Genomic DNA, 115343 nt, shown 5'->3' with positions numbered 1-115343 from the left:
CGGTGTAGAGCCCGGAGGCGAAGCCCTGGACGCCCGGGTCGTCGTCGAAGGGGCTGCCGCCGCGCACCGCGTCACGGGCCCGGTCGGAGAAGGTCGCGATGCCCGTGCCGGCCATGTTCTTCTGCGTGGCCTGCACGAATCGGGCGTCGTCGGCGACCTCGCCGAAGTTCCAGCCCTCGCCGTACATGATGATCTTCTTGCCGTCGACGCCGTCCTTCGCGAGGGTCAGCGCGTCCAGCGCCTTGCGCACGGCGAGGATGTTGGCCTTCGGCTGGTGTCCCATGAGGTCGAAGCGGAAACCGTCGACCTTGTACTCCTTGGCCCAGGTGACCACGGAGTCGACGACCAGCTTGCCCATCATGGCGTTCTCGGTCGCCGTGTTGGCACAGCAGGTGGAGTTCGCGACGCTGCCGTCGGCCAGCAGCCGCTGGTAGTAGCCCGGCACGATCCTGTCGAGCACCGAGGTGTCCGCCTGACCCGCGGCCGCCGTGTGGTTGTAGACGACGTCCATGACGACCCGAAGACCGTCCTCGTTCAGCGACTTGACCATCCTGCGGAACTCGACGGTGCGCCCGGTGCCGTCCGGGTCGGTCGCGTACGACCCCTCCGGGACCGTGAAGTGATACGGGTCGTACCCCCAGTTGTAGGCGTCCTTGGCGGCGACGGCCGCCACGCACGCCTGCTGCTGCTCCGAGTCGGCGGCGTAGGAGGCGAGGTCGCAGTCGGTGGTGGACTGCTCGGACTTCTTCTCCGGGATGGTCGCGATGTCGAAGGCGGGCAGCAGATGCACGTACGACGTCCCGGACCGGGCCAGCTCCCGCAGATGCCTGGAGCCGTCGCTGTTCCTGTCCGTGAAGGCGAGGTAGGTCCCGCGGTCCTTGGCAGGGACCGTGGTGTCCGCGACGGAGAAGTCGCGGATGTGCAGCTCCTGGATCTCCGCGTCCTTGAGCGGCACCGCCTTCGGCTTCCTCAGGCCCGACCAGCCGCTCGGGGCGAGGGACTTGTCGGCGAGGTCGACGACGAGGCTGCGCTTCGAGTCGGTGGTGAGGGCGACCGAGTAGGGGTCGGTGACCTCGTTGGTGACGACCTTCCGGACGGTCGGCGCCCACACCTTCACGACGTACCGGTACGGCTTGTTCTTCCAGGAGGCCGGACCGGTGACGGACCAGACGCCGGTGGTGGCGTTCCGGCTCATCTTCTTCAGCGAGCCGTCGAGGTCGAGGGACACGCTCTGCGCGGTCGGCGCCCACACGGCCAGCGTGGGGCGGCCGTTGCGGAAGGTCGGCCCGAGGTCGGCCTTGGTCGCGGCCCCGTACACGTCGTCGAGCACTCCGGCGAGCTGTACGCCGGTGGCGGCCAACACGGCTCCGTTGACGGCCCGTTGGGAGGCGATGAGCTGCCCGTCCAGGGCCTCCTTCACCCGCCCCCGGTCACGCGGGTCGACGGACCAGGCCGCATAGTCCTTCAGATAGGGGAACGTGGACTTCTGGGCGTCGGTGAGCGTGGTCCTCGACAGTCGCAGCCAGCGCTCGTCGTCGCTCGTCAGCGTGCCGTCCTTCGCGGCGATCGACCCGTCGCGGGAGTACACGAGCTGGGTGGAGGCGGCGGCGTCGGAGCCGTTCCAGGCGACCGTGTTCCGGTCGATCCAGACCGCCTTGGAGGTGGTCAGGTCGAGGGCCGCCGCACTCCCGGCGGGCTGCGGCAGGAGGTACTTCTCCTGGCCGTTCAGCAGCCACACCTCGTTGCCGTCGGTCTTGAGGTCGAGCGACTGATCGGCGGAGAGGTCCTTCTCGTCGCCCTTGTGCAGAATGTAACTGAGGCTGGTGGCACCGGAGTTCAGCGGCACCTCGAAGACGGCGCCGTACGCGTCGGTCCGCACCGGCTCCAGCGGGCTCGACCAGTCCGTGGGGTGCGCGGCCCCCGTCCAGACGTGGAGACCCCAGCCGGAGTAGTCGCCGTCCGCGCGGTGGTAGTGGATGACGGCCTTGGTGGTGTCCTGCGCCGGATAGTCGGGCCGCTGGGTCTGTACGGCCTCCTTGCCCTGCTCGATCCACACCTCGCCGGTCCGCGTGACGTCGATCGAACGGTCGGCGGAGACGTCCTTGTCGCCGTCCCTGTCGATCACCAGGAAGCCGACGTTCGTCGCCCCGGGCTTCAACTTGACGTAGGCGAAGGCGCCGTAGGCGTCCCGGCCGACGAAGGGATGACTCGCGGGCCAGGTCGTCGCCTCGCCGTCGGCGAGGTCGCCCCACGCGTACAGGCCCCAGTCGGCGTAGTCGCCGTCCGTGCGCTTGTAGTGGACGATCGCGTAGTCGCGCGAGGAGGCGGTGGGGACCGCTTCGGCGGGCGGGGTGCCGGTGGTGGAGACGGCCGTCGCGCTCGCGGTGCGTCCGGTCGAGTCGACCACAACCGCCTTGTAGCGCAGGGCTGTTCCGGCCGGTACGTCCTTGCCGATCGTCTGCGTGACCTTGTACGGGGCGTGGTCGGCCGAACCCAGGGTCCGCCATGCGCCGTTGCCGGTCTGGGCGGCGAAGACGACCCGGTCGAGCTGACCGCCGGTGACGTCGGCGCTCAGCTCGACGGTGCCGGTGGCACCCGCGTCCGGGGCCCTGAGGGTGATCTCCGGCTTGGTGACGGGTTCGGCGAGGGCACCGGCCGCCTGGAGGACGATCGCGGCGCCGGCGGGGACGGCGACGGTCACCTTGTTGTCGGCGCCGCTCGTCGTGGTGGCCGAAGTGCCGTAGATCCCGCGGTACTTCATGTCCGGCGAACCGGTCGCGAAGGTCACCGTCCTCGCCGTGTCGGCGTTGTTGAGGGCGACGACGTACTCGTTCCTGTCCGATCCGGTGCCCGTCCGTGTGAAGGCGTAGACGCCGGCGCCGTCGGCCGCGTAGCGCTCGGTCTGGACGCCGTCGGTGAGGGCCGGGTTGGCCTTGCGGAGCTTCGAGAGAGCCGCGATCTGCCGGTACAGCGGGGCAGTCGGGTCGTACGCGTCACTCGCGGCCGTGCGGTCGGTGCCGATCTCGTCGTCGTCGAGATAGTCGGCGATCTTCGACCCGAACATCGGCTGGCGGGCGTCCTTGTCGCCGCCGGAGCCGGTGAAGCCCTGTTCGTCGCCGTAGTAGACGACGGGGTTGCCGCGGCTGAGGAACATCAGCTCGTTGGCGAGCCGGTCCTTGGCGAGGAGCTGGGCGTCGGTGGCCTTCGGGTTGTCCTGGCCGAGGAAGTAGCCGATGCGGCCCATGTCGTGGTTGCCGAGGAAGGTGACCTGCTCGTACGCGTTGGCCTTGTCGGTCGTGTACTTGTAGTCGTCGCCGAAGACGCTTCCGAGCTTCTGCGCGCTGCCGCCCTGGGAGGCGTAGACGCGGGCCGCGTCCTGGAAGGGGAAGTCGAGCGTGGCGTCCAGGCGGCCCTGGGTGACGTACGGCGAGGTGATGGACGTGTCGGCGGAGTAGACCTCGCCGAACATGAAGAAGTTCTTCCGGCCGTGCCGGGCCGCGTAGGTGTCGAGGGCGGTGGCCCACTGGGTCCAGAAGTCCATGTCGACGTGTTTCACGGTGTCGATGCGGAAGCCGTCGACGTCGAAGTCACGGACCCACTTCTCGTAGATCTTCTCCATGCCGCTGACGACCTCGGGGCGTTCGGTCCACAGGTCGTCCAGGCCGGAGAAGTCGCCGTAGGTGGCATTCTCGCCGACGTACGTCGAGTCGCCACGGTTGTGGTACATCGTCGGGTCGTTGAGCCAGGACGGGACCTTCACGTTCGCCTTGCCGGCGGGGACGGTCGGGGTCTTCGGGAAGGAGGACGTCGTGACCTCGGGGAACGTCTTCCCGCCGTCCGCGTAGTCGGCGTCGTCGAAGGGCCGCCCGTCCTTGGTGAGGTACGGGAAGGCGCCCTTGGAGAGGTAGTCGTAGGACTTGCCCTCGTAGTCGACGACGTCGGCGGTGTGGTTGGTGATGACGTCGAAGAAGACCTTCATGCCCTTGGCGTGGGCCTTGGCGATGAGGGTCGCCAGGTCCTTGTTGGTGCCGAAGTGCGGGTCGACCTGGGTGAAGTCCGTGATCCAGTAGCCGTGGTAGCCGGCGGAAGCTCCGGCGCCGGTCCCCTGCACGGGCTGGTTCCTGAAGATCGGGGCCATCCAGATGGCGGTGGTGCCGAGGCCCTTGATGTAGTCGAGCTTGTTCGTCAGGCCCTTGAGGTCGCCGCCCTGGTAGAAGCCCTTGTCGGTGGGGTCGTAGCCGGTGCTGAGGCGTGAACCGGTCAGCCCGCCTCGGTCGTTGGAGGTGTCGCCGTTCGCGAACCGGTCCGGCATCACGAAGTAGAACTGCTCGCGCGTGTCGTCGTGCCGGGCGGGCGTCGCGGCCAGCCTGGCGTCCGACGGGGGCGCGGGCGGGGCGGCCGCGTGGGCGGCGAGGGGCTGGAGGAACACCGCCGTGAGGACGGCCGCGGCGAGAACCGCGATCCATCCCGGGTACAGGGTGCGGCGTGCCGTGAGCGGGTCGGGCGAAGTCGGCTGCGGTTCGGCGACGCCCCGAAGGGGCGCGGGGAACTGCGCGACCAGCCACGACGGCGCCAAGGACGACGGACGACGTCTCCCTGCACTTCCCGCGGAGCGCCTAGGCGCCGGCCATCTCGGTATCACAGGCGTGAACTCCTTGCGATTACGGCTCAGTTCGGGTCCGACCCCGGCGAGACCGTATCGCCGACGCAAGGGTTGCAGCAAGAGTCATGAAAGGCATGGAAAGAACTTCCAGCAAACGGCGCCGGGAAAAGTCTTCCGCCTCTTCCGCGAACAAAACCGCCGTGGCACGCATCGAACCTTGTGTACGGCACAGAAGGACGGGTGCGGGCCGCAGACCACGGTCCGCGGAGCAGGAGTGGGGATCATGACCGTGAACGAAATCCGGAACACCACCGACCGGGCCGCCACCGCCGAGCACCGGCGGCGCGCCGGCCGCAGGATCGGGCGCGCGGTCGTCGGGCTGGGCGCCGCCGTCGGCCTCGGGCTCGTGGGCTGGGCGGGGACCGCGAACGCCGCGACCTCCGGCGCCACCGCGAAGGCGACGCCGACCTGCTCGGCCGCCGCGCTGAAGGCGACCTACGGTCAGCAGCTCGGCGGGGGGATGAACCACGAGGGTGTCGTCATACGGCTGCGCAACCTCAGCGGGAAGACCTGCGCGCTGCGCGGCTACCCGGGCCTGGGCCTGGAGAACTCCGCGCACAGGAAGCTGACGACGCACACCACGTGGGGCAACACCTGGTACGCGCACAACCCCGGCAAGAAGACCCTCATCCTCAAGGACGGCGAGAGCGCCGAGGCCGTCGTCGCCTGGACCCACGCCAACACCGGCACCTCGGGCGCGACGCACGCCGCGTTCCTGGAGATCACCCCGCCCGCCTCCACTCAGCACAAGACGCTGGCCTTCCCGCAGTGGGTCGACCACGGCGACCTCTCCGTGACGGCCCTGGCGAAGCACATCACCGTCACCCCCTGATCCCACGGGCCGGACGGCGGCGGTGCGTCCCCCCGCCCCGCCGCCGTCCAACGCGGCGATCAGCAGCTCGACTTGCCCGCGTAGATCGCCAGCGCCGTGTTGGAGCCCAGGGTCGCCGTGAACTGGCCGCCGGAGTTCACGGTCACCGAGGTGTTGTTCTGCACGTTGCAGTACGTGCCCGCGGCGAGCGACGTCTGGTAGGTCTGCGTCAGCGAGTACGTCTCGTGGTTGATGGCGACATAGCCCTTGCTGCCGCGGCCGAACGCGATCGCGTCGTTGCCGTCGTCCCACCAGTTGGTGAGGGACTGGCCGCTGGTCGCGTTGCGGAAGGCGACCATGGACTTGATCTCGGGCCAGGCGTGCTGGCACTTCCAGCCGTCCTGCCAACAGGCCGTCACCGCGCCGTTGTTGGGCGGTCCGGCGTCCGCGTCCGACCACTCGTAGCCGGAGTTGATGTCCGGGGCGCCATAGGGGTAGGCGAGCATGAAGACGTTGGCCAGCGTGTAGTTGGCGCCGTCCTTGTAGTTGAGGGTCGAGCCGTTGCGCTCGGTGTCGTGGTTGTCCACGAAGACCGCCGCGACCGAGCTGTTCATGTACCCCCAGCCCTCACCGTAGTTCTTCAGGTAGGCGAGGTTCTCGTTGTTGAAGACCCGCTTGAGGTCGTAGGCGTAGCGGAACTCCTGGACGTCGCCGTTGCCGGTGTACTCGGTGGGCTGGACCGCCTCGCCGGCGCCGTAGATGACCTCCTGCTTCCAGTACGCGGAGGGGTTCGTCAGGCGGGACTTGATGTTCGCGAGGTCGGTCGCCGGGATGTGCTTGGCCGCGTCGATGCGGAAGCCGTCGGCGCCGTAGCCGAGGAGGCTGTTCATGTAGCCGGCGATCGTGGCGCGGACGTACTCCTCGCCGGTGTCCAGGTCGGCCAGCCCGACCAGTTCGCAGTTCTGGACGTTGGCGCGGTTGGTGTAGTCGCTGACCGTCGCCGTGCAGTCGTCCATGTCGTACGAGGAGTACAGGCCGGGGTAGTTGTACTTCGTGTACGACGAGCCGCCGGTGCCGGTGCCGCTGCCCGCCGACATGTGGTTGATGACCGTGTCGACGACGACCTTCACGCCCGCCGCGTGACACGTGCTGATCATGTTCTTGAAGGCGGTCGCGTCGCCGAGCCGCCCGGCGATTTTGTAGCTCACCGGCTGGTACGACGTCCACCACTGCGAGCCCTGTATGTGCTCGGCGGGCGGGGAGACCTGGACGTAGCCGTAACCGGCCGGGCCGAGGGTGTTGGTGCACTCCTTGGCGACCGAGGCGAAGTTCCACTCGAAGAGGACGGCGGTGACGTCCTTGGAGCCGGGCGGGGAGGCGTGCGCGGTGCCGGGCACCAGGAGGGCCGTCGCGGCGGCGAGGGCGAAGGCGCCCGCAAGTGATCTGCTGTTGGCCATGTGGGGATTCCTTCTCCGTTGAAGGTCCTTGAAGATTCTTGCTGAAAGACAGTGGAAACCTTGCGGTCGCCCAGATGTTAAGGGCCCGCCGCCCAAAAGGGCAGCGGGCCGTGTGAAGTTGCTGCAAGAACTTCCCGTGGCGCAACGGCAGTTACGGGGTGGTGGTCCACCACACCGTCGTGTCGGCGGGCAGCTTCGCCTCGCCGTCCGTCTCGGTCACCTCACCGCTGGCGAGCAGGAGACGGCCGTACGCCGGGGTCGTCACCGACTCCCCGCTCGTGTTCGCGACACACACGAACTCCCCGCGCCGGAAGGCGAGTACGCCCTGCGGGGCCCGCAGCCACTCCACCGAGTCGCCCGCGCCGAGGTCCGGCTGGGTGCGGCGGGCGGCGAGCGCGGCCCGGTACAGCTCCAGCGTCGAACCGGCCGCCCCGGTCTGCGCCTCGATGCTCAGCTCGCCCCAGCCGTCCGGCTGCGGCAGCCAGCTCCCGCCGCTGCCGAAGCCGTACGACGATCCGTCACGCGTCCACGGGATCGGCACCCGGCACCCGTCCCGGAAGCCGTCCTGGCCGGCGCCCCTGAAGTAGGCGGGGTCCTGGCGGACTTCGTCCGGGAGGTCGACGACGTCGGGCAGGCCGAGCTCCTCGCCCTGGTAGATGTACGCCGAGCCGGGCAGCGCCAGCATCAGCAGGGTCGCGGCGCGGGCCCGGCGCAGGCCCAGCTCGCGGTCCCCCGCGGTGCGGATCTGGGTGCCGAGGCCGGGCGGGTTGGCGAACCGGGTGGCGTGCCGGGTGACGTCGTGGTTGGAGAGGACCCAGGTGGCGGGGGCGCCGACCGGGCGCATGGCCTCCAGGGTGCGGTCGACGACCGTACGCAGTTCCTCGGCGTCCCACTCGGTCGACAGGTACTGGAAGTTGAAGGCCTGGTGGAGTTCGTCCGGGCGGACGTAGTTGGCCGTCCGCTCCACCGTGGGCGTCCATGCCTCCGCCACGAAGATGCGCTCGCCCGCGTACTCGTCCAGGACGGTGCGCCACTGGCGGTAGACGTCGTGGACGCCGTCCTGGTCGAAGAACGGCATGACATCGTTGCCCAGCAGCTTGAGCTGATCGTGCGAGCCGAGGTCGGGCAGGCCCGCCGCCTTCACCAGGCCGTGGGCCACGTCGATGCGGAAGCCGTCGACGCCGATGTCCAGCCAGAAGCGGAGGATCGAGCGGAACTCGTCGCCCACCGCCGGGTGTTCCCAGTTGAAGTCGGGCTGCTCGGGGGCGAAGAGGTGCAGGTACCACTCCCCCGCCGAGCCATCCGGTTCGGTGACGCGGGTCCAGGCCGGGCCGCCGAAGATGGACTCCCAGTCGTTGGGCGGGAGTTCGCCGTGCTCGCCCTTGCCGGGGCGGAAGTGGTAGCGCTCCCGCAGCGGTGAGCCGGGGCCCTCCCTCAACGCCCGCTTGAACCAGTCGTGTTGGTCCGAGGAGTGGTTGGGGACGAGGTCGACGATGATACGCAGGCCGAGTCCGTGGGCGTCGCGGATCAGCGCGTCGGCGTCGAGCAGGTTGCCGAACATCGGGTCCACGGCGCGGTAGTCGGCGACGTCGTAGCCGGCGTCCGCCTGCGGGGAGGCGTAGAACGGGCTGAGCCAGACGGCGTCGATGCCGAGGTCGCGCAGGTACGGGAGCCGGGCGCGTACGCCTTCCAGGTCGCCCATGCCGTCGCCGTTGCTGTCGGCGAAGCTGCGGGGGTAGACCTGGTAGATCACGGCGTCTCTCCACCAGTCGCCGCGCTTGGCTTTGGCGGGGGACTGTGCCGGGGCGATGACGGAGTGCTGCTGGGTCATGGCGTCCTTGGTGCGTGACGGGGTTCTGGGCGGGGGTGGTTGGAGACGAGGCGGCCGTGGTGTCAGCGGGGTCGGATGGACACCACGGCCGCCTCGGGTATTGGGGGTTTGGGGGCTCCGCCCCCAAAGGGGCGCGGGGAACTGCGCGGCCAGCCACGACAGCGCGGCAGACAACGACGAACCCGGCAGTCAGCCCTTCGTGCCACCTGCCGTGAGCCCGGTGACGAGGTTCTTCTGTACGAGATAGAAGAACGCCGCGACCGGTATCGCGATCAGTACCGCGGTCGCGGCCATCAGGTTCCGCTGCGCGTCGTGCTCGCTGACGAAGGTCTGCAATCCGACCGCGAAGGTGTACTTCGTGTCGGACAGCATGAAGGTCGAGGCGAACGCGACCTCGCCGAAGGCCGTGAGGAAGCTGTAGAACGCGGCGACCGCGAGGCCCGGCTTGGCGAGCGGCAGGATCAGGCGCGCGAACGTGCCGAAGGGGTTGAGCCCGTCGACGCGTCCCGCCTCGTCGATCTCGAACGGGATCGTGTCGAAGTAGCCCTTGAGCAGCCAGGCGCAATACGGCACCGCCGTCGAGCAGTAGACGAGGATGAGACCAAGGTAGCTGTCGATGAGCTGGAGATCGGCCAGAATCTGGTACATCGGCACGATGAGTACCGCTATCGGGAACATCTGGGTAACCAGCAGCACCCACATGAACTTCCGGTACCCGGGGAACCGCATGCGCGAGACGGCGTATCCGGTGGTCGCGGCGATCGTGACGCCGATGACCGTGGTGCCCAGCGAGACGATCAGCGAACTCTTCAGCCAGTCGAAGAACTCGGTGTGCTGGAGCACGAACGAGTAGTTGCCGAACGTCATCTTCTTCCAGATGCCGGCCGGGTGGAGGTAGTCGTCCGAGTCCGGGCCGAGGGAGAGGAAGACCAGCCAGGCGATCGGGAAGAGCGCGATCAGGCTCGCGACGATCAGGACGCCGTGCGAGGCGAGGGTGCCGGAGCGGCTCAACTCGCCCCGTCGGCGGGTCCGTTGCGGTGGTGTCGTGGTGCTCATGGGGACTCCTGCCTCAGATCGCGAGCTGTTGGTCATTGCGGTTCAGCCAGCGGCGGTAGAAGGAGGTGAAGACGACCAGGATGGCCAGCAGCAGGATGCCGTAGGCGGCCGACTGGGCGAATTCGCGCGGCTGTTGGCCGAAGCCGAGGAAGTACGACCAGGTGACGAGGATCTGGGCGTCGGGTGCGGTGTTGCCGAACAGCAGGAAGATCACGGCGAATTGGTTGAAGGTCCAGATCACGCCGAGGAGGACGACGGTGGAGCTGACCGACCGCAGGCCCGGCAGGGTGACGTAGCGGAAGCGCTGCCAGGGGCTCGCGCCGTCCATCTCGGCGGCCTCGTAGAGCGAGGTGTCGATGGACTGGAGGCCGCCGAGCAGGGAGACCATCATGAACGGCACCCCGCACCAGGTGTTGACCATGATGGCGGCGAACCGCTGCCAGAACGTGCTCTCCAGCCAGTCGGGCTGGGGCAGATGCAGGCTGTGCAGCGCGGAGTTGATGATGCCGCCGTCGGCGAGCATGAAGCGCCAGCCGAAGACCGTCACGAAGGTGGGGACGGCCCAGGGCAGGATCAGGATCAGCCGGTAGAACGTGCGGGCGCGCAGCTTCTGGTTGAGCAGCAGGGCGAGCGCGAGGCCCACCGTGTAGTGGAGGGCCACGCAGAGCGCGGTCCAGACGATCGTCCAGATGAAGTGCGACCAGAAGCGGTCGTACGACGTCGGGCCGAACAGGATGTCCTTGTAGTTGTCGAGCCCGATGAACTTGTAGGTGGCGTCGATGTGGTTGACGCCGATCGTGCGCGCGGTGTTCAGGCTGTTGGCGTCGGTGAGCGTCAGGTAGAGGCCGTACACCAGGGGGTAGAGCACGAGGACGCCGAGCACGACGACCACGGGGATGATCATCGCGTACGCGTACCAGTGCTTCTGGTAGCCGTTCCTGAGGCGCCTGCCCGGTCCGGGACGGGGTGCGCGGTCACCGTGGCGCTTGCCGGTCGCGCGGTCGATGGCGACTGTCATGGTTCGTTCGACACCTTCTGGAAGTTCAAGCGGGCACGGCGGGTTCGAGGGCTGCGGCAACGCGGGCCGATGGCCGTCGGACCCGTCCCCCGGGCTGTCGCACGGGGGTTCCCCCGCTCGGGCGGAGCCCGGAGCGGGGGAGGAACCGACGGCCGTGCGGGGCTACTTGCTGAAGTCCGGGACCAGCTTGGCGATCGCCAGCTCGGCGTTGCTCAGACCCTTGTCGAGGGACTCCTTGCCACCGGCGACCTTGGGCAGTTCGGTGTCCAACGGGCCCCACAGGGAGCTGTATTCGGCGAGCGCCGGACGCGGCTGGGCGGCGCCGAGGACACTCTGGAAGCCGGCGATGCCCGGGTCGGACTTCACGGCGGCGGTGTAGGCGTCGTCGCGGGTCGGCAGCGTCGAGTTCTTCAGCGCGATCGTCGACTGGGAGGCCGCGGAGGTCATGAAGTTGACGAACTTCAGGGCCGCCTTCTGGTGCGCGGCGTCCGAGCCGGCGTACACCGAGAGGTTGTGACCGCCGGTCGGAGCACCGGACTTGCCGGTGGAGCCGGCCGGGATCGTGGCGATGCCGAGGTTCGACTTGTCCGTGAACGCCGAGCCCTTGTAGAAGTTCGTGATCTCCCACGGGCCCTGGATGATCGCGGCGACCTTGCCGTTGACGAACGCGTCCTGGATGTGGGCGTAGGCGTCCGCGGTGGTGTCGGCCTTGTGCAGGCCGGTGCCGGAGAAGAGGCTCAGCCAGGTGCCGTAGGCCTTCTTCGCGGCGGCGGAGTTCACGGTGATCTTCTTCGCGGAGGCGTCGACGGTGTCGGTGCCCTCGCCGTAGAGGAAGGTCTGCGCGTAGTAGGCCTGGGTGGAGCCCCAGTAGCCGTCGACCTTCGCCTTGGCCTTGACCTTCGCGGCGTCGGCCTTCAGCTCGTCCCAGGTGGCGGGCGGCTGGGTGATGCCGGCCTGCTTGAAGAGGGCCTTGTTGTAGACGAGCGCGAGGGTGTCGGTGACCAGCGGCACGCCGTAGGTCTTGCCCTCGTACTGGGCCTGCGTGACCAGGTTCGACTTGAACTTCGCCTGGTCCGCGAGGGCTTCGGTGCCGTCGAGCGGCAGGAAGTAGCCCTTCTTCGCGAAGGCGGGGGTCCAGCCGACCTCCGAACGCAGCACGTCCGGGGCGCCCTTGGAGCCGGCGGCGGTGTCGAACTTGTTCTGCGCCTGGTCGAAGGGCACGTTGACGTACTTGACCTTGATGTTCTTGTTGGCCGCCTGGAACTTGGCGACCAGGGCCTTGTACGTGGGTGCCTCATTGGTGGCGTTGGAGGTGTCCCACCAGGTGATGGTGACCGGCCCGTCCGACTTGCCGCTGTCACTGTCACTGCCGCCGCAGGCCGTCGCCGCGAGGGCGAGGGACGCCACCAGCGCGGTGGCCGCTATGCCACGCCGCATGAGTTCTCCTTGAGGGTGAAAGCCCGTGTGATGCAGGGGGCGGGCCCGTCCGCCGCCCCTGCGACTCACCGGCTGCGCCTTCGCGGCCGCCGGGCGTCGCCGAACGTAACAGCGATGTAAGCGTTGCGAAAGTCCTTGCTGCAAAAAACTGCAAGAAGGACCGAGAGTTACCCGTCCGTGACCTCTCCTCGATCCCGTCGAAACCCATGGCTGGTGCGGCTGAGCGGGCAAGGGGACACTTGTGCAAGACTCTGCAAGCTCTTGCCGCATGCCGTACGCCGTACGCCGACCAGAACACGAGGGATCGCGATGACGCAGCAACCCGCAGCGCGCCGACGGCCGGTACAGTCCACTCCCGTGACCACACGGCTTGCCGACATCGCCGCCCAGGCGGGGGTGAGCGAAGCGACCGTCAGCCGCGTCCTCAACGGCAAGCCGGGCGTCGCCGCCACCACCCGTCAGTCCGTCCTCGCCGCCCTCGACGTGCTCGGCTACGAACGTCCGGTACGGCTGCGACAGCGCAGCGAGGGCCTGGTGGGCCTGATAACACCGGAGTTGGAGAACCCGATATTCCCCGCCCTGGCGCAGGTCATCGGGCAGGCGCTGACCCGGCAGGGCTACACCCCGGTGCTCGCCACACAGACCCCGGGCGGCTCCACGGAGGACGAGTTGACCGAGATGCTCGTCGACCGCGGGGTCGCCGGCATCATCTTCGTCTCCGGCCTGCACGCGGACACCTCGGCGGACATGCAGCGCTACGAGCAACTCCGGGCGCAGGGCGTGCCGTTCGTCCTCGTGGACGGCTTCTCGCCGAAGGTGCAGGCGCCGTTCATCTCCCCCGACGACCGCGCCGCGATGACCCTCGCGGTCACCCACCTCGTCTCGCTCGGCCACACGCACATCGGACTGGCGCTGGGGCCGAAGCGGTTCGTCCCCGTACAACGCAAGATCGAGGGCTTCGTCCGCGCGATGCAGGACCAACTGGCCCTGACCGCCGAGGACGTGGAGACCCGGCTCGTGCAGCACTCGCTGTACACGCTGGAGGGCGGCCAGGCCGCGGCGGCGGCGCTGATGGACCGCGACTGCACGGCCGTGGTGTGCGCGAGCGACATGATGGCGCTCGGTGCGATACGGGCGGCCCGGCAGCGGGGGCTCGACGTACCCAAGGACGTCTCGGTGGTCGGCTTCGACGACTCGCCGCTGATCGCGTTCACCGACCCACCGCTGACGACGATCCGCAAGCCGGTCCCCGCGATGGGACAGGCCGCGGTGCGCACGTTGCTGGAGGAGATCGGCGGGACGCCTGCCCCGCACAGCGAATTCGTGTTCATGCCGGAGCTGGTGGTGCGCGGGTCCACGGCGTCGGCCCCTGGGGACCGGAATCGTCTCTGAGGGGGAGAAATCGTGGCGGTGTCCAGTGCGCTGGTAGGAGTCCGGGGACTCTTCCCGTCGTAGAACATGCGAGTCGGACCCGACCAAGGGATGATCGGTCGCGGAAGCCTTTTCTGGCAGACTTCATGTCTATGGGTGAGACCACCGTGACGACATTGGAAGGCCGTGAAGAAGCCGTTCCGAGCCCCGTCGCGGACGCCGCGGGGCAGAGTTTCCTGCGCCGGTTGCGGACTCCGCGCCGGCCCCGGCTGTGGTTCGAGATCCTGCTGATCGCGGTGAGTTACTTGACGTACTCACGGATCCGCAACGCGGTGCCGGAGCAGCGCTCCGAGGCACTGCGGAACGCCGACTGGATCTGGCGCGTCGAGAACGATCTCGGCATCGCCGTCGAGCAGTCGGTCAACCACGCCGTGAACTCGGTGACTTGGCTGATCGTCGGCATGAACTACTACTACGCCACGCTGCACTTCGTGGTGACGCTCGGTGTCCTGGTGTGGCTGTACCGCAGCCATCCGGGCCGGTACGCGGCGACCCGCCTCGTCCTCTTCGCGACGACGGCCGTGGCCCTGGTCGGCTACTACTTCTTCCCGCTGGCACCGCCCCGGCTCATGAACGGCGGCCACTTCGTCGACACCGTCATGGTCCACCAGACCTGGGGTTCGATGGCGTCCGGCGACCTGAAACACATGTCGAACCAGTACGCCGCGATGCCGTCCATGCACATCGGCTGGTCCCTGTGGTGCGGCCTGACGATCTTCGCCCTGGCGAAACTCCCATGGGTCCGCGTCCTCGGCCTGCTCTACCCTGCCGTGACCCTGATGGTGATCGTCTCCACGGCCAACCACTTCTGGCTCGACGCGGTGGGCGGCATGCTCTGCCTGACCTTCGGCTTCCTGGTCTCCCGGCTCTGGTACGGCGCGTTTCCGTATGCCCTGCCGCGGCTGGCTCCGCCTAGGCGCCGGGAGGGGCAGTCGTCCGGGTGCGACACCGTCGTGGCTGGTCGCGCAGTTCCCCGCGCCCCTTTGGGTCGCCAGGGCGCGCCCTTTTCAGGGGCGCGGGGAACTGCGCGACCGGCCCCCACCGACCGGCACCCGAAAACGCACCCCTCGAAGCCCCCGCGGAGCGATCACGCCCCGTAGAACAACACGTCCACCACACCACGGGCCCGGCGCGTGATCCGCCGATAGTCGTCCAGCATGTCCCCCACATGCCCCGGCCCATACCCCAAGTACCTTCCCACCGCGGCGAGTTCACGCGGATCGGACGGAAACGTATCGCCCGCCCGCCCCCGCACGAGCATCACCGCATTACGAACCCGCGTGGCCAACACCCACGCCTCGTCCAACGTCTCCGCGTCCTCACCGGAGATGAGCTCGGCCGCACAGGCCGCCGCGAGCGCCGCCCGCGTGCGCGTGGTGCGCAACCCCGGCTCGGCCCACCCGTGCTGCAACTGCATCAACTGCACGGTCCACTCGACGTCGGAGAGCCCCCCACGCCCCAGCTTGGTGTGCAGAGTCGGGTCGGCCCCGCGGGGCAGCCGCTCGGACTCCATACGAGCCTTGAGCCGCCGGATCTCCCGCACGGCGTCGTCGCCGAGCCCCTCCACCGGATACCGCAGAGGATCGATCAGCTCGATGAACCGCTCGCCCAACTCCCCGTCCCCGGCGACAGGTTCGGCCCGCAGCAGCGCCTGCGACTCCCACACCAGCGACCACCGGCGGTAGTACGCCTCGTAGGACTTCAACGACCGTACGAGCGGCCCCGACTTGCCCTCCGGCCGGAGATCCGCGTCGATCAGCAGCGGCGGATCGGAACTGGCGACCTGGAGCCGCCGCCGCATCTCGGAGACGACCTTGTTGGCGGCCTCGGATGCCTCCCGCTCGGCGACACCCTCACGGGGTTCGTGCACGAACAGGACGTCCGCGTCGGAGCCGTAGCCCAGTTCGTGGCCGCCGAAGCGGCCCATGCCGATGACGGCGAAGCGGGTGGGAAGGGTGTCGCCCCAGCCCTCGCGGACGACGGCGCGCAGTGTGCCGGCGAGGGTCGCCGCGGTGAGGTCGGAGATGGCTCCGCCGACCCGGTCGACGAGGGCGCCCTGGTCCGCCTCGACGGGCTGGGTCTCGGTGCCGTAGGAGCCGACGATGTCGAAGGCGGCCGTACGGAAGAGTTCGCGGCGGCGGACGCCGCGGGCGAAGGTGACCGCCTGACCGGCGCCGTCGGCGCGGCCGACCGCGGCGAGTATCTCCTGTTCCAGGTGGGGGCGGTCACGGGGTTCGAGGCCGCTGCCGCCGTCGGTGTCGCCGAGCAGGGCGACCGCTTCGGGGGCGCGCATGAGGAGGTCGGGGGCGAGCCGGCCGGCGGACAGGACGCGGGCGAGGTTCTCGGCGGCGGCGCCCTCGTCCCTCAACAGCCGCAGGTACCACGGGGTCTTGCCGAGCGCGTCGGACACCTTGCGGAAGTTGAGGAGGCCCGCGTCCGGGTCGGCGGAGTCCGCGAACCAGCCCAACAGGACGGGCAGCAGGGTGCGTTGGATGGCGGCCTTGCGGGAGACGCCGGAGGCGAGGGCCTCCAGGTGGCGCAGGGCGGCGGCCGGGTCGACGTAACCGAGGGCGACCAGCCGTTCGCGTGCCGCCTCGGGGCTCAACCTGGTCTCGCCCGGGGCGAGCTGGGCGACCGCGTCGAGCAGCGGGCGGTAGAAGAGCTTCTCGTGCAGCCGTCGTACGACACTCGCGTGCCGCTTCCACTCGCGGTTCAGCTCGGTCACCGGGTCGGTGCGCAGGCCCATCGAGCGGCCCAGGCGGCGCTGGTCGGCCTCCTCGACGGGGACGAGGTGGGTGCGGCGCAGGCGGTAGAGCTGGATGCGGTGTTCCATCGTGCGCAGGAAGCGGTAGGCGTCGTCGAGGCGGCAGGCGTCCTCGCGGCCGACGTAGCCGCCGGCGGCGAGTGCCTCCAGGGCGACGAGGGTGGTGCCGCTGCGCAGCGAGGTGTCGGCGCGGCCGTGCACCAACTGAAGCAGCTGGACGGCGAATTCGACGTCCCGCAGGCCGCCGGGGGCGAGCTTGAGTTCGCGGTCGATCTCGGCGGCGGGGATGTTCTCGACGACGCGGCGGCGCATCTTCTGCACGTCGGCGACGAAGTTCTCGCGCTCGGCGGCCTTCCACACGAGGGGTTCGAGCGCGTCGACGTACTCGCGGCCGAGCGCCAGGTCGCCGGCCACCGGGCGGGCCTTCAGCAGCGCCTGGAACTCCCAGGTCTTCGCCCAGCGTTGGTAGTACGCCAGGTGGCTGGCGAGGGTGCGGACCAGCGGGCCGTTGCGGCCCTCGGGGCGCAGGTTGGCGTCGACGGGCCAGATCGAGCCCTCGACGGTGGTCTCGGAGCAGATCCGCATCATGTGCGCGGCGAGCTTGGTGGCGGCGCGGAGCGCCTTGCCCTCGTCGGCGTCGTCGACGGCCTCGCCGACGAAGATGACGTCGACGTCGGAGATGTAGTTCAGCTCATGGCCACCGCACTTGCCCATCGCGATCACCGCGAGCCGGCACAGCGCGGCGTCGTCGGGTTCGGCGGCGCTCGCGATGGCGAGGGCGGAGCGCAGGGTGGCGGTGGCGAGGTCGGCGAGTTCGGCGGCGGTCTGCGCGAGGTCGGTGGTGCCGCACACGTCACGGGCGGCGATGGAGAGCAGGCAGCGGCGGTAGGCGACGCGGAGGGCGACCGGGTCGGTGGCCTCGGCGAGCCCGCGCTCGAACTCCTCCACCCCGGGATGGAGGTCACGCGGCTCGTACATCACGAGGGCGTGCCAGTCGAGCGGGTGCCGGGCGAGGTGGTCGCCCAGGGCGGCGGAGGCGCCGAGCACCCCGAGCAGCCGGTCGCGCAGCGGCTTCGCCGCGATCAGGGTGTCCAGCAGCTCGCCGCTGGGGGTGTCCTCGGGCTGCGCCTCCAGCAGCCGTACCAGACCCTGAAGGGCCAGGTCGGGGTCGGCGGTGGCGCCCAGGGCCTCCAGCAGGACCGGGTCGTTCCTTATCGGCGCCAGCTCCGCGCTCTCCAGAAGCCGCTCGGCCGCCGAGGGATCGGTGAAGCCGTGCCGCAGCAGTCGCGTGAAGGTACTGCTTCTGCGCCCCGGCGCCGTCATCCTCGGCCTCCTCGGATCTGGGTCGTGTGGATCAGGGTCGTACGGATCTGGCTGCTGCGGAGGTCGTAGGGGATCGCGGAGGTCGTAGGGGATCTAGGTCGTCACGTCCCGAGCCTAACCGCAGGTGCGGGCGGTGGCGCCGGGGTGTGCGGCGATGAGTTCCCGAGGAGTACGGGGTCTACCCAGGGAGAGCACCCGGGATTCAAGGAGCAGACGATGACCGACAGGGAACCCCGCACCCGTCTCGACCCCCGCTACAGCGACCCGACGGCCACCGCGACCGACTGGGCCACGGCAAAGGCGCGGCTCGCGGCGGCCGAACAGTTCTGGATCTCGACGGTACGGCCGGACGGGCGGCCGCATGTGACGCCGCTGCCCGCGGTGTGGTCGGCCGGGGCGCTGCACTTCTGCACCGGTCCCGAGGAGCGCAAGGCCCGCAACCTCGACGGCAACCCGCACGTCGTGCTGACGACCGGCACGAGCACCTGGGACCAGGGGTACGACCTGGTCGTCGAGGGTGCGGCGGCGCGGGTCACGGACGAGGAGCGGCTGCGGGAGCTGGCCGCCGCGTGGGAGGCGAAGTACGGCAGTTTCTGGCGTTTCGACGTGCGGGACGAGGCCTTTCATCATGGTTCCGGGTACGCGTACGTCTTCGCCGTGGCGCCCCGCACGGTGTTCGGTTTCGGCAAGGGGGAGCCGTTCAGCCAGACGCGGTGGCGATTCGGGTGACGCGCCTGACGGCTGTGCGGGCGGGATGCCGGGGCGGCCTGCGCGGGAGTGGTTCGCGACCCGCGGGGGCGGCTCGGGGCGAGCGGGATGAGTTCACCACTTCTTCATCCGCCGGGTTGGGAGCGGTGGGTCGCGGGCATTTTGGCGTGTGCATGCTCTGTTCGCACCGCCACCCACGTCATCCCCTCACCCGGAGGTAGAAGTGTCCGGCAGTGAAGAAGTGTCCGGCGGCTCCGGCCGTTCCGCGTACCGCCGCAGCCGCGCCGTCGTGGCGTCCGCGCTCGCCTTCTCGGCCGCCGCCGTCGGTGTCTGGACCGGCTTCGGCAACGCCTCGACCGCGCACGCCGCGACCGGGGTGCCGACCCCGGACCACGTGGTCGTGGTGGTGATGGAGAACCACGCCTACAGCCAGGTCATCGGCTCCTCCAGTGCCCCCTACATCAACTCGCTGGCCACCGGGGGCGCCGCCCTCACCCAGTCGTACGGGATCACCCACCCGAGCCAGCCGAACTACTTCGCGCTGTTCTCCGGCTCCACCCAGGGCATCACCAGCGACAGTTGCTACACGGCCGGCTTCTCCTCGGCCGCGAACCTCGCCTCCGAGGTGACGGCGGCCGGCGGCACCTGGGCGAGCTACAACGAGACGCTGCCGAGCCAGGGTTCGACGACGTGCAGCAGTGGCAACTACGCGCGCAAGCACAACCCGTGGTTCGGCTTCTCCAACGTCGCGACCTCGACCGCGAAGACATTCGCGCAGTTCCCGACGGACTACACGACGCTCCCCGACATCTCCTTCGTCACCCCCAACCTGTGCAGCGACATGCACGACTGCTCGGTGGCGACGGGTGACACCTGGCTGAAGAACAACATCGGCGCGTACGCGACCTGGGCCAAGACCCACAACAGCCTGCTCGTCGTCACCTTCGACGAGGACAACCTGCTCAGCGGCAACCGCATCCCGACGGTCCTCTACGGCCAGCCGGTGAAGGCGGGTTCGACGTCGTCGACCACGTACAACCACTACAACCTGCTGCGGACCCTGGAGGACTCCCAGGGCCTGTCCGCCCACGCGGGCAACGCGGCCTCGGCCGCCGACATCACCGGCGTCTGGGCGTCCTGAGATGTACGTGGCGGACAGCCGCGCCAACGCCGATCCGAGTGCCGCGGGCACGCGGGGCAGTACGGGTGTCACGGATGCCGCGGACGCCCCAAGTGCCGCGGCTGATACGGGTATTGCGGGCACCCGGGATGCTCCGGGTACCACGGCCCGGGTGTCCGCCGCGATCGCCCCCACGGTCTTCGCCCTCGGCGCGGTCAGCCTGATCACCGACGTGTCGTCCGAGATGGTGACCGCGGTCCTCCCGCTGTACCTGGTGACGGGCCTCGGCCTGTCACCGCTCGGCTTCGGTCTCCTGGACGGCATCTACAACGGCTTCTCGGCGCTCGTCCGGCTGGCCGGCGGCCACCTCGCCGACCGGGGCGGCGGCCGGCACAAGTGGATCGCGGGCCTCGGCTACGGCGTCTCGGCCCTGTGCAAACCCCTCCTCCTGCTCGCCCACACCCTCACCCCCATCGGCCTGATCCTCGCCGCCGACCGCACGGGCAAGGGCCTGCGCACGGCCCCGCGCGACGCGCTGATCTCCCTGTCCTCCACCCCGGAGAACCGGGGCCGTGCCTTCGGCGTGCACCGCGCGATGGACACGGCGGGCGCGCTGCTCGGCCCGCTGGTCGCGTTCCTGATCCTCCGGGCGACGGTGGACGGGTACGACGCGGTGTTCACGGTGAGCTTCTGCGTGGCGGTGATCGGGGTCCTGGTGCTGGTGCTGTTCGTGCCGGGATCGTCGTCGACTACCGCGCCCCGCACAGAGAAAGCCGTACGGGAGAGGGCCGTGGAGGACGAGAGGGGCGGGGACGAGAGGGGCGTAGGCGCGAGGACCGTAGGCGGGAAGGCCGTAGACGAGAAGACCGCAGACGGGAAGGCCGTACGCCCGACCCTCCGCGCCGCCTTCGCCCTCCTCGCCCGGCGCGACCTGCGCCGTGTCACCGTCTGCGCGCTTCTCCTCGGCCTGGCGACGGTCAGCGACTCCTTCGTCTACCTGCTGCTGCAACGGCGGCTCGGTGTCCCCGACCGCTGGTTCGCGCTGCTGCCGCTGGGCACGGCGGCGGCGTTCCTGCTGCTGGCCGTGCCGCTGGGCCGGTTCGCGGACCGGGTCGGCCGCTGGCGCGTGTTCCTCGGCGGCCACGGCGCACTGCTCACGGCGTACGCCTTGCTGCTGACGTCCTGGCACGGCACGGCCCTCCCCTACGCCGTCCTCCTCCTGCACGGCGCCTTCTACGCGGCGACCGACGGCGTGCTGATGGCGGTGGCCTCGGAGAGCGTGCCGGAGCGACTGCGGTCGTCGGGGCTCGCGTTGGTGCAGACGGGGCAGGCGGCGGCGCGGTTCGTGTGCTCGCTGGGGTTCGGCGCGGCGTGGACGCTGTGGGGCGACCGTACGGCGCTGACGGCGTCGGCGGTGGCGCTCGCGGTCTGCGCGGTGTTCGCGTTCACACTCCGTCCGGGCCGACCAGTTCTGGAGCCTGCCTCATGACCCTGCGCAACCGCCTCCTGGTCCTCCTCGCCGCCGTGGCCGCACTCGCCGCAGTGGCCACGGCGTCGGTCCTGCACGCGTCGGCCCGTGCCGAGCGCAGGAACGAGACCCAGCCCGGCGGCCCGCGCATCACCGCGGGCCGGGTCAGCCTGACGGCACCCGGCACGATGGTGTTCCGCAACATGGCCTGGGGCCCGCACCGCGACGAGCTCACCACCGTCCCGGCCGCGACCCCGGCCGGCCCCCGCACCGCCTCGGGCCTCAAGTGCCTCCGCTTCTACGCCGCTTCGGGCACCGGCGTCTGCCTCCAGGCGGTCCACGGCACGGTCACGGACACGTACCGCGCGCTGATCCTGGACGCCCGTCTCAAGGAGACGGCCCGCTACGACGTCCCCGGCATCCCCTCCCGTGCCCGGGTATCCCCTACGGGTCACTTCGCCGCGTGGACGGCGTTCGTGGGCGGCGACTCGTACGCCGGGACGAACTTCTCGACGCGGGCGGCGATCGTGGACACGCGGACGGGGAAGCTGATCCCGACGCTGGAGTCGTTCCGGATCGTCAAGGACGGCCACGTCTACCACGGCGCCGACGTCAACTTCTGGGGCGTGACCTTCTCGGCGGACGACCGCACGTTCTACGCGACGCTGGCGACGAAGGGCAGCACCTACCTGGTGCGCGGCGACCTGCGCAGCCGTACGGTCACCACGCTCCACACCAACGTCGAGTGCCCGTCCCTCTCCCCCGACGGCACCCGCATCGCGTTCAAGAAGCGCGTCAAGGGCCTCCCGAAGGACGCGCCCTGGCACCTCTACGTCCTCGACCTCCGCACGATGCGCGAGACACCGCTGGCGGAGTCCAGAAGCGTGGACGACCAGGCCGTATGGCGCGACGACCGGACGATCGTCTACGCCCTGCCCGGGGACTACGGCGCGGACCTCTACAGCGTCCCGGCGAACGGCACGGGCAGGGCCCGGCTGCTCAGCGGCGCGGCGGTCTCCCCGGCGTACGTGCGGTAGCGGAACCGCCGCCGCGTACAGGGGCCGGCGTCCCCGCCATCGAGCCGACGGCCCCGGCCGGGAAGCCGGTCACCGATCGGATCGCCGTCCGGGCCACGCCGGGCGAGGAGCTGACCGGTGCCCGCCCCGCGCGACCGTCACCGCCACACCGACGGCCCCCGGCCACCGCACCGGACACCGGCACGGTGGTCCGGGCAGCCCGCTCCAGCGCCGCGAGCTGCCCAGGGGCCGGTGATCCGCGCGGCCCGGCTACAGCACCGGCAGGTTCTTCCGCAGCTCGAAGGCCGTGACCTCGCTGCGGTACTCCTCCCACTCGCTCTTCTTGTTGCGCAGGAAGAAGTCGAAGACGTGCTCGCCCAGGGTCTCGGCGACGAGGTCGCTGCGCTCCATGAGGGTGAGGGCCTCGCCCAGGTTCTGGGGCAGGGGCTCGATGCCCATCGCGCGGCGCTCGGCGTCGGAGAGGGCCCAGACGTCGTCCTCGGCGCCCGGGGGGAGTTCGTAGCCTTCCTCGATGCCCTTCAGGCCGGCGGCGAGGAGGAGGGCGTAGGCCAGGTACGGGTTCGCGCCCGAGTCCAGGGAGCGGACCTCGACGCGCGCGGAGCCGGTCTTGCCGGGCTTGTACATCGGGACGCGGACCAGGGCGCTGCGGTTGTTGTGGCCCCAGCAGATGTACGAGGGGGCCTCGCCGCCGGCGCCGGCGGTGCGCTCGGAGCCGCCCCAGATGCGCTTGTAGGAGTTGACCCACTGGTTGGTGACCGCGGAGATCTCCGCCGCGTGCTTGAGCAGGCCCGCGATGAAGGAGCGGCCGACCTTGGAGAGCTGGTACTCGGAGCCGGACTCGTAGAACGCGTTCCGGTCGCCCTCGAAGAGGGAGAGGTGGGTGTGCATGCCCGAGCCGGGGTGCTCCGAGAACGGCTTCGGCATGAACGTCGCCTGGACGCCCTGCTCCAGCGCCACCTGCTTCATGACCAGGCGGAACGTCATGATGTTGTCCGCCGTCGAGAGTGCGTCGGCGTACCGGAGGTCGATCTCCTGCTGGCCGGGGGCGCCCTCGTGGTGGGAGAACTCGACCGAGATGCCCATCGACTCCAGCATGGTGATCGCCTGGCGGCGGAAGTCCATGCCCACGTTCTGCGGGGTGTGGTCGAAGTAGCCGGAGTTGTCGGCGGGCGTCGGGCGCGAGCCGTCCAGGGGGCGGTCCTTCAGGAGGAAGAACTCGATCTCCGGGTGGGTGTAGAAGGTGAAGCCCAGGTCGGAGGTCTTGGCGAGGGCGCGCTTGAGGACGTAGCGCGGGTCCGCGAAGGACGGGGAGCCGTCCGGCATGAGGATGTCGCAGAACATGCGGGCCGTGCCGGGGGCCTCCGCGCGCCACGGCAGGACCTGGAAGGTCGAGGGGTCCGGCTTGGCGATCATGTCGGACTCGTAGACCCGGGCGAAGCCCTCGATCGCGGAGCCGTCGAAGCCGATGCCCTCGTCGAAGGCCTGTTCCAGCTCGGCGGGGGCCACGGCGACGGACTTGAGGAAGCCCAGCACGTCCGTGAACCACAGCCGTACGAACCGGATGTCGCGCTCCTCCAACGTCCGGAGCACGAACTCCTGCTGCTTGTCCATCTTCCGCTTCCCCATCCTTGCTGGTCAGGCCGCCTGTCCTCGTACCGCAGGAGGCGGTCGGGCACCTGAGCATCCCACCACAACACCATTTCGTGCGCGTTGCCGACCATGATCGACCGGCTGTCCTCGGGCTGAACGGCTCGCGTACGGCAGGTGTCCCGCGCTGTTGCCCGTCTTCTGACCATCTTGCCTGCTCGGACTGACATTCGTAATGCCTGGTCCGGGGGTGACCCGGGTCTTCCCCGGACTTTGCTGTGGGTCCCCTACGGGAACCTCTTCCTCACCACTACGATCAGCAGGGCCCGACCTCCCTGTCCCTTCCCCCAAAAGGACACATACCTCATGGGTTCCGCCAAGAACACCGGCACCGCGGCACGCAAGGCCCGCATCGAGGAGATGCGGCGTGCCGAGCAGGCCCGCGAGCGGCGCGGCCGGATCGTGAAGATCGCGGCGAGCACGGTGGTCGCCGCCGGTCTCGTCGTCGGCGGTGTCGCCGTCGTGCACGCGCAGTCCGGCAAGGACAAGGGCAGCTCAGCGAGCGACTCCAAGAGCGGCGGTTCGGGCCACTTCGTCGTCGGCGCGGACGGCGTGAGCACGTGGAAGGGGACGCTGGGCCGCACCCACGTCTCCGGCACGGTGAACTACCCGATGCACCCTCCGGTGGGCGGCAACCACAACCCGGTCTGGCTGAACTGCAACGGGAACGTCTACACGAAGGCCGTCAAGGACGAGAACGCGGTGCACGCGCTGGAGCACGGCGCGGTCTGGGTGACGTACACCTCGAAGGCCCCGGCGGCCGACGTGAAGGCGCTGGCGGCGAAGGTGAAGCAGACGCCGTACTCGCTGATGAGTCCGTACGAGAACCAGAAGGCGCCGATCATGCTGTCGGCGTGGGGGCACCAGCGGACGGTGAAGAGCGCGAGCGACCCGGACGTGAACACGTTCTTCTCGAAGTTCGTGCAGGGCAGCCAGACGCCCGAGCCGGGTGCCTCGTGCACCGGCGGGACGATGTGACGTGAGGGCGTACATCGGGTGGGTCGCGGGTGCCGCGGCCGCCGTGCTGGTCGCGGCCGGCGCGATCACGTACGCCGTCGCCGAGGACGGCAGCGGCGGCGGGTCGGGCAACTCCGCCGTCCCGGCGGCGAATTCGGCGGACGCCGGGTTCGCGCGGGACATGGCGGTCCACCACCAGCAGGCCGTCGAGATGTCGTACATCGTGCGGGACCGTACGAAGAACGTGGAGGTGCGGCGGCTCGCGTACGACATCGCGCAGACGCAGGCCAACCAACGGGGCATGCTGCTGGGCTGGTTGGACCTGTGGGGGCTGCCGAAGGTGTCGGCGGATCCGCCGATGACCTGGATGGGCATGGGGGACATGGCGTCCGGGAAGGACGGCGCGCTGATGCCGGGGATGGCGACCAACTCCGAGCTGACGAAGCTGGGTTCGCTGAGCGGCAGGCCCGCCGAGGTGTTCTTCCTTCAGCTGATGACGGACCATCACAAGGGTGGCATCCACATGGCGCAGGGTTGTGTGGACAAGTGCCGCGTGGGCGTGGAGAAGCGGCTCGCGCAGGGGATGGTCGACGCGCAGCAGTCGGAGATCCAGTTGATGGCCGACATGCTCAAGGAGCGTGGCGCAAAAGCACGTCCGTAAAGCATCCCCGGATGTTCGTTACCTGCCCGTAAGGAAAAAAGCCCCCAATTCGCCCTGGATGAAGGTTCCTTGGGCTTCTCTTGACTTTTGCGTTCCCCTGGCATGAACGGTTCATCGAAAGAGTGGCCCCCATCGCGTGATCCCTTCACGGAACCTCCCCGCCGCAGGTTGCGTACGGATCGCCGACGACCGACCACTCCATGCGTCGAACCGCATAGCAGGGGGTTTTATGAGATCCAATCGCGCCACCATGCGCGCCGGCGTGAGCATGGCAGCGACACTGCCCATGATCGCCGGTGCCCTGGCGCTCGGCATACCCGCGGCGCACGCCGTGGGCACCCCGGGCCGGGACACACTCGTGGGCACCAAGCCCGCGTGGGCCACGGCCAAGGCGGACAAGGGAGCGACCTCCGACAGCTCCCAGGTCTCCGCGCGGGTCTATCTCGCCGGCCGCAACGCATCCGGCCTCGCGGCGTACGCCAAGTCCGTCTCGGACCCGAGCTCGGCCCTGTACGGCAAGTACCTGAGCGCCGCTCAGGTACAGCAGCGCTTCGGCGCCACGACGGCCCAGGTGACCGCCGTCAAGTCCTGGCTGAAGTCCGCCGGGCTGAAGGTCACCGGCACCACCCAGCACTACGTCACGGTCTCCGGTGACGTGGCCGCGGTCGAGAAGGCGTTCAGCACCTCGCTGCACAACTACTCGAAGGGCTCGAAGACCTACCGCGCCCCGTCGAAGACGGCCTCCGCGCCGAACAGCCTCAACGGTGCCGTCCTGACCGTCACCGGTCTCGACAACGCGCCGCACACGGCGAAGCACGACGACACGCTGCCGCCGCCGGACTCCGTGTTCAGGAACTCGGGCCCGTTCTCGTCGTTCTTCGGCTCGAACACGGCGACCACCCTGCCGTCCGCCTACGGCAAGAAGATCCCGTACGCGATCCAGGGCTACACCGGCAAGCAGCTGCGTGCGGCCTACGGCGCGGGCAAGTACACGGGCAAGGGGGTGCGGGTCGCGATCACCGACGCGTACGCCTCCCCGACGATCGCCTACGACGGGGCCACGTACGCGAAGGCCCACGGCGACGCGAAGTACACCACCAGCACGCTCAGGCAGGTGCTGCCGTCGCAGTACACCAAGACCGAGGAATGCGGTGCGGCCGGCTGGTACGGCGAGGAGACCCTCGACGTCGAGGCCGTGCACGCGGTGGCGCCGGACGCGAACATCACGTACGTGGGTGCCGCGTCCTGCTACGACGACGATCTGCTCGACTCGCTCAGCAAGGTCGTCGACAACCACCTGGCCGACATCGTCTCCAACTCGTGGGGCGACATCGAGGCCAACCAGACCCCGGACCTCGCGGCCGCCTACGACCAGGTGTTCCAGCTGGGCGCGGTCGAGGGCATCGGCTTCTACTTCTCCTCCGGTGACAACGGCGACGAGGTCGCCAACACCGGTACGAAGCAGGTCGACACCCCGGCCAACTCGGCGTGGGTGACGGCGGTCGGCGGTACCTCGCTGGCGGTCGGCAAGGGCGACACGTACCTGTGGGAGACCGGCTGGGGCACCGAGAAGGCCTCGCTGTCGGCCGACGGCAAGAGCTGGACCAACTTCCCCGGCGCCTTCACCTCGGGCGCGGGCGGCGGCACCAGCAAGACGGTGGCCGAGCCCTTCTACCAGAAGGGTGTCGTCCCGAAGGCGCTCGCCACGGCCAACAGCGCCACCGGCAACCGCGTCGTCCCGGACATCTCGGCGATCGCCGACCCGAACACCGGATTCAAGGTCGGCCAGACGCAGACCTTCCCCGACGGGTCGCAGCAGTACAGCGAGTACCGGATCGGCGGCACCTCGCTCGCCTCCCCGGTGATCGCGGCGGTCCAGGCCCTGGCCCAGGAAGCCAACGGCGGCAAGGCGATCGGTTTCGCCAACCCGTCGATCTACGCCAAGTACGGCACGAAGGTCTACCACGACGTGACCGACAACCCGACGGGCTCCGGCCTGGCGGTGGCGCGCGTCGACTTCGCCAACAGCTTCGACGCCTCCGACGGCCTGCTGACCTCGGTCCGCAGCCTCGGCAAGGACAGCTCGCTGTCCGCGGTGAAGGGCTACGACGACGTCACCGGCGTGGGCACGCCCGCGAACGGCTACGTCCAGTCGTACAGCCGCCCGCAGGGTCACCACTGATCCGGCGGCGGTAGCGAGCAGTCACCTGTGATGGGGTGGCGTGGGGTCCTCGACACCCCGCGCCACCCCATCGTGTCGCTCTGACGATTACACTGGCCGAGTGCCTCCACTGAACTTCTGGTCGATCTATCAGCACGGCTTCGCCCGCGTCGCCGCCTGCACGGGCCACACCGTGATCGCGGACCCGCACGCCAACGCCGAGGCCGTCCTGCGCCACGCCCGCCGCTGCGACGAGGAGGGCGTGGCCGTCGCCGTCTTCGCGGAGATGGGCCTGTGCGGCTACTCCATCGAGGACCTGCTCCTCCAGGACGTCCTCCTGGACCAGGTCGAGGAGGCGCTCCAGGACGTGGTCACCGGCTCGGCCGACCTCCTCCCGGTCCTGGTCGTCGGCGCCCCGCTGCGCCACCGCAACCGGGTCTACAACTGCGCGGTCCTCGTCCACCGGGGCCGCGTCCTGGGCGTCGTACCGAAGTCGTACCCCCCGAACTACCGCGAGTTCTACGAGCGCCGCCAGATCGCCGACGGCGCGGACGAGCGCGGCGGCTCGATCCGGATCGGCGGGGAGACGGTCCCCTTCGGCGTGGACCTGCTGTTCGCGGCGCGGGACGTCCCGTCGCTCGTCCTGCACGCGGAGATCTGCGAGGACATGTGGGTGCCGGTGCCGCCCAGCGCGGAGGCGGCCCTCGCGGGCGCGACGGCCCTCGTCAACCTCTCCGGCAGCCCGATCACCGTCGGCCGCGCCGAGGACCGCAAGCTCCTGTGCCGCTCGGCGTCCGCGCGCTGCCTCGCCGCGTACGTCTACGCGGCGGCCGGCCTCGGCGAGTCGACCACGGACCTGTCCTGGGACGGCCAGGCGATGATCTACGAGAACGGCGCACTGCTGGCCGAGACGGAACGCTTCCCGCTGGGCGACGAGTACGCGGTCGCCGACATCGACCTCGACCTGCTGCGGCAGGAACGGCAGCGGATGGGCACGTTCGACGACAACCGCCGTACGCACCGGGCGCGGACGGCCGACTTCCGCACGGTGTCCTTCGAACTCGCCCCGCCGCTCACCGACTTGGGCCTGCGCCGCCGCCTGGAGCGCTTCCCGTTCGTGCCGGCCGACGCGGAGCGCCTCGCGCAGGACTGCTACGAGGCGTACAACATCCAGGTCGAGGGCCTCCAGCAGCGGCTCGCCGCGATCGGCGGCCCGAAGGTGGTCATCGGGGTCTCCGGCGGCCTCGACTCCACGCACGCGCTGATCGTCGCGGCCCGCGCGATGGACCGCGCGGGACGGCCGCGCAGCGACATCCTCGCGTGGACGCTGCCGGGCTTCGCGACAAGCGACCACACCAAGGACAACGCCCACGCGCTGATGCGGGCGATCGGCGTGACGGCGGCGGAGCTGGACATCACGCCGACGGCCCGCCTGATGCTGAAGGAGATGGGCCACCCCTTCGCCTCCGGCGAGCCGGTCTACGACGTCACCTTCGAGAACGTCCAGGCAGGCCTGCGCACGGACTACTTGTTCCGCCTCGCCAACCAGCACAACGGCATCGTGCTCGGCACCGGCGACCTCTCCGAGCTGGCGCTCGGCTGGTCCACGTACGGCGTCGGCGACCAGATGAGCCACTACAACGTCAACTCCGGCGTCCCCAAGACCCTCATCCAGCACCTCATCCGCTGGGTCGTCAGCAGCGAGCAGTTCGACGAGGAGACCGGCAAGATCCTCACCGCGATCCTCGACACGGAGATCAGCCCCGAGCTGGTACCGGGCGAGGAGATGCAGTCCACGGAGTCGAAGATCGGCCCGTACGCACTGCACGACTTCACCCTCTTCCACGTCCTCCGCTACGGCTTCCGCCCGTCGAAGATCGCCTTCCTCGCCTGGCACGCGTGGCACGAGGTGGCGGCGGGCGCATGGCCCCCGGGATTCCCCGAGGCGAAGCGCGTCGCCTACGACCTCCCCGAGATCCGGCGCTGGCTGGAGGTCTTCTGCCGCCGCTTCTTCGGCTTCGCCCAGTTCAAGCGGTCCGCGATGCCCAACGGGCCGAAGGTCTCGGCGGGGGGTTCGTTGTCGCCTCGCGGGGATTGGCGAGCACCGTCCGACGGGTCGGCCACGGCTTGGCTGGCTGAACTGGCGCGGTTCGACTAGGAGTCGGCCGTCCAGCGGGACGAGATCGGTCCACCGGCCACGCACCACGCGCGGCGCTTCCGCGCGGCGAGGTGTTTCCTGTGGCCTGTGGGCCGATGGGCCCGTGGGTGAGCGGGTCAGTGCCGCAAGGCCTCCGCCTCGTGCGGTACGTGAGTCGCCACGACGCGTTCGCGGCCCGGTACCGACCTGCGCCGGTCCACTGTCGCCGCCGTGGCCGCGACGCCGAGACCCAGGACGGCCAGCACCGCACCCGCCAAGGCGGGCGACGTGGCGCCGAAGCCCGCCGCCAGGGCGAGGCCGCCGATCCAAGCACCGCCCGCGTTGGCCAGGTTGAAGGCTGCCTGGTTGGCCGAGGAGGCCAACGACGGGCCTGCCGACGCCTTTTCCATCACCATCAGCTGGAGCGGGGAGCCCGTCACGAACGCCGCCACGCCCAGGAGGACCACCGCGAGGGCCGCCGTCCACTGCGTCGACATCAGGAGCGGGAACAGGGCCAGGACCACCGCCAGGGACGTCAGGCCGCCGAACAGGGTGCCTCGGAGGGAGTGGTCCGCGAGGCGCCCGCCGACCAGGTTGCCCACCGTCGCGCCCACGCCGAACAGCGCCAGCAGCAGGGTCACGCTGCCGTCCGCGAAGTCCGCCGCGTCCGTCAGCATCGGGGTGATGTAGCTGTAGGCGGAGAAGAGCGCGCCGAAGCCCGCCACCGTCGTGCCCAGGGCCAGCCATACCGGGAGGGACTTCAGCGCCGCCAGTTCGCGGCGCAGGCCCACCACCGGCGCGTGCGCGTGGTCGTGCGGGATCAGCAGGACCAGTGACGCTATCGCCACCAGGCCGATCGCGCTCACGCCGAGGAACGTGGCCCGCCAGCCCAGGTGCTGGCCCATCAGCGTGGCCGCCGGTACGCCCACGACGTTGGCGACCGTAAGGCCCAGGAACATCAGGGAGACAGAGCGTGCCTTGCGTTCCGGCGCCACCATGGTCGTGGCGACGACCGCCCCCATGCCGAAGAAGGCGCCGTGCGGCAGGCCGCTCAGGAAGCGCGCTGCCATCAGCGAGTCGTAGCCGGGCGCGAACGCCGACAGCGCGTTGCCCGCCACGAACAGGGCCATCAGGCCGATCAGGACCGTGCGGCGCGACATGCGGGAGGTCAGCGCCGCGAGCAGCGGGGCGCCGATGACCACGCCCAGCGCGTACGCCGAGACCAGGTGTCCCGCCGTGGGGATCGAGACGTGCAGGTCGTCCGCGACCTCGGGCAGAAGGCCCATGATCACGAACTCGGTGGTGCCGATACCGAAAGCGCCGACGGCCAGGGCGAGCAGGGCCAGGGGCATGGAAGTGCCTGTGCCTTTCAAGGGAGAGCGGAGGTCCGAACCGAGTTTAAGTTCAGTTACGGAACAAAGTCTCCCAGGCCCTCTATTCCACGAGGTTAAGAGCTCGTGTCGAGGTTCACACGGGCGGCGATCGGGAGGTGGTCGCTGCTGGTCCTGGGGAGCGTCCACGAGGTGACCGGTTCGACGCCCTGGACCATGATCTGGTCGATCCGCGCCATCGGGAAGGACGCCGGCCAGCTGAACCCGAAGCCGCTGCCCGCCGCGCCCTGTGTGGAGCGCATCTGGGAGGTGACGGCCTTCAGGGAGCGGTCGTTCATCGTGCCGTTCAGGTCGCCGAGGAGGATCTTCCGCTGGAGCGGCTCGGCGGCGATGGCCTCACCCAGCGCGTCGGCGCTCGTGTCCCGCTGCCGGGCCGTGAAGCCCGCCTTGATCTTCACCCGCACCGACGGGAGGTGGGCGACGTAGACCGCGATCCTGCCCTCGGGGGTCGCGACGGTGGCGCGCATCGCGCGCGTCCAGCCCAGCTTTATGTCGACGGCCTTGATCCCGCTCATCGGGTACTTGCTCCACAGCCCGACCGTGCCCTCGACCGAGTGGTACTTGTACGTCGGCGCGAGTGCCTTCGCGTACGTCGGGACCGCCGAGGCCGTCAGCTCCTCCAGGGCGACGATGTCCGCGCCGGACGCGGCCACGTCACGGGCCGTGCCGGCCGGGTCGGGGTTCTCCGCGTTGACGTTGTGCGTGGCCACCGTGAAGTCGCCGCCGGGGCCGGTCTTGTCGCTGAGCAGCAGGCCGCCGAAGAGGTTCAGCCAGACGGCCGTCGGAAGGACGATCGCGATCAGCGCGGTCGCCGACCTGCGGACCAGGGCGAGAACCAGCAGGACCGGGATCAGCAGCCCGAACCAGGGCAGGAACGTCTCTGTGAGGCTGCCGAGGTTGCCGATCCGGTTCGGGATGCGGGAGTGCAGGAACAGGACGAGGGCGAGGACGATCGCCAGTGCCGCGAGGATCAGGCCCCGGCGCCAGATCCTCGGGTCGCCGCGCCAGCCGCCGGTCAGTCTGTTCCACAGGCGCCGAAGCCGGGATCCGCGCGGCTCGTCCCCCGAGCCGCCGTCGTCCGTCTCCGTCACATACGCCTGCTGTGCCATACCGTCGCCTCACTACCTGCCGTGCACACCATCGTCCCCGCGCCTACGACCCTAGGGGATGATCGGTTCCGATCCGCCGTCCCATGACGGCCGTACGGGCACGAGGACGAACAAGTCGGCGTGCGAAGTTCCGAACACACGCGCCTCCAGCGGCTTCTGTGACGGAACGCGCACATTCGCGCGGGCCGAGGACCGGCTAGGAATCGACGGGCCGCAGGGCCACCAGCACGGTGTCCACGAGGAGTTCGGACAGTCCCTCGGGGAGATCCGCGTCGAAACGCATCACGGTCCGCAGCAGCATCGGGCCGACGATCATGTCGTTCATGAGTTCGGCGTCGATGTCGGTACGGAGTTCGCCGGTCTCCTGGCCCCGGCGCAGGAGTTCCACCTGCCGGCGGCGGCGCGGCTCGACGACGGTCGCGTGGTAGGCGTTCCACACCTTCGGCGTGCTCTTCATCTGCGCGTACACGTTGTGCAGCAGCGCCGAGGACCGGGTCATCAGGCCGCGCTGGCGCAGCTGTTCGGTCATGGCCACGAGGTCGTCGCGCAGGGAGACGCCGGGCAGTTCGGGGTCCTGCGGCTCGGCCTGGCGGACGACGTCGACGAAGAGTTCCTCCTTGCCCGGCCAGCGGCGGTAGATGGTGGCCTTGCCGACCCCGGCGGTACGGGCGATGCGCTCGATGGAGAGTTCGGCCAGCGGCACGCCCTCCTCCAGGAGCTTCATCACGCCCTCCGTGATGGCGCGTTCGACGGCCTCGCTGCGCGGGCGCCCCCTGCCCGGGGCGCCCGCCCGAGTCCGGCTCCCGGCGCCGGTGTCGGTGCCGTCATCGGCAAGGCTCACGTCACTCCGTCCCTTCGGTGTACCCCCGTTCGCGTCTTCGGTGAGTGTCGTCCTACTCCCCTACGACCACCAACTCCTGCTCCTCCTTGCCCTCCTGAGGGACCGGAGGCTTCCCGGGCAGGAACACGAACGCCACCACGGCGCCGATGACCGCGACGCCCGCGCCGCACAGGGCGGTGACGTGCATGGCGTGCAGGAAGGCGTCGTTGGCCGGGGTGACCAGGGCCCTGCCCTGCGGGCCGAGCTTCGCGGCGACCCCGAGGGTGGCCTCGATGGACTCACCGGCGGTGTCCCGCAGCGCGGCCGGGACCGAGCCGAGCTTGCCCTCGATGCCGTTGCGGTACGCCGTGGACAGCACCGAGCCGAGGACGGCGATGCCGAGGGCGCCGCCGACCTGACGGAAGGTGTTGCTGAGCGCGGACGCGGAGCCGGCCTTCTCGCGCGGCAGGGCCTGCATGATGACGACGCTGGTCGGGGTCATGACGTGGGCCATGCCCGCGCCCATCAGGAAGAAGATGACCTCCAGGATCCAGATCGGCGTGTCCGCCTTCAGGGTCGCGAAGGCGGCCAGCATCCCGGCGAGCAGCACCAGGCCGACGCCGGTCGTGATCTTGTTGCCGAACCGGTTGACGACCAGCCGGGCGCGCGGCGCGAAGATCATCTGTGCGGCGGCCAGCGGCAGCATCAACAGGCCGGTCTGGAGCGGTGAGTAGCCGCGCACGCTCTGGGTGTAGAAGACCGAGAAGAAGGTCACGCCCATCAGCGCGAAGAAGACCAGGGCGATGGCGGCGATCGCGGCCGAGAACACCTTGTTCTTGAAGTACGTGACGTCGATCGACGGGTGGTCGCTGCGCTTCTCGAACCACACGAACCCGGCGAGCACGACGACACCGGCGATGATCGTCGAGAGCACCTTGGGCGCCGTGAAGTCGGCCAGCTCGCCGCCCTCGATGATGCCGTAGACCAGCAGGACGAGGCCGACGACGGACAGGATGACGCCGACCGGGTCGAGGCGGCCGGGCTTGGGGTCGCGGGAGTCGGGGACCAGCCAGATCATCAGGGCCAGGGCGACCAGCACGATGGGCACGTTGATCAGGAAGACCGAGCCCCACCAGAAGTGGTCGAGGAGCACGCCACCGGTGATCGGGCCGATCGCGATGGCAAGGCCGACGCCGCCGGCCCAGATGCCGATGGCCTTGGGCTGCTCGTCGCGCTCGAAGACATTCATCAGGACGGCGAGGGTGGCGGGCATCACGAAGGCGGCGCCGAGCGCCATCAGGGCGCGGTAGCCGATGAGCTGGCCGGGCGAGCCGGACTCGGCGGCGAGCGCGGAGCCGATGCCGAACACGAGGAGACCGCCGAGCAGGACCTTCTTGCGGCCGATCCGGTCGCCGAGGAGGCCCGCGGTGAACAGCAGGCCCGCGAAGACGAGGGTGTAGGCGTTGATCGCCCACTCCAGCTCGCTCTGTGTCGCGCCCAGGCCGGTCGGGGCCGGGGTGGAGATGGTCTTGATGGCGACGTTGAGGATCGAGTTGTCGAGCACCACGATGAGCAGGCTCAGCATCAGCACGCCGAGGATCGCCCAGCGGCGGCGGTGCACCGCTTCGGGTATCCGGGTGCCAGGGACGGGTGGAGTGGTCATGCGGTCCAGACTAGGGAGCGGCAGGGGATTTACGATACGGGACGGTGCCGTATCGTAAATATTTTACTCAGGCCTTACGTACCGGCCGGGACGTGACGGGGGCTACGGGGGTCCCTCTGGCCCTCCGTGGCACGAGGTGCCACCATGGAGGAGATCCGGGGACGCCGTGAGGGCGCCTCGAGATGACTGAAGGAGCCGTTGCAATGACGCAGCTTTCAGCTGCCCAGGCTGGCAGGAACAGCTCCTCCGACGGCAGCAAGACGCTGTACGGAGGCAAGGGCACACGCCGCATCACCGTCCGCGACATCGGTCTCGCCAAGGAGCGCGGCGAGAAGTGGCCCATGCTCACCGCCTACGACGCGATGACCGCGTCCGTCTTCGACGAGGCCGGTATCCCGGTCATGCTCGTCGGGGACTCGGCGGGCAACTGCCACCTCGGATACGAGTCGACCGTGCCCGTCACCCTCGACGAGATGGCCATGCTGTCCGCCGCCGTCGTACGGGGCACGAGCCGCGCCCTGATCGTCGCCGACCTGCCGTTCGGCTCCTACCAGGAGGGCCCGGTGCAGGCGCTGCGCTCGGCGACCCGGCTGGTGAAGGAGGCGGGCGTGGGCGCCGTGAAGCTGGAGGGCGGTGAGCGGTCGCACGAACAGATCCGGCTGCTCGTCGAGTCCGGGATTCCGGTGATGGCGCACATCGGGCTCACCCCGCAGTCCGTGAACGCGATGGGGTACCGGGTGCAGGGGCGGGGCGAGGAGGCGGCCCAGCAGCTGCTGCGGGACGCGAAGTCCGTGCAGGACGCGGGAGCGTTCGCGGTCGTACTGGAGCTGGTTCCGGCCGAGTTGGCGGCCGAGGTGACCCGGGTGCTGCACATTCCCACCGTCGGGATCGGGGCCGGGGTCGAGACGGACGCGCAGGTGTTGGTGTGGACCGACATGCTGGGGCTGACCGGCGGGAAGATGCCGAAGTTCGTGAAGCAGTACGCCGATCTGCGCGCGGTCATGGGCAACGCGGCGAAGGCGTTCGCGGAGGATGTCGTGGGCGGGACGTTCCCCGCCGAGGAGCACTCGGTGCACTGACCGGTCTGCCCCATGTGAGCCATTGCGGCACCATGCAGCCCCGCCGATCTTCCCCCGTCGGCGGGGCTGCCCATGTGCCGTCGGTCGCGCACCCCTGGGGCTCCGCCCCCAGACCCCCGTCGGCCCTGAAGGGGCCTCGTCCTCAAACGCCGGACGGGCTGGGTGTCGGCGCACCGCCTGGCCAACCGAGACGGGTGGTAGGTGGGCACAGGCCGGGGGTCCGGGGGCGGCGCCCCCAGGGACCTCGGGGGCAGCGTCGGTCATGTGTAGGGGGCTGTCGGTGGGATGTCGGTGGTTTGTCGGCGGGCCCTGGCACTGTCATCCCCATGACGCGAATCGACAAGAAATCCGGCGGCACGGCGGTGTCCGTGCGGGGGCTGGTCAAGCACTACGGCGAGACCAAGGCGCTGGACGGCGTCGACCTGGACGTCCGGGAGGGCACCGTGATGGGTGTGCTCGGGCCGAACGGTGCCGGCAAGACCACCCTCGTACGCATCCTGTCCACGCTGCTCGCCCCGACCTCCGGCGAGGCAACCGTCGCCGGCTACGACGTCCTGCGCCAGCCCCGCCAGCTGCGCCGGGTGATAGGCCTCACCGGCCAGTACGCCTCCGTCGACGAGAAGCTCCCGGGCTGGGAGAACCTGTACATGATCGGGCGGCTGCTCGACCTGTCCCGCAAGGATTCCCGGGCCCGCGCCGACGAACTGCTGGAGCGGTTCTCGCTGACGGACGCGGCCAGGCGGCCGGCGAGCACCTACTCCGGCGGTATGCGGCGGCGGCTCGACCTGGCCGCCTCGATGATCGGGCACCCGCAGGTGCTGTTCCTCGACGAGCCGACCACCGGTCTCGACCCCCGCACCCGCAACGAGGTGTGGACCGAGGTGAAGTCCATGGTCGGCGGCGGCGTGACCGTGCTGCTCACCACCCAGTACATGGAGGAAGCCGAGGCACTCGCCTCCGAGTTGACCGTCGTCGATCACGGCAAGGTCGTGGCGCAGGGCGCCATTGACGATCTGAAGGCCAGGGTCGGGGGGCGCGCGCTGCGTATCCGGCCCACCGATCCGCTGCAACTGCGGCCGCTCGCGCGGGCGTTGGACGAGCTGGGGATCACCGGCCTGGCCACCGTCACCGTCGACGTGGAGAGCGGGACCGTGCTGGTGCCGATCCTCAGTGACGAGCAACTGACCGCCGTGGTGGGCGCGGTGAGCGCCCGTGGCATCACCATCGCCTCCATCACCACCGAACTGCCCAGCCTGGACGAGGTGTTCCTCTCCCTCACCGGCCACCGCGCCAGTGCCCCGCAGGACACCGTGCCCACCCGAGACCGCGAGGAGGTCGCCGTATGAGCGCCGTCGCCGTGAATTCCGCCGGTGCCGCGGCGGATCCCCGTATCCCGCTGCGCAACCATCTGCGCCACACCGGCGCGCTGATCCGCCGCAACCTGCTGTGGATCCGGCAGGACCCGGAGTCGATGTTCGACGCCATCCTGTTCCCGGTCATCTTCACCCTGCTGTTCGTGTACGTCTTCGGCGGCTCGATCGGGCAGTCGCTGGGCGGCGGCCAGGAGGCGTACGTGCAGTACGTCGTGCCCGGACTGCTCGCCATGATGGGCATGAACATGGCCCAGGGGGTGGGCACCGGCTTCAACACCGACTTCCACACCGGGGTCATGGACCGGTTCCGGTCGCTGCCCATCGGGCGTGCCTCCGTGCTGATCGCGAAGATCGTGGTCGAGATGATGCGCATGCTCGTCGCGTCCGCGGTGCTGATGGTCGTCGGTGTCCTCGTCGGCTTCCACATCCACCACTGGCTCGGCATGTTCGCCGCGATCGGGCTGTCCGCGGTGTTCGGCTCGGCCCTGATGTGGGTGTTCCTCACCCTCGGCGTGACCATGAAGAGCGCGCAGTCCGTGCAGGCCATGGGCTTCCTGGTGCTGATGCCGTTGCAGTTCGGCTCGTCGATCTTCGCGCCGACGCAGTCGATGCCGGGCTGGCTCCAGAACTTCACCGAGTACAACCCGCTCTCCGCCCTGGCGGACGCGGCCCGCGGGCTGATGGTGGGCGGCCCGGTCGCCCACGGCGCACTGCTGACCCTCGCCTGGTCGGTGGGGCTCACCGCGGTGATGGCACCGATCTCGATCCACAAGTTCCGCACCAAGACCTGACCGGGCCGGACCGGCACGTTCACCAGTGGCGTCCCGCCGGTACGCGTCAGCGTCGCACCAGAGCGGTGGCCTCCCGCACGGAGAGGCCGCCGCTCTCGGCGTGTTCGGCCGCGTACCGGTCGTAGGTCTCGTCGCCGAGCGCGGCGCGCAGGTGCCGCTCGGCCGCGCAGTAGACCTCGCGTTCCACGGCCGTCCGGTGGTGCCCGGGCGGCAGCAGTGCGCGTGCCGTGACGAGGCAGCGGACGCCGTCGCCGGCCAGGGCGCCGCCGTCGACCTCGGCGAGGGCCAGCGCGGCGACCCCCAGGTACAGCGGGGTCATATGCGGGGCGATGGCCTCGGACAGCGGGTCCCCCGCGTGGCGCAGCGCCTGCTGGATCCTGTCCAGGGCGAGGTCGTAGTCGCCCTGGACCGTCGCGAGCCAGGCTTCCAGGCCGAGGATGTACGCGTCGAAGACGACGAAGTGCGAGATGGAGAACTGCTCGCGCAGCAGGCGCAGTTGCTCACGCGCCTCGGCGGGCCGGCCGGTCAGGCCGAAGTGGCCCGCGAGGAACATCCGGGCGGCGGGCATCGCCTCGTTGCCCGTCCGGTACGCCTGCTGCCCGATCACGTCGAGCAGGATGCGCTCGCCCCGCTCCACCTCGCCGCCCTCGATGAGCGCGCTGCCGAGCCGGGCGCCTAGGACGGCGGTCTGACCATGCGCGCCGAGCCGTTCGGCGTGCTCGATCGCGGCCTCGTAGTCGGCGGCGGCGAACTGGAACTCGCCGACGCGCTCGCGGGCCTCGGCGCGGGCGGAGAGCGCCTCGGCGGTGCCCCAGGCGTCGCCGAGGCGGCGGAAGATCTCCAGCGACTCGTCCGCGTCACGGGCCGCGTCCCCCGCCCAGTCGCTGCGGTTGGCGAGCATGTTGGCGCGCATCTGGAGGGTGGTGGCCAGCTCCCACTCCATGCCCGGGGTGGCACGGCAGGTGCGGACTCCGGCCTCGAGGATGCCGGGCAGCCGCTCGACACTGCCGGACATCAGCACGGCGTAGAACCAGAGCATGCCGGGGGTACGGCAGGTCTGCGGGAAGCCGGGTTCGTAGACCTCGGTGATCAGGCGCAGTTTCTCCTTGGCCTCCGGGGCCTCCCATGCCTCCAACTCCGTGTCCATCCAGCCGAGATGGGCGAGGTGGACACCCCGGCGGGCCTCGTCGAGGAGTTCGCCGGTGAGCGGCGGCGGGACGTCGGTGCAGCGCTGCCAGACGGGGGCGGCGCGGCGCACGGGGGCGGCGAAGGGGTCGGGGCCGAGCGCCATCACCTCGACGCACCAGTTGCGGGCCTCGATGCGGACGTCGCGCATCTGCCAGTACCAGACCAGCGAGAGGACGAGGCAGATCGCCTCCTGCTCGTCGCGTTCGGCGACGGCGTGCCGCAGGGCGGTGCGAAGGTTCTCGTACTCGCGCTCCAGCCGTTCCACGGCGGCGAGTTGGCCGGGGCCGCGCAGCAACGGGTCGGTGGTGCGGGCGAGTTCGCGGTAGTACGTCAGGTGGGCGCGCTCGGCGCGGGGGCGCAGCCCGGCTTCGTCGAGGCGTTCGGCCGCGTACTCGGCGACGGTCTCCAGGAGCCGGTAGCGCATCTCGCCGTCGCCCGAAGGGGCCGCCACCACAAGGGACTTGTCGACGAGGGAGCCGAGCGTCTCGAACGCGACGGGGCCGCAGACAGCCTCGGCGGCGGCGAGTTCGCAGCCGCCGGCGAAGACGGACAGGGTGCTCAGGACGTCCCGTTCGTCCGCGTCGAGCAGGTCCCAGGACCAGTCGACGACGGCGCGCAGGGTCTGCTGGCGGGGCAGGAGGGTGCGGCTGCCGGAGGTGAGGAGGCGGAAGCGGTCGTCGAGGCGGTTGGCTATCTGACGTGGCGTCAGCATCCTGAGCCGGGCCGCCGCGAGCTCGATGGCGAGGGGCAGTCCGTCGAGCCGGCGGCAGATCTCCGCGCAGGCCTCGGGGTCGTCCTCGACCCTGAACCCCGGCCGGGCGGCGGCACCCCGGTCGGCGAGCAGCCGGAGCGCGACGGGGTCCGGCAGCGGCTCCACCGGGCGCAGCAACTCGCCCGGGACGCCCAGGGGTTCGCGGCTGGTGGCGAGGACGGTGAGGCCGGGGCAGTGCTCCAGCAGGGTTTCCACGAGGCGGGCGGCGGCGTCCACGACGTGTTCGCAGTTGTCGAGGATCAGCAGCATCCTGCGTCGGCCGCAGTGCTCGGCGAGCCGCTCGACGGGGTCGTCGTGCCGCTCGCCCCCGGCGGCCCTGATCGCCTCGGCACCGGCGCCGTACATCACGGTCTCGCGCGCGCCGACGGCGGTGAGCACGGCTTCCGGTACGGCCTCGGGGTCGTCCACGGGGGCGAGTTCGGCCAGCCACACCCCGTCCCGCGCGGCGTCCCGCATGCCCTCGGCGGCCTCCTGCGACAGCCGCGTCTTTCCGGCGCCCCCGGGTCCGAGCAGGGTCACCAGGCGGGCGGCGGCGAGGTCGTTCCGGATGACACCGATGTCGGCTTCGCGGCCGACGAAGGAGGTCAGGCGGGCGCGGAGGTTGCCGGGGAGGGGGGTGGCAGGGGTGCGGTCGACGGGGGTTGGGCCGTCGGGTCCGCGGTCGTCGAGGCCGGTGGTGGGCTCGGGGTCCTCCGGGTTGAGCAACTCCCCGTGCAGCGCCCGCAGTTCAGGGCCCGGGTCGGAGCCCAGGCGGTCGGCGAGCAGCCGGCGTACGTCCTCGTAGGCGGCCAGGGCCTGCGCCGTGCGGCCCGTCGCGCGGAGGGCTCGCAGGCGCAGCGCCTGGAGGGGTTCGTCGAGCGGGTGGGTGTCGCAGAGGGCGGTCAGTTCGGGCAGGGCGGTGTCCGCCTCGCCGAGGGCCAGCGCGGCGGCGAGGCGGGCGCGGCGGGCGTCCAGGTGGCGGGCCTCCCGGCGGGCCGCCTCCGCGGTGCGGTCGGGGAGGTCGGCCAGGGCCGGGCCGTGCCACAGGGCCAGCGCGTCGTCCAGGACCTCGGCCGCCTTCGCGGGGTTGCCGTCGGCCAGCGCCCGCAGCCCCTCTCCCGTCAGCCGCTCGAAACGGTGCAGGTCGATGTCGTCGGGGGCGGCGGCGAGCCGGTATCCGCTCTCCACCGAGGTGATCGCGTCGGCGCCGAGCGTCCGGCGCAGCCTGCCCACCAGCGCCTGGAGCGCGCCGGTCGCGTCGGCGGGCGGGTCGCCGGCCCACACCTCGTCCACCAGCAGGCTCGCGGGTACGGCCTTGCCGGGCCGCAGGGCGAGCACGGTGAGCAGGGCACGCAACCGCGCGCCGCCGACCGGGACGGCCGAACCGTCGGGGCGGAGTGCCTGGGTGGTGCCGAGGATGCGATAGCGCACGGGGTCCATTGTCTCTGCTGGCGACGGAGGCGGTCACGGGGTTGGGTCGGCACGGCGCGGGCTGTGTCCGAAGGCGGCGGAGGCGGTCACCGGGACGGGACGGCGGCGGGCACGGCGGAACTGCCTGCCGACGCCGGAAGCGGCCCCGGGCTCGGGGTGGGACCCGGAGGGGTGTCAGGCGCGGGGTCGGAGTCGGGGTCGGCAGGGGGCCGGTCGGGGTCGAAGTCGGAGTCAGCAGGGGGCCAGTCGGGGTCGGGGTCGGGACCGGCATAGGGCCGGGCGGGGTCGGGGTCGGGACCGGCATAGGGCCGGGCGAGGTCGAAGTCGGAGTCGGCACAGGGCCGGGCGAGGTCGAAGTCGGAGTCGGCACAGGGCCGGGCGAGGTCGAAGTCGGAGTCGGCACAGGGCCGGGCGAGGTCGAAGTCGAGGTAGGGGTCGGGGTCGGCATAGGGCCGGGCGCCGTTGGGTCCCCGCTGTCCGGCGGAGTCGTGGAAGGCATGCCGGGTTCCCATGGGTCCACCTTCTCCGGAACCGACTGCCGCTCGCGAGACGTTTTCCCCCTGGGCCCGGTACCGTCGGGCTTCGCGTCCACCGACCCAGCAGGGAGCCCACCCACCCATGACCGCCACCACCACCCGCCCCAGCGACCGGCGGATCAGTCCCGTCTTCGTCGGGATCCTGGCCGTCACGGCGGTGACCGGCTGGGCCACCTGGACCGGGTTCGCCGAGCATCCGGGCGTCGCCGTGTTCCTGTTCGTGACGGCGGCCTGGATCGTCTCCCTGTGCCTGCACGAGTACGCGCACGCCCGCACCGCCCTGCACAGCGGTGACATCTCGGTCGGCGAGAAGGGCTACCTCACCCTCAACCCGCTGAAGTACACGCACGCGCTGCTCAGCATCGTGCTCCCGGTGATCTTCGTCATCATGGGCGGCATCGGCCTCCCCGGCGGCGCGGTGTTCATCGAGCGGGGCCGTATCCGGGGCCGGTGGAAGCACAGCCTGATCTCGGCGGCCGGCCCGCTGACGAACGTGCTGTTCGCGGCCGTCTGCACCGCACCGTTCTGGCTGCACTCGCTGGACGGGGTGCCGCGGGACTTCCGGTTCGCGCTGGCGTTCCTCGCACTGCTCCAGGTCACCGCCGCGCTGCTGAACTTCCTGCCGGTGCCGGGCCTCGACGGCTACGGCGTGATCGAGCCCTGGCTGTCGTACAACATCAAGCGGCAGGTGGAGCCGTTCGCGCCGTTCGGCCTGCTGTTCGTGTTCGCGCTGCTGTGGGTGCCGTCGGTCAACACGTACTTCTTCGACGTGATCGACGCGATCCTGCGCGGCCTCGGCATCAGCGACTTCGAGACCTACTGCGGTCAGAACCTGTACCGCTTCTGGCAGGGCAGCAACGAGTTCTGCTCGATCAGCCGGTGACGGACCTGCCGCGCTTCAGGTAGTACCAGCACATGTTGGACGAGAGGCCCGCGAGCAGGACCCACACGATCCCGATCCAGCTGCCCTCCACGAAGGACACGACCGCCGCCGCCACGGCGAGCAGACAGACGACGAGGGCGTAGACGGCGAGGCGGGGCATGGGATCGGCTCCTGTCAGAACAAAGGGGACACTGCTGGTCGGTCGCCACCAGTGTCCCCCACCTCTCAGATGTCCGTGACGCGCAGTCCCGCGTGGGCCTTGTAGCGGCGGTTGACGGAGATCAGGTTCGCGACCAGGGACTCCACCTGGTGGGCGTTGCGCAGCCGTCCGGCGAAGACACCGCGCATGCCGGGGATACGGCCGGCCAGCGCCTGCACGATCTCGACGTCCGCGCGCTCCTCGCCCAGCACCATCACGTCCGTGTCGATCTCGGCGATCCCGGTGTCCATGAGCAGCACCGCCGACAGGTGGTGGAAGGCGGCGGCGACCCGCGAGTCGGGCAGCAGGGCGGCGGCCTGCTCGGCGGCGCTGCCCTCCTCCGGCTTCAGCGCGTACGCGCCCTTCTTGTCGAAGCCGAGCGGGTTGACGCAGTCGACGACGAGCTTGCTGGCCAGTTCCTCGCGCAGCGACTCCAGAGTCTTGCCGTGGCCTTCCCAGGGCACCGCGACGATCACGACGTCGCTGCGGCGCGCGGTCTCGGCGTTGTCGGCGCCCTCGACCCCGTGGCCGAGCTCCTCGGCGGCGGCCTGCGCGCGGTCGGCGGCGCGGGAACCGATGATCACCTTCTGGCCGGCCTTGGCGAGCCGGTAGGCGAGGCCCTTGCCCTGCGGCCCGGTCCCGCCGAGCACGCCGACGACCAGTCCGGAGACGTCGGGGAGGTCCCACGGGTCCTTGGCGGGGGCCTTCGCGGGAGCGGTCCCGGAGGGCGTCGCGGGGGTCTGTGCAGCACTGTCGGTAGAGGTCATGGGCCGACTTTACGTCCGCCCCGGCACCCGCACCGGCTCAGGTGAGGTCGGTCACGGGCACCCGCCGAAAGGTGATCGTCTCGTACGGTCCGAAGTCGCCGGTCTCGTAGAGGAGTCCGACCGTGTCGTCGTCGATCCGGACGAGGTCGGAATAGGCGGCGGGCAGTCCGTCGACGGTGTGTACGGGGCGCCAGGTGGTGCCGGCGTCCGTGGAGGCGCGCAGGGTCATCAGGGCGCGGGCGGCCGGGTCACCGGGGCCGGAGTACAACAGCACGTCGGGGTCGCGGAGTTGGAGGACGCTGGCCTCGCAGACGGGGGCGGTGAGGCCGGCCTGCGGGCGGAAGGGCTTGACCAGGGTGGTGCCGCCGTCGGCCGAGTACGCGTCGGCGCGGTGGCCGGGGGCGGTCGCGTCGTTGCGGGTGTTGAAGTAGACGCGCCCGTCCGGGAGTTCGGCGGCGGTGGTCTCGTTGCAGTTGACGTAGCCGTCCGGGTTCTCGTCGACGTAGCCGATCGACCAGGTCTCGCCCCGGTCGTCGCTGAGCAGGCAGTGGCCGCTGTTGTACTTCGGCTCGTTCCCCACGTCCGTCCCGGTCGGCGGGGTCGTGTGGTTGGCGGCGACGACCACCCGGCCGGTGCTCAGCTGGATCGCGTGTCCCGGCGTGGTGGCGTACCAGCGCCACTCGGGCTTCTTCACCTGGTCGGTGATCTCCTTCGAGCTCGACCAGGTGACACCGTCGTCGTCGCTGTGGCGCACCCAGATCCGGCGTCCGTCGGCCGGTTTCACCTGGCCGCGCAGGATGGCGTCCTCGGTGGAGGTCGCGGTCGCGCGGACGTAGACGAGGAGGATGCGGCCGGTGTCCAGGACGACGGGGGCGGGGTTGCCCGCGAGGTGGACGCCGTTGGTGGCGGCGGCGGTGAGCGGTCCCCAGGTACGGCCGCCGTCCGTGGAGCGCCGCAGGACGATCTCGATGTGGCCGTGGTCGCTCGCGGAGTCGACCCGGCCCTCGCAGAACGCGAGGAGGGTGCCGGCGGCGGTCACCACGACCGCCGGGATGCGGTAGCTGGCGTGACCTCCCTGGCCCGCGACGAAGGGGACGGATACTTCTGTCATGGGTTGACTCCTTGTGTGACTGTTGGCTCCTTGTGTGGCCTATGAGCCCGCACCTTCCCCAAGTTGGGCGAATTCGTGGTGAACTCCACGTCACGAACGGCCGGTTGGGGCAGGATGCGCGGACATGGATGCCGTACGGGTAGCGCTGTTGCGTGAAGTGCTCGCCGGGACCGAGTGGTTGGGGGCCACGCGGCGGTTCGCGGGGCTGTTGCGCGGGTCGGTGGTGTCGCACGGGGGCGGGCTGCTGCTGGTGGGGACGCCCGGCTACGAGCCGTGGCATCTCGCGGCGCACCTCGTGGACGAGGCCGCGTGGTCGGGTACGCCCGAGCTGGCACCGACTCTCGTACGGCATGACGCGCGTCCTTCCGACCCGGCGCACCTGGCCGTCGGGCTCGGCCGGATCGAGGCGGCCAGGCGTGGTGAGACGCTGCTGGTGGTGTCACCGGAGGGGCCGGGCGACCCGCTCCTGGAACGGGTCCACGACGCCCGCCTGGCCGGGGCGACCGTCCTCTCCCTCGGCTCCGGGAACCGCGAACTCGCCTCCCTGGCCCACGAGTCGCTCCCCGTACCCCCGGGCACGGACCTGGACCTGGACACCGTGCAGCACCTGGTGAGCGCGGCGGCCGGGGAGAACGTGCTGCCGGTGACACGGGGGCGCCGCCGGTTCCGCGACCGGCTGTCCCGCCTGACGGACCACTTGACGGCACCGCCGCCCGCGCCCTGGTGAGCGGCGGCCTTCCCATCGGCCCCACCCGTCCCGGGCCGTGGCGAGGTGGACGGAAAAGCGGTTGCCACACCCCCGCCGCCACGTGATCGTGGCCCGTTGTGACCGCCGACTCCCCCACCCCCGCGTCCCCACCGCCGACCCGTCTCCGCGCCCTCCTCCCCGACCTCTCCCCCTGGCACGCCTCCGCCGACTTCCGCAGGCTCTGGCTCGCCGGGTTGATCTCCACCTTCGGGAGTTTCCTGACGTTCGTCGCGGTGCCGGTGCAGATCAAGGAACTCACGGGCTCCGCGGCGGCGGTGGGCGCGGTCGGGGCCGTGGAGCTCGTGCCGCTCATCGTGTTCGGGCTCTACGGCGGGGCGCTCGCCGACGCGTGGGACAAGCGGAAGCTGATCGTGTGGACCGAGGTGGGGCTCGGGGTGCTGTGCGGGGCGCTGTTGTTCAACTCGCTGTTGCCGCGGCCCGCCGTGTGGCCGCTCTACGTGATCGCCGCCCTGACCTCCGTCCTCGGCGCGATCCAGCGGCCCGCGCTGGACTCGCTGTGGCCGCGGATCGTGGCGCACGAGCACATGACGGCCGCCTCCGCGCTCAACTCGCTGCGCTGGACGGTCGGCGGGGTCACGGGACCGGCGGTGGCGGGGGTGGTCGTGGCGTACGCGGGGCTGCCGTACGCGTTCGCGGCGGACACGGTGACGTACGCGATCTCCGTGGCCCTGATCGTCCGTATCGCCGCGTCCCCCGGCGCGCACGAGGCGCGGAAGCCGTCGCTCCGGTCGATCGCCGAGGGCGCCCGGTACGCGTGGAGCCGCAAGGAACTCCTCGGGACGTACGCGATCGACCTCGCGGCGATGTTCTTCGCGATGCCGCTCGCGGTGCTGCCGTTCCTCGCGGACGATCTGCACGCGCCCTGGGCGCTGGGGCTGATGTACTCGACGGTCCCGGCCGGTGCGCTGGTGGTGAGCCTGACCAGCGGCTGGACCTCGCGGATTCACCGGCACGGGCGGATGGTGGTGCTGGCGGCGGCGCTGTGGGGCGGGGCGATCGCCTGCGCGGGCGCGGTCGGCAATGTGTGGCTGGTGCTGCTGTTCCTCACCGTCGCGGGCGGCTGCGACATGGTCAGCGGGATCTTCCGCGGGGTGATGTGGAACCAGACGATCCCGGACGATCTGCGCGGCCGGCTCGCCGGGATCGAGCTGCTGTCCTACTCGGTGGGCCCGCAGTTGGGCCAGGTCAGATCCGGTGGCATGGCCGCCCTGTCCGGGGTGCGGACCTCGGTGTGGGCGGGCGGCCTGATGTGCGTGGGCGCGGTGGGCCTGCTGGCCGCGGGCCTCCCGAAGCTGATGTCGTACGACGCGCGCACGGACGAACACGCGCTACGACTGAAGGCGCGGCGGACGGCGAGAACGGAGCCGAATCCCGCGCCTCCCACAGCCCCGGCCGACGCCGGTCACAGCAGTGCCTGATCGAACGACACCGGCCAGGCTCAACCCCCAAGGGGCGCGGGGAACTGCGCGACCAGCCCCCACCCACCCGCACTCCGCACGCGACAGGACCACCCACCCGCGACACCGGCCCCGGCGCGAGCCACCGGTCAGTCGTCGTCCGTGCCCTTGGTCGCGTCATGCCACTTGGGGTCGTTCTCCCACTCCAGGTTGCGCTCGCGGGCCGTCTCCATCGCGTGTTCGGCCTCGGCGCGGGTGGCGTACGGCCCGAACCGGTCCTTGGCGGGGCAGTCCGGCCCCTCCTCGACCTTCTTGTGTTCGAGGCAGTAGTACCACTCGCCGGGCTTCCCGGCCGTGCGCTTCTTGAACAGGGCCATCAAGGGCTCCTTTCCCTACGGCCATGTTCCCCCATGTCCGCTGGTTAGACTCGCTGGCATGTCTGGCCAGTCGCTGCTCGTACCAGGGGAACTCTCCCCCACCCGTCCCGTGCCCGGAAACATCCGTCGCCCCGAGTACGTCGGCAAGCCCGCGCCGACCCCGTACACCGGGCCGGAGGTGCAGACCCCCGAGACGATCGAGGCGATGCGCGTCGCCGGGCGGATCGCCGCGCGGGCGATGGCGGAGGCCGCGAAGATCATCTCGCCGGGTGTGACCACGGACGAGATCGACAAGGTCGCGCACGAGTACATGTGCGACCACGGCGCCTACCCCTCCACCCTCGGCTACCGCGGCTTCCCCAAGTCCCTGTGCACCTCGCTCAACGAGGTGATCTGCCACGGCATCCCGGACTCCACGGTGCTGCGCGACGGCGACATCATCAACCTCGACGTGACGGCGTACATCGGCGGCGTGCACGGCGACAACAACGCGACCTACCTGGTCGGTGACGTCGACGAGGAGTCCCGGCTGCTGGTCGAGCGCACCCGCGAGTCCCTGGACCGGGCGATCAAAGCGGTCAAGCCGGGCCGGCAGATCAACATCATCGGCCGGGTCATCGAGTCGTACGCCAAGCGCTTCGGCTACGGCGTGGTCCGGGACTTCACCGGCCACGGCATCAACTCGTCGTTCCACTCCGGCCTGATCGTCCCGCACTACGACAGCCCGCACGCGACGACGGTCATCCAGCCCGGCATGACGTTCACGATCGAGCCGATGCTGACGCTGGGGACGTACGAGTACGACATGTGGGACGACGGGTGGACGGTCGTCACGAAGGACCGGAAGCGGACGGCCCAGTTCGAGCACACGCTGGTGGTGACGGAGACGGGGGCGGAGGTCCTCACCCTGCCGTAGCACCGCCCCCGGGACCCGTTCTCGGCCGACTCCGCCGAGGACGGGTCTCTTCTTGTACGCTTTTACCGACAGGGTGTCGGCAACCTGTTGACTTAGGTAAGGCTTACCTAAGAGGATAGGGCTCATGGACTCCTTCTCGACAGTCATCCGCACCGCGTCCCACGAACAGCACATGGAGGCCGAGACCTCCACCTTCATGAGCGATCTGCTCGGCGGGCGGCTGGGCGTGGACGCGTACGCCCGGTACACCGAGCAACTGTGGTTCGTCTACGAGGCGTTGGAGGCCGGAGCCGGGCGGCTGGCGGCGGATCCGGTGGCCGGGGCGTTCATACGGCCCGAGTTGTTCCGGCTGCCCGCGCTGGAGCGGGACCTCGCGCATCTGCGGGGTGCGGACTGGCGGTCCGGGCTGACCGCGCTGCCTGCGACCCGGGCCTACGCGCAGCGGGTGCGGGAGTGCGCCGAGGAGTGGCCCGCCGGGTACATCGCCCACCACTACACCCGTTACCTCGGGGATCTCTCCGGCGGGCAGATCATCCGGGACAAGGCGGAGCGGACCTGGGGGTTCTCCCGTAAGGGGGACGGGGTGCGGTTCTACGTGTTCGAGGGGATCGGGAACCCGGCGGCGTTCAAGCGGGGGTATCGGGAGCTGCTGGACGGGGTGCGGGTCGACGACCTGGAGAAGCAGCGGGTCGTGGCCGAGTGCAAGCGGGCGTTCGCGTTGAACACCGGGGTCTTCCGTGCCCTGGGCGAGGAGTTCCCGCTCTCCGCGTGACCGCCCGCCCACCGGTGCCGAAGGGGTCAGCGTTCCAGGAACACCCGGCCGCCGACCTCCACCCAGCCCCCGGGCTGCGGCGCCGTGAGGAGTTGGGACCCGGCCCCCTGCGTGATGTTGAGAGCCCTGCCCAACCGGTCAGTCAGCAGCAGTGCCGCCGCGCCCGTCGCCTCGTCCTCGTGGATGCCGTCGTCCCGGCCGGGGAAGGCACGGGCACGGACACGGCCCGCCGCCTCGTCCTCCCAGGCCCAGGCGTAGATCCACTCGCCGGGCGGGGGCACGGGGAGGGCGTCGACCTCGCGGGCGGTGGCGTACTGGCGGAGGGTGCGGGGCGGGGCCCACTCCGGGAGGGCCTCGATCCAGCTGAACTCACCGTCGAGGCGGGCGCCCACAATGCCCGCGGGGGTGACCAGTTCGGGTACGTCCAGGAGCCAGGCCGTGCCCACGCAGGGGTGGCCGGCGAAGGGCAGGCGGGTGGTCGGCGTGTAGATGTCGATGACTCCGCGCTCGGGGTCGTCGACGAACACGGTCTCGCTGAAGCCGAGTTTCCCGGCGAACACCTGCCGCTCGTCCGGGTCCGGCAGGACGGAACCCTCGCGGACGACGCCGAGTTCGTTGCCGTATCCGCCGCTGGGTCCGCAGAAGACACGCAGTACGTCGTAGTCAGTCACGGGGGCATTCAAACACCGCACGGGCGGCGAGTTCATCCCCGTCCGGGGCTTCACCGGGGACGGGCCGAATGGCTGCGGCAGGGTGTGCGCCGGGGAGTGCGGGTCGCGCGTGGCCGGTCGCGCAGTTCCCCGCGCCCCTTTGACGCCGGGCCGGATTTCTCGGCCGGCCCGTGTCGTTGCTTGACCAACCCTTGACCTTTCCTTGGCATGCGTTTTTCGCCATCGAGATCAAGCCGTGTCTGTGATTTTTCTGTAGCCGGTGAATGCCGGACCGGACGGGTAGGACTGAGGTAAGCCTCAGGTAAGTTAGGGCAGCCTCACCACACCGACTCGCGGATCACCCGTCACACCCTCTCGCTTGGAGCCTGCATGCGTGCCGTCCGACTTCCCGTCGCCACCGCCGTAGCCGCCGCGGCCGCACTGACCGCCGTCACGGCGTGCACCGCGAAGAGCGACGCCAAGGACGGGGACGCGATCCAGGTGACCGCGGCCGACTCCAAGTGCACGACCTCCGCCACCTCGGTCCCGGCCGGACAGGTCACGCTGAAGATAGAGAACACCGGCTCCAAGGCCACCGAGGTCGAGATCCTCTTCCCGGACGACCGGATCGTCTCCGAGAAGGAGAACATCGGGCCCGGCACCAAGTACACGCTGACCGCCGAGGTGAAGGCGGGGTCGTACGAGATCGCCTGCCGCCCGGGCATGAAGGGGCACGGTGTGCGGCAGAAGCTCACCGTCACCGGTGGCTCGGCCACCAAGCGGGACCCGAAGCTGGACGCTGCCGTCGCCGCCTACCGCGAGTACGCGCAGGAGCAGGCCGACGCGACGATCCCGAAGGTGGAGACCTTCGCCGACGCCATCAAGGCCGGGAACCTCGAAGCCGCCAAGAAGGCCTACGCGCCCTCCCGTTACGGCTGGGAGGCCACCGAGCCGATCGCCGAGTCGTTCGGGGACATCGACCCCAAGACCGACACCCGCGTCAACGACCTGGAGAAGGGCCAGAAGTGGACCGGGTGGCACGCGCTGGAGAAGGCGCTGTGGGTCGACAAGAAGACCGGCGCCGAACAGAAGGCCCTCGCCGACCAGTTGGTCACCGACCTGAAGGACTGGCAGAAGCGCGTCGGCAAGGCCGAGATCACCCCGACCTCCATGGCCAACGGCGCGAAGGAACTCCTCGACGAGGTCGCCACCGGCAAGGTCACCGGTGAGGAGGACCGCTACTCGCACACCGACCTGAGCGACTTCAAGGGCAACGTCGAGGGCGCGCAGAAGGCGTACGAGCTGCTGAAGCCGGTCGCGCAGAAGAACGACGCCGCCCTGACCACCGAACTGGACAAGCAGTTCGGCGCGTTGAACACGCTGCTGGACAAGTACCGCTCGACCACGACCTCGGACGGCTTCGTGTCGTACGACAAGGTCACCAAGGACCAGCGCAAGGAGCTGTCGGACGCGGTCAACGCCCTCGCGGAGCCGCTGTCCAAGCTCGCCGCCGCTGTCGTGAAGTAGGCGTGGCCATGACCGAGACCCCGAAATCGGACTCCCCCTCCCGCCGTTCGCTCATCGGCTGGGGCGGTGCCGGGCTCGCGCTCGGTGCCGTCGCGGCCGGTGGCGCGGTGGCGATGACCCGTACCGGTGACGACGTCGATCCGGCCGGTGCCGACACCGGTGCCGCGGTCGCCTTCCACGGCGCCCACCAGGCCGGCATCGCCACGCCCGTGCAGGACCGGCTGCACTTCGCCGCGTTCGACGTGAAGACCGACGACCGCGCCGAGTTCGTACAGATGCTGAAGGACTGGACGGCCGCCGCCCGCCGGATGACCGGTGGGCACGCGGTCGGGGACGGGGCCTACGGCGGGCTCGCCGAGGCACCGCCGGACGACACCGGTGAGGCGCTGGGGCTGAAGCCCTCGCGGCTGACCCTCACCATCGGCTTCGGGCCGTCGTTCTTCGACCACTTCGGGCTGAGCGGCAGCCGTCCTGACGCCCTCGTCGACCTGCCGCAGTTCCCCGGCGACAACTTCGACAAGTCCCGTACGGGCGGCGACCTTTGCGTCCAGGCCTGCGCCGACGATCCGCAGGTCGCCGTGCACGCGATCCGCAACCTGGCCCGCATCGGCTTCGGCAAGGTCGCCATCCGCTGGTCCCAACTCGGCTTCGGAAAGACGTCGTCGACGACCCCGGGGGCTCAGACCCCGCGCAATCTCATGGGATTCAAGGACGGCACCCGCAACATCGCGGGGACCGAGACGGACCGGCTGAAGAAATTCGTGTGGGTCGGCGACGCCGACGGCGGTGCCGACTCGGCCTGGATGAGCGGGGGTTCGTATCTCGTCGCCCGGCGCATCCGGATGAACATCGAGACCTGGGACCGGACCTCGCTCCAGGAGCAGGAGGACGTCTTCGGGCGGGACAAGGGCGAGGGCGCGCCGGTCGGCAAGGCGAAGGAGCACGACCCGCCGTTCCTGAAGGCGATGAAGCCCGACGCGCACGTCCGGCTCGCGCACCCCGACTCCAACAGCGGGATCACGATCCTGCGCCGGGGCTACTCCTTCACCGACGGCACCGACGGCCTCGGCCGTCTCGACGCGGGCCTGTTCTTCCTGGCCTACCAGCGCGACGTACGCAAGGGATTCATCCCGTTGCAGCGGAAGCTGTCGGCGTCCGACGCGCTCAACGAGTACATCCAGCACGTGGGTTCGGCGGTCTTCGCCGTCCCGCCGGGCGTCCGTGACCAGGACGACTGGTGGGGCAGCACGCTGTTCTCCAAGGAGGCGTAGCCCGTGTTCTCGAACTATCTGATCGGTCTGCGCGAGGGGCTGGAAGCCAGTCTCGTCGTCTGCATCCTGATCGCCTACCTCGTCAAGACGGACCGGCGCGACGCGCTGAAGCCGATCTGGACCGGCATCGTCGTCGCCGTCCTCATCGCGATGGGCTTCGGCTGCGCGCTCGAGTTCGGCTCCCAGGAGATGACGTTCGAGGCACAGGAGGCGCTCGGCGGTTCGCTGTCGATCCTCGCGGTCGGGCTGGTGACGTGGATGGTGTTCTGGATGCGGCGCACCGCCCGGCATCTGAAGACCGAACTGCACGGCAGGCTGGACGCGGCCCTCGCGATGGGCACGGGCGCGCTGGTCGCCACCGCGTTCCTCGCCGTGGGCCGCGAGGGCCTGGAGACCGCCCTGTTCGTGTGGGCGTCGGTGCACGCGGCGAGCGACGGCACCCCGCGTCCGCTGGTCGGCGTAGGACTGGGTCTGGCCACGGCGGTGTTCCTCGGCTGGCTGTTCTACCGGGGCGCGCTGAAGATCAACCTCGCGAAGTTCTTCACCTGGACCGGGGCGATGCTGGTCGTCGTGGCGGCGGGCGTACTGGCCTACGGCTTCCACGACTTGCAGGAGGCCGACTGGCTGCCGGGGCTGACGAAGCTGGCGTTCGACATCAGTGACACGATCCCGCCGGACAGCTGGTACGGCACCCTCCTCAAGGGCGTCTTCAACTTCCAGCCGGACCCGACCGTCCTTCAGATCACGGTGTGGCTGCTGTACCTGGTCCCCACGCTCACCCTGTTCTTCGTCCCGGTAGGGTTCGCCTCCGGGAAGGGGAAGGTGAAGACACCTGATGAGCAGGGATCGCGGCCCTCTAAGGCTCCGCAGGCTTGACCGGCGCGTACTGATAGCGGCCTCGGTGACCGCTTTGTCGCTGACGGCGAGCGGTTGTGTGGTGGTGCACGGCGAGCGCGAGGTGCTCCCCGCGACCACCCGCGCCGAGGCCGCCACGGCGCTCCGGCAGTTCACGACCGCGTACAACGCGGCGGACAAGGCGTACGACAGCTCCCTGGACGCCGCCCATGTCACCGGTGCGCTCGGTGACATCGACGCGGCGCGGCTGAAGGCGGGGCACGCCAACTCGCCGTCCGGGAACGCGAGTCACACGCCGCTGGAGCTGACGGACGCGAAGTTCACCATCCCGAAGAAGGCCGGCTGGCCGCGCTGGTTCGTGGCCGACACCGCGGCCAACAAGGGAGGCAGCGCCCGCTGGCTGCTGGTCTTCACCCGCAATGACCTGGGCGAGCCGTGGCAGGTGGCGTATCTGACGCTGCTCGCACCCACCGCCGTACCGAAGTTCAGGACCGACAAGGACGGCTGGGCCGAGGCCGTGCCGGCGAACTCGGCGGAACTGGCCGTCGCGCCGGGCGAGTTGAGCGAGCGCTACGCGACGTATCTGAAGAGCGGCGGGTCGGAGTTCGCGGACGGCGCGCACACCAGCGGGTGGCGGGCGGACCGGGAGAAGGCCACCAAGCCGGGGCTCGCCGTCCAGTTCCTCGACCAGCCGCTGACGAGCGGCGACTACGCGCCGCTGGCGCTGCGCACGGCGGACGGCGGGGCGCTGGTGTTCTTCACCACGCGGTACTACCAGAAGGAGACCGCGGCGGCGGGCACCTCGGTGCCGGCCCAGAACAAGGACGTCCAGGCGCTGACGACGGGTGAGGTGCAGCAGACCCTCACCCTTCAACTCATCTCCAACGAGGTCGCGTTGGACCCGAAGCGGGGTGGGAAGGTGTCGGTGCTCGGGCGGATCGAGGGCCTGACCTCGGCGCAGGGCGGCTGACCTCAGGAGGTCAACGGCCCAGCGGCCAGGCCGAGTTCGCGTGGTCCGGCTCGGCGCCCGCGTGCCGGGCGCAGGCGTCCGTGAGGGTTTCGAGGAGGGTCAGCGGGTCCGGCAGGGGGTGCTCGGGGCCGCGTACCCAGTGCACGGACTGGTTCTCACCGGGGAGTTGGGCCGGGGGGACCAGGACGTAGGAGCCGCGGCAGTGCCAGCGCAGGCCGGGGTGTTCGTCCATCGTCTCGGGGTGGCAGTCCAGTTCGCACGGCCACCACTCGTCCTCGTCCTCGGGGGTGCCGCGGGTGAGGGTGAAGAAGAGCAGCCGTCCGTCGTCGCTCGCGGCGACCGGGCCGACCTCGACACCGGCGGCCAGCAGCCGCTCCAGTGCCTCGTGTCCGGCCTCCAGAGGGACGTCCAGGACGTCGTTGACCATGCCGGTCGCGGTGATGAAGTTGGCCTGCGGCTGGTGGCGGGCCCAGCGCTCGATCTGGGCGCGGTCGGTTGTGGACTGCGTCTGCCAGGCGAACGACACGGGGTGCCGGGCCGGTGTGGGGCAGCCCACACGGTCGCACGAACATCGGTAGCCCGGGGCCGGGTGCGCGGCGGGCGCCAGCGGCAGCCCCGCCTCGGCGGCGGCCAGCAGCAGCGCCTCGCGCCCGCTGCCGTCGGGGGCCTCCTGCGGGCGGCGTCCGCGCAGCCACGAGGAGAGTTTGCCCTGCCGACCGGTCCGGCCACCGAACGTCGCACTCATCTATCTCCTCGCCCTGCTGTTGTCGCCGTGCTGTTCTTGCCCTGCCGTGGTGCGGAGCCCTGCCGTTGTGCGGAGAACTTCCCCTATGGTCCCACCATCCTGCGCCCCGAGAGGCGGGACCCCGCATCCGGGGTGGGTGGGACGAGCCACACCGGGACCTGGAGGTCTGCGAGGGCGAGGTCTACGACGGTGAGCCGTACGGCGGCCAGGGGGCGCCCCAGTCCGTGTCGCGGGCCGCCTTGTACAGGTCGCCGTGGCGTTTGGTGACCGTCGTGCGGCGCAGCTGTTCGTCGGTCTCGCAGAGGTCGAGGAGGACCTGGCCCTTGCGGATCTGGGGGCGGCGTACGACGCGGGCGGGGGCGGGTTCCACCGGGAAGCGGGCGGCGGCGACGTAGCTGAACTTCTCGTCCTCGTACGGCAGGGAGCCCCCCTTGACCTGGCGGTGCAGGGAGGACCGGCTGACCCGTGCCGAGAAGTGGCACCAGTCCTCGCCGGGGGTGATCGGGCAGGCGGCGCTGTGGGGGCAGGGGGCGGCGACGCGGAAACCGGCGGCGACGAGTCTGTCCCGGGCCTCGATCACGCGGGCGTAACCGGCGGGGGTGCCGGCCTCCACGATCACGACGGCCTGGGCCGCGGAGGCGGCTTTGTCCACGAGGGCGGCTCTGTCGGGGGCGGTGAGTTCGTTGAGGACGTAGGAGACGGTGACGAGGTCGGTGGGGGTGAGGGTGAGCGCGGGGCCGATCCGTTCGCGTCGCCAACTGGCCTTGCGCAGGCTCGGGTTGGCGGCGGCGATCTCCTTGCCAAGGGCGAGGGCGGGTTCGGCCCAGTCGAGGACCGTCACCGGGCGCTCGCCGGCCCAGGTCGCGGCGACGGCCCAGGTCGCGGAACCGGTCCCGCCGCCGACGTCCACGTGGCCCTCCGGGGTCCACCCGGGTACGGCGTCCGCGAACGCGTCCAGCGCGGACCGTACGGCTTCGAAGGTCGCCGGCATCCGATACGCCGCGTAGGCCGCGACATCCGCACGGTCCCGCAGGATCGGGGCGTCGGTGGGAGTAGCCCCCCGGTAATTGGCGATCAGCCGCTCCACGGCACCGGAAGCCTGCCGGGGCGGGAGCCCGTCGAGGAGGCGGGCCAGAGCGGTACGCAGGGTTTCGGCGGGAGCCACGGGGTCGTTCACCCGCCGATTCTAAGGGCCCCGGGGTCCCCACCCAGGCCCTGGGGGCTCCGCCCCCAGCCCCCCGGGCCCTATGCCCACCCACCGCCCGTGCGGGGCAACGGAAGAGGTCAGCGCACAAACCCCGGCCGCCCGTGCGGGGCACGGAAGCGCTCGGCTCACAGACCCCGGCCCGCCCGCGCCCCAGCAAGCCAAACCACCCGCCGGACCCCGCCCGTGCGGGGCACGGAAACGCTCAGCCACAAACTCCGGCCCGCCCGCGCGGGGGACGGAAACGCTCAGCCCACAAACCCCGGCCCGCCCGCGCCCCAGCAAGCCAAACCACCCCCCAGACCCCGCCCGCGCGGAGCAACGGAAACGCCCGGCCCACAAACCCCGGCCCGCCCGCGCCCCAGCAAGCCAAACCACCCCCACACCCCACCCACACAGGTCAACGGACCCCCGACCTCAAAACCCCCGCACCGCCCGAGCCACCCGCGTCCCCGCCGCCGCCCGTGGCCCGCTGTCCGGCGGGCGTCTCCGTGGGTGCACCGTGTTCGCCAGCAGCACCAGGAACGTGTCCGTGGACGGATCGAGCACCACCGAAGTTCCTGTGAAGCCGGTGTGCCCCACCGCCCCCCGTCCTGCCAACTCCCCCATGAACCACGGCTGATCGACCCCGAAGCCAAGGCCCGGCGGGGTCAGCAGCAGCTCCACGTAGTCGGAGCCCAGGATGCGGGCGGGGCCGTAGGAACCGCCCGCCAGCAATGTGCGGCAGAAGATCGCCAGGTCCCGGGCCGTCGAGAAGAGGCCCGCGTGACCGGCCACCCCGCCGAGCGCCCAGGCGTTCTCGTCGTGGACGACCCCCCGGAGCATGCCGCGGTCGGCCTTGGCCCAGGGGCGGCGTTCGTCCTCCGTGGCCGCCGCGCCGGGGCTGGGGCCGAAGTCCGTCGACGTCATCCCCAGCGGGCGGGTGATGCCGTCGTGGATGAGGACGTCGAGCGTGCGGCCGGTGATGCGTTCCAGGACGAACTGGAGCAGGAGGAGGTTCAGGTCCGAGTAGACGTACTCGCCCTGGTCGCTCACCGGCTCCTCCGTTCGGAGCATCGACAGGCGTTCGGTGTCGTCGGCGCAGTCGTAGAGCGGGAGTTCGGGGCGCAGCCCCGAGGTGTGGGTGAGGAGCTGGCGGACGGTGATGCCGTGGCGGGCCGCCGCCCTGAAGTCGGGCAGGTACGCGCCCACCTTCGCGTCGATGCCCAGCGTGCCTCGCTCGATCTGCTGCATCGCCGCGACCGCCGTGAAGAGTTTCGTCACCGAGGCCAGGTCGAAGGGGGTGTCCACCCTCGTCGGGACGCGGGACGCCGGTGGCAGTTCGACGCCCCGGTCGGTCTCGGGGTCGTAGGCGGAATACCGCACGGCCCAGCCCGCGGCCTCCTCCACCGCGATCACCGGGCCGCGGCCGGCGACCACGACGGCGCCCGCCGCCCAGGGGCGGTCGCCGGTGGTGAGGTCGTGGACCTCCCGGACCAGGTGGCGGAGTTCCTCGGGGTCGAGGCCCGCCCGTTCCGGGGTGTCGTGGCGCAGTCTCGGGGCGCTCAGCTCCCCACTCCCTCCGCGGTCGTACGTGTGTTCCAGGGACGGCACATTCCCACGAAGCAGGCCACCGCCACCAGTCCGGCCACCAGTTGGACGACCGCCATGGGCACGGCGGTGTGCTCGCCCGCGATGCCGACCAGCGGCGACGCCACCGCGCCTATCAGGAAGGACGAGGTGCCGAGGAGGGCGGAGGCCGAGCCCGCCGAGTGGCGCGTGCGCATCAGGGCGAGGGTCTGGGCGTTGGGCATCGTCACGCCCATCGCGGACATCAGGACGAAGAGGGCCGTGGCCACGGGCACGAGACCCACCTCGCCCAACACTCCCGTCGCCATCAGCAGCAGCGCCGTCGAGGCCAGCACCACCACCGCGAGGCCCGCGCCCAGGACCTTGTCCATGGAGACCCGGCCCACCAGCAGCTTGCCGTTGATCTGGCCCACCGCGACCAGCCCGACCGAGTTGACGCCGAAGAGCAGGCTGAAGGTCTGCGGGGAGGCGCCGTAGATCTCCTGGATGACGAACGGGGACGCCGAGATGTACGCGAAGAGCGCGGCGAAGGCGAAGCCGCCGGTGAGCATGTAGCCGGTGAAGGGGAGGTCCGTGAGGAGGGCGCGCATGGAGCGCAGGGCCTCCGCCGTGCCGCCCGCGTGCCGGTCGGCGGGGGCGAGGGTCTCGGGGAGGCGGCGCCAGACCAGTGCGGTGAGCAGGATGCCCACGGCCGTGAGGACGACGAACACGCCCCGCCAGTCCGTGACGCGGAGGATCTGGCCGCCTACGAGCGGTGCGACGATCGGGGCCACCCCTGAGACCAGCATCAGGGTCGAGAAGAAGCGGGCCATCGCCACGCCGTCGTAGAGGTCGCGGACGACCGCCCTCGCGATCACTATTCCGGCCGCGCCCGCGAGGCCCTGCGCCAGCCTGAAGGCGATCAGGGACTCGACGTTCGGCGCGATCGCGCAGAGGGCCGTCGCCACGAGGTAGATCGCGAGGCCGGTCAGGAGCGGGCGCCTGCGGCCCCACTTGTCGCTCATCGGGCCGACCACGAGCTGGCCGAGGGCCATGCCCGCGAGGCAGGCGGTGAGCGTGAGCTGGACGGTCGCGGCGGGCGCGTGCAGGGAGCGGGTGACCTCCGGGAGCGAGGGGAGGTACATGTCCATCGCGAGCGGCGGGGTCGCGGTGAGGCCGCCGAGCACGAGCACGACGAGGAGTCCGGCGCGCCGGGTCGCCCCGGGCGACGGCGCTGCGGACGGTACGACGGACTGCGGCACGCTCGGTGCCTGCGCCCCCTGCTCGGACATGTGCCCCTCCCTCTCCGGGTGATCCGCCACCTATGCTCTCAGCTCGTACAGGGTGCCGAGGGTCTGGTGAGCGAGGGTGGGGCAGCGATGACGGAGCAGAAGGTGCGCTGGGGGGTCCTGGCGACCGGTGGGATCGCCGCCGCGTTCACGGCGGAGCTCGTCGATCTGCCGGACGCCGAGGTGGTCGCGGTGGCCTCGCGCGCGCAGGCCCCGGCGAAGGCCTTCGCCGAGCGCTTCGGGATCGAGCGGGCCTACGGCGACTGGGACGCGCTGGCGAACGACGCGGACATCGATGTCGTCTACGTCGCCACCCCGCACGCGGCCCACCGCAGGGCGGCCGGTCTCTGCCTGGAGGCGGGGCGCAACGTCCTCGTCGAGAAGGCCTTCACCCTGAACTCCCGCGAGGCCACCGAACTGGTCGCGCTGGCGGCCGACCGCGGCAGCTTCCTGATGGAGGCCATGTGGATGTACTGCCATCCGCTGGTACGGCGGCTCAAGGCCCTCGTCGACGACGGGGCCGTCGGTGAAGTCCGCACCGTCCAGGCCGACTTCGGGCTCGCGGGGCACCTCTTGCCGGAGGCGAGGAATGGGATGCTGCCGCCCTCGCACCGGCTGCGCGACCCGGCACAGGGCGGCGGCGCGCTCCTCGACCTCGGGGTGTACCCGGTGTCGTTCGCGCACCTGCTCCTCGGTGAGCCCGCCGACATCAAGGCGTCGGCCGTGCTCTCCCCCGAGGGCGCGGATCTCCAGACGGCGGCCCTGTTCTCCTGGGACAGCGGCGCGCTGGCCGCGCTGCACTGCTCGATCGTCGGCGGTACGGGGACCTCGGCGTCGGTGACCGGTTCGCTGGGCCGGATCGACATCCCGGACGGCTTCTTCCACCCGGACCGGTTCGTGCTGCACCGGGACGGGCGCGACCCCGAGGAGTTCGTCCTCGACCCGGCGGACGGGCCCCGGAACACGCTGCGGCACGAGGCGTCCGAGGTGATGCGGGCGGTGCGGGCCGGGGAGACCGAGTCGCCGTGGGTGCCGCTGGAGGGCACGCTCGCGGTGATGCGGACGCTGGACGCGGTGCGGGAGCGGATCGGGGTGCGGTATCCGCAGGAGGGGTGACTCGTAGGCTGCGGGCCATGAACGCACAGCACTCTTCGAAGATCGCCGTGGTGACCGGCGCCGGTTCCGGGATCGGCCGCTCGGTGGCCGTGGAACTCCTGCGCGCGGGCTGGTCGGTGGCGCTGGCCGGCCGCCGCACCGGGACCCTGGAGGAGACGGCCGCGCTGGTGCCCGGGGGCGCCTCCCTCGTCGTAAGGACGGATGTGGCGCGGCCGGAGGACGTGGACGCGTTGTTCGACGCGACGGTGGAGCGGTTCGGGCGGGTGGACCTGCTGTTCAACAACGCGGGGACGTTCGGGCCCGGCGGGGTGCCGGTGGAGGAGCTGCCGTACGACGCGTGGCGGCATGTGGTGGACACCAACCTCAACGGGGCGTTCCTGTGCGCGCAGGCGGCGTACCGGCGGATGAAGGAGCAGGTGCCGCAGGGCGGGCGGATCATCAACAACGGGTCGATTTCCGCCCATACGCCTCGTCCGCACTCCGTGGCCTACACCGCGACCAAGCACGCGTTGACCGGACTCACCAAGTCACTGTCCCTGGACGGGCGGCCGTACTCGATCGCGGTCGGGCAGATCGACATCGGGAACGCGGCGACCGACATGACGGCACGGATGGAGACCGGGGCGTTGCAGGCCAACGGGGTGGTGGCCCCGGAACCGGTGATGGATGTGGCCGATGTGGCGCGCACCGTGCGGCACATGGCGGAGCTGCCGCTGGAGGCGAACGTGCAGTTCGCGACGGTGCTGGCGACCGCGATGCCGTATGTCGGGCGCGGCTAGGGCAAGTTGCACAAACGGAATTTGACCGTCCGCACCATTGCGTCCGGTTGCTGACTTATGCTCAACTCTCTCCATCAAAGCTTCACACTTGGAGCACAGGGCTTCCGCACTGCGGGAACCCCGTGTTCCGCAAGCCAATCCGAGGGGGGAGAGGCGACAGTCGTTCCACAGCCCGGGTGGGGGTGGAGCCCGCGTGGGACCGCGGGTTACGCACCGGACCGTGGAGCGGCTGTCGCGTCACATCAACTCCCGTCGAGTTCCTGGGACTTGGCCGCCGCCACGGCCGCCCGCCGCCGGCGCAGCGCGAACGCGCCGCCCGCGAGCAGCGCGACCGCGCCCGCCGCGCCGCCCAGCATCGGCCAGGGCGAGGAACCGTCCGACGAGGAGGAGGCCGAGCTCCCGGAGGCTCCCGGCGCACCCTTGGCGCCCCCCGGCGTCGGGCTCGCGGTGGCCCCGCCCTCGCTCAGCGGATCGACCAGCATGCCCACGGCGCGGGCCGAACTCCCTTTGCCGAAGCCCCAGTCGAGCAGCGCGGCGGTCTCCTTGTAGACCTCGTTGCCGCCGTTCGCGGGGTGCATCACGGTGACCAGGAGGGTGCGGCCGCCGCGGGTGGCGGCGCCGGTGAAGGTGTTGCCCGCGTGGCTGGTGTAGCCGTTCTTCACGCCGATGATGCCCGGGTACGGGCGCAGGCCGTAGGCGCCGCTGAGCAGGCGGTCGGTGTTCTGGATCTGGAAGGTCTTCTTGCCGCCGGCCGGGAAGTTCGCGACCCGGGTCGAGCAGTAGGAGCTGAAGTCCTCGTCGTGCAGCCCGTGCCGGGCGAAGAGCGTGAGGTCGTACGCCGACGAGAGCTGCCCGGGGTGGTCGAAGCCGTCCGGGCTCACCACATGCGTGTCCAGGGCCTGCAAATCCTTCGCCTTGGCCTGCATCTCGGCGACGGTCGCGGCGATCCCGCCGTTCATGTGGGCCAGCACGTGCACGGCGTCGTTGCCGGAGCGCAGGAAGACGCCCTGCCACAACTGGTGGACGGTGTACAGGATTCCGGGCTTCACCCCGACGAGGCTGGAGCCGGAGGGGACGTCGGCGAGGTCGGCGTCGGTCACCCGGTAGGTGCGGGTGCGCTCGAACTTGCCCAGCACGGTCTCGGCGAACAGCATCTTCAGCGTGGACGCGGGCGCGAGCCGCTGATGCGCGCGGTACGAGGCGAGCACCTCGCCGGTCCTGTGGTCGGCGATCAGCCAGGAGCGGGCGGTGAGCTTCTTGGGCAGGGTCGAGGCATCGGCCGCCTGGATGCCGTCCCGGGCCAGGCGCTCACCGCCTATCGCGGACGCCGCCGACGCGGGGGCCGCCGTCGCCAGGGGAAGAGCGGCGGCGGTCAGGCCGAGAGCGGCACGCCGGGTGAGCCGAGAGGAATCGCGCATCCCGGGACCGTACAAAACAGGGGCGCGGCCGTACGCGGCGGGGTGGCCGCCCGGGCGTCGAAAGAGTGATCGACAGCCCATGTCAGCAGGCCATTGAACAGGGGTTTCCTGGCAGAAAGCCCTCGACAGCTTAGGAATGAGCTGTCTGACGCAATTCTGATGTCGGGCCCTTTTTTCTCAGGTCTGGCACATCCTTTACTCAGGTCGACTCAAAGGTTTCTCCATAGCTTGTGGCCGCGCCCACAGCGGGCGCCAAGAACCTTTGGGGAATGGGATGTTTGGCATCTATCTCAAGCGCGAGCTGGGCCGTCGCAAGAAGGCGGCCCTGGTCATCGCGATGGGTCTGGCGCTCGGTATCGCGCTGGTCATCACCGTCAACTCGGTGTCGGCCGGCATGAATCAGGCTCAGGACAAGGTCCTCAAGTCTCTTTACGGTCTCGGAACTGACATGACCGTGACCAAAGCACAGTCGGCGCCCAAGGCGGGCAGCTCGCAGGGTCCCAGCTTCAAGTTCGGCGCCACCTCCTCCAGCAGCAGTTCGCAGAGCTCGGACCGGGTGAATACGCAGGGTGGTCAGGCCCTCGCGTCCTCGCTGGTCACCAAGGTCGCCGGGCAGAAGGGCGTCTCCAGCGCGGTCGGCGCGCTCACGCTGAACGTCACCAAGGTCGACGGCTCCTTCACCCAGGGCAAGGCGAAGTCCTCGACCACCTCGGGTTCCTCCTCCGGTGCGCAGCAGGGCGGCCCCGGCGGCGGCACGGGCACCAGCGGCAGCGGTCAGCCCCAGGTCCAGGGCGGCGGCGCCAACTTCAACGTCAACTCGTACTCGGTGGCGGGCATCGACGTCACCAACCAGACGCTGGGCCCGCTCTCCACCTCGAAGATCACCACCGGCAGGACGTTCACGACCGCGCAGACGAACGCGAAGGTCGCCGTCGTCAGCAAGTCGTACGCCAAGTCGAAGAAGTACAAGGTCGGTTCGACCTTCTCGATCTCCGGCACCAAGTTCACCGTCATCGGCATCGCGACGCCGAACAGCAGCGAGTCCACGATCGACGTGTACCTGCCGCTGAAGCAGGCGCAGACGCTGGGCGACTCGAAGAACAAGGTCACCACGATCTACGTCAAGGCGACCGACTCCCAGCAGATCTCGGCCGTCAAGTCGACCATCCAGAAGAACATCTCGGGTACGACGGTCACCACCTCCGCCGACCTCGCGTCCACCGTGTCCGGCTCGCTGTCCACCGCCTCGAACCTGGCGACCAGCGTCGGCAAGTGGCTGTCGATCGCGGTGCTGATCGCCGCGTTCCTCGTCGCCGCGCTGCTCACCTCCTCAGCCGTGTCGCGCCGGGTGCGTGAGTTCGGCACGCTGAAGGCGCTCGGCTGGCCGAGCCGCAAGGTGACCCGCCAGGTCGTCGGCGAGTCCATGGTCAACGGTCTGATCGGCGGCGCGCTCGGTATCGCGCTGGGCCTCGTCGCGGCCTACACGGTGACCGCGATCAGCCCCAAGCTGACCGCGCAGCTCGGCTCCACCGGCGGCGGTGGCGGCATGGGCGGCGGCCCCGGCGGCGGCCAGGGCGGTCCCGGCGGGCAGGCCGCGTCCAACACCCTGGAGATCGCCCTGAACGCGCCGGTCTCGCTGACCACGATCGCCCTCGCGGTGGGCCTCGCCGTCACCGGCGGCCTGATCGCCGGCGCGATGGGCGGCTGGCGCGCCTCCCGGATGCGCCCCGCGGACGCCCTGCGCAGCGTCTCCTAGCCACCGACCCCCGATCCGGGGCGTCGCCTCCACTCCCCCCGAGAGGCGGCGCCCCGCCCCTCTTCTTCTTCACCGACGTATCCGACGGAGATCCCATGTACAAGCTCACCGGCGTCACCAAGCGCTACACGCGGGGCAAGGAGACGGTCGAGGCGCTGCGGGGCGTCGACCTCACCATCGAGGACGGCGACCAGCTCGTCATCCAGGGCCCGACCGGCGGCGGCAAGTCGACGCTGCTCCAGATGATCGGCGGCCTGGACCGGCCCTCCGAGGGCAGTGTCGAGCTGGACGGCGTGAACCTCGCCGCGATCAGCGAGGCCAAGCTGACCCGGCTGCGCGCCGAGAAGATCGGCATCATCTTCCAGTCCTTCAACCTCATCCCGACGCTCACCGCGCAGGAGAACGTCGAGACGGCCCTGGTCCCGCTCGGCGTCAAGCCCGCCGAGCGCCGCGAGCGGGCGGCCGAGGCGCTGACGTCGGTGGGCCTCGGCGACCGCCTCCGGCATGCCCCGTCCGAGCTCTCCGGCGGCCAGCAGCAGCGCGTCGCGATCGCCCGCGCACTGGTCAAGAAGCCGAAGGTGCTCCTCGCCGACGAGCCCACCGGCAACCTCGACGAGGGCACCCGTGACGACATCATGGGCCTGCTCGAAGGCCTCTGGCACGAGTACGGCCTGACGTTCGTCATGGTCACCCACGACTCGTCGATCGCCCGCCGCGCACCCCGCCTCGCGACCATCAAGGCCGGTCGGATCACGCTGACCGAGCAGGGCCGGGACGGTCGGTTCACCTCGCAGCAGCAGTACGCGCAGCAGGGCAACCAGGGTCACTGAGCCGGCCCCGCCCCAACCGGGCTCGCGCGCCCGCCTGTTGATCGCCGCAGGGGCCGTTCATTCACCGAGCACGTGGTCGACACCGGCCAACTGCCCAGGAGTGAGCGGCCCCTTCGCCATCGCCCGGTGCGCGGGCGGCAGGGTGCGTGCCGCGGATGCCAGGCCGGTCGGGCCTGTCCGGATTTCTACGGTGGTCAGGCCTGCCCGGTCTCGAAGCGGGCGATCCTGCCGTCGTCGCCGACCGTGAAGGTCCACCGGGTGCGCATCTCGCCCCACGCGTCGTTCGAGTAGCGGGCGACGAGGGCCCGGCCGCCGTTCGACTCGCGGTCGACCTCCATGTGGCCGTGCGAGGAGAAGATCTCCCGGTCGATCCACTCGGCGAGGTCACGGTCGGAGCCGTCGTCCGCCATCGTCGCGCCCGGCGCGAGCAACGCCAGGAAGGCGTCGCGGTCATGGGCGTTGACGGCGCCGACGAACGCCCGGACGGCCGGATCGCTGAGCTTGGCTGTCTGAATCGTCATGCCGGTCAGACTCACACCGTTCCCCATCCCCCGCCACCCGAACGGCCGCGCGAACCCGCCCGCCGCGCGCCCGGGGTGCGACGGTGGAGGGACCGTCCCCGTCGTCTGTCCAGGGAGTCACCGTGACCTGTTACGACCGAAGCGATCTGGGCCTGCTGCTGCTCCGGCTGGGTACCGGCGGCGTGCTGGCGGCGCACGGCGCGCAGAAGCTGTTCGGCTGGTTCGGCGGAGGCGGCATCGAGGGCACCGGCGCGGCCATGGAGGCGATGGGGTACGCCCCCGGCAAGCAGAGCGCCGTCATGGCGGGCCTCTCCGAGGCGGGCGGCGGCACGCTGCTCGCGCTGGGTCTCGCGACCCCGGCGGCGGGCGCGGCGGCGGCGGGCGCGATGGCGGGCGCCACCGCCGTGCACGCGCCCAACGGCTTCTTCGCGGCGGGCGGCGGCTACGAGTACGCGGTCTCCCTCGCCCTGACCGCGGCCGGCCTCGCGGTCACCGGACCCGGCCGTATCTCCCTGGACCACGCGCTCGGCCACGCGGTGAACCGGGGCTGGATGGTCCCGGCCGCGTTCGCGGTGACCGGCGCGGCGACGGCCGTGGTGATCGGCCTGCGGAACCGGCGGGTGCGGGAGGCCTCCGAGTCCGGGCAGGAGACCCTGTTCGACGAGTAGGGCGGAGGTGTCGGCGGGTGCTGGCAGGCTGGGCGCATGAGCGATCGGAACGACCGAGCCGCCGGCCTGTGGTCCGGCATCGACGACCTGTGGACCTGGCTGGACCGCAACGCCCCCCTCGGCGGCGAGGAGGGCATGCTCCTGCGCATGCTGAAACTGTCCGAGGAGGTCGGTGAGGTCGCCCAGGCGGTGATCGGTGTGACCGGCCAGAACCCGCGCAAGGGTGTCACCCACACCTGGGAGGACGTGCAGGGCGAGTTGTGCGACGTGGTGATCACCGCGCTGGTGGCGCTGCGCACGCTGACCCCCGACACACGGGAGGTCTTCACCCGTCACCTGGCCCGGGTCATGGAACGCTCCCTCGGCCCGTCCGCAGGTGTTCACCCCCACGACCTGCCCACACCCCGCGGAGTTGGTGAAGTCCGCTGAGCCTTCTCGTCGACACCGAGCCGACGAAGGGGTCCCCGTGCAGCAGGACTACGCAGTCTCCGACGGAGCGTTCTCCGAGGGAGCGCTTTCCAAGAGAGCGCCTTCCAAGGGAGTTTCCGCCGGCGGAGTTTTCTCCGGCGGGCGCAGGACGGTCGCCGTGGCGGGCACCTGCCTCGCCCTCGCCGCCCTGGGCCTGGGCAACGGCCGGGCGCACGCGGCGAGTTACGGCACACCGACCATCTCCCTCTCGGCGACCTACCTGTCCGGCGCGGTGGGCGCGACCGGTGACCCGACGGTCCAGGTGACGGTGGCTCAGAGCGGCGCGGACGTCAGCGCGTTGACGGTCGCGGCCAGCAAGAGCAGCAGGACGTCCGTGGCACCGACGAGCGCGGTGACCGTCGCCGGCACCGGTGCCACCCGCCAACTCGCCGTCACGGCAGCCGCGCAGGGCTACACCGACCTGACGGTGAAGGTCACCGGCCTCGGCGGCAAGACGGCCACGAAGACCCTGTACTACGCGGCCTCGGCGGCGGTCCAACTGCCCACCGACACCCGCTACTTCACCGGCTCCAGCGACGCCTCCGCCGCCGTCGACGTGGGCGGCGGCTATGCCGTCGTGGCGGATGACGAGTCCAACGTCCTGCGCCTGTACGACCGTTCGGCGTCCGGTGCCCCCGTGAAGACATGGGACTTCAGCGACGACATCGGCGTCTCCAAGGAGATCGACATCGAGGGCGCGGCCCGCGTCGGCGACACCATCTACTGGACCGGCTCGCTCGGCAACAACAAGGACGGCGAGTACAAGTCGGCCCGCAACACGGTCTTCACCACCAAGGTGACCGGCACGGGCACCAACACCTCCCTGTCCTACGGCAGTTCGTACGGCAAGCTGCGCGACAACCTGGTGGCGTGGGACAAGGCGAACGGCAACCGGTACGGCTTCGCGGCGGGCACCGCCGCCGGTCAGATCCCCAAGGAGATCAACGGGTTCAACGTGGAGGGGCTGGAGTTCGCGCCCGGCTCGACGACCACCGCGTACCTCGGATTCCGCGCGCCGCTCGCCCCGGCGGTGGCGGGCGGCAAGGCGCTGCTGGTGCCGGTCACCAACATCGACAAGGTGGTCGCGAACGGCACCGCCGCGACCTTCGGCACGCCGATCGAGCTGGACCTCGGCGGGCTCTCGGTGCGGGACATCCGCAAGAACGCGGCGAACCAGTACCTGATCGTCGCCGGTTCCTGGGCCGCCGACGACAACTCCGACCCGTACGCCCTCTACTCCTGGACCGGCAAGGCGGCCGACAAGCCGGTCAAGCTGCGGGACCTGCCGACCACGGACCCGGGCGCCTGGGAGGCCGTCGTCGACGTACCGGATCTGACGGCCTCGGGTGCCCGCGCCCAGCTGATCACCGACGACGGCGCGGCCGACCTGTACGGCGACGGCACCGAGGCGAAGGACCTCTCGCACCCCGAGTGGCAGAAGTCGCGCGCGACCTGGTTCACGGTCACCGGCTGACGGGCGGCGCGCGCCCCGCCGGGAGGCCGGGCGCGCGCCACCCTGGCACCCTGGTCCTCGACAACACCGTCGAGGACGAAAGCCGAGACATGACCACCGAGAAGCTGACCGTAGGCGTCCTGGGCACCGGCATCATGGGCGCCGCGATGGCCCGCAACCTCGCCCGCGCCGGGCACACCGTCCACGCCTGGAACCGCACCCGCGCCAAGGCCGAGCCCCTGACCGCCGACGGCGCGCACGTCACCGACACGATCGCGGACGCCGTACGCGACGCCAACGTCGTCCTCACGATGCTCTACGACGGCGACACCGTCCTCGACGTCATCCGCGAGGCCGCACCCGCCCTGCGCCCCGGTGCCGCGTGGGTCCAGTCGACGACGTCGAGCCTCGAATCGGTGGGCGAGCTGGCCGAGTTCGCGGCCCGCCACGACCTCGCCTTCTACGACGCCCCCGTTCTCGGCACCCGCCAGCCCGCCGAGGCCGGTCAGCTCACGGTCCTGGCGGCGGGCCCGGAGTCCGGCCGCAAGACGGTGACCCCGGTCTTCGACGCGGTCGGTGCCCGCACGATGTGGGTGGGCGAGGACGGTGCGGCGGCTACGGCGACCCGGCTGAAGCTGGTCGCCAACAGCTGGGTGCTGGCGGTGACGAACGCGGCGGGCGAGGCGCTGGCCCTGTCCAAGGGCCTGGACGTGGACCCGCAGAGCTTCCTCGACCTCATCGCGGGCGGCCCGCTCGACATGGGCTATCTGCACGCCAAGGCGGCCGCGATCCTCAACGACCAGCTGACACCGGCGAGTTTCGCGGTCACCACGGCGGAGAAGGACGCCCGGCTGATCGTGCAGGCGGGGGCGGCGAACGGCGTGCGGCTGGATGTCGCCGCCGCCGGGGCTGAGCGGTTCGCGCGGGCCGCCGCGCAGGGACACGGCGACGAGGACATGGCGGCGGCGTATTTCGCCAGCTTCGACTGAGCGTCACCGTTGCGTCACAGGTGGTGCACGGGCGGAACTCCTGGCACGGGCGGACCTGTCTCCCACCGCGAGCGCCGGGAAAGTCCGGCCCGTGCACAGCCAGTTCGGGGGGCGTCATGCAGAAGAGCAGCATCCGCAGGAGCGCGTTGACGGTGGCCGCGGTGTCGGTGGCGGCGATGGTGATGACGGGGTGTCAGCCGGGCGACACCCCGGCGGACGGGGGCGGCACGCCGTCGAGGACGCCGACCGCGACCGCCTCCCCCACTTCGTCCGCCTCCTCCCCCACCTCCCCCGTGTCGTCTGCCTCGTCCGGGTCGTCCGGGTCCACCGGCACGGCGGCGAAGGCCTGTACGCCGGGCGCCCTGAAGGCGAGCGCGTACCAGGCCGCCGACCGCCCGGCCGGCACCGGGACCGGGGCGGCGATCGTCCGGTTCACCAACACGGGCGGCACATCCTGTGTCCTCCAGGGGCATCCCACGGTCGCCGGCGCCGCGAACGGTTCCCCGGAACTCAACGTGCCGCTGACGGTCACCCCCGTCGGCCCCGCCTCCCCCGTGAAGCTCGCCCCCGGCGCTCAGGCCTGGCTGAAGCTGACCTTCGTGCAGGTGCAGGGCGAGGGCGACGGCTACTGCGAGTCCGGTTCGGCGCCCGTCCTCTACCCGACGATGGTGGTCGGCCTGCCGCACTCCGGCGCCCACCAAGTCGGCCTGGACGACGGACAGTTCGCGGAGTGCGACGGCACGCTGACCGCGACGGCCGTATCGGCGACGAAGCCCTCCTGACCGTACGACCGGACGGGCGGGCGCTCCCCCGACGCCCCCCGACGCCTCTCGGCGTCGCGGGGAGCGCCTCGGGCTCACGCCCGACCCGGCTCCTCCAGCAACCCCTCGCACTGCCCCCCGAGCCACGTCATCCCGTACGTCTCCGCCCCCCGGGACGCCTCCCGCAGCAGCCGTACCGCGTGCGGTTCGCCGCCCGGGCCGCCCAGGCGGCGCACCGCGCGGGCCTGGGCCAGGCGGAGGCGGGCCAGTTCGGGCTGGGAGGAGCGGGCCGGGACGGCGGCGCGGCGGAAGTGTTCGAGGGCGGTCTCCGGCTCGCCCGCGGCCAGGGCGAGGACGCCGCAGGCGCGGGCGGTCGGGCCGACGAGGACGGTGGGCCAGCCGCCCAGGGCGATCTGCTCGCCGTCGTGCGGCGCGAGGCGGGCCCGGAGCGTGGGCAGCACCGGCGCGAGTTCCGCCTCGAAGCCGCCCTCCAGGTCCAGCGCCGCGCAGACCTCCGCCAGCAGGACGAGCGCGGGGACGGCCCAGCCGGACGGCGGGAAGCGGTCGACGTCGGCGACGCAGCCGAGGAAGAGGTCCGCGCCCTCGGCGTACTGCCCGGTCTCGCACAGGGCGAGGGCCAGTCCGGCCCGCCAGACGGGGAAGTAGGCGTGCCGCTCGACGTCACCGGCCAGGTCGGAGGTGAACAGTTCGGCCAGCCGGCCCTGCTGTCTCAGCAGCCAGTAGGCCTGGCCGAGGCGGGTCTGGGTGAGGTTGTCCGCGGGGACGGCGTAGTCGGCGCGGAGGAGTTCGATGAACTTCAGCGACTCCACGAAGATCCACTCGGCGGCGGCGTCGAACCGGCCGTGCCAGAGGTCGAGGAGGGCGTCGAGGGTGTGCCGCTGCCAGCGGGCGAGGGCGCTGTGGGTGTCGGCGGCGTGCTTGCGGTACTGGTTCGCGGTGGCGAGGGCGCTGAAGATCCTGCCGTTGCGCAGCTGGTCGATGGCGACCGCCATCAGGGCCTCGCCGCGGAAGTACGGGGAGTCCTGCCGGGCCGCGGCCTCGCGCAGCCGCTCGGAGAGCGTCAACGACTCGGGGGCCGGCATGAAGTCGTAGCGCGCCCACCGGCATTCGGTGAGGACCTCGCAGCGGACCTCGTCGTCGCCCTCGTCGGGTAATCGGCGCAGGGTCTCCTCGGCGAGCCGCGCGCCCTCGGCGGGGCCCGCGAGTCCCGCCGCGGTGTCCTGGCTGACCGCCAGCGCCATCTTCTTCGCCAGATGCGCTTCGAGCCGCAGTCGCAGCCCCGCCGCCTCCGCGCTGCCGTCGCCGTCCAGTGCGGCCAGGCAGCCCCGGAGCGACTGGAGCAGCTCGCGGTCGACCTGGCCGGGGTCCGACCAGCGGCGCGCCATCCTGATCACGGCCTCGGCCTGTGCCCGCGGATCGCCCTCGGCACCGCGATAGGCGGCCGTGTAGTGCCGTTCGGCCTCGCGCATCTCGCCCGCGGCATGGCTGAGGTCACCGCGCCGCAGCAGCCGCCGGAACTCGGCGTGGTCGTGCCGCCCGTCCTTCTTCTCCGGCGACCCGACCGCCCCGGCCGCCCGCTCCCCCGCCCCGCCCCGGACCGCCTTGGGTACGGCGTCGGTGCCGGGCAGCGGTGCCAGGCCGACCAGGGCGCCCTTGGCGTCCAGCACCTCGTCGCAGAGCTGGGCCAGTTCCAGGGACGCCCTGCGGCGCCCGTTCTCCACGCGGCTCAGGAAGCTGCGGCTGCAATAGACCTTGCCGGCCAGCTCACTCAGCGACATGCCGGCCGCGATACGGCGCCGCCGTAACTCGGCGCCGAACCCGTCGTGCTCGATGACCATCCCCCCAACGACGCACCGCCCGAACGGTGTTGCCAGATACCCGTTGGCAACACCGGACCCCTCCGGACCGGCCCGCCGACCGGGGAAGCTGTCTGTGCCGGAGCCTACGGGCACGGGGGCGCGTCCCATGGGGGAACGGGCGCACTGATCATGCCTTCGGACGAACCCGAGGCGCGTGCTGCGGTCGATATGCCGGGGGCATTCGACCGCAGCACATCCGGCCCTCGCCTCACCCGGGCCGCGCCAACGATGAGCCGCATGACGACAGGGGATGGGGGGTCCACGGTCCGGGGCGCGCGGGGGGCGCTCCGGGCCCCGGATCATCCGGGGCCGGAGGCATCGGATCGTCAGCCCTGGCTGCAGTAGTCCACCCAGCGGTGCGAGGAGATGTTGTTGTTGACGCTCTTGCCGAACTGGTCCAGGCCCGCGCCGTAGGTGAAGCGGTAGTTGCCGGTCGTGGTGTCCCACCAGCGGTCGCCCTGGCTGATGCAGGCGTGCGCGCCGCCGGCGCTGGGGGCGGTGTACAGGTCGACGGCGTCGAGGCCGCCCGCGTAGCCGTTGTTCCAGATGTCGGAGGTCAGGTTGCGGCAGCTGCCCCAGTTGTCGGAGTTGCCGGACCACTTGCACTCGCGGCCGCCGCCGTAGGGCTGGGTGTAGACGTGGAGGTAGCCGTCGCCGGAGAGTTGCGCGCTCGCGGTCTTCTGGGTGCCCGCGTCCAGCGCGCTGGCGCTGGAGACCGGGGAGAAGAGCGCGGCGACGGCGGCGGCCGAGGCCGCGACGGTGAGAAGACGCTTGACGGACATGGTTTCCCTCGTTTTCGTTGTGATGGGTCGATACGCCCACGTGGGGTGTGCGTCCACGGTGGGGTTGTGCTCCCACGGCTCTACGGCCGTGGTGGTCTGTGTGGCCGGCGGGAGGCGGGCCGCGCTCAGCCGCCGTGCGCGACGATCGCGCGGGCACGGGGCAGCGCCTCTCGCTTGAGGCGCGCGAGATCGGCCGTCTCCCGGGGGTGGCTCCGCTGGAGCCGGTCCCGGTACTCGGAGTCCAGGGACTTCGCCACGGACGACAGGCCGCTGGAGACGGCGCAGGCCGCCTCGGCCGAGGCCAGCCGCACCTCCTTGGCGTGCGGCCACGGAGTCTCCGGCTGGGTCGCCGCGGCACGGGCCCGGGCGGGGTCCGCGTAGGTGTACGTCCGCTCGCGCATGCAGCGTGCCCACACCGTGACGGCCGCCTTGTAGCGCTTGTCGGCCGTCACGAGGCCGATGCGCATGCCGGCCAGGCTGTCGGTGACCCGGGTGGCCCGGAACCACGCCTGGAGGTCGCCGTACAGCTGCCGTTGGGCGGTGGCCTGGCAGCCCTGGTCGCTGTGGGAGACCTGTATGCCGTTCGGGAGCCGGGCCGAAAGCCCTTGTGGCCGTGCCCCGTTGAGGTCGCTGACCAGGACGGCTCTGTCTTTGGCCGGCGCGGAGTGGAAGTACCGCTGATTGGGGTCCTTCTGGACCTCGGCCGCCCGCTGCCGCCGCAGATCGGTGCCGTAGCCGTGGGCTCCGGCCCATGCCGGGTCGTCCACGACGTAGGGGAACCGGATCGAGACGTCGTCGGGGCTGGGCGGCTCGACCCAGTACTTGTGTCCCTCCTTCTCCATGCACGTCTTGACGAGGAGCTGCTCCGCGAGCCGCAGCGTCTCCGCCGTGCTGCCCGCGGCCCGGGGCGTGCTGCTCGCGGACGCCCCGGGGGCGGTCGTGGTGCCCGCGCATCCGGTGGCCGTCGTCGCCAGCAGGCCGGCGGTCAGCAGGGCCAAGGTCCAGCGGTGCATGGGGCGGCTCCCGGGGCTCTGATCGAACGGACGTGGTGCTTTCGAGCCGTTGACGCCCCGCGGGGCCCTTCCGTATGCCCCCGGGATCACCGGGTTTTTTCTTTCTCCGACGCTCATACGACGGCGGTCCGCGAACCGTCTTCCCTGCACGCGACGGGTCTCGCCGACCGTCGAGAACCGGCCAACCGGCGTGAGGAGGGAGAAGCGCCGCCGCCTTGAGCGGCGACGGACGCGACAGACCTCGCCTGCCCTGACATCGCAGGTGAGGGACACCGGTCCGCCGAATCGATCGAATCCGGTCACGGCGGTCCGGCCCTTGCTGTGCCCCGGCTATGTCGCGGGCATCTTCGCCGCTATCTTTGCCGTGCTCCATCGGGCGGATGGTGCGGCGATCGGGGAACGATGTTCGAAGTGCGGCTGCTCGGTCCGGTGGAGGTGTGGGCCGACGACCGGCGGGCCCCGCTCGGCGGTGTCAGACCCCTGGCGGTCCTGGCGGCACTGGTCGTCCACCTCGGTGAGGTGCTCTCCACCGATCAGCTCGTGGACTGCGTCTGGGACCAGCGGGCACCGGCCACCGCAGGCGCCCTGGTGGCCACCCACGTCTCCGCCGTACGCCGCGCACTGGCACAGGTCACGCAGGACGCCGTGGTCAGGACACGACCGCCGGGCTACGTCGCCGACCTCGACCCGTCCCAGATCGACGCCCGCCGCTTCGAGGACCTGCTCGCCTCGGGCCGGGCCTCCGCCACCGCGGGCCACCGCGAGGAGGCCGCCGACCTGCTGGGCGAGGCGCTGGCGCTGTGGCGCGGCCAGGACGCGCTGGAGGGACTGGGCCAGTCGTTCGCCCGGATCGAGGCGGCCCGGCTGGGCGAACTGCGGATCGTCGCGCAGGAGGAGACCTTCGGGCTGCACCTCGATCTGGGCCGCGCGGACCGGACCATCGCCCCGCTGCTCGCGCACGTCGCCGCCCACCCCCTGCGGGAACGGCCGCGCGGCCAGCTGATGACCGCGCTGGTCCGCACCGGCCGCGTCTCCGACGCCCTGCGCATCTACCGGGAGGGCCGCGCGATCCTGCGCGAGGAGCTGGGCATCGATCCCGGCCCGGAGCTTCAGGCACTGCACCAGGCCGTCCTGACCAACGACGCACAGGTGGCGGGCACCCCACGCCCATCCGACACCCCACACCCGCCCGGCACCGCCCGCCCGCACAGCACCGGTCGGGAACCCGTGCCGCCCCCGAGGCCGCCGGACGGCAGCCGCCCCACGCCGACCCCCACTCCCACCCCCGCGCCGTCCCATCTCCCGCCGGACATCTCCGACTTCGTGGGCCGCACCGAGCAGATCGCCTGGGCCACCGCGCTGGTGGGCGGGGTCGACGAGGCGGGCCGTACCGCTCCGCCGATCGGGGTGATCTCCGGCCGGTCGGGCACGGGCAAGACCGCGCTCGCCGTGCACGTCGGCCACCGGGTGTCCGAACTCTTCCCGGACGGCCGCCTGTTCGTGGACCTGCGGGCCGCCGACACCGCGCCGCTACAGCCCGCCGACGCCCTCGCCCGGCTGCTGCGCGCCATGGGCGCCGACCCCGAGACCCTGCCGACCTCGGTCGAGGAGCTGACAGGGCTGTACCGCACCCACATCGGACACCGGCGCGTCCTGCTGATCCTGGACAACGCGGGGGGCGAGGCGCACGTACGGCCGCTGCTGCCGCCCGGCCCCGGCTGCGCCGTCCTCGTCACCAGCCGGCGCCGACTGGTGGCGCTGGAGGGCTCCGCCCACCTGGACCTGACCGTACCCGGCCAGGTGGAGGCGCTCGAACTGCTGCGCCGCGTCGCCGGAGAAGGCCGCACGAGCGCCGAGCCGGAGCAGGCCGCGGAGATCGTCTCGCTGTGCGGACGGCTGCCGCTGGCCGTGCGCATCGCGGGCGCCCGGCTGGCGGCCCGCCCGCACTGGGCGCCCGGTCGGCTCGCCGACCGGCTGCGCGACGAACGCCGCCGGCTGAGCGAACTGCGCGCCGGGGACCTGGAGTTGCGCTCCAGCCTGGAGCTCGGCTACGCCGACCTGGACCCGCCCGAGCGCCGGGCGCTGCGCCGGCTGGCCCTGCTCGACCTGCCGGACTTCGCGGCCTGGATCGCCGCCCCGCTGCTGGACATCGGCACGGAGGAGGCCGAGGAGGCGGTGGAGCGGCTGGTGGACTGCCACTTCATCGATGTGATCGGCGTGGACGAGACGGGACGCAGCCGGTACCGCATCCATGACCTGGCCCGCGAACACGCCCGCGAGCGCTGTCTGTCCGAGGAGAGCCCGGAGGAGCGTACGGCGGCGGTGCTGCGGCTGGTGGCGTCCTGGCTGGGTCTCGCCGAGAAGGCGGCCGCCCTCGGCCCGGGCGGAGCGGCCCGGCGCTTTCCCGAACCGGCCGCCGTACGGCCCCTCGACGCGGAGACCGAGGAGGAGCTGCTGGAGCGGCCCACGTCCTGGTTCGCCGCCGAACAGGCCTGTCTCCTGGCGGCGGTCGAGTACTGCGCCGACCACGGCATGATCCGTGCCGCCCGCGATCTGGCCGGGGCGCTGATCGCCAGTCCGGCCGCGCTGTACAACCAGTTCGACGCCTGGTCCCGCTCGCATGCCGCCGCCATGGCCGCCGTCCACCGCGGCGGGGACGACGAGGGAGAGGCGTGGCTGCTCGCGGGGCTCGGCCAACTGCGCTACGAACAGGACGAGTTCGAGGACTCGTACAGCTACTTCGGCAAGGCCCTGCGGCTGTTCGAGGCGCGCGGTGACGTGCCCGAGGGCGTGGCGCTCGCCCTCGCCGGGATGGGGACGGTCCGCCGTGAACAGGCCGGGTACGCCGAGGCGTTGGAGCTGCTGGACGCGGCGCTGAAGCGATACGGGGAGTCCGCCGGGCGGGGCGCCCGGGCCCGGGTGCTGTACGGCATCGGTTACGTGCACCGGGAACAGGGGCGCGGCGCGGCGGCCCGGGAGGCTCTCACGCGGGCGCTGGAGCTGTACCGCGCGGAGGGCGACCGGCACGGCGAGGCGCTGACCCTGCGGTCGCTGGCCCTGTGCGACCGGGCCGAGGGCGCGCTCGCGGACGCCGAGCGGCTGCTGCACGAGGCACTGCGGATCTTCTCGGCCCTGCGGGACACCTTCGGGGTGATGTACACCGAACAGTCCCTGGCCAAGACGGAGTTGAGGCTCGGCCGGCTCGACGAGGCGCGGGCGCGGCTCGGCCGGTGCCTGACCGTGGCCCGCGAGCGCCAGGACCGCTTCGGCGAGGCGCTCGTCCTGCGCACGCTCGGCGAATGGCATCTCGCCGCCGGCGATCCGGACGGCGCGCGGGAGCCGCTGGAGCGCTCCCTGTCGACATGGGAGACCCTGCGGCTGCCTCTGTGGCGGGCCCGTACGCTCCGGGACCTGGCCGACGTACGGGAGGCACACGGCGACGCGTCGGCCGCGCGGGCGGCCAGGGCCGAAGCACTCGGCGTCTTCCGGGAGTTGGGCTGCCGCGAGGCACAGGAGCAGGCTGCGGACGCCGGGTAGTCCCTACGTCGATACAGCGTCGATGCAGCCGTCCGCGCGTCTACAGAAGCCCTGGTGAGCCGCCTACAGGCAACTTGCAGAGCAGTTGCAGCGGGGTCCGCGAAGCTGATGCACGTGACAGAGATCATCACGCTCTCGGACGCCCGGGTCGCCGCGGTGGCGGAGGACGACTGCGGCGAACCGCTGGTCGACCTGCGCGGCACGGACGACCTGCGGATCGACCACCGGCAGGCCGACGACGACGGCCACTACGCCCACCTCAGGGCCGGTGCGCTACGACGGCTGGTCCGGGCCCAGCGGCTGCTGCCGGCCGGAATCCGGTTCCTGGTGGTGGAGGGGTACCGACCGCCCGAACTCCAGCGCCGGTACTTCGAGCAGTACGCGCGGACCATGCGCCTGGCCCACCCGGACGCCTCGCCGGAGCGGATTCGCGAACTGGCGAGCGCGTACATCTCCCCGCCGGAGGTCGCACCGCACGTCAGCGGCGGCGCCGTCGACCTGACGCTGTGCGACCGGGACGGCCGGGAACTGCCGCTGGGCACGGAGGTCAACGCGACCCCCGAGGAGAGCGACGGCGCCTGCCGCACCCAGGCGCCCGGCATCAGCGCCGAGGCACGCGCCAACCGGGCCCGCATGAGCTGGGCCCTCGACGCGACCGGCTTCGTCAACTACCCGACCGAATGGTGGCACTGGTCGTACGGCGACCGGTACTGGGCGCTGCTGCGCCGGGCACCGGCCGCCCGCTACGGCCCCGCCGCCCCACCCCGGCCGACGGCCTGACCAGCCGTCGCCCGGAACGAGCAACGACCGGAACGCGCAACGACCGCACCGCAAGGCCGAGTTCATGACCAAGGTTCACGACCGAGGTTCACAACCGAGGTTCACAACCGAGGTTCACAACCGAGGTTCATGACCAAGGTTCACGACCGAGGGGGAAACAGCATGGAGACCAGAACCTGCGCCGTCCCGCCACCGCAGCGCGAGGACGGCGACTGGATGACCCCGAAGGACTTCGACGCGTCCTTCGCCGCCGACATGCCACGCCTGCGCCGCCGGCTGCTGGCCCTGACCGGCAACCCGCACGACGCCGACGACCTGCTCCAGGAGACCTACCTACGGCTCTCCCGGCGCGCCCGCGCCCAGAACCTGACGCGACAGCAGCACCCGTACGCCTACACCTGCACCGTCGCCCTGAACCTGCTGCGCGACGCGTGGCAGCACCCCTCCCGGCGTGAGCAGTGCACCGACCGGCTGCCCGAATCCGGCTGGGACGGCGGGCTGGCCTCCTACGAGGCGTCCCAGACCACGCTGGCCCTGCTGGGCGTGCTCTCCGAGAAGGAGGCCGCGGCGGTGATCCTCGTGGACCTGGAGGGCCTCAGCCACGACACCGCGGGCGAACGCCTCGGCGCCCACCGCGGCACGGTCCAGCGCAACCGGATGCGCGGCCTGGCCAAGATGCGCGACGCGCTCGGCCGCTAGCCCGTACCGCACGGCCACCAGCCCGTGCCGCTCCCCCACGGGGGTGGGGAGCGGCACGCATGTCCTCACCGGCGACCGTCCCCGGCCCGCCCGGCGACGCCCCCAGCCATCCATACGAGTATGCGAAGGAAGACTTCCTTGAACACCAGCAGCACGCGCCGCCGGACCAGCGGCGCGCTCCTGGGGGCCTCGGTCCTCGCCCTGTCCGCGTTCGTCTCCGCCCCGGCCCACGCCGCCGCTCAGGACGCCACCTGCGGTGTCCTGGCGCCGGGCGCCTCGGCCGTCGCGCAGGCCGCGGTGAACGCCGCCTGTTCGCAGATCGGCGTCTGGTACAGCTGGGGCGGCGGCCACGCGGCCACCCCGGGCGCCAGCTACGGCTACTACGACGGCTCGGACCCCGACAGCCTCCACGACAACGAGCGCAAGGGCTTCGACTGCTCCGGCCTGACCCGCTACGCCTACTACCAGGCCACCGGCAGGGACCTGCTCAACGGCACGGCGGACGACCAGTTCCACAGCTCGCAGGCCTCGGCCCGCTTCTCCGCTTCGCAGGGCAGCGCTCCGCTGCTGCCGGGCGACCTGATGTTCTGGGGCAGCGGGCACATCCACCACGTCGCCATGTACCTGGGCAACGGGCAGATGGTCGAGGCGTACGAGTCGGGCACCCACATCCGGGTCGCCCCCGTCCGCACCGGCGGCGACTACGCGGGCGCCATCCGGGTCAACGGCTCGGGCACGCCGACTCCCCCGCCCGCGAACGGCGGTTCGGTCTTCGAGACCTGGGGCACGGGGGTGCGCACCCGCTCCACGCCGAGCGTGCGCGGTGCCGTGGTGGACACCTTCGCCGGTCCGACCCAGGTGTCCGTCCAGTGCCAGGAGCACGCCGAGACCGTCACCGCCGAGGGCTACACCAACGACATCTGGTCCAAGCTGGCCGACGGTTCCTGGATGACCAACATCTACATCAAGGGCCCGGCCTCGCTGCCCGGCATCCCGGACTGCGGCGGCAGCAGCACCCCGCCGCCCTCGGGAGGCAGCAAGCCCTTCCAGACCTGGGGCACCGGCGTCCGCACGCACAGCCAGCCGAACGTCAACGCCGGCGTGGTCGACTACTTCGCCCAGCCCACCACGGTCAACGTCGTCTGCCAGTCCCACGCCCAGGAGGTCACGGCCGAGGGCTACACCAACGACGCCTGGTCCAAGCTGACGGACGGTTCCTGGATGACCAACATCTACATCAAGGGCCCGGCCTGGCTGGACGTCCCGACCTGCTGACGCGAAGCCGAGACCGTCGGCCGCCGGATGCCCTGTGCGGGGGGGGGCGTGCGGCGGCCGACACCCGTAAACGGAGAGCGGCCGACGAACCGGTGAACCGGCGAACCGGCGAACCGGTCCGTGCGGGATCACCAGGTGTGAGCCACGTCCACCACGAGATGGTTGGCCGTCTGGAAGACGTGGAACGGCAGCCGGGCGCGGACACCCAGTCCGGCCTGGGTGTATCCCTCGGAGCCGCCCGTGACCTTGAACTCCCGGAAGGTCCGGTACCCGGTGACGTCGACGGCCTGAAGCGGCGGATAGGGCTGTCCGGTCGCCGGGTCGTAGCGCGAGGAGAACAGAGAGACCTCCAGAATGGCTCCGCCCTTGATCGGAACCACGACGTCGCTCGGGTCCTGACGCAGTACGTCGACGTAGCGGACCGTGTAGCCGATCGGGTCGGCCGCCGTGCCCTGGGCGTCGAAGACCAGGCGGTCGAAGCACTCGTGCTGTCCGGCCCGCACGTCGGTCAGCCGCCTGGAGGCAACGGCGTCACCGCTCTTGTCCAGGCTTCCCCACGTCACGGCACAGTCCACGGCCGCCGGCGCGGCCACCGCCGGAACCGCGCCGGCCAACAGTCCGCCGCCCGCCAGCATCGTCGCGGCCAGCGCAGTACCTATCCGTCGCATGACTACCCCCCGGTAGCTCGCGCAGGTGTGTGTCCTGTCAGACCGACGGCTTGGCGGAAGGTTGTGCGCCTCGCACTGCTCTTCCTGTCCTGTCGCTACGACGTACGCGATCGTTACGGCTTGCGCGCAAGTCCACCGTGCTCGGCGATGACCTCCAGGACGACCGAACCGGGCTCCGGACACCACTTCCGTCACCGGGACAGGTTGTACGGAAGGGCGCCGCTGGTGTTGTAGGCGTCCTGGCCCTGCTCGAAGACGGGGTCGATGCCCGCGCGACCCGCCGTTGATGGGGAGACAACTGCCCGGGGGCAGGGCTTCCATCAGCCGGGTGACGATGGAGCGGGTCTGATCATGGTCGGCGACGTGGCCCAGGATGTCGCTGAGGATGAGCGCGGCAGGACGACCGAAGTCCAGTGTCCTGGCGGCGACTTCGGGAATGCGGTCCGGGTCCGTCACGTCCGCGTCGATGTAGGCAGCCGCACCTTCCCGGTGGAGTACAGCAGGACTCGGGCGTGCGCGAGCACCATCGGATCGTTGCCGACGTAGACGATCCGCGCCTCGGGAGCGGTCCCCTGGGCGACCTCGTGGGTGTTCTGCGCGGTCGGAAGGCCGGTACGACGTCCAGGAGGTGCCGGATGCCCGCCTCGGAAACGAGATACGCGATGGTGCGCCGCAGGAAGCCACGGCTGGAGCGAGCGATGGGGACGATCCCGGGAAACACCTCGGCATACGCGTCACCGGCCGCCTCGTCGACGGGGTAGTTGTCCTCGCCGCCGAGCCAGTAGTTCCAGATATGGGCGGAGTACGGCACCGCCGTGTCGATCTTCTGCTGCTCCGCCGGCTTGGACGCCGGAACAGGGTCTCTCATGAATCGTGTGCGTCCTTCAACCAGGGCGGCGATCATTCGCGGCACGTCTTACGACTCAACTCCCTACCTTCTGAGCTGCGCGGACATTGTGCGGGAGTCAATAACCGCGCACATCACGTGCACACCGACCCGGAACCCATCCCTCCAATAGGTACGAATTTTCGTACCAGCTCGGTACGATATTAGGTACCACTCCACGAGAGGATGGATGCCATGAGCCTTACCGCCAGCGAGGCGCGCAAGGATCTTTTCCCCCTGATCAAGAAGGTCAACGACGACCACGCGCCGGTACGGATTCACTCCAAGAACGGCGACGCGATCCTCATGTCGGCAGAGGACTACGACGCCTGGCAGGAGACCATCTACCTCCTGCGCTCACCGGCCAACGCCCGCCGCCTCATGGAAGCCGTCGCCCGCGACCGTGCGGGCCAGACAGGGATCACCAAAACCCTGGAGGAACTCCAGGAACTGGCCGGTGACGAGTGAGGGACGTCAACTTCGACCCGGCCGCCTGGGACGACTTCCAGCACTGGCTTGCGACCGACCGCAAGATGGTGCGCCGCATCGTCCGCCTCATCGGCGAGATCCAGCGCGACCCCTTCAACGGCATCGGCAAGCCCGAACCGTTGAAGGGGGACCTGTCCGGCTACTGGTCGCGCCGGATCGACGACGAACACCGCCTCGTCTACCGAGCCGACGACAAGCAAGTCAAGATCCTCAAGGCTCGTTACCACTACACCGACTAGTCTGGCTCAGCCAAGTCTGCAAGCGCTTCTTGCCTCCACCCTGCAGCGGCACGCAGTTGCAGCCTCCTGCCGGCCGGCGACGCGGCCCTTTTGCGATGCCCACAGTGAGAACGACGCCTCTCACAAGCCCTGGGTTCGGCAGGCCTAGCGTGGCCAGGACACCCCATCACAGGCGACGGCTACAACACGGCCCACAAAGTACGGCCGACTACGCAAGCGGCGAGAGCCCACCCCGGGCGTGACTCTGCGCGAAGATCAGGCCACGAATGCCACAGCGAGGCGTCCGTCGGGAAGAATGCCTGAACGATGACGTCGACGCCTTCTGGACCGGCACGGGCCGGATATACGCCCTTCGCTCACCTCACCGTGCCCAACGCCGCCCTCTACCGCCGGATGATGGGAGCGTTCCTGGCCGCCAAGGAGCGCTTCGCCGTTCACCTGCGGCCTGAGGACGTGTTCGCGGCGCTGCCGCCGGAGCACCGGCCCGCCGACGTGGACACGGTGGTCAAGGCACTGGACAGCCTTGTCGACTGGGGCAATCTGCGGGCGGATCCGGACACTTCCCGGGTCACCGCGGTCGAGGACTTCTACCGGAAACGCTTCATCTACCAACTCACCCAGGCCGGCGAGGCAGCCGAGCAGGCGCTGTCCGTGTACGACGAGGCACTGGGGCGGCGCGGTGCGCTGCAGGCGGTGGCCCTGCACGACATCGTCACCCAGTTGCGGGCTCTGCTGGTGATCGCCGCCGAGCAGGAGGAAGGCGAGCCGGACCCGGCCAAGGCGCATCTGGCGCTGTCCGCTCTGACGAGCCGGTTCGAGGCGTTGGCGGAGAACGCGCGGGCCTTCATGGGGTCCCTGCAACGCACGATCGACCTGCACGGCGTGGAGGTCGATGTGTTCCTCGCCTACAAGGACCGACTGATCCAGTACCTGGAGCGGTTCATCCAGGACCTGATCACCCTGGGAGGGCGGATCGCCCTGCTCATCGGCGAGTTGGAGGAGCAAGGCCGGGTCTGCGTGCTGTTGCGGCTGGCGGCGGCCCGGGAGGCGGCCGACGCCGCCCCGGGCGAGGCCGAGAGCGCCGAGGCGCGCGCGTACGAGCGGTGGGTGGGCAGGTGGTCGGGGCTGGCCACCTGGTTCGTGTCGGTGGAGGGCCGCGAGTCACAGGCCCGACTGCTGCGCGGCCGCGCTCTCGGCGCCATCCCCCAACTGCTTGCAGTCGTAAGGCAGTTGAACGAGCGGCGGGCCGGGCGCACGGATCGCTCGGCGGACTTCCGCACCCTGGCCCGATGGTTCGCCGAGGCGCCCGACGACGCGGCGCGGCACCGGCTGTGGCGTGCGGCGTTCGGGTTGTATCCCGCACGTCACCTCACCGTCGACGCCGATACCCTCGACCGGCGCGCCGCCCGCCCGGTGACCGCCTCCACCCCATGGGCCGAGGCAGAGCCACTGCGGATCAGCCCGCAACTGCGCCGCACCGGCAGCTACGAGCGGCGCGGCAGGACCCGCCGGGTGCAGGACCGGTCCGAGCAGCGCAAGCGCCTCGCCGAGATCGCCGCCCAGCAGGCGCGGGAGATCGCGGCCGCCCGCGCCGGCCTCGCGACGGACGGCACCACGAGGCTGTCCGCGCTCGGCGAGCTCGACCCGCTCGCCTTCGGTCTGTTCCTGCAGCTGCTCGGCGATGCCCTGGCCACCTGGCGGCCCGGTATGACGGCCACTGTCGCAACGAGCAACGACGGCACGATGGAGATCCGGCTCACGGCCTTGACGGACGGTACGAGGGCCAGGATCCGCACCCCTGGCGGCACCTTCCGCGGGCCTGACCACCTGGTCGAGATCACCGATCTCACCCGAACCGGTCAGGCGCGAGCCGCCGGCCCTTCCGGCGGGGAGGAGTCATGACCACACCCCTGGGCGAGGTACTGGACGACCGGCGCACCGCCGAGTTGCACAGGGCCGCCCGCGCGCTGCTGAAGGAACCGCTGCTGCTCGCCCACGGCTCGCACGCGGAGGAGTTCCGGCTGGTGCGTCGGCACGCCGGTGACCTGCGCGACTGGTTCGACCGCAACACCGGCTGGACGCTGCGCGTGGACACCGAGACGGCGCGGCTGGGCAGAACACCCGGCACGCTGGCCGACCCCACCCATCCGGCCCGCGAGGCCTCCCGCGCCCGCGCGCCGTTCACCCGCCGCCGCTATGTGCTGCTGTGCCTGGCGCTGGCCGCACTGGAGCGCGGCGAGGCACAGATCGCGCTCGGCCGACTCGCCGAGCAGGTGGTCCTGGACGCAGCCGATCCCCATCTGGCCGCCGCCGGGATCGAGTTCACGCTGGAGCGCCGCGAGGAGCGGCTGGATCTGGCGTCGGTGGTCCGGCTGCTCATGCACTACGGCGTGCTGCGGCGGGTGGCCGGGGACGAGGACGCCTATGTGAGCGGGGCGGGCGACGTGCTCTACGACGTCCAGCGTCGCGTCCTGGCCGGGCTGCTCGCCGCCCGCCGCGGCCCTTCGATGATCACCGCCGACGGTTTCGAGGACCGCCTGGCCGAGCTGACCTCCGAGAGCGCGCTGGACAGCGACGAACTGCGCTTCCGCGCCATCCGCCAGCGGTTGACCCGGCGCCTGCTGGACGACCCGATGCTGTACTACGCCGAGCTGACCGCCGAAGAGCTCGCCTACCTCACCCGCCAGCGCGCCTTCATCACCGCCCGGATCACCGAACTGACGGGTCTGGTCGCGGAAGTGCGTGCCGAGGGCATCGCCATGGTCGACTCCCTGGACGACCTGACCGACGTACGGATGCCGGAGCAGGGCACCCACGGACACGTCACCCTGCTGCTCGCCGAGCATCTCGCGACCGCCGACGGCGCGGTCAGCCGCGGCGAGTTGGAGCGACGGGTGCGGGAACTGGCCGTCGAACACGGCGGCTTCTGGTCCAAGAGCGCCAAACAGCCGGGCGCTGAAGCAGAGTTGGTCGACCAGGCCCTGGCCAAGCTGACCTCGCTCGGCCTGGTCACCGTCGCACAGGGCGGTGTCACCCCGCTGCCGGCGCTGGCCCGGTACGCGGTCGGCGACACCGTCGTACGGGATCCGGAAGTGCCCGCCCCTCGTACCTCTCAGCGAAAGGCCTGACCGCCGTGACCGCCCTGCCCACCCCCGCGCCCGGCCGGTGGCGTCCACTGCGGATCGGCCTGGTCGATCTCTTCTACTACGACACCGAGGAGTTCTGGTTCCGGGACGGACGGCTGCTGTTGCGTGGCAACAACGGCACCGGCAAGTCCAAGGTCCTCGCCCTCACCCTGCCGTTCCTCCTGGACGGCGACCTGTCCGCGCGCCGCGTGGAGCCCGACGCCGACCCGGGCAAGCGCATGGAGTGGAATCTGCTGCTGGGCGGGCAGCACCCGTACCCCGAGCGGCTCGGCTACACCTGGATCGAGTTCGGCCGCCACGACGAGGCCACCGGAAAGGACCGCTTCCTCACCCTGGCCTGCGGGCTGAAGGCGGTGGCGGGACGCGGCATCGCCCGTCACTGGTACGCCGTCACCGACCAGCGGATCGGACCGGAGCTCAGCCTGCTCGACGCCACCGGCACCGCGCTGTCGCGGGACCGGCTCGCGGAGGCTCTCACCGGGCGCGGCATGGTGTATGACACGGCCACGGCGTACCGCAGGGCGGTGGACGAAGCGCTGTTCGGGCTGGGCGAGCGGCGGTATGCGGCCCTGGTGGACCTGCTCGTCCAGCTGCGCCAGCCGCAACTGTCGAAGCGGCCCAACGAAACGGCGCTGTCGCGTGCACTGACCGAGGCGCTGCCGCCCATGGACCAGGCGGTGGTCGCCGATGTGGCCGAGGCGTTCCGGTCCTTGGACGAGGAGAAGGACGAGTTGCGGGCGGCCACCGAGGCCGAGCGCGCCGCCTCCGCCTTCCTGGACCACTATCGCCGTTACGCCCGCGTCGCCACCCGCCGCCGGGCCCGGCTCCCCCGCCACGAACATGCCCGCTACGAACAGCTGAACCGCGACCTCGCGCAGGCCCAGACCGAGCGGTCGCAGGCCGAGGAGGACAGGGAGCGGATCGCTGTGCGGCTCGCGCAGCTGGAGGAGAGTGCCGCGCGGCTGAAGGCGCAGGAGGCCGTGCTGCGCGAAGGCCCCGAGATGCGCAGCGCCCGGGAGTTGGAACAGGCGGCGGCGGACGCCCGCCGCACCGCCGAAGAGCTTTCCCGCACCGAGGCGGACCGGGAGCAGGCCGCCCAGGCGCACACCCGCTCGCTAGGCCGCCTCGAGGGTGCCGGCAGACGGCTTACGGCGGCCGAGGAGCAGGTCGCGGACACGCTCGCGCGCGAGCGGGAGGCGGCCTCGGCCGCCCGCCTCGACGGTGATCTGCGCATCGAAGGCGCGCCGGAGGCCGAACTGCGCCGCGCTGCCGAGGAGTCGGTGGCGCGCAGGCGGCGCACGGTCGACCACGTGGAGGAAATAGCTTCGCGCGCCGAGGAGGCCGCCGCCGAGCGGCGCGCCGCCGCCCGCCGGCTGGACGAGGCGCAGACCGAGACCGGGCACACCGCCGAGCGACAGGCCCAGGCGGAGGCCGCCGCTGCCCGGGCGGGCCGGGAACTGGTCACCGCCGTACGCGAACACCTTGACGTATGCGAGGAGTTGACACCGCAGGACCCGGTGGGCCTGCTGGACGGTCTGCAGGACTGGGTCACGCATCTGCGAGGTCCCTCTCCCGCGCGGGTACATGCCGCCGACGCCCATCGTGCCCGGGCCGCGGACCTGGCCGACCAGGCGGCGGCCCTCGGCCAACGGCTGGCCGAGCTGACCAACCGGCGCGCCGAGAGCGAGCGAGAGGTGGCCGACCTTGAAGCAGGCGGCCAGCGCGGTCCCACGCCACCGCACACGCGTGCTCCCGGCGTGCGTGAGCAGGCGCCCGGAGCGCCCCTGTGGCGGTTGGTCGACTTTCACGATCACGTCGCCGCAGGTGAACGTGCGGGCCTGGAGGCGGCGTTGGAGGCCTCCGGGATCCTGGACGCCTGGGTGTGTCCGGACGGCACGGTCCTGCACACGGACCTGCATGAAGTCCTGCTGTCACCGGGCGCACCACTCGCCGGGCCGGTGCTCGGCGACGTGCTGCGCCCGGCCGTGGACCACGGTGATCCGCGCGCCGTCGCGGTGGGCGAGCAAACGGTGGCGCGCCTTCTGGCTGCCGTGGGGCTCGGCTCCGGGGGCGACTCCTGGGTGGCGGCGGACGGCCGTTTCCGCGTCGGAGCGCTGACCGGCAGTTGGTCGAAGCAGGCCGCCGTGTACGTGGGCGAGGGCGCCCGCGAGGAGGCGCGCCAGGCCCGGATCGCCGCTCTGCGCGGCGAACTGGGCGCGCTGGCAGGCCAGTTGAACGAGGTGGAGGCCGAGCGGGCAACGGTGGCCCGACGCCGCCGCACTCTGGATGCCGAACTGGCCGCCGTTCCCGAGGACGCCGTCCTGCGTGACGCGCACGCGCTGGCCGCGGCCGCCGCGGACGCCGCCCACCGGGCCCGCGTCCGCCAGGACGAACGCTCGGCCGACCTGGCCGCGGCAGCCGGTCTGGAAGCCGAGGCCGCCTCCGAACTCGCCGACACGGCAGCGGCCGTGAACCTGCCCGCCGACCGTCCGCAACTGCTCGCCGTCCGCCAGGCACTGGCCGACTACGCCGCCGTCCTGGCGGCCCTGTGGCCCGCCCTGCGCGAGCGCTCCGATGCCGGACGCGCGGTGGCCGATGAGCGAGCGGAAGCCGAAGGGGCTGGCACGCGGGTGGCCGAACTGGCCCTGCGCGCCGAGGAGTCGGCCCGCCTGGCGGCTGCCGCCGACGAACGGCACACCACCTTGCGTTCCACCGTCGGCACCGCCGTCGCGGAGCTGGAGCGGCGCCTGGCCGCCACCGCCGAGGCCCTGGTCACGTGCGACCGCGACCAGCGCCGCTGCCGCGAGGAGCACGCCGCTGCCGACCGGCGGGTCGGCCATGCGGAGGGCCGTATCGAGCAGTTGGAGAAGGACGTGGACGAGGCCGCCGCCTCCCGCGCCGAGGCGATCGCCGCGCTCCAGCGGTTCGCGGCCACCGGACTGCTGACCGTGGCGCTGCCCGAAGTGGCCCTGCCCGCGCTGGACGACGGACCGTGGGCGGCCACCCCGGCCGTCGCGCTCGCCCGCGCCGTCGAGGCACAGCTGTCGGGCCCGTCCGGCACCGACGACTCCGACGGCGCCTGGGAACGCGTCCAGAAACGGCTCAGCGAGGAGTACAAGAAACTCCAGGACGCCCTCTCCCGCGGCGGCCACACGGCCACCGCCCGCATGGTCGAGGACGGCATGGTCGTCGACGTCGTCTACCAGGGCCGTCGGCGCACCGTGCCCGACCTGGCCGCGGCCCTCTCCGCCGAGGTGACCGAACTGGCGCACATCCTGTCCGCGCACGAGCGCGAGATCCTCGAAACCCACCTGCTCACCGAGGTCGCGGGCACCCTGCAAGAGCTGATCGGCGCCGCCGAGCGGCAGGTGCGGGCCATGAACGCCGAACTGCTGGAGCGGCCCACGTCCACCGGAATGAAGCTTCGTCTGGTGTGGCGATCCTCACGCAAGGCGCCGACCGGGCTGGCCCAGGCACGGGAACGCCTGCGCCAGTCCGCGGACGCCTGGGCAGCCGAGGACCGGGCTGCGGTCGGGGAGTTCCTCCAGGCCGAGATCACCCGCCGGCAGTCCGACGACGCGGCGGGCAGCTGGCTGGAGGTGCTCACCGCGGCGCTGGACTACCGGTCCTGGCACGAGTTCGGCATCGAGCGCCATCAGCATGGCGCCTGGGTTCCGGCCACCGGGCCGGCCTCCGGCGGCGAACGCGTCCTGGCCGTGTCCGTACCGCTGTTCGCCGCCGCCTCCTCGCACTACGCCACGGCCGCCCCCGACGCCCCGCGCCTGGTCACCCTGGACGAGGCGTTCGCGGGCGTGGACGACGACTCGCGGGCCAAGTGCCTGGGCCTACTGCACGCCTTCGACCTGGACGTGGTGATGACCAGCGAACGCGAGTGGGCCTGCTACCCCCAGGTCCCCGGCATCGCCATCGCCCAGCTCTCCCGCGTCGACGAGATCGCCGCGGTCCTGGTGACCCGCTGGGAATGGGACGGCACCGATCGCGTACGGGGGAATGAACCGGACCACCGCCTGGCGAGCATCCCGGCTCAGACCACTTCCCCAGCTGCTGCGGTCGGCGCGGCAACTCCCGTACCCGCCGAGGGCACCGACTCCGGTCAAGACCCCCTGTGGGCATGAACAGACCCGGGCAGCCCTGTCCCCCCGCCGCCACGGTCGGCACGGTCGGCACGGCCGCACCCTTGCCCGCCGACAACACCGACACCAGCCAGGACCCCCTGTGGGCGTGAACGGGCCCGGGCACCCCTGCTCCCCCGACGAAGCAGGCCCGGGCATCGACCTCGACCGCCTCGGCCGACTGCTCGGCGACCCCGGCCTGGCCTGGCTGGTCGAACGCGTCCGGCGCCGCATGGAGCGGGACGAACCCCTCACCGGTCCGCTCACCCTGACCGCCCCCACCAGCACCGAACGCGTCGCCGCCGAACGCCTGTTGGGCCGCGCCCCACGCGCCGGACGCTCGCTGACCGTGCGCCTCGACGCGGTGGACACCGTGCTGCGCCGCTCCGGCATCAGCCCTGACGGTCTCGCCGACGCCGTGACCGCCCTCACCGGTCCCGTCGCCCGGCTCGCCGACGTGCGCGAACAGGAGGCGAACGCCTGGCAGGAGGCATACGCCCCGCTGGCCGTGCTGCGGCCCGAACTGGCCGAGTGGGCCGACCAGTTGCGCAAGGACGGTCTCGTACGCCGCCTCGCCCGCACCCCGCAAGCGGCGAAGGTCCTGCTCACCGAGGCCGCGGCGGCCCTGCGGACGCTGCCCGCCGACCCGGCGGTGTCCCTGCCCGCATTCGCAGCCACCGCACTCGGCGACGCTCACGCGCTCGACGACGAAACCCCGCTCGCCACCATCGTCCTCTCCGGCATCCGTGCCCTGACCGGCTTCCCCGACGGCAACGGAGCCGAATGGCGCCGCGAGGCCTGGGCCTCGGCCGGCCTGCTCAGAGACGCGCTCTCCTCCACCGTCCTCACCCTGGGCCTACGCGGCACCCCGGCCCTCGACTGGCTGACCGAGGCGGGCGAACCGACCGTCCTGACACTGCGTCAAGTCACCCACAATCCACCGAGTACGACGCCCAGGGTCGTGTACGTCTGCGAGAACCCGACCGTCCTGGCCACCGCCGCGGACACCCACGGCCCCAACTGCCAACCCCTGGTCTGCCTCCAGGGCCAGCCCTCGGCCGCCGCCCTCACCCTGTTGCGCCATCTCCACTCCCACGGGTCCACACTCCGCTACCACGGCGACTTCGACTGGGGCGGCCTGCGGATCGCCGGTGCGCTGTTGCGCCGCGTCCCCTGGCAGCCCTGGCACTACACCGCCGCCGACTACCGCACCGCGGCCGCCGCCACACCGTTGGCCCCACCCCTCACCGGCACACCGACCGACGCGGCGTGGGATCCCGCACTGACCGCTGCGCTGGGCGAACTCGGGGTGCGCATCGAGGAGGAGACGGTCCTGAACATCCTTCTGGCCGACCTCGCGCCTTGAGCTCGTCGTGCGGGCGGCACCTGGACGTGGCGCGGCGACAGCCAGATCACTCCGGTTGACCGTGGGCTCCTGAGCCCTGCGTCAACGCGACGCGCTCGTTCAGGCAGCGCGTCCGGAGAACCTTGTCATCCCCGTTCCACTCCCCAGGTCCTGGCAGTTCTGCTGGGTGTGCGCCGTTCTTGCGGCGCCCTGGCGCGGAGGCTGCCGCCGACGCGCAACATGAACAACGGCGCCCCCGATCCCCCGCAGGCACGCCACCCGCCCGTTCGCCCGCCGTCCCCTGTTTTCCTTTGTTCGGGGGCGAGCGCGGGGGTGTGCAGAGGGGGATGTCGGGCTGCCGACCACGCCAACAAGTCCCTGGTGACCTGCAGATACGTCACCCTGGCGCGCAACGGAGTGGACAGGTGTCGGCGGGGATATCGACGCGGTTGTCGGCCCGGTCGGCGGCGGTGTTGTCGCATCGTGACCGCGGTCGGGCCGTCCTGGTTGCAGGTGTGGTCGGAGTCGCCCGCTGTCGTGGCCGGTACGCGCGGCGCCGTACCGAACGATGCCGCCCTGCTCTGGAGAGAGGGCCGACGATGACGGACGTGGATGCCGGCAGTGGGGATCGGATGGCGTTGGCGCTGCTGGTGCAGTACCGGATGGCCACCACCGAGCAGATGCACCGGGTGATCGCCCCGGGAGTGCGCAGCGAGCAGACCCGGCGCAGGCTGGCCAAGTTGCGCGAGGAGGGGCTGATCGATCGCATCACCCTGCCTAGGGCGGGGCGGCTACGGGTGTGGTTTCCCACCTCTTACGGTGTGCAGGTCGCAGGCGAGTGGCCGGAGTTACGCGGGCGGCGACCACCGAAAACAGTGTTTGATCCGACCGCCGCACGGCTGCGGGTCGGGCACACGCTGACGGTGACCGAGACCGCGCTGGTCTTCCTCGAACCCGCCCGCCATCGCGGTGAACTGTGCCGACCGCTGGACTGGATCCCCGAGGTCCACCACCCCATCGGGGGAGGCGAGGCCGTCATCCCCGACGCGCTCATGTACTACCGGCGCGGCCGGGAGGGCAGCGCCGGGCCGATGCTCCGGGCCTTCGTCGAGGTCGACCGGGCCACCATGGGCCCCGAACGCCTGGCCTCGAAACTCACCTCCTACGCCCGCCTCCACCGCTATGTCCCCACTCTCTCGGGACAGCTCCGACCGCGCATCGGACAGATGCCAGTACAGGAGGAATGGCGACAGCGCTACCCGCTCTTCTCCCGCGTCCTGTTCGTCCTGGACGGCACCGGCCCCGCCGGCGTCACCACCCGCATCAAGGCCCTGCACGCAGCGGCCAAAGACCCGACGCTGACCCTCTTCCTACACTCCGTCCCCGTCCTGGCCGCGGCGCTGGCAGACCTGCACACCTACGGCCCCTCCGAGCCCGTGTGGCACCCCGTCCAGGACCCCGACCGCACGGTCGCCTGGAGCTCGTAGCCGCATGCGTAAACGGCCTACGCAACCGCTGCGCACCACCCAACACCCCCGTAGCGCCGTTGCGCAGGGCCCGACCACGACCCGAAACCCCGACCATAGGCCCGACCATGGGCCCGAAGCCGCGACCACGGCCCTGACCACAGCGTCGCGCAGCCAACCGCAGACCGAGCCCGCACCAGATGCGCAACACGCGTGGACGGCTGCGCAGTCAGAGCGCGTAGGCGAATCGGAGCCTGCGCACCCACCGCCTACCTGCCGTGGTCAGGGTCATGGTCGCCCCAGGCCATAACGCCGACCACACGTCTGCCACACCTGACGTGCCACCAAGTTCGTGGGTATTGCGCATCGTTGTACGAGCGATGCGCACCCGGCTCCATGACCGGCCAGGGACCTGCGCAGTCCGGGGTGAGGACACTGTCTGCGCAGCACTTGCGCGGGCTTGCGCACCTGGGTCGTGCAGAACCGCGCGAGTGCCGCGCAGGCGGCTGTCCGGATGTGCACGAGATACCAATACTGCTGGACGCCAGCAGCTTCTGCGTGTCGGGTGGCGTAGCGTCCACAGGCGGACACGGGGCGTGGACAACTCCCGGTGAGGTGGAGAGAATTCTGATCACACCGTCGATCGCGGGAGTGGTCGGGAGCATCACCGCTCACCCCGGGGGTGTCACGTGGGGGAAGGACGTACGGGTGGGGGAAGGCAACGCCGTGGGCGGCGCCGTGCCGCGCGTCTCGCGGGGCATCGAGGTGTACGGCGGGGAGGACGGGGCCGTGTCCTGGAGCGGCGTCGAGGTGACGACCGATGTGATGCGGGAGTTAGGGGCGGGGCCGTGGGCCGAGCGGGTCGGTGATCTGGAGGCCACCCGGGATTTCGTGACCCATCTGCGGGGGCTGGCGACCACCGACATGGAGACCGAGTTCATCAGCGCTCTCCTGGCCGGTGAGCCGGAACCGCTGCCCTGGCAGGTAGGCGAGGCCCTCGCCGAGGTACTGCTTGAGCACTGGCACGGTGCGCTGTGGGTGTGGGACGGCGCCCGGGACCGGCGTAGGCGCAAGGCGAGCCTGCCCGGCGCCGACCTGGTCGGGCTGTGCGTGGCGGACGGTTCGGCACGGCTGCTGTTCGGTGAGGTCAAGTCGTCGTCGGAGCAGTCCAGTCCGCCGGGTGTGATGACGGGCTCGGACGGCATGATCGACCAGCTTAAGAGGCTGCCCGAGAAGAACGATCACGTCACGCTCATGAAGTGGCTGCGTTTCCGCTGCCAGACCCCCGAGCACAAGGCGCCTCTCCGCGCTTCCCGACGCGGCCTGGCAGTCAGCCCCTGGGCCCCAGGGGCTCGGCCTACCGGAAAGTCTGGCAGATCCTCGATGGAGTGCAGTGATGCCCACCCTGACCGCCCGTACCAAGCCCCGCACCCGCAGGGCGATGGAGCTTCTGGCCGAGCAGCCGAACGGCCTCCACTTCAGCGAGTTGTGGACGACCGTCGTATCGGAGCTGCCGCTCGCCGACGAGGATGCGGAGCGGTTGAAGAGCGGTGACACCAGGGGCGAGAATTCCTGGAAGTGGCAGACCTCCGACCTGGTGATGGCGGGGTGGCTGCGTAAGAACAACGGGGTCTGGCGCATCACGGCACTGGGGCGCGAGGCCCTGCGGGAGTGTCCGGACGCGGCGGACTTCTACGACGGGGCCCGGGACGCGTACAACTACTGGCAGAGCCACAAGCACGGGTTCGCGTATGCCCAGAAGCTCGTCGGGGCCATACCAGATGGGCGCTCGCTCGATCTCGACACGCTGGCAGCGGAGACACGGCTCGACCGGGGGCGGCTGGCCCGCTGGCTATGGGGAGCCAGGCCGAAGGGTTCCCAGTGGGTGCACGGCGCCCAGGGCACCATTGCCCTTGAAGTGCGAGCCGACGAACGTGAAAGGGCCGAATTCTTCGCCGAGTTGGACAGCTGGGAAAGTCTCGGCGAAGACGTCCAGCTCATCGAAGTACGGGAATTGCAGACCCGTCTTGCCGAGAAGGACAGCAGAACACGCCATGCCCGCAGCGCCTGGCTGCTGCGCGGCTCCCACGCGGATCACCCCGGCGTTGTGTTGACCTGGCGCTACGCGGGGAATTGTTCCCTCGCCGCAGAGTGGCTCGGCCCCGTGGACGGTCCGATCACCGCCGAGGAATTGCGGCTCCGTGTCGAAGAGGGATACCGGTATCTCCCGATCAGCCGGCGTGACGAGCTGGCGGCGGCCTTTCAAACCTTCCTGCACCGCGTGCATCCGGGCGACCTGGTCTGTGTACTGAGCGAGGGTGAGTTCTACCTCGGAACGATTTCAGGTCCGGCGATCTATGTGGACTCCGGTGCCCCGACCCAATTGCGGCGAGACGTGGACTGGATGGACGTGGCCATCAGCCAGTCCGACCTGCCGGAGGAGATTCAGGGCCTCCTGGCCAGCCAGCACGACCTCGTCGACATGACCTCGCTGCTGGACGTCCTCACAGCGCTCATGCCCACAGCGCTTCCGGACGACGACTCGCGAGCGGAGCAGACCGAGCCCAGCACACCGAGCCGCAGCGGACGCGAACTCCCCTTCCCCGAACCGACGTTGGCAGAGAAACTGCTCGTCACCCCCGAATGGCTCGGCGAGGTCCGCGACCTCCTCCAGGACCGTCAGCAGCTGATCTTCTACGGGCCTCCCGGCACCGGCAAGACCTACCTCGCCCAGCACATCGCCGAGCATCTGGCCGGCGATCCGCGGGCCGTGAAGCTGGTGCAGTTCCATCCGTCGTACGCCTACGAGGACTTCTTCGAGGGCTTCCGGCCGACGGTACGGTCGGAGGACGGCACCGGCACGCTCACCTTCGCGCTCCGTCCCGGCCCGTTCCGCAAGCTCGTGGACCTGGCCGAGGAGGATCCCTCAACGCCGTACTTCCTGATCATCGACGAGATCAACCGCGCGAACCTGGCCAAGGTCTTCGGCGAGCTCTACTTCGTGCTGGAGTACCGCAACAGGCCGGTGGACCTGCAGTACTCGGGTGAGTTCCTCCTCCCCCGCAACGTGTTCGTCATCGGCACGATGAACACCGCCGACCGCTCGATCGCCCTGGTCGACGCGGCGATGCGGCGCCGGTTCGCGTTCGTCGCGCTGCACCCGGACGAGGAGCCGACGGACGAGATGCTGGCGCGCTGGATCGAGAGGCGTACAAGCACCGGGGAGATCGAGCCCGCGGAGGACGTGGCCGCCCTGCACCGGGAACTCAACCGCCGGATCGAGGACAAGGACTTCCGGATCGGCCCGTCGTACCTGATGCGCCCCTCCGCCTATGCGCCCGGCGGGCTGGAACGGGTGTGGCGGCACGCCATCCTGCCCCTGCTGGAGGAGCACCACTACGGCGATGACTCCGTGGATATCGAGGCGCGCTACGGCCTGGCCACTCTGCGTCGCGCGGTGTCGACAACGGCCTCGGAACCGGGCGACGACTCGTGACAGACGCCGAGCGCGTCGTCGTACTCCGAGAGCACGGGCCATGGACGGCCGTGCCGCTGGAGCCGGAAGCGGGCCGCACCCTGTCCATGACCGACTTCGTGGACGCCCGGCCCGATCCGAGCGCACCCGGCGATCCACGGCGCTGGCTGATCCGGGCCGGGTCGAAGGTGGGCACCGTCCGGATCGGCGGCGTCCAGCTGACCATCACCCCCAAACTGCCGGTGCGCAGGCTGTTCTTCCTGCTGGGATACGTCCTCGATCCCGGAGCCCACTGGGGTCACGGCGATGGCGACGTCCTGGTCGGCGGCCACGACGGAATCCTGCCTGCCGTCGCCCACGCCTTCGAGTGCCAGGCCGAACGGGCCCTGCGGCGTGGGATGTTGCAGGGATACCGGCACCTGGAGGACGCACTGGCGGTCGTACGCGGCCGGATCAGGGAGTCGGACCAGATGCGCAGGCGGTACGGCATCCCCGTACCCGTCGAGGTCTGCTTCGACGAGTACACCGTGGACATCCCGGAGAACCGGCTGCTGCTCGCCGCCGCGAACCGGCTGACGCGGCTGCCGGACCTGCACGGCGACATTCGCGGAAGGCTGACGCGGCTGCGGCTCCGCCTGGACGGTGTGGGAGACCTGCGACGCGGAGCGCCCCTGCCTTCCTGGACGCCGTCCCGTCTCAACAACCGCTATGTGCCCGCCCTCCGACTGGCCGAGCTGATCCTCGGTGAGGCCTCCATCGAGCAGCGTGGCATGGACACCGCCGTGAGCGGCTTCCTGCTCGACCTGGCGAAGGTCTTCGAGGACTTCGTGACCGTCGGACTGCGGGAGGCCCTGCGCCCGCACGGCGGGCGGTGCCGGTTCCAAGCTCAGCACCACCTGGACGAGGCCGCCGCCGTGCTGCTCAAGCCGGACCTGGTCTGGTACGACGACGCCGGACGACCGCTCGGAGTCGCGGACGCCAAGTACAAGGCGGAGAAGGAGAAGGAAGGCTTTCCGAACTCGGATCTCTACCAGATGCTCGCCTACTGCACGGAGCTGGGAGTGCCCTCCGGTCATCTCGTGTACGCGCGAGGCCACGCCCCCATGACCTCTCACCGGGTGCGCCGGACCGGGGCCGTCCTCACCCAGCACGCGCTCGATCTCGACCAGGAGCCGTCGGCCGTTCTCGCCGCAGTCGCGCGGATCGCGGAGCACATCGCCGACGGGCGGTGATCCGACCCACATTCCATCAACAGGGGTTGACATACGAGCACACTTGAGCGCTAATAGTAACTATGCCAGCTATTGAGCTTGATGAGCGTACATACGGCAAGGTCGTCTTCGCCGCCCGAGTCATGGGGTGCGCCCCGTCCGAGGTGGTCAGGCGGCTGGTGGAGTCGTGGAGCAACGCCGAAGAGGCCGATGGCGAACCGCAGGACGTACGGGTCCACGCCGTGTACCGGGGGGCGCGGGTCATCGGGCTTTTCGATCCGGCGACGCGCGCGCTGACCGTCACGGAGGGCCCGGCAGCCGGGCAGGTCTACACCTCGCCCAGCGCCGCCGCCATGGCCGTGATCCAGGCCGTCAATCCCGATCGGACGTCCCCGCACGCGAACGGCTGGTCGTTCTGGCGCGTGACCCGCAGCGGCGAGGAGCTCAAATCCCTTCGCAGGCCTGCCGGGACCGTATGAGGAACCACCCCGCGCCCCGCTCCCTTCGGAAGGAAACACATCCGTGACCGCATCGCGCGAAAGCGCCACCCACCTGCTGATCATCAGCGACCACGAGCCCCTCTCCTGGGTCCTGGAGAACCAACGCATGGCTTTCCCGGCCGGCCGCACCCAGCAGTCCTTCGCTCTCGGCAAGGGCGACGAACTGCTGCTGTACACCACCCGCGGCTGTTTCGGGAACCCCACCCGGGATTTCGGCCGGGTGATGGGCCTGGCCACGATCACCAGTGACGTCCAGACCCTCGACGAGCCCGTGGCCTTCCGGGATCGCCGTTTCACCGAGGGCTGCCGACTGCGCGTGCACGGCCTGGCGCCCTTTCGGGAGGGCGTCGTCCTGCGCGACCTCGTGAAGGACCTCCAGGTGTTCCCGGATTCCGGGTCCTGGAGCGTTCGTATGCGCCGCGCCTCGCTGCGACTGCCCGACGCCGACACGGCATTGCTCAAGCGGGAACTCCAACCGCTGCTCAAGCCGTACGACTGCGTGGTGGGCGACTACGCCTTTGCCCGCGCGTAGGCTGTGCCCCATCGCACCGCAGGGGGAGGGACGGTCCGTTGCCGCAACTGGCTTTCGCCAACACCTTCTGGGACAAGTTCGAGCAGCTGGAGAAACCGGTCCGGGCGGGCGTGCGGAAGGCGATGAAGAAGTTCCAGCAGCTCACCGTCGCGGAACTCCGGGCCGACAAGGGACTCCACCTCGAATCCGTGGAGAAGGCCGCCGATCGCCGTATGCGCACGATCAGGATCACGGACTTCTGGCAGGGCGTGGTCCTCGCTCCCGACGACGGAAGCACACGTTCCTGCTGGTGAACGTGGTCCAGCACGACAAGGCGTACGAGTGGGCGGCCAAGCGCCTCTACACGGTCAACACCGCGACCCGCGGTCTTGAGGTGCGCAATATCGTCGCCATCGAGCAGCTCACGCCGGCACTGGAACAGACGGCGGCACAGGCGCCCACGCGACTCTTCGAGGGCTTCTCGGACGCGTCTCTCGCACGTCTCGGCGTCGACGAGGGCACGCTGAAGGCGGCCCGCACCATCATCGACAATCCGCAGTTGGAGGCGTTCGCCTCGCTCTTCCCCGAGGACCAGTTCGAGGTCCTGCAGTTCCTCGCCGAAGGGTTCGACGAGGACACGGTATGGAGAGAGATCGTCGCGCTACGCCGTCCCTCGCACCCCGGCCCCTACGACCCCGACGACCTGTCCTCGGCCATCGCCAACACCCGTAGCCGTATTACCGTCGTCACCGGAGCGGAGGAGTTGGAAGACATCCTCACCAGCCGTTCGCGGCCTGGCGCATCTTCCTCCATCCGGCAAAACAGTCGTGGCCCTGCACCGGGTGAAACACCTCCTCCAGCGGTCCCCGCACAGCAGGATCCTGCTCACGACGTACACGACGGCACTGGCGAAGTCCCTGCGGGGGAGCCTGGCTCTGCTGCTCGACGAGGACGACGTGCTCCTGCGCCGCGTCGACGTCACCACGGTCGATGCCCTGGCCCGGGACGTGGTCCGGCGTGGGCACGGCTCCGTTCCGAAGCTCTGTGACGACAGCGACGAGCGGTTCCGCTGGCGTAAGGTCCGCCGGAGTCTGGGTCTCGGCTGGAGCGAGCAGTTCCTTTCCCAGGAGTACCGGCATGTCGTGCTCGCCCAGTCGATCGCCACCGAGGAGGCGTACCTGCGGGCGGTTCGGCACGGACGGGGAACCGCGTTGGGGCCGGTCAAGCGAGTGCAGGTGTGGCAGGCCATGAAGATGTTCGAGCAGGGCCTGCGCAACGACGGGAAGTGCACCTATCTGGAGCTGTGCGCGGAAGCCGCACGGCTGTTGCGCGAACCGGCGGCCGGTGAACCTCCCTACGCGCACGTCGTCGTCGACGAGGCCCAGGACCTGCACCCGGCCCAGTGGCGTGTGCTGCGCGGGGCGGTGGCGTCCGGACCGGACGATCTGTTCATCACCGGAGACCCTCACCAGCGCATCTACGACTCGCGTGTCTCCCTCGGCTCACTCGGCATCCCGGTCGCGGGACGATCGAGCCGACTGCGCATCAACTACCGCAGCACAGAGGAGATTCTGCGCTGGGCGGCGCGTTTGATGCAGGACGAGCCGGTGGAGTCCCTCTCCGGCGAGGGCATGGACTCGCCGGCCGGATACCGCTCCCTCCTCCACGGCCGCCGTCCGGCACTTGAACATTTCAACAGCGAGGAAGACGAGCTGGCCGCGGTCGTGGAGCGGATCCATGGCTGGGCGGCCGGCGGAGCGGCACCGGCCGACATCGCCGTGACCTCGCGATTCCACCAGACGCTGGACAAGATCAAGGCACGACTGGAACAGGCAGGACTGCCGGCGGCACTCGTCAAGGAGGGACCGTCCCAGCAGGACCCCGGGGTGCGGCTCGCCACTCTTCACGCCATGAAGGGCTTGGAGTTCAGGTGCGTGGCGGTGATCGGTGTGACGGCGGGCGCCTTACCCTTCCCGCCGGCCGTCACACCGCCGGAGGTGGACCAGCTCCAGCATCAGGCGGACATGCTCACCGAACGCTGCCTCCTCTTCGTCGCCTGCACCCGGGCCCGTGAAGAACTCGCCGTGTCGTACAGCGGCCGGGCAAGCCGCTTCCTTCCTCACGGAAGTTGATCTTCATGTCTCGAAGTCCAGTGCCCCCTGACCGCCACCGTCGGGTTGGGGCCGCGTCGCCCTGGGCACTTGCGGTGCTTTGGTCGCCGACGGCGGAACCGGCAGCACGTGGGCGGTCTGCAGGTGCGCCAGGGTGATGAGGTCACCCCGCGTCACGGCGGTGAGCAGACGCTCCTGTTCGGGTTCGAGCGCGACGAGCAGTCCCAGGACGTTCAGCAGGTTCAGCATTTCGCGCGTGTACTCAGCGGGCCAGGTCTGCTGGGCGATGGCGTTGAGCGACGTCGCGTCTTCTGACGCCGATACGCGCTTTCGGAAACTGAACCACCTGGTGACGACCTGGGTTCCGCCGATGCGGTAATTCCAGACCTGCGGTGATACGGGGCCGATCACGCCGTCACCAAGGTGGATGTCTTGTTGCTGCTCGTCGTAGGAGATGGCGGCCGGCATGCCGTCGCGGCCGGTGGCAACCGGCACTTGGAACCGGGGGCGTTCGTGTTCCGGCATTCGTGGTGGTCCCTCGGGCCTTCCTCCGGTGTCGTCCGCGCACCGCTCGCCGTATGTATGGAGCCATAGGACCCTGCGGCCGACTTCGGTCACTTCGCGCCACAGGTCACGGTCGTTCGTGATGGGAACGCGGACTCCGCGGGATTCGAGCTCCGCCTTGAACTGGCGGGTGTAACCCGAGTGGGCGGCGATTCCGGCGACGTAGGCCACCAAGTCTTCGGCGCTCACCTCCATACCCAATGCCTCGGACAGACAACGCAGCAGCCCTGGCGCCGTGTTGGGCACTCGCCCGTGAGAGTCCCGGTAGAGCGGCAGCACCCGCCCGCCTTCGCTGCCCTTGAAGTGGTCCTGGTCGGGGAGGAGACAGGTGAATCCCAGTGCGGGGCCGGGCTTGCCTGCCTGGGTGTGCCACTCACTGGTGAATATCTGCCGGTCACCGACTACGTACCACAGCGGAGGCCTGGGAAAGTCGATAACCCGGCGATCGGCGATCTGCCACTGCCGATCGAAGGTCATACGGCCGTAGCGCACAAGCGGCGCCTGGTAATCGACGCTCTCTTCCGACAAAGGCGGACGCCATTCGCCCCCGGGCAGAGGCGGTTCAGCCTTGTCCGGTTTCCTGTCCCTCGTGACTTTGAGCAACGTCGGCTGCTGCCGAGGCGACGCCTTGACAAGTCGGCTCCATCGCCTGTGCAGCACCTCCCGTGTCGGGGCGACGGGCCAGCTCCGGTTGTTCTTGTTGCCTGACGCTGACCACGGAAACAAGACATCCAGTCCCGGCATCGCCTGCCACAGCTCGCCTGCCGTCACGCGAAACGGATCGGTCCATCCGTCCAGACACAGTGGCCACGCCTGACCATGAGACATGCCCCCATCCGGCTCTCCGATGTCCAGAGTTTCAAGCCAGGCGAATTTCTCCTCCCTGGTGCCCGGCGGCACATCCAGCCGATGGACGCGTGCAGGGCGGCTGCGGTCTCCCTCACCGGCCCTCACGAAGAAGCCGACGCATATCTCCCGCTTCACGCCCTGGAAAACGCGTGTGCGGTGATCTGAGTACGCACCCTCAGGAGACAGCCCGATGATCCACCCCTCATCCGCCGTCTCCCGCAAGTAGCGCCGCATTCCCGCGCATCCCTGACTGTCGAGATACCCGGCGTTGGTAATGAAGGCTACGATCCCCTGCGGGGCGGAGGGGTTCAGGTCGAAGACCTTCCATGTGGCCCAGCGCCAGAAATAGACATAGAGGTTGTCAAGCGCGTACCCCATGCGCCCCACGCTCGGGTCTCTGAAGTCCTTGAGAATCCCTGCGCCTTCGTTCTCGTTCCCCTCAGTGATCCACCGCCCGATTCCGAGCTTCTTGGCGCCCTTCTTGTACGGAGGGTTGCCGATAACCACCATGACTTCCCGGTTGAGCTTTACGTCGTTGGCGCGGCGCCGGGACTGCGCGATGGCTTCGTAGTGGAAGCCGAGGTGGTGCTCAACGGTGGGATCGTCCAGCGTGTCCGCGACGTACAGTGCGAGGTCGTCGTCACCGACTTCCGTCTCGTACGCACCGTGCAGCGTGCGGTGCATCCGCAACTCAGCAACTGCGTAAGGCCCCGCCTGCTGCTCGAAGCCGACCAGGCGGGGCACCACTTCCCGCACGCTGTCGCGCCGCGCCCCGCGTCCGTCCTTCCGTTCCGCCTGCCGGGCGACCTGATCGATGATGTTGAGCAGAAAGGTGCCCGTTCCCATCGCAGGGTCGATCACCGTGACCTCGGGACTGGCGAATCCGTCCCGGCAGCGGAGGCGACGTCGCAGGATCTGGTCCGTGAAGCGGACCATGAAGCGCACGACCTCGTTGGGGGTGTAGTAGGAGCCGGTGTCCTGTCGCAGTCCCGGGTCGTACGCCTCCAGGAAACGCTCGTAGAAGAGCAGATAGCTGTCGCCGCTGCCGTCGTCCAGTTGATTCCAGTCGACGGCCCCTACGACCTGCACGAGGACATCCACGACTCCTCGCAGGTCCGCCAGCGGTTCATCGGTGAGTATCGAAAGGGCCTTCCCCATGAGGGAGTGCTTCTTACCGAGTTTTCGGGCGATTCCATCCACCCGCTCACCGTCAAAAACAACACCTTCGCTGCGAGCCAGCAGCAGGGCGAAGGTAATTGTTTGAGCGTATTGATCAGCGAACACCGCGTCCGACGCATCCGGGAACAGCAGGCGTTTCCAGTCTTCGGCGAGCACAGAGAAAACAAGGCCGACCTCACCCTGTTTCTCCCGCTCCAGCCGATCAGCCACCTCCTCTCGCAGCAGCCGACACAGGCCGGCGACGCGGCGCACCAACACTCCCAGGTTTTCGGGCTTTTGGGGAACCCAGGTCAGGAAGAGGGCAAGGACCTGACCGAGCCTGGGACCGACAGGGCGAAGGTGCTCTCGGGCCGTAGCCAGATCACCCGTCAACTCGGCGATACTTGCTCGCAGAACCCCATTCTGGTACAACGCCCATTTACGGCCGTCTGTGTACAGAAGGTTAGGGAAAGCCTTTATCTTCTCCCATTGTTTGCGATCATGCGACGAAACCGGCCATGCAGACGGCTCGACTCCCTTTCCTGGCGCTTTCAGTTCGACGTAGCCCACCATTCGCCCGTCCACCTCGATCGCGAAGTCCGGGCGCGATTTCACCTTCCTGACATATGTCTGGCCATAAGCCGTCAGAGATCCACCGAATCGGGCGGCGACCGCCTTGAGTAGTTCTTCCACCGGATAGGTCAGGGCTTCTTCCCGCCCACCCGGCCCATTCAGCTTCGCCGCCACGCTCCGCCCGAAGGCACCGACCACCTCGTCAAGGAATGATTCCGGCAGTTCCCCAACGACCGCGGACATGGCCATGCATCCCCCTCGTCCCCCGCACATGAGCCCTGCACGCACGGTCGGCAACGATTCGCGCACGGACAACCGCAGGGAGTAGGGGGCAGGGTTCAGGGGGTGTCCGCTTCCCGTAGGAGGAAGCGGACACCCCCGGTGGTAGTGACACAGGCGCTGTCAGCCGTGGTCGACGGTCACTCGGCCCACCGGACCGTGCGGACCGACAGAGAGAGCCCCGCGAAGTGCCCGTAAGACGATGCTCGATCGATAACGGATCTGGTCAGGCGACGCACAGACCACACGAAGCCCGCTTTCCTCCGGTATCCGGCGATGGAGAACCGCAGACTCAATCTCGAGTACGACGCCGTGATCGGGCCAATAGGCATCCGGCACCCCCAGAAATTCCGACACCAAACGGAGAGCCGGGTTCCACAGGGGCTCGGGGAGACCGGAATCCAGGATGAGGGATCGCACCTCGGCCTGCGCCGGCGACCTGGTCCCGGACGCGATGTGGCGCATGACCGCGGCCACATCGGGACGGCGAGCCAGCCTTTCTGCCGCCAGTTCCGATTGCAGGACATCCGGCTCGACTCCGAGATCAGCCACGAGTTCATGCAGGAGGTGCCGCGTGTGGGAGTTGTTCACCGCGACCTTCACAGCCTCGATGCAGCAACGCACCGCAGGGGACAACGGGATCCCGCCGACGCCGAGAGTGGGAGCGGGAAAACGCCGGGTGCGGACAACTCTCACCCACCGGCACGAACGAACGGAACAATCATGCGGAACCAGCACGTCGATCCTCTCCGGGCTCCCGAACCCCGGGCCCGAAAAAGCTCTCCGCAGCGGGTCTCGTCTCTGCAGGGCGAGGGCGGTCTCTCCGCTGATCAGAGCCTTCGCGGCCAGAGGCACGCCTTGAGCGAGCGGACGGGCCGCGGCGTAGCAGAGCGCCGCCCAGCACCTTTGCTCAGCAGAGAGCGGCCCCGACTGCAGAACTACGACCTTCGGTAACGGCTGCTGCCAGCGTCCGCCCTGTCGGCATCGGCGGAAAATCGTGCTCTGGGAGACTCCCATCGCTGTGAGCTGTCCGCGCGCCACGACATGGCACTGAGTTCGGGCGAGTTCATATGGATCTTCTCGCTGGGGATGCATGGTCATGCTCATAGACATCCCCGCCCCTGGTGCCACAGCCGCCGCCTTGGACGTCAACCGTGTCGGCGGTCTCTGAACGGTTCAGCACGGCGACGCTCGGCGGGAGCTCGTGAAAAACCCCAGGCCGGAGCCCTAAATCAGACGAATCGGGTTATACGGAGACTGGCCGAATACCCGGAGAACGTGCGTCTTCGTCGCCCATAGTCACCACATTCCATCCCCTACAGGCTTCCCAGGCTCGACTTTCAGGTCCCGTCATGGGACATCTTCGTCACCGACGAGGTCTTCATAAGGATCGACGACCTCGACCCTGGCGCGCACGCCCGCGTGGTGCAGGCACTCGACGCCCTCGTGGAGGGTGGACCGGGCTTGGGCGCCCCCGGGTAGACACCATCTCCGGCTCTGCCATCCACAACCTCAAGGAACTGCGCGCGGGAACCGTGCGGATTCTATTCACGTTCGCTCCCTGGCGGCCAAGCCTCGTGCCGGTAGCAGGAGACAAGCGTGACCGCTGGAACGAGCGGCATGACGAAGCCATCCCGCTCACCGAGCAGCGCTACACCGCATACCTGAAGTCCCGCGTCGAAGAGGCGGACGCACAATGACCGGATGCACGCGCTGGCAGAACATCCGCGCCGGGCATGTCACCCGCGTCGGCGGCGAGGAGACCGTGGCCGAGGCCAAGCCGGAGCTTCTTGCCGAGGTGCTGGGCCACCGGCTCGCCGAGATCCGCAAGTCCCAGAACCTGACCCAGGAGACGGTGGCTGAGCAGATGGGCGTAGCCAAGGGCCGCGTCTCTCAGATCCAACAGGGACACATCTCCAACCAGTAGGTCCTCGCCGCTGCGCCGCCGCCCTCGGCAGACAGCTGCACCAGGCGATCTACTTCGACAACAGCGATATCGCGGCGATCGCCTAACTTTTCTCCCTGCCACCCATTCCGTTCCCCGGGGCCGTCCACCCAGGCTCGTCCCACCTGTGTGAATGCAGTGACCGGCGGGTTCGAAATCGCAACAGGCCCTGCTTAGTTCGTCCAGGGCGCGCCCGGCTACGAGGCCGCCGTCGCCACGGCGCAAGGCGCGCATCTCACCGAGTGAGGAGACGACAAGGCGCTTCAGCCCTGCTCGCAGCGCGACGCCACTTATCGGAGCCGAACAATGGACACTCGATGCACAACCCCTCGGGAACTCCAGGGAAAACCCCGGCTCAGCCGGGCGCGCCCCCACGACAACAGACGATCTCTCCCTGGGAAAAGCAGGTCAGAGCCCCGCCGACAGACGAGCCGGGCCGTACGCCGGGTTCTGTGTCCGGGGGGACCTCACGATCCTCCCGGCGACGGCCATCCATCTAGGACCGGTGTTGCCACCGGCCTCGTGCGGTCTACCCACGGACTCGGGCGGGCAGCCCTCGAACGTCCGCGCAGGAGCCCCGTTCCATTCCTGGAAAGGAACTCCCTTTTGACCTTGCTCCGGGTGGGGTTTACCTAGCTGCCCAGGTCACCCTGGGCACTGGTGGTCTCTTACACCACCGTTTCACCCTTACCCGGTGCCGAAGCACCGGGCGGTCTGTTTTCTGTGGCACTGTCCCGCGGGTCACCCCGGGTGGCCGTTAGCCATCACCCTGCCCTGTGGAGCCCGGACGTTCCTCGGGAAGTCCCCCTAGGGGCACTCCACGCGACCGTCCGCCCGGCTCGTCTGCCGTGCCGACCATGCTACCGGGCGGGCACCACCCCGCGGACCGGCGGTCGCCGTCGCCAACACCGACCCCGCCAGGATCAACGTGAACGCCACCCCGATCCCCACCGTCAGGTCCTCACCCAGGAACAGCGCTCCCGCCGCCACCGCCACCGCCGGGTTGACGTACGTGATCACCGTCGAGCGGGTCGGGCCGACCTCCTTGATCAGCTCCAGGAAGGCCACGAACGCCACCGCCGTGCAGATCACGCCCAGGCCGGCGAGGGAGGCCAGGACCTGGGGGGACGGGACCGTGGAGGGCCAGGTCACCGCTGCGGCGGGGGCGTAGACGATCGCCGCCAACGCCAGGCAGGGTGCGGTCAGTTGGAGGGTCGGGACGTCCTTCAGGTGGCGGGCCGCTATCAGCGGGGCCGTCGCGTAGCCCAGCACCGTCAGCAGCACCTCCGCCAGCGAGCGCGCGTCGCCGCCCGTCAGATGTGGGACCGTGAGGACGGTGACCCCGGACAGGCCGAGGGCCAGGCCCACCACGCGCCGGGTGCCCAGCCGCTCCGTGTCGCCGAAGAAGCGCGCCATGAGCACGCCGACGATCGGTACGCCCGCGATGAGCAGTCCCGCCGTGGAGCTGGACAGGTGCCGTTCCGCGTCCGTGAGCGTGAACCACGGGCCGATGATCTCGATGCAGGCGAAGGCCAGCATCGGGCGCCAGTGGGCGCGGACCGTGCGGGTCAGGCCGCCCTGTCGCAGCGCGAAGGGGAGCAGGAGTACGGCGCCCAGGGCGCAGCGCGTGAAGACGACCATGGACGGGGAGAGCGGGGCGTCCACCGCCACCTTGATCATCAGGTAGGGGATGCCCCAGACCACTCCCATCAGGGAGAACAGGAACCAGCCGCGTGCAGTCATACGGCGAGTGTCGGACCGGTCAGCGCCGCCCGTCTTGAACGCTGTTGCGGTAGGCCGCCGGTGTCACCCCGAGCACCCGCCGGAACCACCGGGTCAGATGCGCCTGATCCGCGAAGCCCACCTGCGCCGCCACCTCGGCGGGCCGTCCGCCCGCCTCCAGGAGTCCGCGGGCCCGGGTCACCCGGTACTGGGCGAGCCAGGCGTACGGCGGTACCCCCATCGTCGTACGGAAGGCGCGCAGGAGCTGGTAGCGGGAGAGGCCGAAGTCCGCGGCCAGGGAGGAGAGGGAGGGCGGGGTCAGCAGCTCGTCCGCCAGGCGGTCCCTCACCGCGTGGGCGACCCAGGCCGCGCCCGGGATCTCGTCCGGTGCCGGGCCGGACGTGGAGTGGCGGCGGGCCAGTGCCGTCAGCAGCCACGGGAGGCGGGACTCGGCCTCCAACGGGTCGGGGCAGGCGCTGAGTTCGGTGTGCGCGAGGCGCAGGGCCAGGGCGAGTTCGGCGTCGTCGAGGAGGGGTTCGCGGAAGTGCGGGAGGCCGCCGAGGGTGCCGTCGGTCAGGAGGGCCGGGTCGGCGTAGAGGGCGCGGTAGGCGTAGCCGTCGGTGGGGGTGCCGGGGCCGCCGGTGTGCATCTCGCCGGGGGCGAGGACGACGATGGAGCCCGGGCCGGTGCGGATGTGGCCGCCGCGGTAGTCGATGACTTCGGAGCCGCCGACGCAGACGCCGATCGTGAACTCCTCGTGGGCGTGCGGGGCGTAGACATGCCGGTCGAAGCGGGCGGTCAGCAGGTCGAGCGGCGGGCCGCAGCGGCCCAGTCTCGCCCTCGTCCACAGTGCCTGTTCACGTGCGCTCACCGGCCGCACCCCCTCTCCTCCACAGGGTGCAACGCCCAGGGGCCGCGTGTCATGCCGCCCCGAGCGCCCGTTCCAACGCGTCGAAGGCCGCGCACAGCCGTGCCCGGTGGTCGTCCACGAGTCCTTCGGCGGCCTCTCCCGCGAAGACGCGGCGCGCGGTGGTGACGTAGACCGTGCGGTACGCGGCGACGGTCAGGGCCGCGGCCAGGGCGGGATCGGGGGTGTCCGGGGCGGTTTCGGCGAGGGCGGCGGCGAGGGCGTTCTCGATCTCCTCCAGGGCCTCGCGGCCGCGGGCGCGCAGGGCCGGCGAGTCGGCCACGACCTCCCAGAAGTCGGGGAATCCGCTGTCGGGGCCGCCCAACGGGTGGCGCCGGTCGAGGAGTTCGAGGGCGAGACGGCGGAGCGCGGCGAGCGGGGGCTCGCCGGGGGCACGATCGCGTACCGCCGTGCTGAAGAGCGCGACCGCTTCCGGGATGCGGTCGAGGAACAGGTCCTCCTTGCGCGGGAAGTAGTTGAAGACGGTCATCGTCGACACCTCGGCGGCGCGCGCGACCTCCGCCACCGACACCTGGTCGAAGCCGCGCTCTCGGAACAGTGCGGAGGCGACGTTCGAGATCCGCTGCCGTGTCGCCCGCTTCTTGCGCTCTCTCAGCGGCAGCTCGGCCGCGTCCTTGTCCTGTCGCATTCGCTCACTCACGGGAACAGTGTAGCCAACATAATTTTTTAGTGACTACACTTACCGCATGAACACTGACACGGACTACGACGTCGTCATCGCCGGAGCCGGGCCCATCGGGCTGCTGCTCGCCTGTGAGCTGCGGCTCGGCGGAGCCCACGTGCTGGTCGCGGAGCGGCTGGCCGGGGTGGACGAGACCGTCAAGGCGGGCGGGATCAACACCCTCACCGCCGTCTCCCTCTACCGGCGGGGACTGCTGCCCGCGCTGGCCGAGGTGCAGGCCGAGACGGCGAAGGGCATGAAGGAGTTCCTGCGGACGCAGAGCCGCGAGGGCGCCGCCCCGCCGCCGAAGTCCGCCGGGCACTTCGCCGGGATCACCCTGCGGGCCGATCTGCTCGACACATCGGACCCCGCCTTCGCGGAGCTCGGTCCGCCCGGCGAGATCGGCCGCTTCGTCCCGCAGGCCCCACTGGAGCGGCTGCTCGGCCGGCGCGCCGACGAACTCGGCGCCGAGGTGCGCAGGCGGGTCGAGCTGACCGGCTTCGACGCCGACGAGGACGGTGTGAGCGTCCATCTCGCCCCTACGGACGGCTCGGCGCCGCAGGCCGTCCGCGCGGGCTGGCTGGTCGGCTGCGACGGCGGGCGCAGCCTCGTGCGCAAGCTCGCCGGCATCCCCTTCCCGGGCACCGCACCGGAGATCACCGGCTACCAGGCCATCGCCGACCTGACCGGCACCGAGGGGCTGAAGCACGGCTGGAACGCCACTGCCACCGGGATGTACACCTACGGCCCGACGCCGGGACGGCTGGTCTCCATCGAGTTCGACGGACCGCCCGCCGACCGCCGATCCCCGGTCACAGCCGAGGAGTTGCAGGCCGGCGTGCGCCGCGTGACCGGCGTCGACGTCACCGTGCACGCCCTGCGCACGGCGACCCGGTTCACCGACAACTGCCGCCAGGCGGACACCTATCGCGCGGGCCGGGTGCTGCTCGCGGGCGACGCGGCCCATGTGCACTCGCCGTTCGGCGGTCAGGGCCTCAACCTCGGTGTCGGGGACGCGATGAACCTCGGCTGGAAGCTCGCCCTGGTCGCCGGCGGCCGGGCCCCCGTCGAACTCCTCGACACCTACACCGCGGAGCGGCATCCGATCGGCGCCTGGGTGCTCGACTGGACCCGCTCCCAGATCGCGGTGATGCGCCCCGGCGCGCACGCCCGTGCCCTGCGCGGGGTGATCTCCGACCTCGCGGACACTCCCGACGGCACGACGTACTTCGTCAAGCGGATCTCCGGCGCCTGGCAGCGCTACGACCTCCCCGGCGACCACCCGCTGACCGGCCGCAGCGCCCCCGACCTCGAACTCGCCGACGGCACCCGCCTCGGCGACCATCTCCACACCGGCCGCGCCCTCCTCCTCGACCTCACCGACGACCCGAAGCTCCGTGCCCGCGCGGCCGGTTGGCAGGATGTGGTGGATGTCCTGACCACCACCTGCGCCCACCACCCGCAACTGTCGGGCCTGTTGGTACGGCCGGACGGGATCACCGCGTGGGCGGCGGACCGGGACGGCGCCGAGGACGATCCGACGGACGCGCTGCACCTGTGGTTCGGCGCACCGGCCGGCGCTTGACCCCGCCGTGACGTCAGCGTCTGTACTGATGCCATACGGATCGGAGAACTCGCCCTCTCCGTCGGTCCGGAGGAGGTCAGGCGGGCGCGAACCGTACCTTCGACGTCCCCGGGTCCGCCTGGGTGAGACGGACGCGCAGCCGTTCGCCCAGGGGCAGCGGAGTCGTGCCGCCCTCAAGACGGGCGACGACCGCCGGGGTGTCCAACTGGATTTTCCCCACGGAGGGTTGGCGTTCCTCGACGTCCACCACGTAGCCGTCGAAGAGGTCGCCGACGCGGTCCTTCAGGAGGGCCGCCTCGACGATGTCGACGCACTCGCGCTCGACGGTGCCCGCGCGGCGGTTGCCGTCGGCCATCTGCTGGGGGAGGGCGTCGAGTCCGGCCAGCACCCAGGCGGGCGGGGAGCCGGGGGCGAGGCAGAGTTCGGCGGCGTAGCGGTCGACCAGCCGCCGTAGGGGTGCCGTGCAGTGGGTGTAGGGGGCGGCGACCGCCGCGTGGGTGGTGACGGGCGGGAGGTGGCCGTCGCGGAAGACCGTGTACCCGGCGCCGCGCAGCAGGGTCGTGCACTCCTGGAGGAAGGCCGCGTGGTGCGGGAGGCGCGGGTCGAGGGAGCGGATCAGCTCGGCGTACGACATGTGGTGCGGCCAGTCGATGTGCAGCGCGTGCGCGGTGCGGTGGAGGCGGCCCACTGCGCCGTCCGGGGCCGTGGGGAGGGTGCGCAGGACGCCCGTGCCGTGCGTGAGCATCAGGTCGGCGGCGGCCATGCCGGTGAGGAGGGAGATCTGGGCGTTCCAGCCGTCGGCGGGCAGCGGGGCGCGGTAGCCGAGTTCGTAGGTGTGGTCGCGCTCGACGATCTCCTGCTCGGGCACGTTGAGGGAGATGCCGCCGCGCTCGACCTCCAGGCGTTCGCGCGCCTCGCCGATGTCCTTGAGCAGGGCGAGCGGTTCCTCGGCGGTGCCGGTGTCGATCCGCCGCTGCACGGTCGCGTAGTCGAGCTTGGCCCGGCTGCGGACCAGCGCCCGGCGGACGTCGACGGCGACCGTACGGCCGTCCGCGTCGAGGTCGAGCGTCCACAGCACCGCGGGCCGCGTCACGTCCGGCAGCAGACTCGCCGCACCCTCGCTCAGCAGCGGCGGGTGCAGCGGGGTCTTCTCGTCGGGGAAGTAGAGGGTGGTGACCCGCCGGTGGGCCTCCGCGTCCAGCGCCCCGCCGGGGACCACGAAGGCGGCGACGTCCGCGATGGCGTACCGGACCCGGAATCCGGACCCCCTACGGGACAGGTGCATCGCCTGGTCGAGGTCCATCGACGTGGGCGGGTCGACCGTGAAGAAGGGGATGTCGGTCGCGTCCTCGGCGGCCGGCGGCGGGGCCTTCGCGGCAGCCTCCGCCTCCGCGAGGACCTCCGGCGGGAAGCTCTCGGGCACGCCCAGTTCGGTACGGAGCGCGGTGAGGGCGGCGCGGAGCGGGGCTTCGGGGGTGCCGGTCACCCGGATACGGCGGCTGGGCATGACACGAGCGTAGGCACATTCCGCCCGCCCGCACCCTTTACGCTGGCGCAGGCCCCCCACGTACGCCAGAAGTCCCCTAAGGAGAAACCCGCCGTGCTCGTCCTGCTGCCTCCTTCCGAAGGCAAGGCCTCCTCCGGCCGCGGTGCCCCCCTCAAGCCGGAGTCGCTGTCGCTGCCGGGACTCACCGAGGCCCGGGCGGCCGTACTCGACGAACTCGTCGACCTGTGCGCCGCCGACGAGGACAAGGCACGCGAGGTCCTCGGCCTCAGCGAGGGACTGCGCGGCGAGATCGGCAAGAACGTCGACCTGCGCACGGCCGGCGCGCGGCCCGCCGGGGAGATCTACACGGGTGTCCTCTACGACGCCCTCGACCTGGCCTCGCTGGACACCGCCGCGAAGAGGCGGGCCGCGCGGTCCCTGCTCGTCTTCTCCGGGCTGTGGGGCGCGGTGCGGGTGACGGACCGGATTCCGTCGTACCGCTGCTCGATGGGGGTACGGCTGCCCGGGCTGGGCGCGTTGGGCACGCACTGGCGGACCCCGATGGCGGCGGTGCTGCCGGAGGTCGCCGGGGACGGGCTGGTCCTCGATCTGCGGTCGGCGGCGTACGCGGCGGCGTGGAAGCCGAAGGGTGAGGTCGCGGGGCGGACGGCGACCGTACGGGTGCTGCACGCGCCGACGCGGAAGGTCGTCAGCCACTTCAACAAGGCGACGAAGGGGCGGATCGTGCGGAGCCTGCTGACCTCGCCGGGGGGGCCGGGGACGCCGGCGGAGCTGGTGGAGGCGCTGCGGGACCTGGGGTACGTGGTGGAGGCGGAGCCGCCGTCGCAGGCGGGGCGGGCCTGGGCGCTGGATGTGCTGGTGGACGAGATTCACTGAGCGGCGAATCGGTCGGCAAGGCGCGCCCCGCCTGCGACGGCGAGGTGCGTTGCAGCATGCGCAATGAGCTTTGCGTGTGGTGCATCGACTCGGCAGGATGAGGCCATGTCTTCCTCGCCGTCGCCTTCCTTCTCCCTGCTCGGTCTCGCTCCCGTGCTGCCCGTCGTCGTCATCGAGGACGTCGCCGACGCGGTGCCGCTCGCGCGGGCGCTGGTGGTGGGCGGGTTGCCGGCCATCGAGGTGACCCTGCGGACGCCGGTAGCGCTGGACGCCCTGCGGGCCATCGCGGGTGAGGTGCCGGAGGCCGTGGTCGGGGCCGGGACCGTGGTGACTCCGGGGCAGGTGAAGGAGTGCGTGGCGGCCGGGGCGCGGTTCCTGGTGAGCCCCGGGTGGACCGAACTGCTGCTGGAGGCCATGCAGGGGTCCGGGGTGCCGTTCCTGCCGGGGGTGTCGACGACGTCCGAGGTGGTCGCGCTGCTGGAGCGCGGGGTGCGGGAGATGAAGTTCTTCCCGGCCCAGGCCTCGGGCGGTACGGCCTATCTCAGGTCGCTGGCCGGGCCGTTGCCCCAGGCGCGGTTCTGTCCCACGGGCGGGATAGGGGCCGACTCCGCGCCCGACTACCTGGCGTTGCCCAACGTCGGCTGTGTGGGCGGGAGTTGGATGATCCCGGCGGATGCCGTGGCCGCGCGGGACTGGGGGCGGATCGAGGGGCTGGCCCGGGAGGCGGCCTCGCTGCGCTCAGCGTAGGTGGGACGTGTCGTTGAAGAGCCGTACGCTCGCGTTGCCGTCGGCGTAGTACGCCACCGCGGAGATGGACGCGGCCGAGAGTTCCATGCGGAACAGGGACTCCGGTGGGGCGCCCAGGGCGAGTTGGACGAACGTCTTGATCGGGGTGACGTGGGTGACGAGGAGGACGGTGCGGCCCGCGTAGGCCGCCGTCAGCTTGTCCCGGGTGGCGGCGATTCGGATTGCCGTGTCCGCGAAACTCTCGCCTCCGCCGGTGGGTTGGGCCGTGGGGTCGGCCAGCCAGGTGGTCAGGTCTTCGGGGTACCGCTCGCGTACCTCGCCGAAGGTGAGGCCTTCCCAGGCGCCGAAGTCCGTTTCGCGCAGGCCCTCTTCGATCGTCACGTCGAGGCCGAGGCGCTCCGCTACGGCTGCGGCGGTTTCCCTTGTCCGGGTGAGGGGGGAGGCGATGATGTGCTGGATCGTGCCACGGGCTGCCAGCGCGGTTGCGGCTCGCTGCGCTTGGTCTTTTCCTGTGGTGGAGAGGGAGGGGTTGGTGCCGCCGCTGCCTGAGAAGCGTTTCTGGGGGGTCAGGGGGGTTTCGCCGTGACGGAGGAGGACGAACGTCGCGGGGGTGCCCATGTCTGCGGGGGCCCAACCTGCGCTGGGGGTCGCTACGTTGCGGGCTGCGCGGGTGTCGGCTGTGGCTTTTGCGGTTGTCGTCACAGTTGCGGTCGGTGGGGGCTGGTCGCGCAGTTCCCCGCGCCCCTTGAGTGCCTCGGCTGAGCCTGCGTTGGAAAGCTCCGCGTGTGTTCCGCGGCCCTGAAAAGCCTCGGTCGAACCCGTGCTGCGGAGTTCTGCCGTCGAGTCCGCCGCCGACCACTGTTCGCCGCGCCTGCCCGCGTCCATCGCCTCGTTGGCCAGGCGGTCCGCGTGTTTGTTCTTCTCGCGGGGGATCCACTCGTAGGTGACCCGGTCCGGCGGGAAGACGGTGGCCGCCTCTGCCGCGAGGGGCTTCATGTCGGGGTGTTTGATCTTCCAGCGGCCCGACATCTGTTCCACGACCAGCTTGGAGTCCATGCGGACGTGGACGGAGGCGGCGGGGTCCAGGGCGTGGGCCGTGCGGAGGCCGGCCAACAGGCCCCGGTACTCGGCGACGTTGTTCGTGGCGATGCCGATGTACTCGGCCGCCTCCGCCAGGGTCTCCCCCGTCGTCGCGTCGATGACCACGGAGCCGTAGCCCGCGGGACCCGGGTTGCCCCGGGAACCGCCGTCCGCCTCGACGATGAACTCCCGCACGGCGAACGCTCCTTACAGGCCGGACTCGGACGTGCGCACCAGGATGCGGCGGCAGTTCTCGCAGCGGACGACCGTGTCGGGGGCCGCCGCGCGGATCTCGTTGATGTCGGTGATGGCGAGCTCCTGGCGGCAGCCCTGGCAGGTGCGCTGGTACAGCTTGGCCGCGCCGATGCCGCCCTGCTGCTGGCGGAGCTTGTCGTAGAGCTTGAGGAGGTCCGCGGGGATGGTGGCCGAGACGACCTCGCGCTCCTTCTCGGCCGTGGCCTCCTCCGCGTCGAGGGTCTCGTAGGCGGCGTCGCGGCGGGCGGTCGCGTCGTCGATCCTGCCCTGCACGGAACCGACCCGCTCGGTCAGTTCGGCGGTGCGCTCCTGCGCGGACTCGCGGCGCTCCATGACCTCCAGGACGATGTCCTCCAGGTCGCCCTGGCGCTTGGCGAGGGAGACGATCTCGCGCTGGAGGTTCTCCAGGTCCTTGGGCGAGGTGACGGCGCCGGAGTCGAGGCGCTGCTGGTCGCGGGTGGCGCGCTGGCGCACCTGGTCCACGTCCTGCTCGGCCTTGGTCTGCTCGCGGGCGCAGTCGCTCTCCTCGGTCTGCACGGCCACGAGCAGGTCGCGCAGCTGGGTGAGGTCCTTGGTCAGCGCGTCGATCTCGGCGTGCTCCGGCAGGGAGTTGCGCTTGTGCGCGAGCTGCGAGAGGCGT

At 70.6% G+C, this 115343-nt stretch carries 89 protein-coding genes, 1 other RNA gene and 3 pseudogenes (2 of these 93 only partly in view); 54 read left to right on the top strand and 39 right to left on the bottom strand.

Features of this window, described 5'->3' with window-relative positions; translation table 11 throughout:
- Window positions 1-4477: the 5' portion of a pullulanase-type alpha-1,6-glucosidase gene (gene pulA / locus ACIRB1_RS09000; protein ID WP_403465377.1), read on the bottom strand. The gene continues 899 nt to the left of window position 1, outside the view; the window shows 4477 of its 5376 coding nt (coding positions 1-4477); it begins with the start codon at window positions 4475-4477; its stop codon lies off the left edge, out of view.
- 409 nt (window positions 4478-4886) lie between these two features.
- Between pulA and ACIRB1_RS08995 the strand changes: the two genes are divergently transcribed.
- Window positions 4887-5495, top strand: coding sequence for a DUF4232 domain-containing protein (locus tag ACIRB1_RS08995; protein WP_403465098.1), 609 nt, complete (start codon window positions 4887-4889; stop codon window positions 5493-5495).
- 59 nt (window positions 5496-5554) lie between these two features.
- Here ACIRB1_RS08995 and ACIRB1_RS08990 read toward each other — a convergent pair whose 3' ends face one another.
- The 5 genes from ACIRB1_RS08990 to ACIRB1_RS08970 all read right to left on the bottom strand — a co-directional run bounded on the left by ACIRB1_RS08990 (window position 5555) and on the right by ACIRB1_RS08970 (window position 12273).
- Entirely contained in the window at window positions 5555-6931 is a 1377-nt protein-coding gene (locus ACIRB1_RS08990) for an alpha-amylase family protein (RefSeq protein ID WP_352183551.1), read from the bottom strand.
- 151 nt (window positions 6932-7082) lie between these two features.
- A complete protein-coding gene (locus ACIRB1_RS08985; protein ID WP_403465097.1) occupies window positions 7083-8762 on the bottom strand; it encodes a glycoside hydrolase family 13 protein in 1680 nt (559 codons plus the stop codon).
- A gap of 189 nt (window positions 8763-8951) precedes the next feature.
- The gene (locus ACIRB1_RS08980) at window positions 8952-9818 is read right to left on the bottom strand and encodes an ABC transporter permease subunit (protein WP_328831845.1); all 867 of its coding nucleotides are present in this window, start codon (window positions 9816-9818) and stop codon (window positions 8952-8954) included.
- A gap of 13 nt (window positions 9819-9831) precedes the next feature.
- Entirely contained in the window at window positions 9832-10836 is a 1005-nt protein-coding gene (locus tag ACIRB1_RS08975) for a sugar ABC transporter permease (RefSeq protein WP_352183549.1), read from the bottom strand.
- A gap of 162 nt (window positions 10837-10998) precedes the next feature.
- A complete protein-coding gene (locus ACIRB1_RS08970; RefSeq protein ID WP_352183548.1) occupies window positions 10999-12273 on the bottom strand; it encodes an extracellular solute-binding protein in 1275 nt (424 codons plus the stop codon).
- A gap of 357 nt (window positions 12274-12630) precedes the next feature.
- On the opposite strand from ACIRB1_RS08970, the gene ACIRB1_RS08965 reads away from it, so the two are divergent.
- Together ACIRB1_RS08965 and ACIRB1_RS08960 are read left to right on the top strand one after the other, a co-directional pair.
- On the top strand, window positions 12631-13665 hold the full coding sequence (locus tag ACIRB1_RS08965; protein WP_403465096.1) for a LacI family DNA-binding transcriptional regulator: 1035 nt from the start codon (window positions 12631-12633) through the stop codon (window positions 13663-13665).
- A 131-nt stretch (window positions 13666-13796) separates the two neighbouring features.
- A complete protein-coding gene (locus tag ACIRB1_RS08960) occupies window positions 13797-14804 on the top strand; it encodes a phosphatase PAP2 family protein (protein WP_403465095.1) in 1008 nt (335 codons plus the stop codon).
- Here ACIRB1_RS08960 and ACIRB1_RS08955 read toward each other — a convergent pair.
- Window positions 14792-17791 (bottom strand): bifunctional [glutamine synthetase] adenylyltransferase/[glutamine synthetase]-adenylyl-L-tyrosine phosphorylase, encoded by a 3000-nt coding sequence (locus ACIRB1_RS08955; protein WP_403465094.1) that lies wholly within the window; start codon window positions 17789-17791, stop codon window positions 14792-14794. The two genes, ACIRB1_RS08960 and ACIRB1_RS08955, sit on opposite strands and share 13 nt — an antisense overlap.
- Before the next feature lie 216 nt (window positions 17792-18007).
- Here ACIRB1_RS08955 and ACIRB1_RS08950 point away from each other — a divergent pair, with 216 nt between their 5' ends.
- The 4 genes from ACIRB1_RS08950 to ACIRB1_RS08935 all read left to right on the top strand — a co-directional run bounded on the left by ACIRB1_RS08950 (window position 18008) and on the right by ACIRB1_RS08935 (window position 22124).
- Window positions 18008-18520 carry a pyridoxamine 5'-phosphate oxidase family protein gene (locus ACIRB1_RS08950; RefSeq protein ID WP_403465093.1) on the top strand — a complete coding sequence of 171 codons (513 nt, stop codon included), beginning with the start codon at window positions 18008-18010 and terminating at the stop codon, window positions 18518-18520.
- 202 nt (window positions 18521-18722) lie between these two features.
- The gene (locus ACIRB1_RS08945; protein WP_403465092.1) at window positions 18723-19640 is read left to right on the top strand and encodes an alkaline phosphatase family protein; all 918 of its coding nucleotides are present in this window, start codon (window positions 18723-18725) and stop codon (window positions 19638-19640) included.
- Between the two features lies 1 nt (window position 19641).
- Window positions 19642-21108 (top strand): MFS transporter, encoded by a 1467-nt coding sequence (locus tag ACIRB1_RS08940; protein WP_403465091.1) that lies wholly within the window; start codon window positions 19642-19644, stop codon window positions 21106-21108.
- Window positions 21105-22124 carry a TolB family protein gene (locus ACIRB1_RS08935; RefSeq protein WP_403465090.1) on the top strand — a complete coding sequence of 340 codons (1020 nt, stop codon included), beginning with the start codon at window positions 21105-21107 and terminating at the stop codon, window positions 22122-22124. Before ACIRB1_RS08940 ends, ACIRB1_RS08935 begins: the two co-directional genes overlap by 4 nt.
- Before the next feature lie 249 nt (window positions 22125-22373).
- Here ACIRB1_RS08935 and glnA read toward each other — a convergent pair whose 3' ends face one another.
- A complete protein-coding gene (gene glnA / locus ACIRB1_RS08930; protein WP_352183541.1) occupies window positions 22374-23735 on the bottom strand; it encodes a type I glutamate--ammonia ligase in 1362 nt (453 codons plus the stop codon).
- Window positions 23736-24077: 342 nt separating this feature from the next.
- Here glnA and ACIRB1_RS08925 point away from each other — a divergent pair, with 342 nt between their 5' ends.
- The 4 genes from ACIRB1_RS08925 (at window position 24078) to ACIRB1_RS08910 (ending at window position 29708) form a co-directional block, all read left to right on the top strand.
- Complete coding sequence (locus ACIRB1_RS08925) at window positions 24078-24749, top strand: DUF3105 domain-containing protein (protein WP_403465089.1); 672 nt, start codon at window positions 24078-24080, stop codon at window positions 24747-24749.
- Between the two features lies 1 nt (window position 24750).
- Window positions 24751-25389 carry a DUF305 domain-containing protein gene (locus ACIRB1_RS08920; protein WP_403465088.1) on the top strand — a complete coding sequence of 213 codons (639 nt, stop codon included), beginning with the start codon at window positions 24751-24753 and terminating at the stop codon, window positions 25387-25389.
- Window positions 25390-25657: 268 nt separating this feature from the next.
- Complete coding sequence (locus ACIRB1_RS08915; RefSeq protein WP_403465376.1) at window positions 25658-27571, top strand: protease pro-enzyme activation domain-containing protein; 1914 nt, start codon at window positions 25658-25660, stop codon at window positions 27569-27571.
- Between the two features lie 100 nt (window positions 27572-27671).
- Window positions 27672-29708: an NAD(+) synthase gene (locus ACIRB1_RS08910; RefSeq protein ID WP_403465087.1), complete on the top strand. Its 2037-nt coding sequence runs from the start codon at window positions 27672-27674 to the stop codon at window positions 29706-29708.
- A 116-nt stretch (window positions 29709-29824) separates the two neighbouring features.
- On the opposite strand, the gene ACIRB1_RS08905 is transcribed toward ACIRB1_RS08910, so the two are convergent.
- From ACIRB1_RS08905 to ACIRB1_RS08890, 4 genes are all read right to left on the bottom strand, one after another.
- On the bottom strand, window positions 29825-31039 hold the full coding sequence (locus tag ACIRB1_RS08905; RefSeq protein WP_403465086.1) for an MFS transporter: 1215 nt from the start codon (window positions 31037-31039) through the stop codon (window positions 29825-29827).
- A gap of 95 nt (window positions 31040-31134) precedes the next feature.
- On the bottom strand, window positions 31135-32187 hold the full coding sequence (locus ACIRB1_RS08900) for an endonuclease/exonuclease/phosphatase family protein (protein ID WP_403465085.1): 1053 nt from the start codon (window positions 32185-32187) through the stop codon (window positions 31135-31137).
- Window positions 32188-32383: 196 nt separating this feature from the next.
- Window positions 32384-33028 (bottom strand): TetR/AcrR family transcriptional regulator, encoded by a 645-nt coding sequence (locus ACIRB1_RS08895; RefSeq protein WP_352183535.1) that lies wholly within the window; start codon window positions 33026-33028, stop codon window positions 32384-32386.
- A 52-nt stretch (window positions 33029-33080) separates the two neighbouring features.
- Window positions 33081-34670: an MFS transporter gene (locus ACIRB1_RS08890; RefSeq protein WP_403465084.1), complete on the bottom strand. Its 1590-nt coding sequence runs from the start codon at window positions 34668-34670 to the stop codon at window positions 33081-33083.
- A gap of 203 nt (window positions 34671-34873) precedes the next feature.
- On the opposite strand from ACIRB1_RS08890, the gene panB reads away from it, so the two are divergent.
- The 3 genes from panB (at window position 34874) to ACIRB1_RS08875 (ending at window position 37913) form a co-directional block, all read left to right on the top strand.
- Entirely contained in the window at window positions 34874-35749 is an 876-nt protein-coding gene (gene panB / locus ACIRB1_RS08885) for a 3-methyl-2-oxobutanoate hydroxymethyltransferase (RefSeq protein ID WP_403465083.1), read from the top strand.
- Between the two features lie 326 nt (window positions 35750-36075).
- Complete coding sequence (locus ACIRB1_RS08880) at window positions 36076-37095, top strand: ATP-binding cassette domain-containing protein (RefSeq protein WP_352183532.1); 1020 nt, start codon at window positions 36076-36078, stop codon at window positions 37093-37095.
- The gene (locus tag ACIRB1_RS08875) at window positions 37092-37913 is read left to right on the top strand and encodes an ABC transporter permease (RefSeq protein WP_403465082.1); all 822 of its coding nucleotides are present in this window, start codon (window positions 37092-37094) and stop codon (window positions 37911-37913) included. Before ACIRB1_RS08880 ends, ACIRB1_RS08875 begins: the two co-directional genes overlap by 4 nt.
- A gap of 46 nt (window positions 37914-37959) precedes the next feature.
- On the opposite strand, the gene ACIRB1_RS08870 is transcribed toward ACIRB1_RS08875, so the two are convergent.
- Together ACIRB1_RS08870 and ACIRB1_RS08865 are read right to left on the bottom strand one after the other, a co-directional pair.
- Window positions 37960-41292, bottom strand: coding sequence for a BTAD domain-containing putative transcriptional regulator (locus ACIRB1_RS08870; RefSeq protein WP_403465081.1), 3333 nt, complete (start codon window positions 41290-41292; stop codon window positions 37960-37962).
- A gap of 77 nt (window positions 41293-41369) precedes the next feature.
- A complete protein-coding gene (locus ACIRB1_RS08865; protein WP_403465080.1) occupies window positions 41370-41795 on the bottom strand; it encodes a hypothetical protein in 426 nt (141 codons plus the stop codon).
- Between the two features lie 106 nt (window positions 41796-41901).
- Between ACIRB1_RS08865 and ACIRB1_RS08860 the strand changes: the two genes are divergently transcribed.
- Entirely contained in the window at window positions 41902-42702 is an 801-nt protein-coding gene (locus tag ACIRB1_RS08860; RefSeq protein WP_403465079.1) for a site-2 protease family protein, read from the top strand.
- On the opposite strand, the gene ACIRB1_RS08855 is transcribed toward ACIRB1_RS08860, so the two are convergent.
- The 3 genes from ACIRB1_RS08855 to ACIRB1_RS08845 form a co-directional block, all read right to left on the bottom strand.
- Window positions 42692-42862 carry a hypothetical protein gene (locus ACIRB1_RS08855; protein ID WP_352183527.1) on the bottom strand — a complete coding sequence of 57 codons (171 nt, stop codon included), beginning with the start codon at window positions 42860-42862 and terminating at the stop codon, window positions 42692-42694. The two genes, ACIRB1_RS08860 and ACIRB1_RS08855, sit on opposite strands and share 11 nt — an antisense overlap.
- Before the next feature lie 65 nt (window positions 42863-42927).
- Window positions 42928-43668 (bottom strand): NADPH-dependent F420 reductase, encoded by a 741-nt coding sequence (npdG, locus tag ACIRB1_RS08850; RefSeq protein ID WP_403465078.1) that lies wholly within the window; start codon window positions 43666-43668, stop codon window positions 42928-42930.
- Window positions 43669-43705: 37 nt separating this feature from the next.
- Window positions 43706-44779, bottom strand: a complete 1074-nt coding sequence (locus tag ACIRB1_RS08845; RefSeq protein ID WP_403465077.1) for an exo-alpha-sialidase — start codon at window positions 44777-44779, stop codon at window positions 43706-43708.
- Between the two features lie 124 nt (window positions 44780-44903).
- On the opposite strand from ACIRB1_RS08845, the gene ACIRB1_RS08840 reads away from it, so the two are divergent.
- Together ACIRB1_RS08840 and ACIRB1_RS08835 are read left to right on the top strand one after the other, a co-directional pair.
- Complete coding sequence (locus ACIRB1_RS08840) at window positions 44904-45506, top strand: hypothetical protein (protein WP_403465076.1); 603 nt, start codon at window positions 44904-44906, stop codon at window positions 45504-45506.
- Window positions 45507-45604: 98 nt separating this feature from the next.
- Window positions 45605-46966, top strand: a complete 1362-nt coding sequence (locus tag ACIRB1_RS08835) for an MFS transporter (protein ID WP_403465075.1) — start codon at window positions 45605-45607, stop codon at window positions 46964-46966.
- Window positions 46967-47094: 128 nt separating this feature from the next.
- On the opposite strand, the gene ACIRB1_RS08830 is transcribed toward ACIRB1_RS08835, so the two are convergent.
- The gene (locus ACIRB1_RS08830; RefSeq protein ID WP_352183522.1) at window positions 47095-47322 is read right to left on the bottom strand and encodes a hypothetical protein; all 228 of its coding nucleotides are present in this window, start codon (window positions 47320-47322) and stop codon (window positions 47095-47097) included.
- A gap of 58 nt (window positions 47323-47380) precedes the next feature.
- Between ACIRB1_RS08830 and map the strand changes: the two genes are divergently transcribed.
- Both map and ACIRB1_RS08820 read left to right on the top strand, forming a co-directional pair.
- The gene (gene map / locus ACIRB1_RS08825) at window positions 47381-48238 is read left to right on the top strand and encodes a type I methionyl aminopeptidase (protein WP_328831818.1); all 858 of its coding nucleotides are present in this window, start codon (window positions 47381-47383) and stop codon (window positions 48236-48238) included.
- 124 nt (window positions 48239-48362) lie between these two features.
- The gene (locus ACIRB1_RS08820) at window positions 48363-49010 is read left to right on the top strand and encodes a heme oxygenase (biliverdin-producing) (protein ID WP_403465074.1); all 648 of its coding nucleotides are present in this window, start codon (window positions 48363-48365) and stop codon (window positions 49008-49010) included.
- Window positions 49011-49036: 26 nt separating this feature from the next.
- Here the strand turns inward: ACIRB1_RS08820 and ACIRB1_RS08815 are convergent, their stop codons facing one another.
- Window positions 49037-49681: a PhzF family phenazine biosynthesis protein gene (locus tag ACIRB1_RS08815; protein ID WP_352183520.1), complete on the bottom strand. Its 645-nt coding sequence runs from the start codon at window positions 49679-49681 to the stop codon at window positions 49037-49039.
- Window positions 49682-50050: 369 nt separating this feature from the next.
- Here ACIRB1_RS08815 and efeO point away from each other — a divergent pair, with 369 nt between their 5' ends.
- Genes efeO through ACIRB1_RS08795 form a run of 4 tightly spaced genes read left to right on the top strand, consistent with a single transcriptional unit; the run spans window position 50051 to window position 54283 of the window.
- A complete protein-coding gene (gene efeO / locus ACIRB1_RS08810; RefSeq protein WP_403465073.1) occupies window positions 50051-51187 on the top strand; it encodes an iron uptake system protein EfeO in 1137 nt (378 codons plus the stop codon).
- Between the two features lie 8 nt (window positions 51188-51195).
- On the top strand, window positions 51196-52458 hold the full coding sequence (efeB, locus tag ACIRB1_RS08805) for an iron uptake transporter deferrochelatase/peroxidase subunit (protein WP_403465072.1): 1263 nt from the start codon (window positions 51196-51198) through the stop codon (window positions 52456-52458).
- A gap of 3 nt (window positions 52459-52461) precedes the next feature.
- Window positions 52462-53334 (top strand): iron uptake transporter permease EfeU, encoded by an 873-nt coding sequence (efeU, locus tag ACIRB1_RS08800; RefSeq protein ID WP_352183517.1) that lies wholly within the window; start codon window positions 52462-52464, stop codon window positions 53332-53334.
- Window positions 53294-54283 (top strand): hypothetical protein, encoded by a 990-nt coding sequence (locus ACIRB1_RS08795; RefSeq protein WP_403465071.1) that lies wholly within the window; start codon window positions 53294-53296, stop codon window positions 54281-54283. Before efeU ends, ACIRB1_RS08795 begins: the two co-directional genes overlap by 41 nt.
- A 10-nt stretch (window positions 54284-54293) precedes the next feature.
- On the opposite strand, the gene ACIRB1_RS08790 is transcribed toward ACIRB1_RS08795, so the two are convergent.
- The 4 genes from ACIRB1_RS08790 to ACIRB1_RS08775 all read right to left on the bottom strand — a co-directional run bounded on the left by ACIRB1_RS08790 (window position 54294) and on the right by ACIRB1_RS08775 (window position 59072).
- Window positions 54294-55028: a bifunctional DNA primase/polymerase gene (locus ACIRB1_RS08790; RefSeq protein ID WP_352183515.1), complete on the bottom strand. Its 735-nt coding sequence runs from the start codon at window positions 55026-55028 to the stop codon at window positions 54294-54296.
- A 181-nt stretch (window positions 55029-55209) separates the two neighbouring features.
- Window positions 55210-56205 carry a small ribosomal subunit Rsm22 family protein gene (locus ACIRB1_RS08785; protein ID WP_403465070.1) on the bottom strand — a complete coding sequence of 332 codons (996 nt, stop codon included), beginning with the start codon at window positions 56203-56205 and terminating at the stop codon, window positions 55210-55212.
- A gap of 444 nt (window positions 56206-56649) precedes the next feature.
- Window positions 56650-57825, bottom strand: a complete 1176-nt coding sequence (locus ACIRB1_RS08780) for a serine hydrolase domain-containing protein (protein WP_403465069.1) — start codon at window positions 57823-57825, stop codon at window positions 56650-56652.
- Entirely contained in the window at window positions 57777-59072 is a 1296-nt protein-coding gene (locus ACIRB1_RS08775) for a multidrug effflux MFS transporter (RefSeq protein ID WP_403465068.1), read from the bottom strand. Before ACIRB1_RS08775 ends, ACIRB1_RS08780 begins: the two co-directional genes overlap by 49 nt.
- Before the next feature lie 87 nt (window positions 59073-59159).
- On the opposite strand from ACIRB1_RS08775, the gene ACIRB1_RS08770 reads away from it, so the two are divergent.
- Both ACIRB1_RS08770 and ACIRB1_RS08765 read left to right on the top strand, forming a co-directional pair.
- Entirely contained in the window at window positions 59160-60185 is a 1026-nt protein-coding gene (locus tag ACIRB1_RS08770; RefSeq protein WP_403465067.1) for a Gfo/Idh/MocA family protein, read from the top strand.
- A 17-nt stretch (window positions 60186-60202) separates the two neighbouring features.
- Window positions 60203-60964, top strand: coding sequence for an SDR family oxidoreductase (locus tag ACIRB1_RS08765; RefSeq protein ID WP_352183510.1), 762 nt, complete (start codon window positions 60203-60205; stop codon window positions 60962-60964).
- Between the two features lie 242 nt (window positions 60965-61206).
- On the opposite strand, the gene ACIRB1_RS08760 is transcribed toward ACIRB1_RS08765, so the two are convergent.
- A complete protein-coding gene (locus ACIRB1_RS08760) occupies window positions 61207-62382 on the bottom strand; it encodes a D-alanyl-D-alanine carboxypeptidase family protein (protein WP_403465066.1) in 1176 nt (391 codons plus the stop codon).
- A gap of 274 nt (window positions 62383-62656) precedes the next feature.
- Between ACIRB1_RS08760 and ACIRB1_RS08755 the strand changes: the two genes are divergently transcribed.
- Window positions 62657-64138, top strand: a complete 1482-nt coding sequence (locus tag ACIRB1_RS08755) for an ABC transporter permease (protein WP_403465065.1) — start codon at window positions 62657-62659, stop codon at window positions 64136-64138.
- Window positions 64139-64233: 95 nt separating this feature from the next.
- Window positions 64234-64968 carry an ABC transporter ATP-binding protein gene (locus tag ACIRB1_RS08750; RefSeq protein ID WP_403465064.1) on the top strand — a complete coding sequence of 245 codons (735 nt, stop codon included), beginning with the start codon at window positions 64234-64236 and terminating at the stop codon, window positions 64966-64968.
- 194 nt (window positions 64969-65162) lie between these two features.
- Here the strand turns inward: ACIRB1_RS08750 and ACIRB1_RS08745 are convergent, their stop codons facing one another.
- Window positions 65163-65489 (bottom strand): nuclear transport factor 2 family protein, encoded by a 327-nt coding sequence (locus ACIRB1_RS08745; RefSeq protein WP_352183506.1) that lies wholly within the window; start codon window positions 65487-65489, stop codon window positions 65163-65165.
- A gap of 122 nt (window positions 65490-65611) precedes the next feature.
- On the opposite strand from ACIRB1_RS08745, the gene ACIRB1_RS08740 reads away from it, so the two are divergent.
- The 5 genes from ACIRB1_RS08740 (at window position 65612) to ACIRB1_RS08720 (ending at window position 69849) form a co-directional block, all read left to right on the top strand.
- Window positions 65612-66157 (top strand): DoxX family protein, encoded by a 546-nt coding sequence (locus ACIRB1_RS08740; protein ID WP_403465063.1) that lies wholly within the window; start codon window positions 65612-65614, stop codon window positions 66155-66157.
- Between the two features lie 36 nt (window positions 66158-66193).
- A complete protein-coding gene (locus ACIRB1_RS08735; protein ID WP_352183504.1) occupies window positions 66194-66586 on the top strand; it encodes a MazG-like family protein in 393 nt (130 codons plus the stop codon).
- Between the two features lie 157 nt (window positions 66587-66743).
- Complete coding sequence (locus tag ACIRB1_RS08730) at window positions 66744-68099, top strand: DUF3616 domain-containing protein (protein ID WP_403465062.1); 1356 nt, start codon at window positions 66744-66746, stop codon at window positions 68097-68099.
- Window positions 68100-68149: 50 nt separating this feature from the next.
- Complete coding sequence (locus ACIRB1_RS08725; protein ID WP_403465375.1) at window positions 68150-69067, top strand: NAD(P)-dependent oxidoreductase; 918 nt, start codon at window positions 68150-68152, stop codon at window positions 69065-69067.
- A 116-nt stretch (window positions 69068-69183) separates the two neighbouring features.
- Window positions 69184-69849: a DUF4232 domain-containing protein gene (locus ACIRB1_RS08720; RefSeq protein WP_403465061.1), complete on the top strand. Its 666-nt coding sequence runs from the start codon at window positions 69184-69186 to the stop codon at window positions 69847-69849.
- 74 nt (window positions 69850-69923) lie between these two features.
- On the opposite strand, the gene ACIRB1_RS08715 is transcribed toward ACIRB1_RS08720, so the two are convergent.
- The 3 genes from ACIRB1_RS08715 to ACIRB1_RS08705 all read right to left on the bottom strand — a co-directional run bounded on the left by ACIRB1_RS08715 (window position 69924) and on the right by ACIRB1_RS08705 (window position 73503).
- Window positions 69924-71687: a helix-turn-helix domain-containing protein gene (locus tag ACIRB1_RS08715; RefSeq protein WP_403465060.1), complete on the bottom strand. Its 1764-nt coding sequence runs from the start codon at window positions 71685-71687 to the stop codon at window positions 69924-69926.
- 347 nt (window positions 71688-72034) lie between these two features.
- Window positions 72035-72490, bottom strand: a complete 456-nt coding sequence (locus ACIRB1_RS08710) for a hypothetical protein (RefSeq protein ID WP_352183499.1) — start codon at window positions 72488-72490, stop codon at window positions 72035-72037.
- Between the two features lie 125 nt (window positions 72491-72615).
- The gene (locus ACIRB1_RS08705; RefSeq protein ID WP_403465059.1) at window positions 72616-73503 is read right to left on the bottom strand and encodes a hypothetical protein; all 888 of its coding nucleotides are present in this window, start codon (window positions 73501-73503) and stop codon (window positions 72616-72618) included.
- 402 nt (window positions 73504-73905) lie between these two features.
- On the opposite strand from ACIRB1_RS08705, the gene ACIRB1_RS08700 reads away from it, so the two are divergent.
- The 4 genes from ACIRB1_RS08700 to ACIRB1_RS08685 all read left to right on the top strand — a co-directional run bounded on the left by ACIRB1_RS08700 (window position 73906) and on the right by ACIRB1_RS08685 (window position 79794).
- Window positions 73906-77040 carry an AfsR/SARP family transcriptional regulator gene (locus ACIRB1_RS08700; protein ID WP_403465058.1) on the top strand — a complete coding sequence of 1045 codons (3135 nt, stop codon included), beginning with the start codon at window positions 73906-73908 and terminating at the stop codon, window positions 77038-77040.
- Between the two features lie 114 nt (window positions 77041-77154).
- A complete protein-coding gene (locus ACIRB1_RS08695) occupies window positions 77155-77820 on the top strand; it encodes a M15 family metallopeptidase (RefSeq protein WP_403465057.1) in 666 nt (221 codons plus the stop codon).
- Between the two features lie 162 nt (window positions 77821-77982).
- The gene (locus ACIRB1_RS08690) at window positions 77983-78519 is read left to right on the top strand and encodes a sigma factor (RefSeq protein WP_352183495.1); all 537 of its coding nucleotides are present in this window, start codon (window positions 77983-77985) and stop codon (window positions 78517-78519) included.
- A 138-nt stretch (window positions 78520-78657) separates the two neighbouring features.
- Window positions 78658-79794, top strand: a complete 1137-nt coding sequence (locus ACIRB1_RS08685; RefSeq protein WP_403465056.1) for a C40 family peptidase — start codon at window positions 78658-78660, stop codon at window positions 79792-79794.
- A 128-nt stretch (window positions 79795-79922) separates the two neighbouring features.
- Here ACIRB1_RS08685 and ACIRB1_RS08680 read toward each other — a convergent pair whose 3' ends face one another.
- Both ACIRB1_RS08680 and ACIRB1_RS08675 read right to left on the bottom strand, forming a co-directional pair.
- On the bottom strand, window positions 79923-80429 hold the full coding sequence (locus tag ACIRB1_RS08680) for a hypothetical protein (RefSeq protein WP_403465374.1): 507 nt from the start codon (window positions 80427-80429) through the stop codon (window positions 79923-79925).
- A gap of 236 nt (window positions 80430-80665) precedes the next feature.
- Window positions 80666-81330: pseudogene (locus ACIRB1_RS08675) on the bottom strand (SAM-dependent methyltransferase); the annotation flags it as partial.
- Between the two features lie 213 nt (window positions 81331-81543).
- Between ACIRB1_RS08675 and ACIRB1_RS08670 the strand changes: the two are divergent.
- The 13 genes and pseudogenes from ACIRB1_RS08670 to ACIRB1_RS08610 all read left to right on the top strand — a co-directional run bounded on the left by ACIRB1_RS08670 (window position 81544) and on the right by ACIRB1_RS08610 (window position 99995).
- Entirely contained in the window at window positions 81544-81816 is a 273-nt protein-coding gene (locus tag ACIRB1_RS08670) for a type II toxin-antitoxin system prevent-host-death family antitoxin (protein WP_352183493.1), read from the top strand.
- Window positions 81813-82076 carry a Txe/YoeB family addiction module toxin gene (locus ACIRB1_RS08665; protein ID WP_359613855.1) on the top strand — a complete coding sequence of 88 codons (264 nt, stop codon included), beginning with the start codon at window positions 81813-81815 and terminating at the stop codon, window positions 82074-82076. Before ACIRB1_RS08670 ends, ACIRB1_RS08665 begins: the two co-directional genes overlap by 4 nt.
- A 306-nt stretch (window positions 82077-82382) precedes the next feature.
- On the top strand, window positions 82383-83978 hold the full coding sequence (locus tag ACIRB1_RS08660; protein ID WP_403465055.1) for a TIGR02677 family protein: 1596 nt from the start codon (window positions 82383-82385) through the stop codon (window positions 83976-83978).
- Entirely contained in the window at window positions 83975-85204 is a 1230-nt protein-coding gene (locus tag ACIRB1_RS08655) for a TIGR02678 family protein (protein WP_403465054.1), read from the top strand. The genes ACIRB1_RS08660 and ACIRB1_RS08655 overlap by 4 nt, the downstream gene beginning before the upstream one ends.
- Before the next feature lie 5 nt (window positions 85205-85209).
- Window positions 85210-89358 (top strand): TIGR02680 family protein, encoded by a 4149-nt coding sequence (locus ACIRB1_RS08650; RefSeq protein WP_403465053.1) that lies wholly within the window; start codon window positions 85210-85212, stop codon window positions 89356-89358.
- 106 nt (window positions 89359-89464) lie between these two features.
- A complete protein-coding gene (locus ACIRB1_RS08645) occupies window positions 89465-90721 on the top strand; it encodes a TIGR02679 family protein (RefSeq protein ID WP_403465052.1) in 1257 nt (418 codons plus the stop codon).
- Between the two features lie 578 nt (window positions 90722-91299).
- Entirely contained in the window at window positions 91300-92187 is an 888-nt protein-coding gene (locus ACIRB1_RS08640; protein ID WP_403465051.1) for a replication-relaxation family protein, read from the top strand.
- Between the two features lie 687 nt (window positions 92188-92874).
- Window positions 92875-93720 carry a hypothetical protein gene (locus ACIRB1_RS08635; protein ID WP_403465050.1) on the top strand — a complete coding sequence of 282 codons (846 nt, stop codon included), beginning with the start codon at window positions 92875-92877 and terminating at the stop codon, window positions 93718-93720.
- Window positions 93608-95662 (top strand): AAA family ATPase, encoded by a 2055-nt coding sequence (locus ACIRB1_RS08630; protein ID WP_403465373.1) that lies wholly within the window; start codon window positions 93608-93610, stop codon window positions 95660-95662. Before ACIRB1_RS08635 ends, ACIRB1_RS08630 begins: the two co-directional genes overlap by 113 nt.
- Window positions 95659-96873 (top strand): McrC family protein, encoded by a 1215-nt coding sequence (locus tag ACIRB1_RS08625; RefSeq protein ID WP_403465049.1) that lies wholly within the window; start codon window positions 95659-95661, stop codon window positions 96871-96873. Before ACIRB1_RS08630 ends, ACIRB1_RS08625 begins: the two co-directional genes overlap by 4 nt.
- 62 nt (window positions 96874-96935) lie before the next feature.
- Window positions 96936-97331, top strand: a complete 396-nt coding sequence (locus tag ACIRB1_RS08620; protein ID WP_403465048.1) for a hypothetical protein — start codon at window positions 96936-96938, stop codon at window positions 97329-97331.
- Between the two features lie 43 nt (window positions 97332-97374).
- The gene (locus ACIRB1_RS08615; RefSeq protein ID WP_403465047.1) at window positions 97375-97884 is read left to right on the top strand and encodes a hypothetical protein; all 510 of its coding nucleotides are present in this window, start codon (window positions 97375-97377) and stop codon (window positions 97882-97884) included.
- Window positions 97885-97922: 38 nt separating this feature from the next.
- Window positions 97923-99995, top strand: a pseudogene (locus ACIRB1_RS08610) (3'-5' exonuclease).
- A 3-nt stretch (window positions 99996-99998) separates the two neighbouring features.
- On the opposite strand, the gene ACIRB1_RS08605 reads toward ACIRB1_RS08610, so the two are convergent.
- Window positions 99999-103367: a type ISP restriction/modification enzyme gene (locus ACIRB1_RS08605; RefSeq protein ID WP_403465046.1), complete on the bottom strand. Its 3369-nt coding sequence runs from the start codon at window positions 103365-103367 to the stop codon at window positions 99999-100001.
- Window positions 103368-103520: 153 nt separating this feature from the next.
- The gene (locus ACIRB1_RS08600; RefSeq protein ID WP_403465045.1) at window positions 103521-104000 is read right to left on the bottom strand and encodes a hypothetical protein; all 480 of its coding nucleotides are present in this window, start codon (window positions 103998-104000) and stop codon (window positions 103521-103523) included.
- Window positions 104001-104749: 749 nt separating this feature from the next.
- On the opposite strand from ACIRB1_RS08600, the gene ACIRB1_RS08595 reads away from it, so the two are divergent.
- Together ACIRB1_RS08595 and ACIRB1_RS08590 are read left to right on the top strand one after the other, a co-directional pair.
- Window positions 104750-105097 (top strand): type II toxin-antitoxin system RelE/ParE family toxin, encoded by a 348-nt coding sequence (locus tag ACIRB1_RS08595; protein WP_403465044.1) that lies wholly within the window; start codon window positions 104750-104752, stop codon window positions 105095-105097.
- Window positions 105094-105324 carry a helix-turn-helix domain-containing protein gene (locus ACIRB1_RS08590; protein WP_403465043.1) on the top strand — a complete coding sequence of 77 codons (231 nt, stop codon included), beginning with the start codon at window positions 105094-105096 and terminating at the stop codon, window positions 105322-105324. The genes ACIRB1_RS08595 and ACIRB1_RS08590 overlap by 4 nt, the downstream gene beginning before the upstream one ends.
- Before the next feature lie 441 nt (window positions 105325-105765).
- Here the strand turns inward: ACIRB1_RS08590 and rnpB are convergent.
- The 4 genes and pseudogenes from rnpB to ACIRB1_RS08570 all read right to left on the bottom strand — a co-directional run bounded on the left by rnpB (window position 105766) and on the right by ACIRB1_RS08570 (window position 108620).
- An RNA gene (gene rnpB / locus ACIRB1_RS08585) (RNase P RNA component class A) lies at window positions 105766-106184 on the bottom strand.
- A 118-nt stretch (window positions 106185-106302) separates the two neighbouring features.
- Window positions 106303-107022, bottom strand: a pseudogene (locus tag ACIRB1_RS08580) (DMT family transporter); the annotation flags it as partial.
- 82 nt (window positions 107023-107104) lie between these two features.
- The gene (locus ACIRB1_RS08575; protein WP_403465042.1) at window positions 107105-107935 is read right to left on the bottom strand and encodes a helix-turn-helix domain-containing protein; all 831 of its coding nucleotides are present in this window, start codon (window positions 107933-107935) and stop codon (window positions 107105-107107) included.
- Window positions 107936-107984: 49 nt separating this feature from the next.
- Complete coding sequence (locus ACIRB1_RS08570) at window positions 107985-108620, bottom strand: TetR/AcrR family transcriptional regulator (RefSeq protein WP_403465372.1); 636 nt, start codon at window positions 108618-108620, stop codon at window positions 107985-107987.
- Window positions 108621-108678: 58 nt separating this feature from the next.
- On the opposite strand from ACIRB1_RS08570, the gene ACIRB1_RS08565 reads away from it, so the two are divergent.
- Window positions 108679-110238, top strand: coding sequence for an FAD-dependent monooxygenase (locus ACIRB1_RS08565; RefSeq protein ID WP_403465041.1), 1560 nt, complete (start codon window positions 108679-108681; stop codon window positions 110236-110238).
- 76 nt (window positions 110239-110314) lie between these two features.
- On the opposite strand, the gene ACIRB1_RS08560 is transcribed toward ACIRB1_RS08565, so the two are convergent.
- Window positions 110315-111745, bottom strand: coding sequence for an RNB domain-containing ribonuclease (locus ACIRB1_RS08560; RefSeq protein WP_403465040.1), 1431 nt, complete (start codon window positions 111743-111745; stop codon window positions 110315-110317).
- Window positions 111746-111838: 93 nt separating this feature from the next.
- Here ACIRB1_RS08560 and yaaA point away from each other — a divergent pair, with 93 nt between their 5' ends.
- Entirely contained in the window at window positions 111839-112621 is a 783-nt protein-coding gene (gene yaaA, locus ACIRB1_RS08555) for a peroxide stress protein YaaA (RefSeq protein ID WP_403465039.1), read from the top strand.
- Window positions 112622-112726: 105 nt separating this feature from the next.
- Window positions 112727-113368 carry a bifunctional 4-hydroxy-2-oxoglutarate aldolase/2-dehydro-3-deoxy-phosphogluconate aldolase gene (locus ACIRB1_RS08550; RefSeq protein WP_403465038.1) on the top strand — a complete coding sequence of 214 codons (642 nt, stop codon included), beginning with the start codon at window positions 112727-112729 and terminating at the stop codon, window positions 113366-113368.
- Here ACIRB1_RS08550 and ACIRB1_RS08545 read toward each other — a convergent pair.
- Together ACIRB1_RS08545 and ACIRB1_RS08540 are read right to left on the bottom strand one after the other, a co-directional pair.
- The gene (locus ACIRB1_RS08545; RefSeq protein WP_403465037.1) at window positions 113360-114643 is read right to left on the bottom strand and encodes a bifunctional RNase H/acid phosphatase; all 1284 of its coding nucleotides are present in this window, start codon (window positions 114641-114643) and stop codon (window positions 113360-113362) included. The two genes, ACIRB1_RS08550 and ACIRB1_RS08545, sit on opposite strands and share 9 nt — an antisense overlap.
- A 12-nt stretch (window positions 114644-114655) precedes the next feature.
- Window positions 114656-115343 carry the 3' portion of a zinc ribbon domain-containing protein gene (locus ACIRB1_RS08540; RefSeq protein ID WP_403465371.1) on the bottom strand. The gene runs 56 nt beyond the window's last position, so only the last 688 of its 744 coding nucleotides appear in the window; its start codon lies off the right edge, out of view — the gene reads right to left on this strand; it ends in the stop codon at window positions 114656-114658.

Origin of the sequence: Streptomyces sp. NPDC096013 (assembly GCF_044763565.1) — a bacterium.
Lineage (GTDB): Bacteria > Actinomycetota > Actinomycetes > Streptomycetales > Streptomycetaceae > Streptomyces.
This window is presented reverse-complemented; position numbering and strand designations above follow the sequence as displayed.

What these genes read in the sequence shown, in the direction of transcription:
- ACIRB1_RS08995 (WP_403465098.1), top strand. Translation starts at nt 4,887, where the DNA reads ATGACCGTGAACGAAATCCGGAACACCACCGACCGGGCCGCCACCGCC.
- ACIRB1_RS08990 (WP_352183551.1), bottom strand. Translation starts at nt 6,931, where the DNA reads ATGGCCAACAGCAGATCACTTGCGGGCGCCTTCGCCCTCGCCGCCGCG.
- ACIRB1_RS08985 (WP_403465097.1), bottom strand. Translation starts at nt 8,762, where the DNA reads ATGACCCAGCAGCACTCCGTCATCGCCCCGGCACAGTCCCCCGCCAAA.
- ACIRB1_RS08980 (WP_328831845.1), bottom strand. Translation starts at nt 9,818, where the DNA reads ATGAGCACCACGACACCACCGCAACGGACCCGCCGACGGGGCGAGTTG.
- ACIRB1_RS08975 (WP_352183549.1), bottom strand. Translation starts at nt 10,836, where the DNA reads ATGACAGTCGCCATCGACCGCGCGACCGGCAAGCGCCACGGTGACCGC.
- ACIRB1_RS08970 (WP_352183548.1), bottom strand. Translation starts at nt 12,273, where the DNA reads ATGCGGCGTGGCATAGCGGCCACCGCGCTGGTGGCGTCCCTCGCCCTC.
- ACIRB1_RS08960 (WP_403465095.1), top strand. Translation starts at nt 13,797, where the DNA reads ATGGGTGAGACCACCGTGACGACATTGGAAGGCCGTGAAGAAGCCGTT.
- ACIRB1_RS08955 (WP_403465094.1), bottom strand. Translation starts at nt 17,791, where the DNA reads ATGACGGCGCCGGGGCGCAGAAGCAGTACCTTCACGCGACTGCTGCGG.
- ACIRB1_RS08950 (WP_403465093.1), top strand. Translation starts at nt 18,008, where the DNA reads ATGACCGACAGGGAACCCCGCACCCGTCTCGACCCCCGCTACAGCGAC.
- ACIRB1_RS08940 (WP_403465091.1), top strand. Translation starts at nt 19,642, where the DNA reads ATGTACGTGGCGGACAGCCGCGCCAACGCCGATCCGAGTGCCGCGGGC.
- ACIRB1_RS08935 (WP_403465090.1), top strand. Translation starts at nt 21,105, where the DNA reads ATGACCCTGCGCAACCGCCTCCTGGTCCTCCTCGCCGCCGTGGCCGCA.
- glnA (WP_352183541.1), bottom strand. Translation starts at nt 23,735, where the DNA reads ATGGACAAGCAGCAGGAGTTCGTGCTCCGGACGTTGGAGGAGCGCGAC.
- ACIRB1_RS08925 (WP_403465089.1), top strand. Translation starts at nt 24,078, where the DNA reads ATGGGTTCCGCCAAGAACACCGGCACCGCGGCACGCAAGGCCCGCATC.
- ACIRB1_RS08915 (WP_403465376.1), top strand. Translation starts at nt 25,658, where the DNA reads ATGGCAGCGACACTGCCCATGATCGCCGGTGCCCTGGCGCTCGGCATA.
- ACIRB1_RS08905 (WP_403465086.1), bottom strand. Translation starts at nt 31,039, where the DNA reads ATGCCCCTGGCCCTGCTCGCCCTGGCCGTCGGCGCTTTCGGTATCGGC.
- ACIRB1_RS08900 (WP_403465085.1), bottom strand. Translation starts at nt 32,187, where the DNA reads ATGGCACAGCAGGCGTATGTGACGGAGACGGACGACGGCGGCTCGGGG.
- ACIRB1_RS08890 (WP_403465084.1), bottom strand. Translation starts at nt 34,670, where the DNA reads ATGACCACTCCACCCGTCCCTGGCACCCGGATACCCGAAGCGGTGCAC.
- panB (WP_403465083.1), top strand. Translation starts at nt 34,874, where the DNA reads ATGACGCAGCTTTCAGCTGCCCAGGCTGGCAGGAACAGCTCCTCCGAC.
- ACIRB1_RS08880 (WP_352183532.1), top strand. Translation starts at nt 36,076, where the DNA reads ATGACGCGAATCGACAAGAAATCCGGCGGCACGGCGGTGTCCGTGCGG.
- ACIRB1_RS08875 (WP_403465082.1), top strand. Translation starts at nt 37,092, where the DNA reads ATGAGCGCCGTCGCCGTGAATTCCGCCGGTGCCGCGGCGGATCCCCGT.
- ACIRB1_RS08870 (WP_403465081.1), bottom strand. Translation starts at nt 41,292, where the DNA reads ATGGACCCCGTGCGCTATCGCATCCTCGGCACCACCCAGGCACTCCGC.
- ACIRB1_RS08865 (WP_403465080.1), bottom strand. Translation starts at nt 41,795, where the DNA reads ATGGGAACCCGGCATGCCTTCCACGACTCCGCCGGACAGCGGGGACCC.
- ACIRB1_RS08860 (WP_403465079.1), top strand. Translation starts at nt 41,902, where the DNA reads ATGACCGCCACCACCACCCGCCCCAGCGACCGGCGGATCAGTCCCGTC.
- ACIRB1_RS08855 (WP_352183527.1), bottom strand. Translation starts at nt 42,862, where the DNA reads ATGCCCCGCCTCGCCGTCTACGCCCTCGTCGTCTGTCTGCTCGCCGTG.
- npdG (WP_403465078.1), bottom strand. Translation starts at nt 43,668, where the DNA reads ATGACCTCTACCGACAGTGCTGCACAGACCCCCGCGACGCCCTCCGGG.
- ACIRB1_RS08845 (WP_403465077.1), bottom strand. Translation starts at nt 44,779, where the DNA reads ATGACAGAAGTATCCGTCCCCTTCGTCGCGGGCCAGGGAGGTCACGCC.
- ACIRB1_RS08840 (WP_403465076.1), top strand. Translation starts at nt 44,904, where the DNA reads ATGGATGCCGTACGGGTAGCGCTGTTGCGTGAAGTGCTCGCCGGGACC.
- ACIRB1_RS08830 (WP_352183522.1), bottom strand. Translation starts at nt 47,322, where the DNA reads ATGGCCCTGTTCAAGAAGCGCACGGCCGGGAAGCCCGGCGAGTGGTAC.
- map (WP_328831818.1), top strand. Translation starts at nt 47,381, where the DNA reads ATGTCTGGCCAGTCGCTGCTCGTACCAGGGGAACTCTCCCCCACCCGT.
- ACIRB1_RS08820 (WP_403465074.1), top strand. Translation starts at nt 48,363, where the DNA reads ATGGACTCCTTCTCGACAGTCATCCGCACCGCGTCCCACGAACAGCAC.
- efeO (WP_403465073.1), top strand. Translation starts at nt 50,051, where the DNA reads ATGCGTGCCGTCCGACTTCCCGTCGCCACCGCCGTAGCCGCCGCGGCC.
- efeB (WP_403465072.1), top strand. Translation starts at nt 51,196, where the DNA reads ATGACCGAGACCCCGAAATCGGACTCCCCCTCCCGCCGTTCGCTCATC.
- ACIRB1_RS08795 (WP_403465071.1), top strand. Translation starts at nt 53,294, where the DNA reads ATGAGCAGGGATCGCGGCCCTCTAAGGCTCCGCAGGCTTGACCGGCGC.
- ACIRB1_RS08790 (WP_352183515.1), bottom strand. Translation starts at nt 55,028, where the DNA reads ATGAGTGCGACGTTCGGTGGCCGGACCGGTCGGCAGGGCAAACTCTCC.
- ACIRB1_RS08775 (WP_403465068.1), bottom strand. Translation starts at nt 59,072, where the DNA reads ATGTCCGAGCAGGGGGCGCAGGCACCGAGCGTGCCGCAGTCCGTCGTA.
- ACIRB1_RS08770 (WP_403465067.1), top strand. Translation starts at nt 59,160, where the DNA reads ATGACGGAGCAGAAGGTGCGCTGGGGGGTCCTGGCGACCGGTGGGATC.
- ACIRB1_RS08765 (WP_352183510.1), top strand. Translation starts at nt 60,203, where the DNA reads ATGAACGCACAGCACTCTTCGAAGATCGCCGTGGTGACCGGCGCCGGT.
- ACIRB1_RS08760 (WP_403465066.1), bottom strand. Translation starts at nt 62,382, where the DNA reads ATGCGCGATTCCTCTCGGCTCACCCGGCGTGCCGCTCTCGGCCTGACC.
- ACIRB1_RS08755 (WP_403465065.1), top strand. Translation starts at nt 62,657, where the DNA reads ATGTTTGGCATCTATCTCAAGCGCGAGCTGGGCCGTCGCAAGAAGGCG.
- ACIRB1_RS08750 (WP_403465064.1), top strand. Translation starts at nt 64,234, where the DNA reads ATGTACAAGCTCACCGGCGTCACCAAGCGCTACACGCGGGGCAAGGAG.
- ACIRB1_RS08745 (WP_352183506.1), bottom strand. Translation starts at nt 65,489, where the DNA reads ATGACGATTCAGACAGCCAAGCTCAGCGATCCGGCCGTCCGGGCGTTC.
- ACIRB1_RS08735 (WP_352183504.1), top strand. Translation starts at nt 66,194, where the DNA reads ATGAGCGATCGGAACGACCGAGCCGCCGGCCTGTGGTCCGGCATCGAC.
- ACIRB1_RS08720 (WP_403465061.1), top strand. Translation starts at nt 69,184, where the DNA reads ATGCAGAAGAGCAGCATCCGCAGGAGCGCGTTGACGGTGGCCGCGGTG.
- ACIRB1_RS08715 (WP_403465060.1), bottom strand. Translation starts at nt 71,687, where the DNA reads ATGGTCATCGAGCACGACGGGTTCGGCGCCGAGTTACGGCGGCGCCGT.
- ACIRB1_RS08710 (WP_352183499.1), bottom strand. Translation starts at nt 72,490, where the DNA reads ATGTCCGTCAAGCGTCTTCTCACCGTCGCGGCCTCGGCCGCCGCCGTC.
- ACIRB1_RS08705 (WP_403465059.1), bottom strand. Translation starts at nt 73,503, where the DNA reads ATGCACCGCTGGACCTTGGCCCTGCTGACCGCCGGCCTGCTGGCGACG.
- ACIRB1_RS08700 (WP_403465058.1), top strand. Translation starts at nt 73,906, where the DNA reads ATGTTCGAAGTGCGGCTGCTCGGTCCGGTGGAGGTGTGGGCCGACGAC.
- ACIRB1_RS08690 (WP_352183495.1), top strand. Translation starts at nt 77,983, where the DNA reads ATGGAGACCAGAACCTGCGCCGTCCCGCCACCGCAGCGCGAGGACGGC.
- ACIRB1_RS08680 (WP_403465374.1), bottom strand. Translation starts at nt 80,429, where the DNA reads ATGCTGGCGGGCGGCGGACTGTTGGCCGGCGCGGTTCCGGCGGTGGCC.
- ACIRB1_RS08670 (WP_352183493.1), top strand. Translation starts at nt 81,544, where the DNA reads ATGAGCCTTACCGCCAGCGAGGCGCGCAAGGATCTTTTCCCCCTGATC.
- ACIRB1_RS08660 (WP_403465055.1), top strand. Translation starts at nt 82,383, where the DNA reads ATGACGTCGACGCCTTCTGGACCGGCACGGGCCGGATATACGCCCTTC.
- ACIRB1_RS08655 (WP_403465054.1), top strand. Translation starts at nt 83,975, where the DNA reads ATGACCACACCCCTGGGCGAGGTACTGGACGACCGGCGCACCGCCGAG.
- ACIRB1_RS08640 (WP_403465051.1), top strand. Translation starts at nt 91,300, where the DNA reads ATGACGGACGTGGATGCCGGCAGTGGGGATCGGATGGCGTTGGCGCTG.
- ACIRB1_RS08630 (WP_403465373.1), top strand. Translation starts at nt 93,608, where the DNA reads ATGGAGCTTCTGGCCGAGCAGCCGAACGGCCTCCACTTCAGCGAGTTG.
- ACIRB1_RS08620 (WP_403465048.1), top strand. Translation starts at nt 96,936, where the DNA reads ATGCCAGCTATTGAGCTTGATGAGCGTACATACGGCAAGGTCGTCTTC.
- ACIRB1_RS08605 (WP_403465046.1), bottom strand. Translation starts at nt 103,367, where the DNA reads ATGGCCATGTCCGCGGTCGTTGGGGAACTGCCGGAATCATTCCTTGAC.
- ACIRB1_RS08595 (WP_403465044.1), top strand. Translation starts at nt 104,750, where the DNA reads ATGGGACATCTTCGTCACCGACGAGGTCTTCATAAGGATCGACGACCT.
- ACIRB1_RS08590 (WP_403465043.1), top strand. Translation starts at nt 105,094, where the DNA reads ATGACCGGATGCACGCGCTGGCAGAACATCCGCGCCGGGCATGTCACC.
- ACIRB1_RS08570 (WP_403465372.1), bottom strand. Translation starts at nt 108,620, where the DNA reads ATGCGACAGGACAAGGACGCGGCCGAGCTGCCGCTGAGAGAGCGCAAG.
- ACIRB1_RS08565 (WP_403465041.1), top strand. Translation starts at nt 108,679, where the DNA reads ATGAACACTGACACGGACTACGACGTCGTCATCGCCGGAGCCGGGCCC.
- ACIRB1_RS08560 (WP_403465040.1), bottom strand. Translation starts at nt 111,745, where the DNA reads ATGCCCAGCCGCCGTATCCGGGTGACCGGCACCCCCGAAGCCCCGCTC.
- ACIRB1_RS08550 (WP_403465038.1), top strand. Translation starts at nt 112,727, where the DNA reads ATGTCTTCCTCGCCGTCGCCTTCCTTCTCCCTGCTCGGTCTCGCTCCC.